The sequence below is a fragment of the Streptomyces sp. NPDC001315 genome (assembly GCF_042896175.1).
Classification (GTDB): Bacteria; Actinomycetota; Actinomycetes; order Streptomycetales; family Streptomycetaceae; genus Streptomyces.
Genome location: NZ_JBIAWZ010000016.1, coordinates 1 through 115,343 on the forward strand (window position 1 = coordinate 1; position 115,343 = coordinate 115,343).

The 115,343-nt window shown below is 69.5% G+C and carries 97 protein-coding genes and 4 pseudogenes (1 of these 101 running past the window's edge); 59 read left to right on the forward strand and 42 right to left on the reverse strand.

Annotation, left to right across the window (positions count from 1 at the left end; genetic code table 11):
- A pseudogene (locus ACFY16_RS31840) lies at positions 1–303 on the forward strand (transcriptional regulator); the annotation flags it as partial.
- 118 nt (positions 304–421) lie between these two features.
- On the opposite strand, the gene ACFY16_RS31845 reads toward ACFY16_RS31840, so the two are convergent.
- Together ACFY16_RS31845 and ACFY16_RS31850 are read right to left on the reverse strand one after the other, a co-directional pair.
- Entirely contained in the window at positions 422–904 is a 483-nt protein-coding gene (locus ACFY16_RS31845; protein WP_390650673.1) for a hypothetical protein, read from the reverse strand.
- 218 nt (positions 905–1,122) lie between these two features.
- The gene (locus ACFY16_RS31850; RefSeq protein WP_390650674.1) at positions 1,123–1,506 is read right to left on the reverse strand and encodes a hypothetical protein; all 384 of its coding nucleotides are present in this window, start codon (positions 1,504–1,506) and stop codon (positions 1,123–1,125) included.
- 254 nt (positions 1,507–1,760) lie between these two features.
- Here ACFY16_RS31850 and ACFY16_RS31855 point away from each other — a divergent pair, with 254 nt between their 5' ends.
- A complete protein-coding gene (locus ACFY16_RS31855) occupies positions 1,761–2,351 on the forward strand; it encodes a TetR/AcrR family transcriptional regulator (RefSeq protein WP_390650675.1) in 591 nt (196 codons plus the stop codon).
- Between the two features lie 105 nt (positions 2,352–2,456).
- Here the strand turns inward: ACFY16_RS31855 and ACFY16_RS31860 are convergent, their stop codons facing one another.
- The gene (locus ACFY16_RS31860) at positions 2,457–3,353 is read right to left on the reverse strand and encodes a Bax inhibitor-1/YccA family protein (protein WP_390650676.1); all 897 of its coding nucleotides are present in this window, start codon (positions 3,351–3,353) and stop codon (positions 2,457–2,459) included.
- 237 nt (positions 3,354–3,590) lie between these two features.
- Complete coding sequence (locus tag ACFY16_RS31865) at positions 3,591–4,391, reverse strand: GNAT family N-acetyltransferase (RefSeq protein ID WP_390650677.1); 801 nt, start codon at positions 4,389–4,391, stop codon at positions 3,591–3,593.
- A 372-nt stretch (positions 4,392–4,763) separates the two neighbouring features.
- On the opposite strand from ACFY16_RS31865, the gene ACFY16_RS31870 reads away from it, so the two are divergent.
- Positions 4,764–5,669, forward strand: a complete 906-nt coding sequence (locus ACFY16_RS31870) for a 2-dehydropantoate 2-reductase (protein ID WP_390650678.1) — start codon at positions 4,764–4,766, stop codon at positions 5,667–5,669.
- A 275-nt stretch (positions 5,670–5,944) separates the two neighbouring features.
- Here ACFY16_RS31870 and ACFY16_RS31875 read toward each other — a convergent pair whose 3' ends face one another.
- Positions 5,945–7,339: an FAD-binding protein gene (locus tag ACFY16_RS31875; protein WP_390650679.1), complete on the reverse strand. Its 1,395-nt coding sequence runs from the start codon at positions 7,337–7,339 to the stop codon at positions 5,945–5,947.
- A gap of 414 nt (positions 7,340–7,753) precedes the next feature.
- Here ACFY16_RS31875 and ACFY16_RS31880 point away from each other — a divergent pair, with 414 nt between their 5' ends.
- Together ACFY16_RS31880 and ACFY16_RS31885 are read left to right on the forward strand one after the other, a co-directional pair.
- Positions 7,754–10,540 (forward strand): helix-turn-helix transcriptional regulator, encoded by a 2,787-nt coding sequence (locus ACFY16_RS31880; protein WP_390650680.1) that lies wholly within the window; start codon positions 7,754–7,756, stop codon positions 10,538–10,540.
- Between the two features lie 159 nt (positions 10,541–10,699).
- Positions 10,700–11,188 carry an SRPBCC family protein gene (locus ACFY16_RS31885; RefSeq protein ID WP_390650681.1) on the forward strand — a complete coding sequence of 163 codons (489 nt, stop codon included), beginning with the start codon at positions 10,700–10,702 and terminating at the stop codon, positions 11,186–11,188.
- Between the two features lie 85 nt (positions 11,189–11,273).
- Here the strand turns inward: ACFY16_RS31885 and ACFY16_RS31890 are convergent, their stop codons facing one another.
- Positions 11,274–12,812, reverse strand: coding sequence for an MDR family MFS transporter (locus tag ACFY16_RS31890; protein WP_390650682.1), 1,539 nt, complete (start codon positions 12,810–12,812; stop codon positions 11,274–11,276).
- 240 nt (positions 12,813–13,052) lie between these two features.
- Here ACFY16_RS31890 and ACFY16_RS31895 point away from each other — a divergent pair, with 240 nt between their 5' ends.
- Positions 13,053–13,541, forward strand: coding sequence for a TetR/AcrR family transcriptional regulator (locus tag ACFY16_RS31895; protein ID WP_390650779.1), 489 nt, complete (start codon positions 13,053–13,055; stop codon positions 13,539–13,541).
- 442 nt (positions 13,542–13,983) lie between these two features.
- Here the strand turns inward: ACFY16_RS31895 and ACFY16_RS31900 are convergent, their stop codons facing one another.
- From ACFY16_RS31900 to ACFY16_RS31910, 3 genes are all read right to left on the reverse strand, one after another.
- Complete coding sequence (locus tag ACFY16_RS31900) at positions 13,984–14,634, reverse strand: HAD-IA family hydrolase (RefSeq protein WP_390650684.1); 651 nt, start codon at positions 14,632–14,634, stop codon at positions 13,984–13,986.
- Positions 14,635–15,106: 472 nt separating this feature from the next.
- Positions 15,107–15,946 (reverse strand): prephenate dehydratase, encoded by an 840-nt coding sequence (locus tag ACFY16_RS31905; RefSeq protein ID WP_390650685.1) that lies wholly within the window; start codon positions 15,944–15,946, stop codon positions 15,107–15,109.
- Positions 15,921–16,226: a hypothetical protein gene (locus ACFY16_RS31910; protein WP_390650687.1), complete on the reverse strand. Its 306-nt coding sequence runs from the start codon at positions 16,224–16,226 to the stop codon at positions 15,921–15,923. The genes ACFY16_RS31905 and ACFY16_RS31910 overlap by 26 nt, the downstream gene beginning before the upstream one ends.
- Positions 16,227–16,276: 50 nt before the next feature.
- On the opposite strand from ACFY16_RS31910, the gene ACFY16_RS31915 reads away from it, so the two are divergent.
- Complete coding sequence (locus ACFY16_RS31915; RefSeq protein ID WP_390650688.1) at positions 16,277–16,534, forward strand: hypothetical protein; 258 nt, start codon at positions 16,277–16,279, stop codon at positions 16,532–16,534.
- A gap of 13 nt (positions 16,535–16,547) precedes the next feature.
- Here the strand turns inward: ACFY16_RS31915 and ACFY16_RS31920 are convergent, their stop codons facing one another.
- Complete coding sequence (locus ACFY16_RS31920; protein ID WP_390650689.1) at positions 16,548–16,910, reverse strand: WhiB family transcriptional regulator; 363 nt, start codon at positions 16,908–16,910, stop codon at positions 16,548–16,550.
- Between the two features lie 166 nt (positions 16,911–17,076).
- Positions 17,077–18,051: an FAD-dependent oxidoreductase gene (locus ACFY16_RS31925; protein WP_390650690.1), complete on the reverse strand. Its 975-nt coding sequence runs from the start codon at positions 18,049–18,051 to the stop codon at positions 17,077–17,079.
- A gap of 479 nt (positions 18,052–18,530) precedes the next feature.
- On the opposite strand from ACFY16_RS31925, the gene ACFY16_RS31930 reads away from it, so the two are divergent.
- A complete protein-coding gene (locus tag ACFY16_RS31930; protein ID WP_390650780.1) occupies positions 18,531–21,275 on the forward strand; it encodes an AAA family ATPase in 2,745 nt (914 codons plus the stop codon).
- A 12-nt stretch (positions 21,276–21,287) separates the two neighbouring features.
- On the opposite strand, the gene ACFY16_RS31935 is transcribed toward ACFY16_RS31930, so the two are convergent.
- A complete protein-coding gene (locus tag ACFY16_RS31935; protein ID WP_390650691.1) occupies positions 21,288–22,091 on the reverse strand; it encodes an alpha/beta hydrolase in 804 nt (267 codons plus the stop codon).
- Positions 22,092–22,413: 322 nt separating this feature from the next.
- Here ACFY16_RS31935 and ACFY16_RS31940 point away from each other — a divergent pair, with 322 nt between their 5' ends.
- A complete protein-coding gene (locus ACFY16_RS31940; RefSeq protein WP_390650692.1) occupies positions 22,414–22,884 on the forward strand; it encodes an SsgA family sporulation/cell division regulator in 471 nt (156 codons plus the stop codon).
- Between the two features lie 281 nt (positions 22,885–23,165).
- On the opposite strand, the gene ACFY16_RS31945 is transcribed toward ACFY16_RS31940, so the two are convergent.
- The gene (locus ACFY16_RS31945; protein ID WP_390650693.1) at positions 23,166–24,152 is read right to left on the reverse strand and encodes a class I SAM-dependent methyltransferase; all 987 of its coding nucleotides are present in this window, start codon (positions 24,150–24,152) and stop codon (positions 23,166–23,168) included.
- Between the two features lie 109 nt (positions 24,153–24,261).
- Positions 24,262–24,507: a hypothetical protein gene (locus ACFY16_RS31950; RefSeq protein ID WP_390650694.1), complete on the reverse strand. Its 246-nt coding sequence runs from the start codon at positions 24,505–24,507 to the stop codon at positions 24,262–24,264.
- Positions 24,508–25,046: 539 nt separating this feature from the next.
- Here ACFY16_RS31950 and ACFY16_RS31955 point away from each other — a divergent pair.
- The 3 genes from ACFY16_RS31955 to ACFY16_RS31965 all read left to right on the forward strand — a co-directional run bounded on the left by ACFY16_RS31955 (position 25,047) and on the right by ACFY16_RS31965 (position 27,816).
- Positions 25,047–25,721: a transglycosylase SLT domain-containing protein gene (locus tag ACFY16_RS31955; protein ID WP_390650695.1), complete on the forward strand. Its 675-nt coding sequence runs from the start codon at positions 25,047–25,049 to the stop codon at positions 25,719–25,721.
- A 122-nt stretch (positions 25,722–25,843) separates the two neighbouring features.
- A complete protein-coding gene (locus ACFY16_RS31960) occupies positions 25,844–26,809 on the forward strand; it encodes an RNA polymerase sigma factor (protein WP_390650696.1) in 966 nt (321 codons plus the stop codon).
- A gap of 89 nt (positions 26,810–26,898) precedes the next feature.
- Positions 26,899–27,816, forward strand: coding sequence for an alpha/beta fold hydrolase (locus tag ACFY16_RS31965; protein ID WP_390650697.1), 918 nt, complete (start codon positions 26,899–26,901; stop codon positions 27,814–27,816).
- 154 nt (positions 27,817–27,970) lie between these two features.
- On the opposite strand, the gene ACFY16_RS31970 is transcribed toward ACFY16_RS31965, so the two are convergent.
- The 3 genes from ACFY16_RS31970 to ACFY16_RS31980 form a co-directional block, all read right to left on the reverse strand.
- A complete protein-coding gene (locus ACFY16_RS31970; RefSeq protein WP_390650698.1) occupies positions 27,971–28,351 on the reverse strand; it encodes a DUF6009 family protein in 381 nt (126 codons plus the stop codon).
- A 202-nt stretch (positions 28,352–28,553) separates the two neighbouring features.
- Positions 28,554–30,104 carry a phage/plasmid primase, P4 family gene (locus ACFY16_RS31975; protein ID WP_390650699.1) on the reverse strand — a complete coding sequence of 517 codons (1,551 nt, stop codon included), beginning with the start codon at positions 30,102–30,104 and terminating at the stop codon, positions 28,554–28,556.
- Positions 30,101–31,564 carry a bifunctional DNA primase/polymerase gene (locus tag ACFY16_RS31980; protein ID WP_390650781.1) on the reverse strand — a complete coding sequence of 488 codons (1,464 nt, stop codon included), beginning with the start codon at positions 31,562–31,564 and terminating at the stop codon, positions 30,101–30,103. Before ACFY16_RS31980 ends, ACFY16_RS31975 begins: the two co-directional genes overlap by 4 nt.
- Positions 31,565–32,398: 834 nt before the next feature.
- Here ACFY16_RS31980 and ACFY16_RS31985 point away from each other — a divergent pair.
- Positions 32,399–33,255, forward strand: a pseudogene (locus tag ACFY16_RS31985) (IS5 family transposase).
- A gap of 15 nt (positions 33,256–33,270) precedes the next feature.
- On the opposite strand, the gene ACFY16_RS31990 reads toward ACFY16_RS31985, so the two are convergent.
- The gene (locus ACFY16_RS31990; RefSeq protein ID WP_390650700.1) at positions 33,271–33,879 is read right to left on the reverse strand and encodes an SMI1/KNR4 family protein; all 609 of its coding nucleotides are present in this window, start codon (positions 33,877–33,879) and stop codon (positions 33,271–33,273) included.
- 1,314 nt (positions 33,880–35,193) lie between these two features.
- On the opposite strand from ACFY16_RS31990, the gene ACFY16_RS31995 reads away from it, so the two are divergent.
- The 6 genes from ACFY16_RS31995 (at position 35,194) to ACFY16_RS32020 (ending at position 42,196) form a co-directional block, all read left to right on the forward strand.
- Complete coding sequence (locus tag ACFY16_RS31995; protein WP_390650782.1) at positions 35,194–35,838, forward strand: dihydrofolate reductase family protein; 645 nt, start codon at positions 35,194–35,196, stop codon at positions 35,836–35,838.
- A 629-nt stretch (positions 35,839–36,467) separates the two neighbouring features.
- Positions 36,468–37,184: a hypothetical protein gene (locus ACFY16_RS32000; RefSeq protein WP_390650783.1), complete on the forward strand. Its 717-nt coding sequence runs from the start codon at positions 36,468–36,470 to the stop codon at positions 37,182–37,184.
- A 673-nt stretch (positions 37,185–37,857) separates the two neighbouring features.
- Complete coding sequence (locus ACFY16_RS32005) at positions 37,858–39,123, forward strand: ParA family protein (protein WP_390650701.1); 1,266 nt, start codon at positions 37,858–37,860, stop codon at positions 39,121–39,123.
- 1,247 nt (positions 39,124–40,370) lie between these two features.
- The gene (locus ACFY16_RS32010; RefSeq protein ID WP_390650702.1) at positions 40,371–40,823 is read left to right on the forward strand and encodes a MarR family transcriptional regulator; all 453 of its coding nucleotides are present in this window, start codon (positions 40,371–40,373) and stop codon (positions 40,821–40,823) included.
- Positions 40,820–41,131, forward strand: coding sequence for a replication initiation protein, RepL2 (locus tag ACFY16_RS32015; protein ID WP_390650703.1), 312 nt, complete (start codon positions 40,820–40,822; stop codon positions 41,129–41,131). Before ACFY16_RS32010 ends, ACFY16_RS32015 begins: the two co-directional genes overlap by 4 nt.
- Positions 41,132–41,563: 432 nt before the next feature.
- Positions 41,564–42,196, forward strand: coding sequence for a peptide deformylase (locus ACFY16_RS32020; protein ID WP_390650704.1), 633 nt, complete (start codon positions 41,564–41,566; stop codon positions 42,194–42,196).
- A 27-nt stretch (positions 42,197–42,223) separates the two neighbouring features.
- Here ACFY16_RS32020 and ACFY16_RS32025 read toward each other — a convergent pair whose 3' ends face one another.
- Positions 42,224–42,778, reverse strand: a complete 555-nt coding sequence (locus ACFY16_RS32025) for a S8 family serine peptidase (RefSeq protein WP_390650705.1) — start codon at positions 42,776–42,778, stop codon at positions 42,224–42,226.
- 88 nt (positions 42,779–42,866) lie between these two features.
- Here ACFY16_RS32025 and ACFY16_RS32030 point away from each other — a divergent pair, with 88 nt between their 5' ends.
- Positions 42,867–43,295, forward strand: a complete 429-nt coding sequence (locus ACFY16_RS32030) for an organic hydroperoxide resistance protein (protein WP_390650706.1) — start codon at positions 42,867–42,869, stop codon at positions 43,293–43,295.
- 386 nt (positions 43,296–43,681) lie between these two features.
- Here ACFY16_RS32030 and ACFY16_RS32035 read toward each other — a convergent pair whose 3' ends face one another.
- Positions 43,682–44,596 (reverse strand): SGNH/GDSL hydrolase family protein, encoded by a 915-nt coding sequence (locus ACFY16_RS32035; protein WP_390650784.1) that lies wholly within the window; start codon positions 44,594–44,596, stop codon positions 43,682–43,684.
- 349 nt (positions 44,597–44,945) lie between these two features.
- Between ACFY16_RS32035 and ACFY16_RS32040 the strand changes: the two genes are divergently transcribed.
- The 4 genes from ACFY16_RS32040 (at position 44,946) to ACFY16_RS32055 (ending at position 48,817) form a co-directional block, all read left to right on the forward strand.
- Positions 44,946–45,392, forward strand: coding sequence for a VOC family protein (locus tag ACFY16_RS32040; RefSeq protein WP_390650707.1), 447 nt, complete (start codon positions 44,946–44,948; stop codon positions 45,390–45,392).
- A gap of 219 nt (positions 45,393–45,611) precedes the next feature.
- Positions 45,612–47,051, forward strand: a complete 1,440-nt coding sequence (locus tag ACFY16_RS32045) for a dihydrolipoyl dehydrogenase family protein (protein WP_390650708.1) — start codon at positions 45,612–45,614, stop codon at positions 47,049–47,051.
- Positions 47,048–47,650: a GPP34 family phosphoprotein gene (locus tag ACFY16_RS32050; protein WP_390650709.1), complete on the forward strand. Its 603-nt coding sequence runs from the start codon at positions 47,048–47,050 to the stop codon at positions 47,648–47,650. The genes ACFY16_RS32045 and ACFY16_RS32050 overlap by 4 nt, the downstream gene beginning before the upstream one ends.
- Positions 47,651–47,974: 324 nt before the next feature.
- Complete coding sequence (locus ACFY16_RS32055) at positions 47,975–48,817, forward strand: LLM class flavin-dependent oxidoreductase (RefSeq protein ID WP_390650785.1); 843 nt, start codon at positions 47,975–47,977, stop codon at positions 48,815–48,817.
- Positions 48,818–48,951: 134 nt separating this feature from the next.
- Here ACFY16_RS32055 and ACFY16_RS32060 read toward each other — a convergent pair whose 3' ends face one another.
- On the reverse strand, positions 48,952–49,494 hold the full coding sequence (locus ACFY16_RS32060; RefSeq protein WP_390650710.1) for a hypothetical protein: 543 nt from the start codon (positions 49,492–49,494) through the stop codon (positions 48,952–48,954).
- 366 nt (positions 49,495–49,860) lie between these two features.
- Positions 49,861–50,571 (reverse strand): MBL fold metallo-hydrolase, encoded by a 711-nt coding sequence (locus ACFY16_RS32065; RefSeq protein ID WP_390650711.1) that lies wholly within the window; start codon positions 50,569–50,571, stop codon positions 49,861–49,863.
- On the opposite strand from ACFY16_RS32065, the gene ACFY16_RS32070 reads away from it, so the two are divergent.
- Together ACFY16_RS32070 and ACFY16_RS32075 are read left to right on the forward strand one after the other, a co-directional pair.
- A complete protein-coding gene (locus ACFY16_RS32070) occupies positions 50,552–51,190 on the forward strand; it encodes an ABC transporter substrate-binding protein (RefSeq protein ID WP_390650712.1) in 639 nt (212 codons plus the stop codon). The two genes, ACFY16_RS32065 and ACFY16_RS32070, sit on opposite strands and share 20 nt — an antisense overlap.
- A gap of 193 nt (positions 51,191–51,383) precedes the next feature.
- Positions 51,384–51,782, forward strand: coding sequence for a transposase (locus tag ACFY16_RS32075; RefSeq protein WP_390650713.1), 399 nt, complete (start codon positions 51,384–51,386; stop codon positions 51,780–51,782).
- 404 nt (positions 51,783–52,186) lie between these two features.
- Here ACFY16_RS32075 and ACFY16_RS32080 read toward each other — a convergent pair whose 3' ends face one another.
- The 3 genes and pseudogenes from ACFY16_RS32080 to ACFY16_RS32090 form a co-directional block, all read right to left on the reverse strand.
- On the reverse strand, positions 52,187–53,176 hold the full coding sequence (locus ACFY16_RS32080) for a hypothetical protein (RefSeq protein WP_390650714.1): 990 nt from the start codon (positions 53,174–53,176) through the stop codon (positions 52,187–52,189).
- 1,341 nt (positions 53,177–54,517) lie between these two features.
- Positions 54,518–55,093 (reverse strand): annotated as a pseudogene (locus ACFY16_RS32085) (ROK family protein); the annotation flags it as partial.
- Entirely contained in the window at positions 54,996–55,280 is a 285-nt protein-coding gene (locus tag ACFY16_RS32090) for an ROK family protein (RefSeq protein WP_390650715.1), read from the reverse strand. The gene ACFY16_RS32090 and the pseudogene ACFY16_RS32085, both read right to left, overlap by 98 nt.
- Before the next feature lie 857 nt (positions 55,281–56,137).
- Between ACFY16_RS32090 and ACFY16_RS32095 the strand changes: the two genes are divergently transcribed.
- The 6 genes from ACFY16_RS32095 to ACFY16_RS32120 all read left to right on the forward strand — a co-directional run bounded on the left by ACFY16_RS32095 (position 56,138) and on the right by ACFY16_RS32120 (position 64,965).
- A complete protein-coding gene (locus ACFY16_RS32095) occupies positions 56,138–56,791 on the forward strand; it encodes a restriction endonuclease (RefSeq protein ID WP_390650716.1) in 654 nt (217 codons plus the stop codon).
- A gap of 41 nt (positions 56,792–56,832) precedes the next feature.
- Positions 56,833–57,228, forward strand: a complete 396-nt coding sequence (locus ACFY16_RS32100; RefSeq protein WP_390650717.1) for a hypothetical protein — start codon at positions 56,833–56,835, stop codon at positions 57,226–57,228.
- On the forward strand, positions 57,225–60,917 hold the full coding sequence (locus ACFY16_RS32105) for an AAA domain-containing protein (RefSeq protein WP_390650718.1): 3,693 nt from the start codon (positions 57,225–57,227) through the stop codon (positions 60,915–60,917). The genes ACFY16_RS32100 and ACFY16_RS32105 overlap by 4 nt, the downstream gene beginning before the upstream one ends.
- A 183-nt stretch (positions 60,918–61,100) precedes the next feature.
- Positions 61,101–61,937: a vWA domain-containing protein gene (locus ACFY16_RS32110; protein ID WP_390650719.1), complete on the forward strand. Its 837-nt coding sequence runs from the start codon at positions 61,101–61,103 to the stop codon at positions 61,935–61,937.
- A complete protein-coding gene (locus ACFY16_RS32115; RefSeq protein WP_390650720.1) occupies positions 61,934–62,782 on the forward strand; it encodes a hypothetical protein in 849 nt (282 codons plus the stop codon). Before ACFY16_RS32110 ends, ACFY16_RS32115 begins: the two co-directional genes overlap by 4 nt.
- A gap of 2 nt (positions 62,783–62,784) precedes the next feature.
- On the forward strand, positions 62,785–64,965 hold the full coding sequence (locus tag ACFY16_RS32120; RefSeq protein ID WP_390650721.1) for a hypothetical protein: 2,181 nt from the start codon (positions 62,785–62,787) through the stop codon (positions 64,963–64,965).
- Between the two features lie 157 nt (positions 64,966–65,122).
- Here the strand turns inward: ACFY16_RS32120 and ACFY16_RS32125 are convergent, their stop codons facing one another.
- Together ACFY16_RS32125 and ACFY16_RS32130 are read right to left on the reverse strand one after the other, a co-directional pair.
- Entirely contained in the window at positions 65,123–65,800 is a 678-nt protein-coding gene (locus ACFY16_RS32125; protein WP_390650722.1) for a nucleotidyl transferase AbiEii/AbiGii toxin family protein, read from the reverse strand.
- Entirely contained in the window at positions 65,797–66,189 is a 393-nt protein-coding gene (locus tag ACFY16_RS32130) for a hypothetical protein (protein WP_390650723.1), read from the reverse strand. Before ACFY16_RS32130 ends, ACFY16_RS32125 begins: the two co-directional genes overlap by 4 nt.
- Positions 66,190–66,895: 706 nt before the next feature.
- Here ACFY16_RS32130 and ACFY16_RS32135 point away from each other — a divergent pair.
- Positions 66,896–67,162: a hypothetical protein gene (locus ACFY16_RS32135; protein ID WP_390650724.1), complete on the forward strand. Its 267-nt coding sequence runs from the start codon at positions 66,896–66,898 to the stop codon at positions 67,160–67,162.
- 293 nt (positions 67,163–67,455) lie between these two features.
- On the opposite strand, the gene ACFY16_RS32140 is transcribed toward ACFY16_RS32135, so the two are convergent.
- Positions 67,456–68,247 carry an IclR family transcriptional regulator gene (locus tag ACFY16_RS32140; protein WP_390650725.1) on the reverse strand — a complete coding sequence of 264 codons (792 nt, stop codon included), beginning with the start codon at positions 68,245–68,247 and terminating at the stop codon, positions 67,456–67,458.
- 163 nt (positions 68,248–68,410) lie between these two features.
- Between ACFY16_RS32140 and ACFY16_RS32145 the strand changes: the two genes are divergently transcribed.
- Both ACFY16_RS32145 and ACFY16_RS32150 read left to right on the forward strand, forming a co-directional pair.
- Positions 68,411–69,610 (forward strand): FAD-dependent monooxygenase, encoded by a 1,200-nt coding sequence (locus ACFY16_RS32145; protein WP_390650726.1) that lies wholly within the window; start codon positions 68,411–68,413, stop codon positions 69,608–69,610.
- Between the two features lie 511 nt (positions 69,611–70,121).
- On the forward strand, positions 70,122–70,820 hold the full coding sequence (locus ACFY16_RS32150; RefSeq protein ID WP_390650727.1) for a TetR/AcrR family transcriptional regulator: 699 nt from the start codon (positions 70,122–70,124) through the stop codon (positions 70,818–70,820).
- 19 nt (positions 70,821–70,839) lie between these two features.
- Here the strand turns inward: ACFY16_RS32150 and ACFY16_RS32155 are convergent, their stop codons facing one another.
- From ACFY16_RS32155 to ACFY16_RS32165, 3 genes are read right to left on the reverse strand one after another with little or no spacing between them, the layout of a single operon-like run.
- Entirely contained in the window at positions 70,840–71,262 is a 423-nt protein-coding gene (locus tag ACFY16_RS32155) for a nuclear transport factor 2 family protein (protein ID WP_390650728.1), read from the reverse strand.
- The gene (locus tag ACFY16_RS32160; RefSeq protein ID WP_390650729.1) at positions 71,259–72,221 is read right to left on the reverse strand and encodes a PDR/VanB family oxidoreductase; all 963 of its coding nucleotides are present in this window, start codon (positions 72,219–72,221) and stop codon (positions 71,259–71,261) included. Before ACFY16_RS32160 ends, ACFY16_RS32155 begins: the two co-directional genes overlap by 4 nt.
- 7 nt (positions 72,222–72,228) lie before the next feature.
- On the reverse strand, positions 72,229–73,560 hold the full coding sequence (locus tag ACFY16_RS32165) for a Rieske 2Fe-2S domain-containing protein (protein WP_390650730.1): 1,332 nt from the start codon (positions 73,558–73,560) through the stop codon (positions 72,229–72,231).
- Positions 73,561–73,785: 225 nt separating this feature from the next.
- Between ACFY16_RS32165 and ACFY16_RS32170 the strand changes: the two genes are divergently transcribed.
- The 11 genes and pseudogenes from ACFY16_RS32170 to ACFY16_RS32220 all read left to right on the forward strand — a co-directional run bounded on the left by ACFY16_RS32170 (position 73,786) and on the right by ACFY16_RS32220 (position 83,675).
- The gene (locus tag ACFY16_RS32170) at positions 73,786–75,447 is read left to right on the forward strand and encodes a GMC family oxidoreductase (RefSeq protein WP_390650731.1); all 1,662 of its coding nucleotides are present in this window, start codon (positions 73,786–73,788) and stop codon (positions 75,445–75,447) included.
- Entirely contained in the window at positions 75,444–75,866 is a 423-nt protein-coding gene (locus ACFY16_RS32175; protein ID WP_351145863.1) for a heme-binding protein, read from the forward strand. The genes ACFY16_RS32170 and ACFY16_RS32175 overlap by 4 nt, the downstream gene beginning before the upstream one ends.
- A gap of 52 nt (positions 75,867–75,918) precedes the next feature.
- Entirely contained in the window at positions 75,919–76,998 is a 1,080-nt protein-coding gene (locus ACFY16_RS32180) for an amidohydrolase family protein (protein WP_390650732.1), read from the forward strand.
- The gene (locus ACFY16_RS32185; RefSeq protein WP_390650733.1) at positions 76,995–77,408 is read left to right on the forward strand and encodes a metal-sulfur cluster assembly factor; all 414 of its coding nucleotides are present in this window, start codon (positions 76,995–76,997) and stop codon (positions 77,406–77,408) included. Before ACFY16_RS32180 ends, ACFY16_RS32185 begins: the two co-directional genes overlap by 4 nt.
- On the forward strand, positions 77,398–78,393 hold the full coding sequence (locus ACFY16_RS32190; protein ID WP_390650734.1) for an alpha/beta hydrolase fold domain-containing protein: 996 nt from the start codon (positions 77,398–77,400) through the stop codon (positions 78,391–78,393). Before ACFY16_RS32185 ends, ACFY16_RS32190 begins: the two co-directional genes overlap by 11 nt.
- Entirely contained in the window at positions 78,386–78,859 is a 474-nt protein-coding gene (locus tag ACFY16_RS32195) for a DoxX family membrane protein (RefSeq protein WP_390650735.1), read from the forward strand. The genes ACFY16_RS32190 and ACFY16_RS32195 overlap by 8 nt, the downstream gene beginning before the upstream one ends.
- Positions 78,856–79,752: a dioxygenase gene (locus ACFY16_RS32200; RefSeq protein WP_390650736.1), complete on the forward strand. Its 897-nt coding sequence runs from the start codon at positions 78,856–78,858 to the stop codon at positions 79,750–79,752. The genes ACFY16_RS32195 and ACFY16_RS32200 overlap by 4 nt, the downstream gene beginning before the upstream one ends.
- Positions 79,753–79,766: 14 nt before the next feature.
- Positions 79,767–80,843 (forward strand): maleylacetate reductase, encoded by a 1,077-nt coding sequence (locus tag ACFY16_RS32205; RefSeq protein WP_390650737.1) that lies wholly within the window; start codon positions 79,767–79,769, stop codon positions 80,841–80,843.
- A 249-nt stretch (positions 80,844–81,092) separates the two neighbouring features.
- Positions 81,093–81,264: pseudogene (locus ACFY16_RS32210) on the forward strand (transcriptional repressor); the annotation flags it as partial.
- Positions 81,265–81,417: 153 nt separating this feature from the next.
- Positions 81,418–82,716 (forward strand): hypothetical protein, encoded by a 1,299-nt coding sequence (locus ACFY16_RS32215; RefSeq protein ID WP_390650738.1) that lies wholly within the window; start codon positions 81,418–81,420, stop codon positions 82,714–82,716.
- On the forward strand, positions 82,641–83,675 hold the full coding sequence (locus ACFY16_RS32220; protein ID WP_390650739.1) for a helix-turn-helix domain-containing protein: 1,035 nt from the start codon (positions 82,641–82,643) through the stop codon (positions 83,673–83,675). The genes ACFY16_RS32215 and ACFY16_RS32220 overlap by 76 nt, the downstream gene beginning before the upstream one ends.
- Positions 83,676–83,906: 231 nt before the next feature.
- On the opposite strand, the gene ACFY16_RS32225 is transcribed toward ACFY16_RS32220, so the two are convergent.
- Positions 83,907–85,508, reverse strand: coding sequence for an FAD-binding oxidoreductase (locus ACFY16_RS32225; RefSeq protein WP_390650740.1), 1,602 nt, complete (start codon positions 85,506–85,508; stop codon positions 83,907–83,909).
- A gap of 126 nt (positions 85,509–85,634) precedes the next feature.
- Between ACFY16_RS32225 and ACFY16_RS32230 the strand changes: the two genes are divergently transcribed.
- Positions 85,635–86,495, forward strand: a complete 861-nt coding sequence (locus tag ACFY16_RS32230; protein WP_390650741.1) for an SDR family NAD(P)-dependent oxidoreductase — start codon at positions 85,635–85,637, stop codon at positions 86,493–86,495.
- A 675-nt stretch (positions 86,496–87,170) separates the two neighbouring features.
- On the opposite strand, the gene ACFY16_RS32235 is transcribed toward ACFY16_RS32230, so the two are convergent.
- A complete protein-coding gene (locus tag ACFY16_RS32235) occupies positions 87,171–88,463 on the reverse strand; it encodes a glycoside hydrolase family 6 protein (RefSeq protein ID WP_390650742.1) in 1,293 nt (430 codons plus the stop codon).
- Positions 88,464–88,588: 125 nt separating this feature from the next.
- Entirely contained in the window at positions 88,589–89,554 is a 966-nt protein-coding gene (locus ACFY16_RS32240; protein WP_390650786.1) for a glycoside hydrolase family 6 protein, read from the reverse strand.
- Positions 89,555–89,957: 403 nt separating this feature from the next.
- Between ACFY16_RS32240 and ACFY16_RS32245 the strand changes: the two genes are divergently transcribed.
- The gene (locus tag ACFY16_RS32245) at positions 89,958–90,971 is read left to right on the forward strand and encodes a LacI family DNA-binding transcriptional regulator (protein ID WP_390650743.1); all 1,014 of its coding nucleotides are present in this window, start codon (positions 89,958–89,960) and stop codon (positions 90,969–90,971) included.
- Positions 90,972–91,533: 562 nt separating this feature from the next.
- On the opposite strand, the gene ACFY16_RS32250 is transcribed toward ACFY16_RS32245, so the two are convergent.
- Positions 91,534–92,034: a cupin domain-containing protein gene (locus ACFY16_RS32250; protein ID WP_390650744.1), complete on the reverse strand. Its 501-nt coding sequence runs from the start codon at positions 92,032–92,034 to the stop codon at positions 91,534–91,536.
- Between the two features lie 201 nt (positions 92,035–92,235).
- Positions 92,236–92,967 (reverse strand): YbaB/EbfC family nucleoid-associated protein, encoded by a 732-nt coding sequence (locus ACFY16_RS32255; RefSeq protein WP_390650745.1) that lies wholly within the window; start codon positions 92,965–92,967, stop codon positions 92,236–92,238.
- A gap of 435 nt (positions 92,968–93,402) precedes the next feature.
- Between ACFY16_RS32255 and ACFY16_RS32260 the strand changes: the two genes are divergently transcribed.
- Positions 93,403–93,801: a 6-pyruvoyl tetrahydropterin synthase family protein gene (locus ACFY16_RS32260; protein WP_390650746.1), complete on the forward strand. Its 399-nt coding sequence runs from the start codon at positions 93,403–93,405 to the stop codon at positions 93,799–93,801.
- A 64-nt stretch (positions 93,802–93,865) separates the two neighbouring features.
- On the opposite strand, the gene ACFY16_RS32265 is transcribed toward ACFY16_RS32260, so the two are convergent.
- Entirely contained in the window at positions 93,866–97,957 is a 4,092-nt protein-coding gene (locus ACFY16_RS32265; protein WP_390650747.1) for a discoidin domain-containing protein, read from the reverse strand.
- 265 nt (positions 97,958–98,222) lie between these two features.
- Between ACFY16_RS32265 and ACFY16_RS32270 the strand changes: the two genes are divergently transcribed.
- Entirely contained in the window at positions 98,223–98,726 is a 504-nt protein-coding gene (locus tag ACFY16_RS32270) for an MEKHLA domain-containing protein (RefSeq protein WP_390650748.1), read from the forward strand.
- Positions 98,727–98,846: 120 nt separating this feature from the next.
- Here the strand turns inward: ACFY16_RS32270 and ACFY16_RS32275 are convergent, their stop codons facing one another.
- Positions 98,847–99,257, reverse strand: a complete 411-nt coding sequence (locus ACFY16_RS32275; protein WP_390650787.1) for a cupin domain-containing protein — start codon at positions 99,255–99,257, stop codon at positions 98,847–98,849.
- A gap of 601 nt (positions 99,258–99,858) precedes the next feature.
- Here ACFY16_RS32275 and ACFY16_RS32280 point away from each other — a divergent pair.
- The gene (locus ACFY16_RS32280; protein ID WP_390650749.1) at positions 99,859–100,356 is read left to right on the forward strand and encodes a sigma-70 family RNA polymerase sigma factor; all 498 of its coding nucleotides are present in this window, start codon (positions 99,859–99,861) and stop codon (positions 100,354–100,356) included.
- A gap of 84 nt (positions 100,357–100,440) precedes the next feature.
- On the opposite strand, the gene ACFY16_RS32285 is transcribed toward ACFY16_RS32280, so the two are convergent.
- Entirely contained in the window at positions 100,441–102,696 is a 2,256-nt protein-coding gene (locus tag ACFY16_RS32285) for a BTAD domain-containing putative transcriptional regulator (RefSeq protein ID WP_390650750.1), read from the reverse strand.
- 643 nt (positions 102,697–103,339) lie between these two features.
- Between ACFY16_RS32285 and ACFY16_RS32290 the strand changes: the two genes are divergently transcribed.
- From ACFY16_RS32290 to ACFY16_RS32305, 4 genes are all read left to right on the forward strand, one after another.
- Positions 103,340–103,969 (forward strand): hypothetical protein, encoded by a 630-nt coding sequence (locus tag ACFY16_RS32290; RefSeq protein ID WP_390650751.1) that lies wholly within the window; start codon positions 103,340–103,342, stop codon positions 103,967–103,969.
- Positions 103,970–104,308: 339 nt separating this feature from the next.
- The gene (locus ACFY16_RS32295; protein WP_390650752.1) at positions 104,309–104,986 is read left to right on the forward strand and encodes an alpha/beta fold hydrolase; all 678 of its coding nucleotides are present in this window, start codon (positions 104,309–104,311) and stop codon (positions 104,984–104,986) included.
- Between the two features lie 76 nt (positions 104,987–105,062).
- Positions 105,063–106,001 carry an SDR family NAD(P)-dependent oxidoreductase gene (locus ACFY16_RS32300; protein ID WP_390650753.1) on the forward strand — a complete coding sequence of 313 codons (939 nt, stop codon included), beginning with the start codon at positions 105,063–105,065 and terminating at the stop codon, positions 105,999–106,001.
- Positions 106,002–106,224: 223 nt separating this feature from the next.
- The gene (locus ACFY16_RS32305) at positions 106,225–106,908 is read left to right on the forward strand and encodes a hemerythrin domain-containing protein (RefSeq protein ID WP_390650754.1); all 684 of its coding nucleotides are present in this window, start codon (positions 106,225–106,227) and stop codon (positions 106,906–106,908) included.
- A gap of 50 nt (positions 106,909–106,958) precedes the next feature.
- Here the strand turns inward: ACFY16_RS32305 and ACFY16_RS32310 are convergent, their stop codons facing one another.
- The 3 genes from ACFY16_RS32310 to abc-f all read right to left on the reverse strand — a co-directional run bounded on the left by ACFY16_RS32310 (position 106,959) and on the right by abc-f (position 111,228).
- Positions 106,959–107,522, reverse strand: coding sequence for a CGNR zinc finger domain-containing protein (locus ACFY16_RS32310; protein ID WP_390650755.1), 564 nt, complete (start codon positions 107,520–107,522; stop codon positions 106,959–106,961).
- Positions 107,523–107,849: 327 nt separating this feature from the next.
- Complete coding sequence (locus tag ACFY16_RS32315; protein ID WP_390650756.1) at positions 107,850–109,514, reverse strand: ABC-F family ATP-binding cassette domain-containing protein; 1,665 nt, start codon at positions 109,512–109,514, stop codon at positions 107,850–107,852.
- A gap of 79 nt (positions 109,515–109,593) precedes the next feature.
- On the reverse strand, positions 109,594–111,228 hold the full coding sequence (gene abc-f, locus ACFY16_RS32320; RefSeq protein ID WP_390650757.1) for a ribosomal protection-like ABC-F family protein: 1,635 nt from the start codon (positions 111,226–111,228) through the stop codon (positions 109,594–109,596).
- A gap of 511 nt (positions 111,229–111,739) precedes the next feature.
- On the opposite strand from abc-f, the gene ACFY16_RS32325 reads away from it, so the two are divergent.
- The 4 genes from ACFY16_RS32325 to ACFY16_RS32340 form a co-directional block, all read left to right on the forward strand.
- Positions 111,740–112,465 carry a molybdopterin-dependent oxidoreductase gene (locus ACFY16_RS32325; protein ID WP_390650758.1) on the forward strand — a complete coding sequence of 242 codons (726 nt, stop codon included), beginning with the start codon at positions 111,740–111,742 and terminating at the stop codon, positions 112,463–112,465.
- Complete coding sequence (locus ACFY16_RS32330) at positions 112,413–113,105, forward strand: cytochrome b/b6 domain-containing protein (RefSeq protein WP_390650759.1); 693 nt, start codon at positions 112,413–112,415, stop codon at positions 113,103–113,105. The genes ACFY16_RS32325 and ACFY16_RS32330 overlap by 53 nt, the downstream gene beginning before the upstream one ends.
- A 554-nt stretch (positions 113,106–113,659) precedes the next feature.
- On the forward strand, positions 113,660–115,276 hold the full coding sequence (locus tag ACFY16_RS32335) for a tannase/feruloyl esterase family alpha/beta hydrolase (protein WP_390650760.1): 1,617 nt from the start codon (positions 113,660–113,662) through the stop codon (positions 115,274–115,276).
- 44 nt (positions 115,277–115,320) lie between these two features.
- Positions 115,321–115,343 carry the start of a DUF308 domain-containing protein gene (locus ACFY16_RS32340; protein ID WP_390650761.1) on the forward strand. 568 nt of this gene lie beyond the right edge of the window, so 23 of the gene's 591 nt are visible here — the first part of the coding sequence; its start codon is at positions 115,321–115,323; the stop codon falls past the right edge of the window.

The following is a 115,343-nucleotide window of genomic DNA, read 5'->3' on the forward strand; positions in this document are numbered from 1 at the left end:
CCCGACGACCCGGAGCTCGCCCGTCTCGTCGGTGATCTGTCCGTGCGGGACACGGACTTCCGCACCTGGTGGGCCGAACACCGCGTCAACAGCGCGACGTACGGTACCAAGCAGTACCGCCACCACCTGGTCGGCGACCTCACCCTGGACTGCGACACCTGGTCCGGCTCCGACGGTTCCGGGCAGCGTCTGATGGTCCTGACCGCCGAGACCGGCAGCCCCTCCCACGACGCCCTGCGCATCCTCACCTCCTGGACCGCCGAGCGGGCGGACGCGAATGCGGGGAAGAACACGACTCCGTAGCGGCCTGCGCAGTGAAGCCAGCTCTTGAGCTGGGTGGACGAGCAGGCGTAAGCCTCGACGTGAGCGGACCGGCCCCTTCCCCGGGCCGGTCCGTTCACGTTTCGGCGGGGCCGCCCGCTCAGTCGGTCAGCCGGTCCAGGACCACGGTGGCGAGGCGGAGCGCCGCGTGCAGCTCCGTCACCTCGACGACGGTGGGGCGCACGACACCGGACCAGTCGCCGCGCACGCCGGGCCAGACCGCCAGCAGGACCTGGGCGCCCGCGAGGCCAAGGTGGGCGGTGACGTCCGTGCGGTCCTCGCCCGAGGGCGTCCAGGACAGCAGCACGCGGCCCTGCGGAATGCGGGACGGTCCGCTCAGCGGCATCCAGGTGGCCATGAGCCGGCCGTGCACCGGCGCCACGATCGCGCCCCGGACGTCGGCCGGCATGGGCGTCCGCGTCAGCGTGGACAGCTCGACGGGCGCCCGGTCGGCCTCGGAGCCCCGTACCAGGGTGAGAACGGGCCGGTCCGCACCGTCGCCCCGGGGCCGCCGCCTCGACGATGACTGGATGGCCGGCGAACGGTCAGGGCACGGCCGGTCATGTCTGTCATACCTCGTCATGTTCTCTCCCCTCCGTACCGGTGTGTGAGCTTCGCGGCATTGAGTCTTCCGGAGGCGGGGTACTCGGCACATCCGTCATCTGACTGCCAGGTGTTACGCGACCCGCGCGAGCCATGGCATCCATCGCGCGTCGAGACACACGTGTGAATCCCTCCGCCGTCGCAGGACTCCGCCTTCAGTCTTGACGTCGGCGGCAGTGCCCAGGATCGCCTGTGCCGTCAGACCTCGTCGGGGGCGGGTATGTCCCGTGCCGCCCGCTCCAGCAGCCGTGCGGCGTCGTCCAGTGCGGAGTCGGCGCCCGGCGCCGGGTGCGTGGTCACCTCGAGAAGCTGGGCGAGGAGCCGGGCGAGTCGGCCGCCGCCGGCGTACGTCAGGGCGACGCTGCCGTCCAGCAGGGTCTCGCGCACGCGGAACGGGGTGAACTGCCCGTCTCCGGCACAGGCCAGGAGCAGACGGGCCGCGAGGGTCCGCTCCAGCGGCCCGGGAGTCCAGCTGCCCCGGTCGAGATCTTCGACGAAGACGGAGGTCAGCGAGGTGAGCCGGGCCACGGCGGGCGTGTGCCGTTCCAGCGCGGCGAGGGGAGCGACTGTCTCAGGGGACATGGGAATCGATGGCCTTCTGTTCAGGCTGGCGTTGTGGTTCCGCGGGGCGCGGGGCGCGCCTCCGCCAGGCGGCGGGGCAGTGTAGGTTTGACTCAGAATACGTTTCTCACTGGCGCCTCCCGCACCGACTCGCCGCACCCGGGGAGCTCCCCCGTTGTCGACCGGCCCACAGATATGTGTGTGACACATGAGTCCCTGCCGGACGTGGCAGGGCGGCGCCCAGTGGCATCACCACCGGAGAGACCGGAGCATCGATGAGATCGGACGCACGCTCCAACCGGCTGCGCATCCTCGAAGCGGCAGCAGAAGTGCTCGCCGTTCCCGGCGACACCTCGTTGAAGTCCATAGCGCGCAGAGCGGGCGTGGGCCAGGGGACGCTCTACCGTCACTTCCCCACCCGGGAGTCCCTGGTGCTCCAGGTGTACTGGGAAGAGGTGGACGAGCTGGTGTCCGCCGTGCCCGCCCTCCTGAGCACCCTGTGCCCGCCGCTCGCGCTGCGCGCGTGGCTGGAACGCCTCCTGAGTGTCGGCAGGTGCACACCGGAGTTCGCGGACGCGATGAGCGGGGCCACCGGCGCGCTGACGGAGCAGTGCCGGCAGGCGTACCAGCCGCTGCTCGACGCCCTCTCGGCGCTGGTGGCGGCCAACAGGACGGCCGGGACCATCGTGCCCGGGACAACAGCCGACGACGTGCTCCTGCTGCTCGGTCCCCTGTGGCGGGTCGGTGCGGACGAGAGGGAACGCGCCCGGGCGGGACGGCTCTTCACCGTGCTGCTGCGAGGGCTGTGCCCGTCGGGCGCCGCGCAGGACGCCCCGGCCCCCGAGGAAGCCCGGCAGGCGGGGTGAACCCCGCCGAGTGTCCGGGACGTTCTGCCTGGTGTGGTCGGTCAGCCTCACGTGAAGAACGCCGTGAAGACGTTGGAGAACCGGGTGAGGCGGAGGCCGAGTGCGTCAGTAGAGCTCTTCGCTCGGGAAGAGGGTGAGCAGTCGTACGGTCTCCACGTACAGCCAGGCCAGGGTCAGAGTGAGCCCGAACGCGGCCGTCCAGGACTGGTCACGGGACGCGCCGCACGCGATGCCGTCCTCGACCTTCCTGAAGTACAGGGGCAGCAAGGACGCCGCGAGGACGACGCCCACGAGGCCCGTGAGGACGCCGAGACCCGCGGTGCGCAGACCCAGGCCGTCCGCGCCCATGAGAGGGAACAGGATCCAGTCCGCGAGGGCGAGGAAGCAGAGTCCGAGCAGTCCGGCGCCGACGAAGGGGTAGAAACGGCGGTTCGCTCGCGTCCAGTGCAGTTTGTGGGCGAGGAGGACTCCGGCGGAGGCCGCCATCGTCCCCAGCACGGTCTGGACGAGGACTCCCGGTGAGATGTGACTGGAGACCGTGGTCGAGAACACACCGAGGAACAGGCCCTGGAAGGCGGCGAACGCCAGGGTCAGGGTCGGCGACGGCAGGTTCCTGCGGCGCTGGATCACCACCAGTGCCGCGGCGACCAGTCCGGCGCCGGCGGCGATGCCGTAGCCCGCGGCCGTGCCGAGGGGAGTGTGCGCCGGCAGCGTCCACGACAGCGCGGCCGCCAGCGCTGTCACCGCGAGCCCCGTCGCCGCACGGGACAGGACGTCGTCCATCGTCATCAGGTCGGCGACGAGGAGAGGCAGCGGCGCGTGGTCGTCCTCGCGGAACTGGTCCAGGTCCTGGCCGCCGGCCCCGACCCGGCCCCGCGCGACGGCGATTCCCGCCCGTGGGTCCTTGGCCGCCGTCTTCTGTCCGCCCCGACGCCTGAACTGCGGCCGGGAGAGTATCGGGTTGCTGCTCGTCAACGAACGCTGCTGCTCGACCGGTGTCACGCCAGATCCTCTTCTCCGTGTCGGGCGGACCGCCACCCGAGGCCGCGCCGGCCGGCGGGGCGGGGTCTCGCCCGGGTCGTCGGCCGGGGACGTCCGCGTGGGGCGTCCCCGGTGTTGGTGTGTGTGCCCGGGTGCCGACGGGCTCGCCGGAGGTGTCGGCTGTCTTCAGCCTGCACGACCGGACAAACCACGCGCATCAGTCACTTGACGGTGGGATCCGAGGTGAGCCTCGGGTTCTCAGTCCTTGAGCCCGTAGAAGTGCATCGGGGAGTTCGGCTCGAAACCGATGCGCGGGTACACGGGTGCCCCGGCGGCGGTGGCGTGCAAGGTGGCCCGGGTCAGGCCGGTGGCGCGGGCGCCTTCGTACAGCGCCTTGCGGGTCACCGCCTCGCCGTACCCCCGACGCTGCTGGTCGGGGTCGGTGGCGACGAGCACGACGAAGAGCCGGCCCTGTGCCTCGACCGTGGCAGCGCAGGCGACCGGGACGCCGTCCCGCAACGCCAGGTAGGCGTACGCCTGCCGCTTCCACAGCGTGGAGCCGACCAGACCGTCGCGGCCCGCTTCCAGGGGGAAGCCGTAGGCGCGCGAGTTGAGGTCCGCGTAGGCGCGCAGCTGCTCGTCGGTGGTGACCCGCTCGAACGTCAGCTCAGGGTGGCCGGGCTCGGGGATGGGCAGCAGGTCGCCGGCCATGCCGGTGCCGGGGAAGGCGTAGGCCAGGCCCGCGCGCTCGGCAGCGTCCTCCAGCGCTGCGCGGGCGTCGTCGGCGAGCAGGTCGTCGAACAGCCACAGGAAGCCCGGCTGCTTCTTGGCGCGCATGATGTCCGCGGCCTGCTGCAGACGCTTCTCCAGCAGCTCTGCGTCGGCCCCGACCTCGGTCAGGGTGATCGCGTTCCAGAAGGCGAACCGGCAGTCGGCCCAGCGGACGGCGACACCCGGCAGATCCCGTACGTCCGCCTCCTGGTCCCGGTCGAGCACCATGGCACGCCAGACTGTGGACAGCTGCGCCACGGATTCGACCGCGGCCGCGAGATTCGTCATGGCAACCCTCACCTCGTCGTGTGTGCGAAATGTCCTACGCCTCGTACAACGATCGTCGCCGGTCAAGGAGTTCAGAACCCGCCTCCGCCGCGCGTCGCGGCACGTTCCGGACAGACCCGGGCCGCCGCTCGGTCCGCCCCCACGACGGATCGAAGCGGCAGCCCGGGGGGCGATCACCCGGATGCGCACCACGCCGAACGGCCGCCACGTCCCCGCCGCAGCCGATCTACCACGGGAACCTGCCGTCATCCACACGGATTCGGGGCCGCCGCCGGTTCACTTCGCGAGGCACACCGGAGAGACACTTATCTCTGATACGCACATCCGAAACACCATACATGTGACTATATGTGTATGAAGAGGAGAACCTTCATGATCTTGACAGACGAGGGCGACGCCCGGCAGTCGGTGGCCGTGATCGGGGCCGGAGCGGTCGGCGGCGTGTTCGCGTGGGCCCTGCACAAGGCCGGACACGACGTCTCGCTCTGTGTGCGGACCCCGTTCGAGGAACTGGTGATACAGACCTCGGACGGCGAGGAACGCGTGCCCGTGCGCGTGGTGACCGACGCCGAGGACCTGAAGCCGGTGGACTGGGTCCTGCTGGCGGTGAAGGCCTTCGACACCGCGAGCACGGCCCGCTGGCTCGCTGCCCTGTGCGACCAGGACACCACCGTCGTGATCCTGCAGAACGGCGTCGACCAGGCCGAGGGCGTGCACGCGCTCGCCCCGGAGGCGACCGTCGTGCCGTCGCTGGTGTACATCCAGGCCGAGCGGCAGGCACCAGGACACATCCGCCTCGGCTACGGCAACAGCCTCGACGTCCCGGCCGGGCCCGAGGCCGAGCGGCTGGTGCGGCTGTTCCGGGGCAGCGGCATGGAGATCCGCCCGCAGCAGGACCTGGTCACGGCAGCGTGGCGCAAGCTGATGCTGAACGCCGCGGTGAACCCGCTGACGGCGCTCACCCTGCGCCGTATGGAAGTCATGGGCGACCCCATGATCCTCGACCTCGCCGCGGGCCTGGTGCGCGAGACGCAGGCGGTGGCGGTGGCGGTCGGGGCCCGTCTCACCGAGGCCGACGTGGCGCGGACGCTGGCGTTCATGAGCGAGTTCAGCGAGGGCAACGGCACGTCGATGCTGTACGACCGGCTCGCGGGCCGCGCGCTGGAATGGGAGGCGCTCAACGGGGCGGTGGTCCGCCATGCAGAGGCCCACGGGATCGACGTCCCGCTGAACCGGGCCATGACGGCACTGCTGCAGGCGGTGGCACCCCTGGCGTGAGGCGTCGCCTCACGCTCGACTTGCGTCTGACCAGATACGTATGACGGTGTGTCGGCAGGTTCCGGCCGGACGACATTGCGCACATGCGCCGCCGCATGGCAGTGAATCTCGGATGGGTGGACCTCGCCGGCGGCCCGCCGGAGGCGACTTCGAGGAGTACGCCGAGCTCGTCCGGTAGCCGGGCGCGTACCCATCGGGTCACCGCCCCGTCGCCGCCCGCCGGTCCTGGCGTCGGACGGCTCGGCGACGGGGCGCCGTGTTTCCCGGGCCCGGGATCAGGCGGGTGTGATGTTGTGGTTGAACCGGAAGACGTTGGCCGGGTCGTAGCGCTTCTTCACGGCGGCGAGCCGGTCGAACCGCTCCGCCCCGTACACCGCGCGCACGCCCTCGGTGTCGGTCGCCTCGTCCGGCGAGAGGAAGTTCACCATGTTCCGCTCCGCCGCCCAGGGCCTCAGCCCGTCCACGACCCGCGCCAGCTCGGCCTGGAGCCGCTCCGCATGGTCCGCAGGGCCCACCGCGAAACCGAACACGACATACGGAAGGCCTCGACTGGGCACCGAGTTGGGGAACGCCGGTTCACGGTCCAAGGCGCCGCCGAGCGCCCGGATCTCGACGTTCGCCAGGGTGCACCCCGAGTCCGGGCCGGCGAGCTCCACGAACGCCTGCGCCGTCTTCTCGGAGAACTCCTCCAGGCAGAGGCTGCGGTCGAAGTACGGCATCGGATCCACCGGATCCATGTGGATCTCGCCGATCGCGGTGAAGGGCTTCTCCCCCACCAGGTCGATCAGCACCGGCGCCGCCGCCCGCAGCGGGGCGATCAGTTCGGCACCCTCGGCCTCCGACCCCAGGTAGCCGATCCGCAGGTGGATGACGAAGGCACCCCGCAGCGGCTCGGGCAGCACGGGGATGTCGGGCAGGCGCTGGATGCCGATGGACGAGGTCATCTCCTCCGGCATGGTCGGCAGCCAGGCGCGCCAGGCCTCGAGCACCTGGGCCAGGTGCTCGCCCGGGAAGTAGATGCAGCCGCCGTAGAAGTGCGAGACCGGAAACACGTCGAACTCGAGCTCGGTCACGACGCCGAAGTTGCCCTTGCCGCCCAGCAGCGCCCAGAACAGGTCCGGTTCGCTCTCCGGCGTCACCCGGCGCAGTTCCCCGTCCGCCGTGACGAGGTCGACCCACCGCACATGGTCGGCGGCGTAGCCGTGCGTGCGTCCCAGCAGTGGGCTCTGCCCGCCGCCCAGGGTGTACCCGACGACGCCGACGTTCGGTGCCGAGCCCACGACCGGGGCCAGGCCGAACTCGGCCGTGCGGGGCAGCACCTCGTTCCAGCGCACACCCGCCTCGACCCGCACGGTGCGCCGCTGCGCGTCGACGAAGAGGCCCTTCATCCGCTGCGTCGTGATCAGCAGCCCGCCTTCGGCGGCGGAGACGACCTGATGGGCCGCGGACTTCACCGCCACCGGCAGCCCGTGGCGCGCGGCGAACCGGACCGCCTCCTGGACGTCCGACTCACTGGTCGCGCCGACCACGACCGCCGGCCGGAGGGCACACATCAGGTTGTACGTGGCGCACTCCGCCTCGTATCCCTCCGCTCCCGGCTCCAGAACCGGTCCCGCCACGGATTGCCGCAGGGCCGTCACGTCCTCGGGCGGCAGGTTCACACCTGTCATATCGGATACGTCCGCACTCATCCTGATCACAACCTCACTCAACCCGCATGGAGCACCCTCGGTCCTGTACGTAGCGGCACAGAACGGGCATTGGGCGCCGAATCCTGACGCCACTGAAACGAGCCGGACATGCTCCACCGTTCACATCAACATGTCCGTACTCACATGTTGACGGTGTCGGTCATTCCGCCATCGTGAAAGACAGGTATACCCGGAACACGTGTGCCGCCTGGGGATGCCGGTGCCGACATGGCCCGAGCCCCCGCCGGGGGCCGAACCGGATAACGGCAACGGTGAAATCTGGACGTCCCTTGAACTGCAGTGATTGCATGGGCCGCACGGAGCCGGGTGCAAGCGCAGCCAGGTCGGCGCACAGCACCGGGCCTCCCTCCGTCGGCCGTTGGAGGCAGCCCGATGAGTGACCTGGACTCGACCGTCTGCCCGACCTCGACACGGCTGGTCGGACGCGACGGGGACCTGGCGTTCATTCACTCCTTCTTCGGCAACTCCGAGGTCCACGGAGCGGCCCTGCTGCTCTCCGGCGAGGCCGGGGTGGGCAAGACCGCCGTGCTCGACGCGGTGGCGAAGGGCGCCACGCACAACGGCGTCCGGGTCCTGCGGGCGTCCGGCGTGCAGTTCGAGGCGGACATCAGCTACGCCGGTCTCAACCAGCTGCTCGTCCCGCTCTTCGACGACTTCGACATCCTCGACACCGCCCACCGCGACGCGCTGCGGGTCGCGGTGGGCATCGGCAGCGGGCCGCCGCCCGACCGTCTGCTGACCTCCACCGCCGCTCTGCTGCTGCTCCGGTTGATATCCGTACGGACGCCGCTGCTGCTCGTCATCGACGACCTGCCGTGGCTGGACCGGGCGACCAACGCCGTGCTCGGCTTCGTGGCCCGGCGGCTCGTCGGCAGCCGTATCGGCTTTCTCGCGGCCTCCCGTACGGGCTCCGACAGCTTCTTCGAGTCCAGCGGCCTGACCGAGCGGCGGCTGGAGCCGCTGGACGACGCTTCGTCGGCCGAACTGCTCGCCCTCGCGCACCCCGACGTCTCCCCCGCCGTACGGCGCCGCATCGCGGCCGAGGCGCGCGGCAACCCGCTGGCGCTGGTGGAGCTGCCGGTTGCGCTCTCCGCCGAGCAGCGTTCGACCCTGGCCGCGGTGCCCCCCGTGCTGCCCCTGAGCGAGCGGCTGCAGGCCATGTTCGCCTCGCGCGTGGCCGGTCTGCCCGGCCCCACCCGGCAGATGCTGCTGCTCGCGGCCCTCGACGGAACCGGTGACCTGGCCGCCGTCGAGGCCGCCGCGGCCGACCGGGCCGGTGTCGACGACCTCACCCCCGCGGAGCAGAACCGGCTGGTGACGATCTCGACCGACAACCGGCGGCTGGCCTTCCGGCATCCGCTGATCGGTTCCGCGGTGGTGGAGCTGGCGACCGCCGCGGAACGCAGACGAGCCCATCAGGCGCTCGCCGACGTGCTCGGCGACCAGCTGGAGCGCCGCGCCTGGCACCTGGGAGAGGCGGCGGTGGGCCCGGACAAGACGGTCGCGGCCCTGCTGGAGGAGGCCGCGCGACGCCGGCTGCGGCGAGGGGACGCGCTCGGCGCGGTGGCGGCGCTGACCCGCGCCGCGGGGCTCAGCCCCACGGCGTCCGACGAGAGCCGCCGGATGGCAGAGGCAGCCTATGTCGGCGTGGACTCCAGCGGAGAGCTGGAGGACGCCTCGCGGCTGCTCGCCGGAGCCCAGGCCCATCCAGCCGGGCAGCAGTCGCTGCACGCGGCGGCCGCGTCGGCGTTCCTGCTGATCAACAGGGACGGCGACATGGACACCGCGTACCGGCTGCTGGTCGGGGCGATCGAGTCCGGGGGGCACGGCTACGACGCCTCGGACGACGGCCTCATCGAAGCACTGCACGTCCTGGTGCTGCTGTGCTGGTACGGCGGTGACCCAAAGCTGTGGGAGCCGCTGCTGGCGTTCGTGGACCGGCTGGTCCCCGAGCCGCCCGAGCTGCTCTGGGTGGTCACCCAGACCTTCGGCGACCCGGCACGCACCGGTGCCGCGGCGCTGCCTCGCCTGACGGAGCTGATCGCCACCGTGGGGGACGACCCCACGCGTGTGATCCGCGTCGGCACCGCCTCCGTCTTCGCGGACCGGCTCGGGGACTTCCGGTGGGCCACCCGCCGGCTGGTGGAGCAGGGCCGGGCCGGCACCGCGCCCGTCCGCCGCCACCTGGGTGCGCTGATGCACCTGGGGCTGGACTACTTCCACCTGGGCCGGTGGGACGACGCCGCGCAGCTCGCGGCTGAGGGGCTCGCCCTGTGCGAGGCGCACGACTACCGGTTCTACGCGTGGTACTTCCAGTACATCCAGGCGGCCGTGGCCGCGGCGCAGGGCGACGCGGAGGCCAGTGCCGCGCTGACCGAGGAGATCGTCCGGTGGGCGATGCCGCGCGGGACCATCGGCGCACGGTTCTTCGCCTGCCACGCCAGGGCGCTGGCCGCGCTCGGCAGCGGCGACTTCGAGACCGCCTACCAGCACGCCAGCACGCTCAGCCCGCCCGGGACCGTCGCCCCGTACGTCCCGATCGCCATGTGGGGCGCGATGGACCTGGTCGAGGCGGCCATCAGGACCGGCCGGGAGAAGGAGGCCGCGGCGCACGCGAGGGCGATGCGCGAGTCCGCGATGGCCGGGCTGTCGTCCCGGCTGGAGCTGCTGGTGGTGGCCTGCGAGGCGCTGACCACGCCCGGGGAGGCGGCGCTCGCCCTCTTCGAGCGGGCGCTGTCGCTGCCCGGTCCGGAGCGCCGGCCCTTCGACGTCGCGCGGGTGCGGCTCTTCCACGGCGAGCGGTTGCGGCGGCTGCGGGCCACGACGGGGGCCCGGGAGCAGCTGACCCAGGCGCTGGAGGCCTTCCAGCGGCTGGGCGCCAAACCCTGGGTGACGCGTACCGCGGCGGAGCTGCGGGCCAGTGGCCAGTCGGCGCCGACCGCCGCCCGGCCGGGCCTCGTGGCGCTGACCGCCCAGGAGCTGCAGATCGCCACGCTCGCGGCGACCGGGCTGACCAACAAGCAGATCGCCGAGCGGCTGTTCCTGTCGCACCGGACCATCGGCACGCACCTCTACCAGATCTATCCGAAGCTGGGCATCACCTCGCGGGCCGCGCTGCGGGACGCGCTCTCCGAGCTGGAGACGAAGGAGAGCGACTGACCGCGGCGGGCGAGGGCCGACGGCTTCGTCCTGGCTCAGTCATTTTACGTATGCCGGGTCCCGGGCGCCCGCGCAGAGTGGGGGCGAGGACACCTCTCCGGGCTGTCCTCCCCCGGTGGCCGCGCCCGGTGCCACCGTGCACCACGAGAGGGGACCCGGATGTGCGGCGCCTCGGACAGTCATCCGGACATCCACTGGCCGTCGGGCTTCTCACCGGATCAGGCGGACAGCTTCTGTCAGGCGCAGGCCGTCGTGCACGCTCCGCCCGGCACGGCCTTCGCCTTGCTCACCGATGTGATGCGGTGGCCGGAGTGGGTTCCGGGCGTCACCGAGGTCCGGGCCGGGCCGCTCACCCGGACGTTCGAGGTGTGGTTCCACGGGGACCGGTTCGAGCTCTACCTGGGCGAGCACGTGCCGCAGAGTCGGCTCGGCTGGTCGGGCATCGGCGCCGGTGTGCAGCTGTATCAGGCCTGGCTGCTCACTCCGGTCGCGGACGGCACGCATGTGGTGATCGAGAACGTGGTCCGCGGTCCCGCCGCCAAGTCCCTCGACTCGTTGACCCCGCTGTGGGCACAGCGCTTGAACACTCTGTGGCTCGCACAGCTCAAGCGGCTCTCGGAGGGCGCCCCGGAGGACAGCGGCGCGTAGTCGACCGCCGCGGGCGTGCGAAAACACGCCGCCGGCCGGCACCCGGTGAGGGCGTCGGCCGGTCGAGGTCGCGTGGTCCGGTGGGTCAGGCGGCCGGGACTGCTTCCTTGGTGGCGGGGTCGGGGTCGGGGGCACCGGCCTTGTCGTCGGTCTTCCGCGCCGGCTTGAGGAAGAGGGCGAGGACGATGCCGACGGCGAGGGTGGGGGCGATCCAGAGGTAGCCCATGGCGGTGGCGTGGGCGAAGGCGTCCAGTGCGGTGTCGCGCAGAGCGCCGGGCAGTCGGCCGATGGTGTCGGGGCGGGCGGCGTCGAAGCCTCCGGTGGTCGGCAGGGCGTGGGTGCGGTCGGCGAAGCCGGTGTTGAGCAGGGTGCCGAAGACGGCGACTCCGAAGGCCGCGCCGATGGAGCGGGCGAAGGTGACGACGGCGCTGGCGGCGCCGAGGTCGGCGGCGGGCACGCTGTTCTGGACGGTGGTCAGCACGACCATGGGCACCATGCCGATGCCGACACCGGTGATCAGGAAGTAGACGCTCAGCACCAGGGTGTTGGTGGCGGCGCCGATGGTGCCCAGCAGGAGCAGCCCGGCGAGGTTGGCGGCCAGACCGGCGAGCAGGATCACCCGCAGCCGTTCGACGTGTGCGGCCCAGCGTCCGGCCAGGGACTGGCTGACGACCAGGCCGGCGACCAGCGGCAGCATGTAGATGCCGGACAGGGTGGCCGAGACTCCGTGGACGATCTGGAGGTAGGTCGGCAGGTAGACCAGCACGGCGAACATCGCGGCGTTGGCGAAGAAGCCGATCAGCGAGGAGAAGACCACGGTCCGGGAGCCGAGCATGGCCGGCGGCAGGACGGGGGCGGCGACGCGGCGTTCGACCGGCACCAGCAGCACGGCGAGGACGACGGTGGCGACGATCAGGCCGGTGATGGCCGGCGAACCCCAGCCCCAGCGCTCACCGAAGGACGTGATCAGGACCAGGCCGGTGGCGATGGCGGCCAGGATGGTGGCGCCGAGGTAGTCGATGCGGGCCTTGGCGCCCCGGGTGGCGGCGGGCAGCGCACGGGCGGCGATGGCCAGGGCGACGATGCCGACGGGCAGGTTGATCAGGAAGGCCCACCGCCAGGACAGCTGGTCGGTGAAGACGCCGCCCAGCAGGGGGCCGACGATGCTGGCGACGCCGTAGACCGAACCGAACATGGCCTGGTAGCGGCCGCGGTCGCTGGGGGCGACGATGTCGCCGACGAGGGCGAAGGTCAGCACGATCATGCCGCCGCCGCCCACGCCTTGGAGTACGCGGGCGCCGATCAGCTCGGGCAGGTTCTGCGCCAGGCCGCAGGCCACGGAGGCGATCAGGAAGATCGAGGTCGACGCCAGGTAGAGCCGCTTGCGGCCGAACATGTCGCCGAGCTTGCCCCACAGCGGCGTCACCGCCGTGGAGGCGAGCAGGTACGCGGCGCTGACCCACGCGATGTTGTCGAACCCGTTCAGGTCCTCCGCTATCCGGGGCAGCGCGGTCGAGACGATCGTCTGGTCCAGGGCCGCCAGGAGGACCGCGAGGACCAGCGCGCTCATCGCGACGGCGACACCACCCGCCTCGGGTGCTGTGGACTGCTGTGCCTTCGACATCGGGACGTGCCTTTCTGGAAGTGGTGCACATGGACGGTGTGCCGACCGCGCCCCAACGATGAGACTCATCGGCCTGGCACTACCTTCGCTATCTGTCACTCCACTGTAGCACTTAATGGCAAGGGTTCCACTCGCGAGAGGCGATAGAGGTCTCAGGCTTCACATTCCGCCACTAGACTCGGTGGGGTGAGAGCCGACGCAGCACGCAACCTGGAAGCCGTCCTGACCACCGGGGCGCGCATGCTCGCCGCCGACCCGGGCGCGAGCATCGCGAGCATCGCCGCCGAGGCGGGCGTGGACCGGCGCACCGTCTACCGGCGCTTCGCCTCCCGCGAGGAACTTCTCGCGGCGATCTACGAGTCCCGCCTGGAGGCCATCGAGCGGGCCATCGAGGACGCGCGGCTGCGCGAGGCACCCGTCGCCGTGGCCCTGCACCGCTACGTCGAGAACATCATCGGTGTCAACCGCACCTGGCCCGTCGACCTCACCCGCATGCTCGCCGACGACAGCGTCCACGCCCGCCGCAACGCGTCCGTCCGCGAGGTCGACACCTTCCTGGAGCGCGCCACCGACGAAGGCCTGCTGCGCCCGGGGCTCCCGGAGGGCTGGGCGAGCGCGCTGCTGCCCCAGCTGATGCACCTCGTGTCCCGGCAACTGCCCGAGCTGAGCCCCGCGCAGGCGGCGGACGTCGTCGTCGACACCCTGCTGCACGGCCTCGGAGCGTCCTGACACGCCGACGGCCTTGGGGAACACCTGCGTCCAGGTGTTCCCCAGGGCCGTCGGCCTGTGCGGCGGCGGTACGCAGAGGTACGTCCCCGCCGCCGCTCAGCTCATTCCACGACCTGCCGAGCCGTGTCCGTGCCGGAGGCCTCCTGTTTCTCCTTCGTGTCCCCAGGGCGCGGGGCGAGTGCCGGCGGGGGCAGGGGGACGGTTCCGGGCAGGCGGACGCGGCGGAGTCGGGACGGCTCGTTGCTGGAGTCGGGTCGCTTCAAGGCTTCTCCCATCGATGCGTTCCACGTGCCGCGCCCCCCGGCGCGCGACGCGCGCGGCACCAAGGGGTCGGACGGGGGCGTTCTGGGAAACCAGCGGAGGCGGCGCCACATTCCGGTCGAATCGATCCCGCCGCGAACGCGGCCGTCGACCTGTCCAGTTGACGACATCACACAGCACTTCAGGGGGCGACCCGGTCCAGGTCCTTGTCTGTCAGCGGGATGCCCAGCAGGGTTTCGAGTGCGGCGACCGTCCGGGCGGGTTCCACGGCGTGGACGGTGGCGAATCCCAGGTCCGCGGCGGGCGCCAGGTGCTGCTCGGTGTCGTCCACGAACACGCACTCCTCGGCGCTCAGGCCGAGTTCGGCCAGGACGAGCCGGAAGATCTCCGGCTCGGGCTTGCGCTTGCCGTGGACCTCCGACAGGACCACCGCGTCGTAGCGCTCCTCGACCTCGTAGCCGTCGTACAGGTTCCACGGGGTCAGGCCGACGGAGTTCGAGAGGATGCCGACCTTGACTCCGGCCCGGCGGGCGGCGGCGGTCGCGGCGATCACCGCGGTCTCGGGGCGCAGGTCGGCGAAGATACGGCCCATCAGGTTGTCCGGCGGGATGCCGAGCAGCCCCGCGGCCGCCTCGTTCCACTGGGTCTGGGTGAGCGCGCCGCGCTCCAGTCGCTCGGTGAGCCGGATTCCCTCGGGGTCGAGGTAGAGGCCGGTGAGCAGAGTCCCCTCGGCCAGCCCCTCGCGCTTTTCGAAGGCGAGCGCGGCGGGCAGCAGAGGTGTCGTCAGCACACCACCGAAGTCGAGAACGAGGCCCTTGCGGTGCTGAGTCATACCCACACCCTAGAAGGCCGCCGACACAGGATTTCCACCAGGTCGTCAGGTTTCTCGCCGGTCAGGCGCATGTGCAGCGGGCGCACACTCCGATCACCCACGGCCCGTCATTCCCGCCCGAACATCTCATATGTGAACATATCTTCCCGAATGGGCACATAGTCACATGTGGCGGCTCCGCGGATGTGAATCGCTCGCGTAGGTGAACCGCGGGGGCCGGTTCCTGCGTTGTACCGGTGAAGGGTTCTCCGCCGCCACGGCGACGGCGGCGGGAGCCCGGCCCCTCGGCGCACCGGTCACGACGGGCGCGGCCGAGGGGTGATGCGGTGCCGGGAAGACCGCCCTCTTCCGGACCGCTCCGGACCGGCTGCCTTCCTCAGTGGCCGCAGCGGAAGCGGCCCCCGCGCGACGTGGACGTCGGACGTACCGCGTCGGCGCGGGGCCGCGCACCGCATCCCGTACGGGTGTGCGGTCAGCTGTTCTTCGAGCGGTGCGGGTGCGCGGGGTACACGCCCAGGATGCGCACCTCGGAGGAGAAGAAGCGCAGCTCGTGCAGGGCGAGGGCGACGCGCTCCTCGTCGGGGTGTCCCTCGATCTCGACGTAGAAGCGGCTGGGGTTGAGCCCCGCGCCCATCTGGTAGCTCTCGATCTTGGTGAGGTTCACGCCGCTGCTGGCGAACCCGCCGAGCGCCTTGTACAGCGCGCTCGGGATGTTGCGCACGCAGAAGAACAGGCTCGTCATCGTCGGCTCCCCGGTGTTCGGGGCCGGCGCGGCGTCCCGGGAGAGGACGACGAAGCGCGTGGTGTTGTCCGGGTCGTCCTCGACCTCGGAGCGCAGCACGTCGAGGCCGTAGAGCCGGGCCGCGGCGGGCGGGGCGAGGGCCGCGTGCCGCGGGTCGCCGAGTTCGGCCACCTCGCGCGCCGCTCCGGCGGTGTCATCGCTGACGAGGGTGCGCCAGCCGCCCTCGCGCAGCAGCTTGCGGCACTGTCCCAGCGCGTGCACATGACTGCGGACGCACTCCAGCTGGTCCAGGGTCGCGCCGGGCACGCCCATGAGGTCGAAACGGATGGCGAGGAAGTACTCGGCGACGATGAACAGCCCCGACTCCGGCAGCAGGTGGTGCACGTCCGCGACGCGTCCGGCCGCGGAGTTGTCCACCGGGATCACGGCGACGTCGACGGTGCCGAGGGTCACGGCGTCCAGGGCCTGCTCGAAGCTCGTGCAGGGCAGTTCGTCGGCGCCGGGGTAAAGGGCGTGCGCGGCGGTCGCCGAGTTGGATCCGGGTTCACCCTGATATGCGACGGTCGTCACCGTGTTCAGCCTTCCTGAGGGAGGTCCTGTCGTCGCGCGGCAGAAGCTCCATGGCGTACCGCACCTGCTGAAGTATCGGTGAAGCGGCCCCGATCAGGTCTACCAGGGGGTGCCCGTCGCCGCTCCCGCCCGCCGCCGGCACGTGATCGTACGCCGCCGCGACCACATGGCGGACGGCGTTCCCGGCCTGTCCGACGCCCGCGGCGAGCCGCTCGTCGACATCCTCGGGCAGGCCCTGCCGGGCGGAGGGGCCGCCGTGCAGGGCCGCGGCCAGGCTCATCCGCTCGTCGTGCAGGACGGCGGCCGGCTCGGTGGCGGCCGGGGCGGCCAGTGCGTCGGGAGCGCATCGCCGGGCCCGTCCTGGCCGAGGCCGAGACGGCGCGGGCCTGCGACACCTTCGTGATCCTGCTCTTCGAGAACCTCGCCCGGGACCGGCTGCTGTCGGAGGGACTCGCGGAGGGGCGGTCGACGGCGTACACCGGTCCCCTGCTGGATCGGCCGGCCGTGCAGCTGGTCAACCTCGCCGAGCGGGATCCGGCGCTGTGGCGCCGGTACGGCGAACCGACCCTGCGGGCGCTGCGGCCCTGAACCGGCCGCGGCCTCAGGGGTCGAGCCGCACGGGCGCCCGGCCCGGCTGCCGTCTCGGACTCCGTGCGGTCTGCGAGGGCTTCTGCACGGCCACTCCGGGGACGCTGATCAGCTCCGTGTCCTCGTAGGTCCGGGGCGCCCGGAAGACCTCCGCCCAGGACGTCACGGCCGGGTGGCGGCGCAGCAGCGCGCGGCGCTCCCGGTCGGTCATCGCGCCCCACACGCCGTATTCCTCGCGGTGGTCCAGGGCGTAGGCGAGGCAGTCGAGCCGCACCGGGCACTTGACGCACACAACCTTGGCCTCGTTCTGGGCGGTGCCCTCGGCGAACATCTGTTCCGCCTGCGCCCGGCACAGCCCTCGGTCGGCCCAGTCCATGCCAGCCTCGCTCCCCAGCGGTGCGCCTGCCGGGCCCGCCCTCTGCGTGCGTACACACGTGTTGCTAGATATGTATGAGCTTAACTCACATGTGTTGAGCCGTCGCCGCGGGCCGGGTCGCCGCGGTACGCACCCGTCCCGGACCGGCCGTCCGAGCGAGCGGGCGTCAGTCCTCGTACCGGATGCGATGACAGAGGGCGGCGATGTCGCCCGAGGCCAGACCCGGCATCACGGCGGGCAGCTCCTCGAACCGGCTCTCGCCGGTGGCCAAGGCGTCAAGCGCCGGATCGGCGAGGAGTTCCAGGGCGAGCGCGAGCCGGTCGGCGTAGCTGCGGTTCGCGCGGGCCGGTGAGACGGTGCCGACCTGGCTGCTGCGGAGGGTGAGGCGGCGCGAGTGGAAGCCCTCGCCGAGCGGCAGGGCGATGCGCCGGTCGCCGTACCAGCTCAGGTCGATCACCGTGCCCTCGGCCCTGAGCAGTTCCAGGGACCGGGCGAGGCCCTGCTCGGTGGCGCTGGCGTGCACGACCAGGTCGCACCCGTCGCGCGCGTCCTGCGGGGCGGCGAACTCCACGCCGAGCACGGCGGCGATCCGGGCCCGGGCGGGGTCGGCGTCCACCAACTGCACCCGCACACCGGGGAATCGGGCCAGCAGAGCCGCCACCGAGCAGCCGATCATGCCGCCGCCGACCACCGCGATCCGGTCGCCGACCAGGGGTGCGGCGTCCCACAGCGCGTTCACCGCGGTCTCGACGGTGCCGGCGAGGACGGCCCGTTCGGCGGGCACGCCGTCCGGCACCGGGGTCACCGCACTCGCAGGGACGACGTAGCGGGTCTGGTGCGGGTACAGGCAGAACACCGCCCGGCCCGTCAGGCCGGCGGGGCCCTCCTCGACGATGCCGACGTTGAGGTAGCCGTACTTCACCGGGCCGGGGAAGTCGCCGTCCTGGAACGGCGCCCGCATCACGTCCCACTGGCTGCGGGGCACCTGGCCGCGGAACACCAGCGTCTCGGTGCCGCGGCTGACCCCCGACCACAGTGTGCGCACCAGGACCTCACCGTCCCCCGGCTCCGGAAGCACTACGTCACGTATCTCGCCGTGGCCCGGTGAGCTCAGCCAGAACGCGCGGGCGGAGTGGCTCATCGTGGTGTTCCTCCAGAGGGACCGGGACGTCGGGGCGACGAAACATGTCTCGCAGCAGAAGGTACACACCCGGGCCGGGTGGCCCGGTCGCGCCATCCGGCAGCCGTGGCCGACGCGTATGGGGCGGAGAGTCCGCACAACAAGAACTTTTTCGGCCATACCAGGTGACGAAAACCCCCGGGGCATCTAGGCTGCGAAAGGTGCGGGGGCGGACGGTGGGCACGTCACGAGCGTGGCCGTCTGCTGTCGAGGGGCACACACCGGGCGTGTGGCAGGGCCTGCCGCGCTGCCACACATCGCCGCCCGACGTGCGGCTTCCGGCAACACACCCCCTCGATCGCTCGCCGCGACGGCGAAGAGGACGACGACGTACCCTCGCCATTGGTACCTGGCGCGATCCGTACGGACGCGAGAGCGTCCGGGCCGGGCTGCTTCAGCGGTGAAGGAAGTGGGGGACTGTGGATTCGATCCCGAGGTCGATGGTCGGCCGCGAAAGCGAGCAGGGGGTGCTGTCGGCGTTCGTGACGGACGCCGGCGGCCGGTCCCTCGTACTGCGCGGCGACACGGGTGTGGGCAAGAGCGCGCTGCTGGAACATGTGGCCGACCTCGCGGCGGCCGAGAAGTACAGGGTGATCCGGGCGGCCGGGGTCGAGGCGGAGTCCGAGCTGCCGTTCGCCGGTCTGCACCAGTTCCTGTACCCGCTGCTGTCCTCCATCGACCGGCTGGACGACGTGCACCGCAAAGTCTTCGACGTCGTCTTCGGCAGGAGCGAGGGCACACCCCCTTCGGTCATGACCCTCGGCATCGCCGTCCTCGACCTGCTCTCCCTCGCGGCGTCGCAGAAGCCCCTCCTGCTGGTCCTCGACGACGGCCAGTGGCTGGACGCCTCCAGCACCGAGGTGTGCGGCTTCGTGGGGCGCCGGCTGACCGGCAGCTCGGTGAAGCTCGTCGTCGTGCTGCGCTCCGACCTGCCCTCAGGCTTCGACACCGCCGCGCTGCCGGAACTGCCGGTGACCACGCTGACGGAGAAGGCCTCCGAGCAACTGCTCGACATGCACCACCCGGGGCTGGACCCCCGCATCCGCCGTCTGGTCCTGGACGAGGCCCAGGGCAACCCGCTGGCCCTGCTGGAACTGCCGCCGTACGTACGCGGCAACCGAGCGGGACACACTCCTGAGGAACGGCTCGGGTACACCGGCATCCCGCTGCCCCTGCGCCTGCAGCATGTGTACGGCGCCCGGATCGAGGCCCTCGGCAACGCTGTCCGCGCGGAACTGCTGCGCGGCGCCCTGGACGGTGTCGGCGCCGGTGCGGCGGCCGGCCACACGAGGGGCACGCGCTACCGCATGGTGGACGCCGACGAGGCCGCGGCCTGCGGTCTGCTGGACATCGAACCGCTCAGCGGCGACTTCGTGTTCCGGCATCCCCTGGTGCGGTCGACCGTCGTCCAGATCGCCACCCCGAACGAGCGGCGCGCGGCGCACGCCGTGCTCGCTCAGGTGCACCGTGACGATCTGGAACGGCGGGCCACGCACCTGGCGGCCTCGACGATCGACCCCGACGAGCAGGTCGCGGCCACGCTGGAGGCAGCCGCGGACCTGGCGACCCGGCGGGGCGGCTCGCTGGCCGCCGTGGCCTGGCTGACCCGGGCCGCAGAACTGAGCGAGAGCCACGAGGAACGGTCCAGGCGGCTGGGCAGCGCGGCGTACATCGCCGGGCACTCCGGCCAGATGGACCAGGCGCAGCAGCTGGTCCGCTCGGGCACCGGGCCCGGCACCGACGATTCCCCGGCCTCGGTGATCATGTCGTGCTATGCCGCGTTCCTCGAGGACGGGGACGTACGGTCCTCGCAGCGCGAGGTCTTCGCGGCGATCGAAAGCATGCGCGACAACGGGGTGCGGGAGCCGGACGAGATGCTCTCACGACTGGTCGACCTGCTGCTGGCCATCAACCAGTACGCCAGTGACGAGACCGCGTGGGAGCGGGCTCATCAGCTTCTGGACGACCTGGGCGACCTGGTGCCCTCGCCTTCACGCGTCTACCAGGACTCCTGGGGTGACGTGGTGCGTCGCGGCGCCGGTGTGCACGAGCGGGTGGAACACGCCTTCGCCGGCCTCCACGACCTTGAACCGTGGAATGTCACCTGGCTGTGCGTCGCCGCCTACCACGTGGACACCCTCAGCCAGTACCGGCCGCATCTCCAGCGCGCCGTGGACCGCGAGGTGGAGACGGGGGCCGTGTCCACCGCCATGCTCATGCTGCACCTGATCATGCTCGACCAGATCGCGGTCGGCGAGTGGGACGAGGCCGAGCGGACCGGACAGCGTTGCCTGGAGCTGGCGACAACGCACCGGCTCGGGCTGTTCGTGCATAACATCCAGGCGTATCTGGGTCTGCTGGCCGCTCTGCGGGGCCAAGTGGACCGGGCCCGGGAGCTGCAGGCCGTGGTCGACGCCTGGGCCCGCCCCCGCGGCATCGGCTTCCTCACCCAGATCGCCGACGCCATCGGCACCGCGGCCGCCCTCGCCGAGGGCGACTACGAAGCCGCCTACCTCCACGCCATCGGCATCACACCCCCGGGCTCCTTCGAACCCTACGCGCACCAGGCCTCCCGCACCCTCCTCGACCTCGTCGAAGCAGCCCTCCACACCGGCCGCGCCGAACAAGCCCGCAGGCACGCCCTCGCGGCCCGGGACGCCGACCTCCCCGACATCTCCCCCCGCCTCGCCCTGATCACCTACGGCGCCCTCGCCATGACCGCCACCGACCCGGCCGAAGCCGACGAGATGTACGACCGCGCCGAAAACCATCCCGCCGGCACCGGCTTCCCCTTCGAACTCGCCCGCATCCACCTCGCCCACGGCATCCGCCTCCGCCACACCCAGGGCAGGAAAGCGGCACGGCTGTCGCTGACCCAGGCAGCGGCGACGTTCGAGCGGCTGGGCGCGCCGACCTGGACCGAACGGGCCCGGGCCGAGCTCCGGGCCACCGGCGCGTCCGCTCTCGCCTCCTCGGCGCATCTCGCGGCGCTGACCTGGCAGGAACGCCGGATCGCGGATCTCGCGGCCGGCGGCCTGACCAACAAGGAGATCGGCGAACGGATGCACCTGTCGCCGCGTACGGTCAGCTCACACCTGTACCGGGTCTTCCCCAAGCTCGGCATCACCTCACGCGCCGCACTGCGCGACGCGCTGGGCAAGCTCGCCGGTGACCGGACCGTGTGACCGGCCCTGGGTTCAGCCCTCCCGGGGAAGGGCACGGATGCCCTGCTCGTCGAGCCAGGCGAGCACGTAGTCGGCGACGAAACGCCATCCGTTGTCGATGACCAGGGAGTGCGCGCGGTCCGCGAACTGCTTGAGGTCCGTCGTGGCGGTGGAGTCGCCGTACGCCTTGTAGGCGGCGCGGGTGACGGAGTCCGGCACCAGCAGGTCCTCCTGCCCGGAGATCAGCAGCAGCGGGCCCCGGCCCGCGTTGTCGACGTCCGCCACGGTGTGCGGGCCGCGCACCGCGCCCGCACACCCCAGATCGGCGAGCAGCCGGCGCGGGGCCGGCACCACGTACCGCTCGAAGAGCCGGTCGGCCTCCTCTGCTTCGACGGTGTTCGCGAAGACCTTGTGGAACTGCTCCGGGGACAGGGAGATCAGTGGGTCGGCGTCGTCCTGGTCCGGGGTCCAGAGCCCGGACCGGGGGACGGGCATAGGGACGTCGTTGATGGGGGCGGGTGCGATGGCCACTGCGGCTCGGCCGACGTCGGCGCCTATGAGGTGCTGCGCGATGAGCCCGCCGACCGAGTGGCCGACGATCACCGGCGCGATATCGAATGAATGCACGATTTTCGTGTAGTGGTCCACCAGTGCGTCCAGTCCGATGCCGCGGAACGACCCGGGCGACTTCCGCATCTCACGGGCGGCGGCCCCCTCCCCCGGCCAGCCGGGCGTGAAGGCGAGAAACCCCCGACTGGCGAAGCGCTCGGCCCACGACTCCCAGGAAAGCGCGTGCAGCCACACACCATGGATGAAGACGACGGGAGTACGGTTCACGGCTGGCTCCTCCGAGCATGACGACCACCACCCTGCACCGGCACGCGGGCGACCGTCTCAGCATCGTTCAGGCGCAGGCCAGGGGCGACAGTCGAATGACTTAATGTCGGCAGCCCGCGGCGCCCGCGAGGCCCGAACGCACCGTGGCGCCGCATCACACAGGGTGAACCGAAACGGACAGCTGTCCGCCCCTCGGGCATCGGTCACCGCGATCACCGTCGAAGTCGGTGAAGCCTGACGGTCAAGTTACTTATGTACGACGATCCCGCAGCCGCGAGAGTAGCTCGGGCCAGCTTCCGCCTCAGAGAAGGATCCACTCGTCATGAGCGGCAACCAACCCGGTGTACAGGCCTCCCGAACGGCGCCGTACGACGTTCCTGAGCTGACCTTGGACATCGAGCGCGTGCTGGACGTCTCCGCCCGGCAGGCCATCAGGGCGGAGTTCCGGTTCGACCCGGAGTCCCCCTTGATCGTGTGCGTGGAGTTCCTCATCGAGAACGGCCCGTGCGTCCTGTGGCGGATCGGCCGCGACCTCCTCCAGCAGGGGCTGTACTCGATGAGTGGTCTCGGTGACGTCCAGATCTGGCCGACGCACCCGGAGGACCGGGCCACCGCGCGGCTTCAGCTGGCCTCCGGGGACATGGCGGCCCTGTTCGAGCTGCCCGTACCGCCGCTGGTGGAGTGGCTGGAGTACACCTATGAGCTTGTTCCCGCCGGTCAGGAGCTCGCCGAGCTCGACTGGGACATCGCGACCGCGGACCTGCTCCAGGACCCCACAGCACAGGCCGACTGATCGCACGAAACCGTCCACCGGGCGTTCGACCGGGCCCAGCCCCTGGAGAACGCTCATCCAGCGTCGGCACCACGGTGCCCACCGAGCGGTCATCGAGCGGTCATCGAGCGGAACTTCCGGCGGCACACGACGCACCACCGGCCTCGCAAACGCACGACCGAAGCCTTCACACGGCCACCTCGCCGTCGAACACCCCCCGACCGCGACGCCCCCGTGCCGCACCCGCCCGGCCCATCCTTTCCCGGGAAGCGCCCGCCGTCCGCGCCCCCGAGGTCCACGACTCAGCACTCGGGACGCCGGGCCGCGACGAGGACGGGACCGCCCGAAACCGTGGGGAACGTGCTCGTCTCCTGCAGCCCGAGCGCTGCGAGCTCCTCGCTCATGCGCGCCGTGTCGAAGGAGTTGCCGCCGCCGCGGACCGCGATCCACCGGCCGACGGAGCGGCGCAGCTCGTCGTCGGCGACGGGATTGGTCCCCGCCACCAGCCACGCCCCGGGGGCCAGGGCATCGACGAGCCGGGGCAGCGCGGCCCTCAGCGCCGCCTCCGACAGGAAGGGCGCCGGCAGCCAGACCAGCTGGTAGGCGTCCGCCTCCGACACGTCCATCGCGTCCTGGTGGCGCAGCGACACGCGGGCGGCCACGGCCGGATCCGCGGCGGCGAGCTCGGCCCGCCCCAGATCCAGCGCCCGCTCCAGTACGTCGATGCCCTCCACCCGGGCCTGCGGGAAGCCCTCGGCCAGCGCCAGGGCCAGCGCGCCGACGCCGGTGCCCACGTCGAGGACGCGGCTGCCCTCGGCCGCCAGCCGCTCGGCGCACCCGGCCAGTCGCGGCACGATCTTCCCGGCGAGCGCGCGGCCGGTCGCGGCGGAGGCCCGCCCCTGGTTGAGCAGCACCTCGTCGTCCTGCGCGCCCCAGCCGCCCTCCGGTGTGCCCGGCCCGTCGCAAGCGGCGGCCGAGACAGCCTGCCGCAGCGAGCTGAGCTTCGCCTCCACCGCGCTGCGCGCCGTCGGCGCGTCCGCCTGCTGGAGCGAGGGGTGGACGACGAGGCCGTCGGGGCCCCGGCGGACCAGGCCGACGCTCTCCAGCACCGCGGTGCGCTGCGGATCGCTCGCGAGTACGTCCGCGAGGGGCTCCGACAGCGCCTGCCGCTCGGTGCTCACGAACGCGGCCATGGCCCACACGGCGGCTTCCAGAACGGCCACCGGGTTCTCACCGAGCGGCAGAGCGGGGTTCGTGGGGAGAGCGGCAGGTTCGGGCGATGCGGACATGAAGCCTCCGGAGGAGTGCCGCTACGACATACGTGTCGCGCGTGCACGAACACATGTTGCCACAGCAGGGTGTGAGTTCGGCATGCGAACCCGACAAAAGACGATGTGCTCACACGGCGGGTCCGGCATCGGGCCACGACACGGCGGTGGCCGCGGTGACGGCGATGACTGCGGGGGCCGCGGTGACGATGGCCAGCCGCTCGTCATCGAGCGTGCCCGACGCGTCCGTCGAGCGGTGACAGTACGGATTGCGAAAGTTCGCGGTGTCCGTGAGCATCAGCGCGGAGATCCCGCGGTTCCAGAACGGCCGGCCCTCCACCACCGTGGATGACGCGGTGGGGCCGGTCGTGCCCACCCGTCTCCCGCTCCCGCACGACAGCCGGCGCGATCGCCTTGCCCAAAAACGTGAACCTGCGCGGTTCCCAATCCCGTTGCCTCAGAGAAGAGCCCCTGCGGTCAGGGTGTTCACTGGCTGGCCCGGTCGCAGGACGGGGCGGGCGTCCTCATGCTCTTCCCCGACATGAGGGCGGCCGCTCCACCCCTCCCACCGACCGGAAACGCACCGGGCCTCAGGACTTCGACGTGAGGTCCTCGCAGCCGTCGGCCCGAGCCTCCTCCATGACGGCCCGCAGCCCGGCGGGCTACACGTGCCGAAGGCGGCGAAGGGTTCAGTCCGCGATCGGGCCGGCGGTGACGGCACGGCACGGTACAGAAACTCGAAGCATGTGGCGGCTTCGTGAACTCACCGGCCGACACCAGGTGTGAGCATCCACACCTTCTCCAGGATTGCCCCGTACGCTCCAGCACGGCAGAGTGTTCCAACTGCCGGTCCCGGCAGGCGAATCACTTGCGTCGGTCGCGGCACAACCCAGGCACGAACCGGAAGGAAATCGCGTGAGCCCGATTACAGTCCGGGGATTCGCAGTGGCCTCCGCCACCGCGGTCACCGCCGTCGGAAGCGTTGTCGGCGTTGCCTCGGGCAGCACCGCGCAGCCCAACGACGCCCAGGCAACGGCGCCCGGCACCACGCTCCTCGCGGACATCCCGGCCGGTCACCAGGTCCAGGTGCAGAGCGCGTCACTGACGCAGCAGGCCGACGCGCAGGCCATCCAGGCGGACGCGAGCGCCCGGAAGGACGCCGAGGCAGCCGCCCGCAAGGCCGCCGCCGAGAGCGCGGTCGCGAAGAAGGAAGCCGCGGAGAAGGCCGCCAAGGAGCGCACCGAGGCCAAGACCGCCGCCTCCCGGGACGCCGCCGGCTTCCCGGTGCAGAGCTCCTACACCGTCGCGCAGATCCAGTCGATGGCCGCGCAGCTGGTGCCGGGCAACCAGTTCCAGTGCTTCAGCAACATCGTGAACCACGAGTCCGGCTGGAACATGCACGCGGTCAACGCGTCCTCCGGCGCCTACGGCCTCTTCCAGGCCCTTCCCGCGTCCAAGTACTCCTCCGCCGGCTCCGACTGGCAGACCAACCCGGCCACCCAGATCAAGTGGGGCCTGAACTACATGAACGGCAGCTACGGCAGCCCGTGCCAGGCCTGGACCTTCTGGCAGGCCAACCACTGGTACTGAGGTCCTGCTCGAGGGCGTCCCACCACACGTGTCTCACTGCCCCGCACCTCTCCCCCGCCCGGTCCGAGCCTCGGAGCGGTTAGGCTCGAAAGCAGACAGGTGTCGTGGCCGGAAGGACAGGTATGAGCGGGATACCGGGCGACGTCGGCCCGGCGGAGGACGCGGCACTGACCCGGGCCGCGCAGGCGGGCGACGTATCGGCGCTGGCTCTGCTCCTGGAGCGGCACCGGCCCGGGATGCGTGCCGTGGCGCTCTGCCTGCTGGGGCCGGGCCCGGATGTGGACGACGTGATGCAGGAGGCGGCGCTGGTGGCGCTGCGCCGGATCGTGGACGTCCGCGACCCCGAAGCCGTGGGGCCCTGGCTGCGCATGGTCGTACGCAACAACTGCCGGACTCTGCTGCGCGCCTCGCGACGTGTCGAGCCCATGGAGTCGGTGCCGCTGCCGTCGGACGGCGAGACGCCCGAGCAGGTCCTGCAGAGCCACGCGCTGCGGGACTGGATCTGGGAGGCCGTCGAGTCGTTGTCCCCGACCCTGCGGCTGCCGCTGATCCTGCGCTACTTCTCCACCGGGATCACCTCGTACCAGCAGATAGCCGAGGCCTGCGCGATTCCTGTCGGCACCGTGCGCAGCCGGCTGAACCAGGCACGCGGCGCCCTCGCCCAATCCCTCACCGCGACCGCGGCCACGGCACACGAGGACGCGGTACGCCGTACCGAGAACAGCTGGCACGAGGTGCACGAGACCCTCGCGGCCGCCGAGCGCGGCGAGTTCGGCAAGGTGGTCAAGGACCGCTACTCCCCCGCCGTCTCGCTGCTGACCGGAGGCGAACGGCTCGGCGGAGTCGACCTCCTCCTCTGGGGGATGGACCACGACCTTTCGGCAGGCGTGCGCCAGCGCCCCCTGCACGTGGTGGCCGGCCGGTCCCTGGTCGTCTGGGAGATGGAACTGATCAGCCCTCCGGATGACCCCGACCACTGCCCGCCCGGCGTGGCCTGGATCATGTCGCTGGACGGCGGCCGCTTCGACCGGGTCTCGCTCTACCACGCACCACGCCCCGAGGCCGCCCTCACCCCCACCGCGGCGTGACCTGGATCACACTATTCCGATCGAACTTCCCGGCTCCGGGAGCGTCTTGTCGGTGTTCCTGACACCTGCGCACCTTCACGGAGATCCCGATGAACACTTCCACCACGGACACCGCCCCCCTCTCCCCCGGAACCCACAGCTACCGGAAGGGGGGAATCGTCCAGCGCTACCACGTCCACGGCAACGGCCCGGTGTGCGTAGTGCTCTCCGGCGGTCCCGGCATCCACTGGGACTACATGCGCATGCCCGCCCTCGAAGAGCACCTGACGATGGTCTACGTCGAGCCCATCGGCACCGCCGGGGACAGCCGGCTCCCCTCGCACCCGCACGGCTACACCCGGGACCGGTACAGCCTCTTCCTGCAGACGCTGCTCAACCGGCTCGGCGCACCGAAGGTGCACCTGCTGGGGCACTCGCACGGCGCGTTCGTCGCCGCCTACCACGCCCTGCACCGGGCGGAGCGGCTGGCGGGCGTCGTGCTGTATGAGGGCGCGCCGGTCACCGGACCCGAGCACGGCGCGGAGGCGGGCCGCAGGGTGGAGGCATTCGCCGCGAAGCACGCCGACCACCCCGGACTGCCCGATGTGCTGGCCGCGTTCGGCGCGATGTCGAGCATCTCCAGCGACGAGCAGACCGAAGCGGTCGCCCGCGGTGTGCTGCCGTCGTACTTCGCCGACTACTGGGGCAACGAGGAGCGGCTGGCCCCGTTCCGGGACGCGGTCCGAGCCACGTACATCTCGGGTCTGGATGAGGACCTCACGCCCGATGTCATCGACGACCGGGTCGCTCTGAAGGGACTGGAGGTACCGGCTCTGGTCATCGTGGGCCGCCACGACGTGATCTGCGGGCCTCGCTGGGCGTTCGAGATGGACGAACTGATCCCCGACTCCCAGTTGCTGGTACTGGAACACAGCGGGCACATGGGGCACGTCGAGGAGCCCGAGCTGTTCGCGGACGCCGTCCGTGACTTCGTCCTGCGGACCGCCCCACGGGACGGTGCCGCGTAGCCGACCGCAGGCGCCGCAGCCCGTGCGCCGGCCCACTCCGGGTCGGCGCACGTGAACCTGGTACCGGTTCTGCCTCGTGCTGGTAGCGGAGGTCTCCGCACGTCCCGCGAGCAGGCTGTGACGTGACGTACCGCCAAATCGCCTCGAAGAAGCGTCAGGGCGCCGATGCTATGGCCACCGAGCCGGACTGCGACCTTGGGGTCTTCGCACCCGGCTTCTTCGGGACGATCGTGCGCGGGTCGACGGCCTCGCCCGGGGCGCCCTCGCGGTAGAGGCCGTCGGGCAGGCTGTCGCGGTCATGCGGAAGCAGGAAGAACACCCGACGCTTGTACAGGCCGCTGTCCGGGTCGGGAGAGGCGTCCTCGTCCAGCAACGCGTAGCCCACCATGCGCCCGTCGCGCGCGTACGGCGGCTTGGTGTTGCGCCGCCTGGTCTTGTCCAGCGCCTGACGGACATAGTCCAGGCTTTCGAGGTTCTCCAGCCACACCACCTCGTCCTCGTGGATGAGGTCGCTCTCGGTCAACAGCGAACTCATGGCTGCAGCCCCTCCTTCGTCGGCGTGCTCCCCGGCCATGGGGCCATGGCCGGACATCTGTCCGTGTCGCTCCGGCCCGCTCGCCGCCAAGTGACGGGCCGCTCTGTCGGGGCCACCGCATGCGGGGCCCGACCACCATCGTAGAGCGCACGACGACGACGGTGTAGGGCACGTGGTGTGGATGTCTGATCTACGACAGCCGTCATGCGTGCTCCAGCAGGGCGATTCCCGGGTAGTACTTGCGGCCATTCGACTTGATCATGTCGGTCGGCGCGGTCACGCCCACCTCCTGGCGGACGCGGTTCGCGAAGGCCCGGGGAGTCGCCGGCCGGATCCCTTCACCGGCGTTGCACCAGGAGCTGTACTCCGAGTACAGCAGCCCCTGCTCCACCCGCAGGTCCTTCCCTGAGTCGCCGTCCCGCGTGCAGCATTCGGCCAGGAAGCGGCCGATGTGGTCCTCGGTGGTGGCGTAGGCCGTCGTGGCGATACGGACCCTGTCAGGGCCCTCCAGCGGGTCCCTGGTGCGCAGATAGCGCTGGGCCCCCGCGATGAGCCACTGGAGGATCCCAGGGCCCTCGTCGCGGACGAGCTCGAGGGCGAGGTTGTCGATCCTGCGGTGGGCCGGGACCGTCCGGGTGAAGGGCAGCAGCCGGATACGCCGCCAGAAGGCGAAGCCGCCGGTGGAGACCTCCGGACGATGGTTTCCCAGCAGCCACAGGTGGTGGGTCGGGGTGAACGAGAAGTAGTCCTGCCGCATACGACGGGCCTTGATCTTGTCGCCGCCCGTCAACAGCCGGACCCTGGCCTCGTCGAACTTGTCGTTCGGCTTCAGCTCGCTGCACACGATCAGCCGCCGCCCGTGCAGTTCGGTCAGCTCGGTGGAGTGCTCCGAGAAGGCGCCCCGGTCCATCAGGAAGCCCGGCGGGGCCGCGTCCGCGTAGTCGCCGAGGATCTGGATCATGATGTCGAGCAGCACGGACTTGCCGTTCTTGCCTTCACCGTGCAGGAAGGGCAGCACCTGGGCTCCGACGTCACCCGTGATGGAGTACCCCAACAACAGGTGCAGGAAGTCGATCATCTCCCGGCCCTCGTCGTCGTCCCCGAAGGTGTCGGCGAGGAAGCGGTGCCAGCGGGGGGTCTCCATGTCCTGCGGGGCGACGCTGGTGGCACGGGAGTGGAAGTCACGGGTGGGGTCGGCCTTGCGCAGATGCCCGTTGTGCAGGTCGACCACGCCGACGGGGGTGCACAGGGCGTAGGGATCCCCGTCCAGCCTGTCGGGATCCACGGAGATGTCCGGCGAGGCCTTGGCCTGCGTCAGAAGGGCCTTCAGACCGGTGGTGGACAGCGTGCGCCGCCTGTGCTGCGCGAGCTCACGGTCGCTGAAAACTCCGCGCGGGTCGGTGCCGGGCATGTCCTCGGCCATCTCCCCCGCGGCCCACAGCGCGGCCTTCTCCCCTCCCCCGCGCTTCCACCGGTAGCCGTCCCACGCGAACCAGCCCAGGCCCTCAACATGCCGGAACTGGTCGTGGTGCAGCTGCACGAAGAGACGGGCGTTCCCGCGGTCGGAGAGGGACGGAGGCAGCGCTGCCGAGGGACCGACGCCCGGGACTGGAGGGGCGGCAGGAGCGCCTATGGAGCCCTGTGCGGGCAGCCGGGCGGGGCCGCGAACAAGGTCCGCCGCCTGGAGGTCGAGCATCTGCTGAGCGGCAGCCTGCGGGTCAAAACGCGGCGAGCCTTCGGCGCTGCTGCTCATGGACGTCCTTCGAGGTGAAGAGGGCGGACGGACCCTACGGCAAGGGCGTCGTCAACGATCTTTTCATTCCGGGACTGCTGCCAAGGGCGGGCATAGTGAGCGACACGGACAAGTCGGTCGCGGATGGCAGCGTGCTCGAGATGCCCCGCTCCGACCAGACCGCCGGCCGTGTAGGCAGCCCTGTTGAGCTTCTCCGAGAACCCGGTCCCTTCCGAAGCGGCGGCACACTCCGCGACCACGGCGATCAGAGGGTCGATGACCTGATGGGCGGCAGCCGGCCGCCGGGAACGGCGCGCGGCAGGGACCACTGCCGCCGGACCCTCGGGAGGAGCAGCCGGAGCCGGCCTCTCGATGACATGTCCCGTTCGGCGGAGTTCCTCCCGAAGCCATTCCGGCAGCACGGCCGGGTGCCGGGCGGTGCCCTCCGCACGGTAGACACCCTGCGACATACGTGTGCCCGGGGCAATGATGTAGCCCCCCTCGGCCCGTACGTCGACCTGCCAGGCGAGCGCCGTGTTCCGACCGGAGCCGGTCGAGCACCGGTAACTGACGTCCGGTTCGGGATTCCGGTACCAGACGTGCAGGCCACCGGAGGGCGTACGCACGCGCAGCGTGCTCTCGTCCTGCGCGGGATCCGTCTTCCCGCGGAAAGCGGCCAGCAGCGCCAGTGTGTCGAAACCCGAGGCCAGGCCGTCCAGCTCGACCTGCTCGGGAATGGCGATTCCGGGGAGCAAGTGTGTCCTGTCCGGAACAGACACGTGGTGGGCGTCGATGTCGATCACGACGAGACCGGCGGGGCCGCAGGCAACACCCACGCCGGCGGCCGGGACGTCGCCCCACCAGCGGTCGATGAGCCCTGGATCGGTCGTGGCCGAGTGGAAGCCGTGGCAAGGACGTCCTGCGGGGATACAGGGGCAGGAAGCCGGATCGTGCCTGCCTGCCGCCGGGGAGCCTGAGCAGGCAGGACAGTTCCCGACAGGGGTCTTCCGGCCCGGGGAGAGGGGATGGACCGGCCAGCCCTGCGCGGCACACCATCGTGCGACGGCCTGCGGGATCGTGGGCGCGACTGTGGCAGCACTGTCGCGGTTCTCACCTTCGCGCGGCACGGGAATCGTCCTCGTCACTTCTGTCTGCCCGATCACTTCACACACCTGACGTGGCGGCAACCTCGCCAGGGACCGAAGGGACTCTGATGCGAAAAGAGTGTACGGCCCACGATCACAAAAAGAAGTCTGTCCGACCGGCGTGCCGTTTTCTATCAGGTCGCTGGGTCCCTTGGGTCCCTGGACTGACGGTCCGTCTCCCACCCTAGGGGCTGAAGGGACCGAGGAGCAGGATGGGTTCGGGCTCCTGCGGGGCGGACATACGGCCGATCCGGTCCCCGACAGGGACGGAAAGGGTCCAGGGACCGAACGACAGGGCCTGAACGACACGGCGGTCCCTGGGCAGGGACTGAGCATCACTGCAGGTCAGAGCCTTTTACTCTGCTGAATCAGGGACTGTAGGGACTCAACGTCGCCATTATGAGCTGTACTTGAAGTGTGTTTCGTATACGCGCGTGCGTACGAATACATCTCTTGTCTACGTCATAATTGCGTTTTTCAGTCCCTCCAGTCCCTATCCGAGGGTGGAGAACCCCTCTGACCTGGGAAGATGCCAGGGACGGAAGGTCAGGGACTAAAAGAGCGAGGGTCCCTGCCACAGACCCTTTGAGTCCCCGGGCAAAGGTCTGTTCAACCTCTGCGGCAAGCTCGACCCCTCGGACCGTCGTTGTCCGGTCCCTTACGGGGCGTGCCGAGCCTGCCCCCCGGGCCGCGCGGTGGACTTTCAGTCCCTGAGGTCGTTGCCTCGGTGTGGGCTGGCTGTAGGTGCTGCAGGGGATTTTGCGCAGGCAAGTTTCCTGCAGTTGAGGTCGTCCTGTTTCGAGACGCCGCTTCCGACTGACATCGTCGAGGTCCTGACTCCCGGTAAGAGTCCCGTGAGGCCGCCTGCCCCACGAGGTGGTCCTGCAGGCTGGACGTCTTCCTGAGAACGTCAAGAGTTGTGGCTACGGCCTTCTGGACTGGATGCGGCGATCTGGGCTGCCGAGAGTCCGGTCCCGAACGGCTCCCTGATCGATGAGATCGTCCGCGAAGGCGCGAGGCGGATGCTGGCCGCTGCCCTTGAGGTCGAAGTCCACACCTTATATGACCGAGTTGGCCGACGAGCGGATCGAGGACGTTTCCGACGTTTGGCCGTCCGCAAGGGGTACCACTAGGTCGTGTCTCTTTGCTGGGTTGGTCAGTTGATCGGATGTGTCTGTCCGATTAGTGATCACCGATGCGATGAGGGACCGGATGGCGCCGCTGATGCCGGCGGATCCGGTCCGCGGGCGGCGATGAGCCGACCGCCGCCGCCCTCTTGAGGCCATCGTGTGAAAGTACCGAACCTTTTCGCCTTGGCGGGACCTTCCCGACGAGCTCGGCTCATTCCAGACCGCTCACAAGCGGCTGAGCCGGATGGGCCGTCGACGGCCCCTGGGAGCTGGTCCTCGCCGAGGTCCTGGCCGTGGCAGACGCCGACGACGACACCGACACCGATTGGAGGGTGTCAGTGGACTGCACGGTCGTCCGGGCCCACCAGCACGCCGCCGGAGCACTCAAAGGGGGCACCCCACTGCGGCGAGCCCACCGATCACGCGCTCGGACGCTCCCACGGTGGGCTGAGCACCAAGGTCCACCTGGCCACAGACGGCCGCGCACGGCCCCTCGCCTTCACCGGCATCGCAGACCAAGGAGTGATGCACCCGCCTTCGAGACGGTGATGTCCCGCATCCGCGTCCCCCGCAGGCCCAGGGCAGGCCTCGGCCCCTGGGCGTTCTGGCCGACCGCGAGTACTCCTCACGCGCCATCCGCAGCCACCTACGGCGCCGGGGCATCCGCGCGGTCATCCCTCAGCCGTCCGACCAAGTCGGCCACCGCCTGCGGCGAGGCCGGGGCGGTGGCCGACCGCCCGCTTCCGACAGCGAGGCGTACAAGCAACGGAACACCGTCGAGCGGTGCATCAACCGCCTCAAGCAGCGGCGCGGACTGGCCACACGAACCGCCAAGCTCGCGATCGCCTACCAGGCCGCCCCCCCCTCGCGGGCCTCCTCATCTGGGCGCGAAAGTGATCAACGGGGCAGGACTCAGTGCCACCAGTCGATGTCTCCGCCGCTGTGAACCTTGGGTGCGGTCACCGCGCCGAACCAGGAGGATTGGCCATGATGCTCCATAGCTTCCGCCACCTCGTGGAGCCAAGAGCCCAAGCTGGGCCACCCCAGAAAGCACGCCTGGTCATCGTGAACAGCGTCACCGAGATGGTTCTGCCACATCCCTTCCCCGACATCAATGAAGTGGTCGTCTCCGTCATTTCCTGAGATGGGGACCCACTTCGTTCCCCACCAGGGAGATTCCGCCTGGTCTGGGTCGTCTGATTCCCATATCTCCATCCGCATCTCGCGGACCTCGATGATCTCGGACACCGAGTACAGCCTCCGGCAAGGGAGCACACCCAGCAGGGACGTATCTCCGTCGTGGCACCGCAGCGACTCACGGAGATCCGCAGGAAGCGGGAACCCCAAGCGTGACTCGGCTTCTTGAATGGACTGCCACGAAGCAGGGGGCCTGAGTTCTGTCAGCGCCTTCGGTGCGTACCGGGACAACCAGGCGTCGATGCGGCGCCAGGACATCGCGACCGGGGGCACGACAGGGTCTATGCCTCGTCGGGGAGGTTGCATCATCATGCGGAAAATCATCCACCGGGCTCATGTCAGTCAGTCACGTCAAGCCACTGGCCAGCCGCACGCGCATCCGTCGCGCGAAGCCAAAGAGACAGAACCTAGCCCCGGCAGGTCACCGCCGGCCGCCGGGTCGGTCGAGGTCAAGGCCCCGCGGGTGAACGACAAGCGGGTCGACGAGTGCGCACAACGAATCCCATCGAATCGACGTCCGCGACGGTACGGCTGGGGATCAAGGTCACCAAGGGCACTGGGAGTGCGGCCACCGTGTGATCGGGGGTAGCACGTCCCCGCCCCGGCCGGCCTCGACGTCGGCCAGCATGGTGCGGCAGGTGCAGACCCTTCGGATAGTCCACCATGCCCGCCCCCAAACGTCTGCGGCCGGATAGTCGCCCCACTTCCCCACTCCCCCGCGACTCGCCGCAGCCGGACCACGATCTAACGACGGCTTGACGGTCGCTCCTCGTCCAGCGGGCGTCTCGTCCGCCGCGCGACACAACAAAGCACGCTCCCCCCGTTGCCAGTAACGAAGCACTCTCCGCTCGTAGCCAGTGTGGAGGGGAGTCCGGATGACGGGTCAGGGCTATTACGGCGTAATAGCTGTGCGGCCTCAACGGCTCGGAGCGGCTGCTGGTGAGCGTGGCCTGGCAACGGCTGAGTGCCCGCTTTCCCGGGCAGAGCGTGGGCGCTGGTGTCACTACCGCCGGAGCTGATGGCCCGTTGTGCCGCAGCCCCGACCGCCCCGTCCTCCAGGTGGAACCGATGGACCAGTTCGTCGTATGAATCCCAGAGGTGTACTCCGGCAAGGTCGAAGAACTGTCGGGTGACGGTAACTCGTTGCCGAACCGGAGAGCCGAACGCGAGACCTTCATCCTCAGCTGCGCAGCCACTCAGCCCCACCGGCACCGCTGGTGAGGAGCGCACCTATTACGGCGTAATAGGTCCATGCCCAGTACAGTCCCCGCGCTGGAGCAAGGCTGTTGTGTTTTGTCCTGTCTCACTCAATCGAGTCGTTTCCTCAACGAACCGAGTCGTTCGGGCTGCTGTCTCAGCGACCCTAGTGCTCTCTGACCGGGGAAATTCGCCGTTCTGGCCGTTGGAACGGTGGGAAGGCGGTGACGTCCGTTGCGACGCATGTGAGTGGTCGCGGTGGCACTGCGGCCACCTCGATGCTGGCCGCGTCCGCCACGGCCACACCGCCAACGGGGCCGCTCCCTGACACGCCTTGGAAAAAGGTTGTGGGCCGCTGTCGATCCGGCCACGTCCCGTTCGACGTCATGATGTGCGGCGCCTCGCCACACGATGACGCGACAGGACCGGACGAGGAAACAAGTGGACCAACTTCTAAAAGTCATGAACTTCAACGTCTCGAGTGACGGAATCGGTGCCGGTGAGCACCAGAGTCTCGAGCGGCCGTTCGGCTATGACCATCCCGAGAGGCTGTTCGCCTGGGCCGGAGCCACGGCGAGCTGGCCCATGCGCACGGATCCCGGCGGGAGCCGGGGCCTCGACGACTACTTCACGCGAGACTTCGCACGCAACATCGGCGTAGAGATCATGGGCCGGAACAAGTTCGGGCCCCAGCGGGGCCCCTGGCAGAACCATGAGTGGCGCGGCTGGTGGGGGGAGGAGCCCCCGTTCCGCACGCCGGTGTTTGTCATGAGTCACCACAAGCGTCCGTCGTTCACACTCTCCGACACCACGTTCCACTTCGTCGACGGCGACCCGGCCACGGTCCTCGAACAGGCTCGGGAGGCGGCGCAAGGCAAGGACGTCCGACTCGGCGGCGGTGTCACCATCATCCGGCAGTTCCTTGATGCCGGCCTCGTCGACACCATGCATGTGGCGGTCTCGCCGGTGAAGCTCGGGTCCGGACTACGACTCTGGGAGTCCCCCGATGAGCTGCTCGACCGACTCCACCTGGAGGTCGTGCCCAGCCCGAGCGGCGTGACGCACCACCTGTTCTGGCGAAGGTGACACGAGGGCCCACTCGAGTTCAGGCCACGACTGCGAGGGGGCGTCCGCCCCAGCGGATGCCCCCTCGCAGCCGATGCGGGCACGTTCCTTGCCCTGAGCGGCGAGTACGTGCGCGCTGACCGCATGTCGGGGTCATACCGCTCCCGCCCCGCTTCCGGATCAGCGGCGGGTCCCTCAGGCCACCGTTCCATCATCGCCCCCGCTCAGACTGAACGGAGCCCAGCGTCGAAGCGCTCTTCCTCCTGTTGACCGGCAATGAACAAGCCGTTGCCCTCTCGACTCCATCCGTCGGACAACCCTCAGGCACGTTCCATCTCAACGAAGCGAGTCCACGCGGCGTCTCGCCCAAACCAGTCCACGCAGGTCAGCGGCATGCGGACAACTGACTTCGCTGAGACAGGACATGTTTCGCTCGGACTGACGCATCGTTGAATGACCCTGTTTCACATTCTGTGAAACAGGGTTTGGTGGGACAGGATGTCGGCATGACGAGACGCGCCCGGAGTTCGGCCCGCCCCACGAAACCGCTGATCAGAGCGCCGATGCGAATCGGTCCCCTGGATGCTCCCGCTGTCGTCGGCGAGCTGCGTCAGATGCACGAGGACGCTGAGGATCCAGACGTGGAGCGCATGCCTGCCGATGACGAACTGTTCGGCGCACTCCTCTACGCCGAGAAACACGCCCAGGCGCTACGGAGGCAGTCTCCTCAGGTACAGCAGGCTGCAGCTCTCAAGCGGGTGCAGTTGTGGGAGTACCTGCGTGAGCAGACTGAGATCCATCAGGCACGTGCAGTGGATGACGCCCGAGCCGCCGGGGCCCAGTGGATTCAGTTGGCTCCAGCGATGGCAGTGGCCGCGCCGAGTGCCGCCTACAACAAAGCGAAGCGGCTGAAGGCCGTCGAGCTGATCGACGAGACTCCCCGAGCGAACCACGTCCGCCGGACGCCTGAGGCAGTTCTCGAAGCGGAGCGCCGAATCGCGCTGGAGCAGGCTGCCGAGCGCCGAGCTCAGGAAGCAGCACAGCGACGGCATGAGCTCCTGGTGCCGGTGGCCACTCGGTTGTTGGAAGAACGCGAGGCATTGCTGCGGGACGATGACGTCGACTACTGGTTGGAGGAGATCGAGGCCGTACTCCCCCACTGCCAGACACCGCTGCAAATGGTGAGCCTCAAGCGCTATCTCGACGCAGCCCTGCGTGCCCTGACCAAACTGGAGAAGCAGACAGCTCGTTCTGTCGCACTGACTGAGGATGCTCGGCTGGCGTTGTCTGCAGCTCTTGAACTCCAACCCGGACCGGGCGGGAGCAGAGAGGCCGGCTCCTCGGAGAACGAACCGCCCGATGCCTGAGCGGCACCGGGTCTGCGCTTGGGCTCGCTGCCTACGTCTGCTCGCTCTGCCTATTACGCCGTAATAGGCAGAGCGAGCAGAGGTAACAGAGAAGAGGGAGAGCCCCGCGACTGGCTCTGTCCGTTGCGGACGAGGCGGATCGTCGTGGTTGTCGGCTGCTGAGGGAACGGTCGATCGATCGCTCCTCGTTGCCAGCGCCCACTTGTCGAGCCGTGATCTCGCGCTGGTGACATGTCTCAATGAAGAGTCGGTCGGCCCAGACGATCCATCAGGTCATTGGTGTGACCATCGACTGCAATGAGTCATCGGGACAACCAACAGTGGTTCAGGCCGACTACGTCTGATGGGCATCCCGCTTCAGAGAGATCAGAGCCAGCCAGCCCCCTGAGCCATCCACGGCACCGTAGCTATTACGCCGTAATAGGTCTGAGGGCTCGACAGATCACTGAAGGTTCAGGGCCGGAGCCTGGTTCGGGAAGTTCAGGTACTTCGGGAGACTTGGGGGCTTGTGGGGAGAGATGTGGGCGGGGAGAGTGGATTGGTCCCATGTGATGGTGAACCCGGCCGAGCTATTACGCCGTAATAGGGGTGACGGGGTCCTTCCTCATCACCAAGTCGCACTAACTAACGTGTCGGCGCGGTGGATGATCTAGGACGTTAGTAAGGTAGCGCCATGAGTATGCCAGCCACCTCAAGCGACCGGGCAAAGGTCGTCTCCAAACTGCCGGGATGGCTCGAGCAAAAGCTCAAAGTCAGAACCGCCCAACTCGGCATCGAAGTCCAGACCGCCGTCGAGCAGGGCATCGCCGCCTGGTGTGACCTTGCCTCGCCCACGGCCTCGGTCGACACCACTGGAGCCCAGTCCTTCTCCACCTTCCTGCCGCCCGGGCAGTGGGAGGAGTTCCGGAGCATCGCGGAGGACCGGCGCGTATCTCTGATCCAAGGTCTCGCCCAGTCCGTCCAGCTCTGGATCGACACGAACCCCGCGCCGGATGTCCAACGCCCGGACATCACCCGCCGTATCGTCGTCTGCAACCAGAAGGGCGGCGTGGGCAAGACCGCCATCACCGCGGGGGTGGGTGAGGCCCTGTCGGAGGACCCGAACCGCCTGTTTCCGGTGCGCATCGCCAAGGCTCTGGCTTCTGCCCTTCGCGCCGGTGACACCGGTGCCGACCCAGCCGGCACGGCCAACGCCCCGCTCGAGATCGAGAAGCTTCCCGGACACGGACTCCGTGTTCTGCTGGTCGACTTCGATCCGCAGTGCCACCTCACCAACCAACTGGGCGCGGCCCCGGTGGCGCTGAACGGTGACAGCCTCACGAACCACATGGCCGGTGACCCGAAGGGTGAGCTGCGGGATCTGATCGTCTCCGTCGACGACGATCACTTCAGCGGGCGGCTGCATCTCCTGCCCGCGTGCCACGACGCATTCCTTCTCGACGTACGTCTGTCCGCGGTGCGCGCCCGTGAGGCTGCTCTTGAGCGGGCCCTGATGCCGCTCGAAGCCGATTACGACGTAATCATCGTGGACTGCCCGCCCAGCCTCGGCCTCAGCATGGACGCCGCCGCCTACTACGGACGCCGTCGCGACGGTGAGGGACCGGGCCAGTCCGGAGCGCTCATCGTTGTCCAGGCCGAGGACAGCTCCGCCGACGCCTACGACTTGCTGACGAAACAGATGGAGGATCTCCGTAACGACCTCGCCCTCGACATCGACTACTTGGGCATCGTCGTCAACCTCTACGACGGTCGGCGTGGATACATCGCCACGTCGTCTCTGCAGGGCTGGATCGACGTAAAGGATCCGCGAGTCGTCGGCCTCATCGCCGACCTCAAGGAACAGAAGGAAGCCGTGCGGATGAAGCAGCCTCTGCTGAGTTACGCGCCCGCCTCGCAGCAGGCCATCGCCATGCGCGCACTGGCCCGGGAGATCTCATGAGCAAGGCCGACCAGCTGGGTGCCGGACGCTTCGGGGGAGGGACCCGGCCCGTCAGCGCCCGTCGGGTCGCCGTCGGGGTCGCCACCGGTGTGCCCAGCGGCGGAGTGGCTCCTGCAGGAAAGCGAGTGGACACGGTCCCGACACCCGGGCAGCCGACAGCATGGCCATCGAGCCGGACTCCTCTAAGGTCGAGTCGGATGCTGTGCGTCGACTCCCTTACGACGACGGCGGGTTCATCGCGATACACCTCATCCAGAAGATGAGCGACTTCGAGTTCGAGTTCGAAGGATGCTGGACATCCTGAACAAGCATCAGAGCAAGCGGGTCAGCTCTCGGACCAGCGCTTCCTGATCACCACGCCTGTGGCCGGCACGAGCATCGTCTCCTGCCGGCCACAGGCGTTTCCGGCTATTACGGCGTACTAGGGCCGGCTCTCCTCGCCTGGCCGCGCGCTGTCCTCGCCGTTCCTCGAGGGCGACGGGTCGGCAGCTCCTCAGCCCTGGCGGGCTTGCGGTGCCCCGACGTGACGGCTCGCGCCTCCTGGCCGCTGCTCCTTGTGGCGGGTTCAAAGACTTGTAGCGTGGCTGGCCCCGGTGGGGCTGACCGCGGCATACGCGCGCCTGAGTGATTTCCTTCCGGTTCGTCGTGGCTGGCTTTCTGTGGTGCGGGTGAGTGGGGAAGGGGGTGGCTGGGCCGTTGAGTCATGGGAACAGGCTCCGTTTCAGATGCCGAAACGGGCAGCCGTTCGCAGGCTGTTGGGAGGAGGTCCAGGCAGTGGGGGAGCGGACTACGGCGCTGTGTCACAAGGTAAGAGAGCGACATCTCCAAAACGCCTCTGACCTGCGGAAATATCTGCTTGGGCCAAGATCGTACGAACTGCCAGGCAGATCCTGTGACCGCGGAGGCAGATCAAGGGAACTGAGTACCCAGTTCCAGGGGACGCGCCACTCAGTCTTCTGGGACTGCTAGCCCTGTTCTGTGGACTGGCAGGCAGTTCTGAAGAACCGCCACCACGTCTACAGGAGCTGAGTACCACTGTTCCAGAACAGCGGCAGATTGATGTCACGTTCATGTCTCGCCCGGCTGTGAACCATGGGGGAGGGCTGCGCGCGTGTCTCGACGGGCAAGCGACACGGCCGACAGGCGGAGTTAATTGACTTCCTGCTCATGTACGTTAAGTTCATGAGAGCGGTCCGAAGGCCGCCCCCAAGGAGCAGTGCGGCAACGACCCATGCACGGAGGGCCTGTTGGGAGCAGTACGCAGACTGGTCGACGCCGACACCGGCGAGCCGATCCCCTATGCGCCGTATGCCTTCTCCGGCAGGCATACCCAGGTGGACAAATCCAGGGTCGAGGCCATCACCGAGTCGAGGGCCTTCACGCCCAGTCAGAAATTTCTCGTCCTCTGGTGGATCGGCGTGTCACCTGAGGGCATGGAGCCGTTGAGAGCCACGGGAGCCGACATCGGCAAACGGGTGGGTATGTCGACGGACGCGGTAGGGAAAATCAACAGGAAGCTCACAAAGCACCGGATCCTGGTCGTCCGCGGACGTATCGGGAACTACAACCTGTACCGCATCAGTCCTTACATTGCTTTTCACGGGACAGGCGTGGAACAGCGTGAAGCGGTGAAAGCATGTAATCCACCGCACATCCCTGGCTTCGACGAGGACACCCCAGCACGGTGGGAGGCAAAGTGACCAGCGACGACAAGCAGCAGAACCTCAGGCTGCTGAAGGCCACGGCCGGCATGACCGCCAACCAGCGTCTCGTCGTCATGCTTTACGCCCTGCACCCGACGGAGTGCTCAGGCGCCGTTCTGGAGACCGCGGCCCAACTGGCCGAGCTGGTCGGCATGGCGCCGACCGTCTTCTCCAGAACGCGGAAGCAGGTCATCGGGCTCGGTTGGCTTGAGGAGACCGAGAAGATCGGGCACATCAAGTACTACCGCCTCACCCCTGGGCGACTGGGGGAGCGGGTCGTCATCCCTCTCCGGCGGGCCACCTGAGGCGTCCCGCGGATCGTGCCTTATGTACGTCACGTCAATGAGGGGCGATCCCTGGGACGCCACGTCTGCCGTCCGGGCAATGCCGCCGTCGTCTTGGACGGTCGTGCCGTGCGCTGGGCCTTCCTTTGCGCGAAGCCCGTAAATGGGGCGAATGGTTGCTAATTCACCCTCTCTTCGAACAGTTCGATTCTTCGCTCAGAACGATTCTCCTGGAGAGGGGTGCGTCGCCGCCCGGGCGGTTTCCGTGCTGGAACGGCTCCAGAGAGACGATTTGGGAGCCTTCAGCGATGAGGTGTCAGCTACGCAGGAAGCGCAGTGATTTCGCTGGTGTGCTATCCCTCACTCCTCGACTGAAGGTGTGAACCCGCGCCGGGCCGATTCCGGTTGTGCCGACGAGGTGCATTGCACAACGTCGAAGGCGGAAGGTCAGCCATGGTAAGCAGCGAACTCGCCGACAAGGTGGCTCAGCTCATCGAGAAGCCGATGCCGTTGAGCATCGTTCAGGCCGGTGATCCCGTACTCCGGCAGAAGACCGCCTACTACGACGGGCAACTCGACGACGAGACTCTGCAGCGGCTGATCGTCCGGATGCGCGAGACGATGGAGCAGACCCACGGGGCTGTCGGACTGGCCGCGCCGCAGGTCGGGCTTCCGTTGCGGCTGGCGGTGTTGGCGACGCCCGCGGAGTTCGCCGACCGGTTGATCGAGCGCGGACAGCAGCCGGTGCCGTTCACCGTGCTGGTCAATCCGTCGTACGCGGCTGTGGGCTCGCAGCGGGCGGCGAGTTTTGAAGGGTGCCTCAGTGTCGACGGCTGGCAGGCCGTGGTGACGCGTCCCGACCAGATCAAGCTGACTCGCGAGGACGAGACGGGACAGCGCCTCGTGGAGGAGTACGCGGGGCTCGGCGCGCGGATCGTGCAGCACGAGACCGATCACCTCGACGGGATGCTCTACCTCGACCGTGCCGAACTGCGGTCCCTCAGCACGACGGAGCAGTTGATGGAGCGGTGGGGACCCACGGGACTCGCGGCCGCCGCCAAGCAGCTCGGCTTCCCGCTTCCCTAACCAGCCTTCTGCGTACGGCAGTTGCGGTCACAGCCAGCCGCGGCGGGCGGCCTGCCAGGCGAGCTGCAGGCAGGTGCCGGCCCGGACTCGAATCGCTGCCGTCGTCACCGAGCACCTTGCCGACGGGCAGGTCGGCGCCGGGCGCCACGCCCTTGCGGGCGCCTCCGGAAGCCGGGCCACTGCCGCCGACGATGGAGGCGGTGTGCCGTGGCCGTAGGGGTCGTCGGTTGTCGGGCTGTCGGAGAAGTTGGCCGTGTTGGCGACCCGTCCGGCCAGGTCCGGGTGGGTCTGGTCGACTTCCGTGTCCAGGACGGCGACCTTGACTCCCTCCCCGTGTGCGCCCCGTCTGCGAGACCGTCGGGGCGCCGATCTGTGCGGTGCTGCGGTCGAGGACGGCGGGCACCCGGCCGTCCAGCCATACACGGGGACGGCGGATCTCTTCGACTGGGCCTGGCCGGGCGCCAGTTGGTCCCAGAAGCGGCTCAGGTCGTCCTGCGCGACGTGCAGTGAAGGTCGCCAACAAGCGGATGTTTCTAGGTGTCTGCAATCACCACCTTGACGGGTGACGCGAGAGGCTGCCATGATTACGTCACCACCTCAACCGGTGACACAAAAAGTGTCTGGTGAGAGGTGACCGAACACCTTTCGACCCAGATGGGGAGCCCCAGTCATGGCAGTCAGCTACACCGCCGTTGTCGACGTCGACGGAGAGGGCCGGAACGGCGGTCACGTCCGCTCCTCCGACGGTCTGCTGGAGACCAGCCTCGCCCTCCCCAAGGAGCTCGGCGGCGCCGGCACCGCGACCAACCCCGAGCAGCTCCTGGCCGCCGGCTGGGCCGCCTGCTTCCTCGGCGCCCTCCGCCGCGCCGCCACCTCCCGCAAGATCCGGCTGACCAGCACCACCATCACCGCCGAGATCACCCTCACCCACGGCGACGACGGCGAGTTCTCCCTCTCCGCGGTCCTCAGCCCCGTGCTCGGCGGCGTGGACCAGGCCACCGCCCAGGAACTCGCGGAGGCCGCCCACCAGATCTGCCCCTACTCCAAGGCCACGCGCGGCAACATCCCCGTCACCATCAACGCCAGCGCCGCCGCCTGACCCGTCCCGCCCCTTGACCGCGGGTCCCGTGTTCTCCCCCTTCGCCCCCCTGCACGGGACCCGCCACCCCTCCCCGACACACCCGCACCGCCGACCGAAGAGCGAGACAGGACATGGCTTCCCTGACGCACACACACATACGGAGCGCCAAGCACCGACGAACCGCTCTCGAACGTGTCTCCGGCGACCGGCCGCCTGGTGGCGAGGCAAGCTCAAAGGAGTGTGCGTGGCCGACGGACACACAGGTGTGGAACTGGGCGGAGAGCGCGCTGCTGTCCGGGTACGGCCCGGCGGCCCCGAACTTCCTCTGACGGACGCGGGCCACACGGAAAGACCGGTCCGACACTGGATCGTGCCGAACCGGTCATCTCGCTACGAAGGAGACGTCAGTGGTGCCGGCCGTGACGTGTGAGAACACCCCCGACGGCGGTGGCCATCACACTCTCACCCGTGGCGTTGGGGTGCACCGGCGCGGCCGGCGTCTCCGGGGCGAAGGTCTCGATCCACCGCTCGCCGGTCGGCTTGCAGAGGTCGTGACCGACGGTCGGCGTGTACGTGTTCACGTACTTCGCGCCGCCCTGCCAAGCCTCGCGGGCCAGCATCGCGTTGAGCTCCTTCTCCTTGTCACGGAGCCAGGCGAAGTCACCCGCGGCCAGCGGCACGGTCTTGCTGGTGCAGCCCACGCCGTCGTCGGGGAAGAGGTCGGGGTAGCCGACCACCACGACGCGGGCGTGCGGCGCCCGCCTGTGGATGCCGCGCAGCACCTGCGCGACCTTCGGCCCGGTCCGGGCGATCGCGTCCGTGACCTGGTCCGTGCCGGTGCCCGTGAAGTGCGTCTGGCACGGGGTGCCCGCGGGGTTGCCGGAGGTGAGCTGGGCGCAGGTGCCCAGCACCGTCGAGAAGCCGATGTCGTTGCCGCCGATGGTGAGCGTGACCAGGTCGGTGCCCCGGTTGAGGGCGTCGAGCTGCGGCGCGACGCCGTCAGTCTCCGAGGCCGTCATGTCGTCGGTGGTGGCACCCGAGCAGCTGACGTCGGTCAGCGTCGCGGACCGCGACTGCGCCACCAGCGAGGGGTAGTTCTGGTTGGAGCGCAGGCAGGTCGCGTCGACCTGGGTGGACACGAGCGGCGCCGAGGCGTAGGAGTCGCCGAGAGCGACGTAGTCCACCTTGTGCAGGCTCTCCGTGGCCGTGCTCGCCGCAGCCGTTCCGGCCGGGGCGAGGGCCACCCCGGCGGAGAGGAGTGCGGCACCCACCGTAAGAGCGCGTCCGGCGCGGGAGGTGGGGAAGAGTTTCCTCAAGATCTGTCCTTCCGTGATCGGTCGATGGGCTCCGCCCGGCGGTGCGTCGCAGTCGGAGGCCGTGTTTGGTCGAAGGCCGTGGACTGCACTGTGCGCGCACACCTGGTTGAAGACGGAACACCCAACATTCACACGTATCCGACAGTCGTCAGGTGCCGGTGGCTTCGGTAACGACTTGGTCAACGTCGGCGGGAACGGCCGACGGCACACCTTGCGCATGCGGAGAACCGTCACTTAAGGACCCGACACCTGGGCCCGGCTGGAACATACCGTCAGGTTACTGATGCCACACGTGTCGCCCACATCCGACACTGAACCCCATAACAGAACCATCGAGAGCGAGAACACAGCCATGGACATGAAGCTCGAAGTCGTCATCCTGCCCGTCTCCGGCGTGGACCGCGCCAAGGGCTTCTACGTGGAGCAGCTCGGCTGGCGCCTCGACGCCGACTTCCCGATCAACGACGGCTACCGGATCGTGCAGGTCACCCCGCCCGGCTCCGAGTGTTCCATCATCTTCGGGGAGGGCCTCACCCAGCAGGAGGCGGGTACGCTCCACGGCCTTCAGCTGACCGTCACCGACATCGTGAAGGCCAAGGAGGAGCTGACCTCCCGCGGTGTCGAGGTCTCCGGCCCGTTCCGCGACGAGACCGGCGCCTTCCACCACGTCGGCGACAGCCACCGGGTGCCCGGCCCGCACCCCGAGCGGGCCAGCTACGGAACCTTCGCCGCCTTCAAGGACCTCGACGGCAACGAGTGGTTCCTCCAGGAGGTCACCGAGCGCGCCCCCGGCCGCTGACCCGGTCCCGGCGCGGCTGACCTCCCCGCCGCGTCGGGACCGTCACCTCATGACGGACCACGACACCCGTCCGACCGATGCCCCCCTTCGGACCGACACCTTTCGGACCGACACCTGTCAGGCCGACGTCCATCGGGCCGAGACGTCCATCGGACGACGTCCGACCGACGTCCATCGGACCGACACCCATCCGACCGGGAACCGTCCACCGGAGGACACATGACGACCGAGAACATCCGCACGTATGACGTCATTGTGATCGGCGCAGGCCCGGTCGGCGAGAACGTCGCGGACCGCACCACCGCCGCGGGCCTGAGCACCCTCATCGTGGAGAGCGAACTCGTCGGCGGCGAGTGCTCGTACTGGGCCTGTGAGCCCAGCAAGGCCCTGCTGCGGCCCGCCCTGCTCCGCGCCGACGCCGTGCACGTCCCGGGTCTCGACCCCGCCGTCAAGAGCCCGTTGGACGTCGATGCCGTCCTGGCACACCGCAACCGTATGTCCGCCGACTGGAAGGACGACGGCCAGGTCGAATGGCTCGAGTCGGTCGGCATCGAGCTGCTGCGCGGCCACGGACGCCTGGCGGGGGAGCGCGAGGTGACGGTGGAGACGCCCGACGGCGGCACCGTCCGCCTGCGCGCCCGCCACGCCGTCGCCGTGTGCACGGGCAGCGGCGCGGCCCTGCCCCCGCTTCCCGGCATCGAGGAGCTGCGGCCCTGGACCAGCCGGGAGGCGACCAGTGCTCAACAGGCGCCGCAGCGCCTCGTGATCGTCGGTGCCGGTGTGGTGGGCGTCGAGATGGCCACCGCCTGGCAGGCCCTCGGCACCCGGGTGACCCTGCTCGCCCGTGAGGAGGGGCTGCTGCCCCGGATGGAGCTCTTCGCGGGCGAACTGGTCACCGAGCGCCTGCGGGAGGCCGGTGCGGACGTCCGCTTCGGCATCTCCGTCGTCGGCGCGGAGCGGAGCGGCGACGGCGAGGTCAGGGTCATGCTGTCGGACGGCGGAGAGATCACCGCCGACGAGATCCTGTTCGCCACCGGCCGCGTCCCGCGCTCGACGGACATCGGGCTCGACACCGTAGGACTGAAGCCGGGCGACTGGATCGCCACCGACGACAGCCTGACCGTCACCGCCGTCCCTGGGAACTGGCTGTACGCCGTCGGCGACGTCAACCGCCGGGCTCTCTTCACCCACCAGGGCAAGTACCAGGCCCGTGTCGCCGGCGCCGTGATCGCCGCCCGTGCCAAGGGGGAGGGGCTGGACACCGGCCGCTGGGCGCCGCACAGCAGCACCGCCGACATCGAGGCCGTCCCGGGCGTCGTGTTCACCGACCCCGAGGTCGTCGGCGTGGGCCTGACCGTCCGGGAGGCCGAGCGCACCGGCCGCGACGTCGAGGTCGTCGACTACGAGATCGGCCACCTCGCGGGCGCCCTCCAGTACCGCCCCGACTACAAGGGCAGGGCCAGGATCCTGATCGACCGGGACCGCCAGGTCGTCGTCGGTGCCACCTTCGTCGGACCAGGCGTCGGCGAACTGCTGTACTCGGCGACCGTCGCCATCACCGGCGAGGTGCCCGTCGAGCGTCTGTGGCACGCCGTACCCGCCTTTCCCACCATCAGCGAGGTGTGGCTGCGGCTGCTGGAGACGAGGCGGGACTCGTGACCACCGCACGTGACCTCACGCTCGTCGCCCTGGGCCTGCCGCCCGACCGGCCCGTGGAACAGGGCGACCTGTCCCTCGCGCTCGCCGGGGCCGAGGCGGTCGATCTTCTGGAGAGCGGGGCGCTGACGCTGGACGGTGACCGGCTCGTGCCCGGCGCGCCGGTGGCGACCGGCGACCGGCTGCTGGACCAGGCGGACGCCGCGCTCGTCCGGCGGGAGCCGTACGAGACGGTCGACGCCTGGCTGTGGCGCCGCGGCAGTGAACTCGCCGCCGCCTACCTCGACGATTTGGAGCGGGCCGGGCTCATCACCCACCCGGCGGGCCACGGCTTCCGGCTGCGGTTCGCGCCGGCCGTGCCGGCCGATTCGCAGGCCCGCCGCGACGCGGAGGAACGCAGGACGTCCGGCGAGCCCGTCCTCGCTGCTCTGCTCGCGGCTGCGGGCATTGCGGAGGCCCCGTCCCAGGCCCCCGAGAGCCCGATCGGGGACGCCGTCACGACCGTGCTGGCCGCGGTCGGCGACGCGGTGACACAACTGGAGGCCGTACGACTGCGGCGGGACGTCGAGAACGCCGCGTTCGACAATGTGTGGCGGGGCTAGAACGCCGGGTGTTTTCGCCGCCTGCGCTTCCGAGACACATGTGAGTAGAGAACTCACACTTGTCTTGTGGACCTCCAGAGGCTGGGCGGGATGATCCGATACCTCGAGCCGCAGCCGCCCGGACGCACGCAGACTCGCCGTGCGGACCTCCTACGGCAACACCCGCCGGCTGATCGGCCGTCGGCTTCCGCGGACGGGGCGCCGACGCCGGGTGAACCTTTTGCCCCCGGAGGTCCGTAGAGGTAGCGGGAGCGCAGGGAGCCCGGGTGTCATACACGCGCCCGTCGGCCGCGTCGTGAGGAGAGGTGGGCAGTCAAGATCGGTATCGGGCTTCCCAACCAGGTCCGCGACGTCCGGCCCGATGCCGTCCCGGCCTGGGCCAGGGCGTCGGAGGAGGCCGGGTTCAGCTCGCTCGGTTCGCTCGGGCGCATCGCCTACCCCGGAGTCATGGACACTGTCGCCCTTGCGGCGGCGGCGGGCGCCACCCGCGAGATCGGTCTGGTCAGCACACTGCTGCCGACCCCGGTGTGGCCGCCGGTCCTGCTGGCCAAGGAGGTCGCGGGCATCGACGCGGTCTCCGGCGGCCGGCTCACTCTCGGCCTCGGACTGGGCGGGCGCGCCGACGATTTCGTGGTGGACGGCCTCGGCCCGCGCGGCACCGGAAAGCGGCTGGACCAGGACATCGACACCTACCGCAGTGTCTGGCGCGGTGAGGTGCCGCCCGGCTGCGAGAACCCGGCCGTGCCCGGCGGCACCCCTGAGGTGTCGCTGCTGTTCGGCGGCATGGCGCAGGCGTCGTTCGACCGGGTCGCCAGGGTGGGCCGGGGATACATCGGCCCGTCGGCGGCACCCGCGCTCGTCGCCCCGGCCTTCGACCGCGCACGTGGGGCCTGGCGGGCGGCCGGACGCGAGGGCACGCCGTACCTCGTTGCCCTCGCGTACTTCGCCCTGGGGGACGAGGACCGCGGCCGAGCCAACGTCTACGACTACTACCGTCCGGCCGGACCGGACGGAGCCCGGGCCCGGGCCGCCGAGATGAGCGGGGGAGCCGATGCCGTACGGGCGACGATCAAGGCCTATGAGGCACTCGGCGTCGACGAACTCATGCTCCACCCCACCGTCGACGACCTCGACGAGGTAGCACGGCCGGCGGATGTGGTCCTGTAGGGCCCCGCAGGGACTGTAGGGACTGTGGAGAGAAACTCTCGTCGCCACGCTCCCAGGTGCCTCACCCGTCCCGCGCGGCGGACTGTGTCGCCCGCGGGACGAGCGGAGGTGTCAGTCGGAGCCGACCGCCACACCTACTTCACCAGGGTGTACATCACGGAGCGCTGCTGCTTGTGCCGCCGGATACGTCCCTTGGCGACCAGCGACTCGAGGGTGTTCCGCACCACCTGCGGGGTGGGGTTGCGGTCCGGGTGCTTCTCCAGCAGCTCGTCCCGCAGCTCCTTCGCCAGACGCGGCTCGTCGTACTTGCCGAGCATGTCGGCCAGCAGGTCACCGAGCAGGGGCTGGCGCGACTTCCCCTTCGCGCCGGCCTTCGCCGAGGTGCCCGCCGGAGCGGTCTTGACCGGTGCCGTACGCCGCGAAGTGGCCCCGGCGGCCGCCCGCTTCGCCTTCGCGACGACGGGCTCGTCCTGCAACTGCTCGGGCAGGCGGGACGCGTCCGCGAAACCCTCGTACCGCTCGGCGAGGTTCAGGATGTCTGCCAGGAGGGCTTCCTCCTGCTTCAACGCCGTGATCTTCTCCGCCAGCTCCTGCTGTCGCCGACGGTTCTCCTCCAGGTCCGATGCGGCTTGTTCTACGTACCGCGATCGGAGCGTGGCGGCTGACTGGCTGGTCACAACCGTTCACTCCCTCGATATGGATGACGTTGTGCATGGTACCCACGCCGAGGGTCCCGTGCGGATAAGTGTCAACGCCAGATGGTTCGTCTGGCATGTTCGCTCTTCAAGATAGGCGCTGATGTGCCTGCGCATGTAGGAGGTGCTTCCTCTTCTTCGGCCTCCCGAGGTCCGACGACGTCACTCGCACGAGGTGCCCTCCGAACATACTGCCCGGTAAGTGTGTCGTCGAACCGCCCTCACGCTCCTTTGTGGACCGTTGTGTGTGAGACGCGTCCGGGACGCTCCGACAGCCGGTCCCACCGGGCCGAACGTACTCGGACGTGGGTCGGTGGGACCGTGTTGCGCTGTCCGAGGGACAGGTCGTCACCGGGTGGTGTGCTCGCGGGCCGTCAGGGCGGCCTCCTTGGCCGACCCGTGGTGCACGGGGCCGTGGCCGGGCAGGACGATGCCCGCGTCCAGGCCCTCGATCACGGCCAGGGAGTCCAGAGCCCGGGCCCGGTCGGTGTGGAACATGTCGGGCAGCAGCTGCGGTCCGCTGATCCGCGAGGTGGGATGCGCGGTCACCAGGGTGTCGCCGGTGATCAGGATGCCGCTGCCGGGCAGGTGGTAGGCGCTGTGGCCCTTGGTGTGACCCGGTGTGTGCACGGGCACCGGCGCACCGGGCAGATCCAGGGCGCCCGGCGCGGGGAAGGCCTCCGGCTCGCAGACGGGAACGTGGGTGGTTCCGCCGGCCCGAAGCGCGTGTACGGCCCAGGGAAGCACAACGGGCCGCCACGCCTGCGCGAGCACCTGCCCGACGGACACCTGGTCGAGGAAGTCGCGGCGGGCGTGCGGCACCTCCTCCTGGTGCATGAGTACCGGAACGTCGTACGCGGCGCGGAGGTGTTCGGCGGCGCCGATGTGGTCGTTGTGCGCGTGCGTGACCAGGACGGCGGCCACGGAGCGAGCGTTCAGCCCGACCGCCTCCAGCGAGGCCAGCACGGCGTCGCGGTCGCCGGGGTAGCCGGTGTCGATGAGGGTGCAGCTGTCGCCGTCCTTGATGATGATCCAGTTGGTGTTGCTGCCGGAGGGCAAGACGTACATCTTGCCGCTGACCTACACGGGCGTCGCCGCCATCTACAACAAGAAGGCCCTCGCCGACACGGGCAAGGGGGAGCCCAAGACCTGGAGCGAGGTGCTCCAGCTCTGTGACGCGGCGAAGAAGAAGGGCAAGGTCGCCTTCGCCCTCGGCAACCAGACACCCTGGGTGACGCAGCTCATCGACTACGCCCTGGTGTCCACCACCGTCTACGCCAAGAACCCCGACTTCAACACCCAGCAGAAGGCTGGGAAGGCGAACTTCGTCGACTCCGGCTGGAAGACGGCGATGGAGAAGTACCTCCAGATGAACAAGCGGGGCTGCTTCTCCAAGGACCCGCTCGGCACCAGCGTCGACACGGCCAACGAACAGGTCGCCAAGGGGAGCGCCGTGGCCGCCGTCCAGGTCCTCGCCGTGGCCGGACAGATCAAGGCCGCCGCGCCGGCCGGCACGGAGTTCGGGACCTTCGCGCTGCCCCCTGGCCCAGATGGACGAGACGTACAAGAACGGCTGACCCGACCCGGGCACGCGCCCGCACGTCAGCCACCCCGACACCCGCAGCCCGGTGCACCGGCGGTTCGGCCGGTGTACCCCAATCCAGAGGACAGAAAATGACAAAGAAGTCATTCCAGGCGTTGGAGTCCACGAACCCGGTGGGTAGATCGCTCGGTCGTCGGGGATTCCTCGCGGCCACGGCCGCCTCCGGGCTCGCCCTCTCGGCAGGTCTGGCCACTCCGGCCCACGCCGCCGCCCGCCGAGCGAGTGGTACGGCATCAGGCAGTACCTTCCGCCCCGCAAAGCGCCGTCAGTGCGCGACGTGACCAGCTGGATCACCCGCCACCCCGACCGCCTCCACGACGACCAGTCCCAGCAGCTCAAGCAGATTCTCGACCGCTGCCCCGCCCTCGACCGCACCGCCGAACACGTCCGCGCCTTCGCCGACTTGATGAACGACCGTCGGGGCCGCGACCTCGGTCAGTGGATGGATGGCGTGCAGGCTGACGACGTGCCCGCCCTGCACGGCTTCGTCAACGGCCTCGGCCAGGACCTCGACGCCGTCGTCGCCGGGCTCAGCCTCCGCTACAGCTCCGGCGCCGTCGAAGGCCACAACAACAAGATCAAAATGATCAAGCGGCAGATGTTCAGCCGCGCCAACTTCGACCTGCTCCGCAAGCGGGTCCTCCTCGCGGCGCAAGGCCGTTCATGATCGCGCTTGTGGTGACCCTCCGTGGCCCCGGCACTGAAAGTGATCCAGAACCCAGGTTCAGAGACCGCCGACACTCGTAGCGCGTTCCGGCCCCACGGCGCGGTGTCAGCTCACACGGCCTTCGCATACGGCTCGTCTGCTCCCTCGCCACTGTCATTCTGTTCCGGCCCCGCGGCTTGCATCCAGGACCCGGGTGCGCCGGGGCGGGGGGCGGGGAGCGGTTCGTGCGGCGTCCGCCGCGCGGCGGATGCGGGTGAATGCTGGTGCTGGTGGTGGCACTGCCACCACTACCGACGGAACAGGCTCTCCGTTCGCCCTCGACTCGGCTTACCAGGAGAGTGGACTCGGACACGGGCCGGCCATGCGTGGGGACACGCGTCGGTCGTGAGATCACGGGCGGGGCGCTATGCCTGGGGAAGGAGTTGAATCCGAACGTTGCCGTCATCGGGGACGACGACCGTCTGGTCACGGCCGAGCATCCAGGTCGGGGTGACGAGGAAGAGGCGGTCGCCGGAGCTGAGGAGCAGCCGGAAGCCGCGGTAGCGGTAGGCGAAGGTCCGGTCTTCGCCCGCGGTGGCGAGGGCGGTCTCGGTGATGCCTGTAGGAAGCTCGACCAGTGGTTCCTTGGTGTCGATGATGATCTCAGGCCGTTCCATGAGCTCACGGGCGTCCTCTTCACCTCGGCCGGTTCCGTATGCCCATGCGATCTGTGTGGAGGCCCAGAACAGCCCGGCGACCGCCAGACCGATCGTGCACATGGCGGCGTTCCTGGCAAGGCGCGCGGGCAGGAGGGGGCGCCCACGATTCTTCCCGTGGACCCAGGCGCCGTAGGCAAGGGTGGCGGGCCCGAACGCCAGAGCCAGTGGAGTGGTTCCGATGACCACGCTGGTTTCCTCGCCCTGCACGAACATGCCGATCAGTGCTCGCCCGATCAGGAGCACGCCGACGAGTGCGATGCCGGCTGCAAGGAAGGTGTTGGTGGCGTCTTCCGGGTCTCGGGTGAGGCGCCACTTCACGGTGGCGTGTATCGCGACCACGGTCAGCACTCCGAGGAAGATCAACGCTGCCGGTACGTAGACGACCTCCAGCCCGTACAGCAACAGCGTCTGATTGGACAGGCCCGTCATCTCCAGGGGGACGCCGAAGTAGTCGAACCGGGCTCGTGTCGCGACGTAACCGAAGTAGATGAGCAAGGCCGTGGCTAACGTGGTCGGGCCGATAGCCTCGGTGAATTGCTGAATACGGGTCGAGATGGGGTCCTGGTCGGCCGGCTCTTCCTCCTGCCGTGCCGGATCCTCCTCGTCGTCATTCTCCCCGGCGGGTTCTGCGTCGTCGGTCGCCCCATCCGGTTCTGCGTCGTCGTCCTGGCCTTCCGGTTCCTCCTCGGCGGTCATGAGTTCCCCGGTAGCGGAGCGGAAGAACTCTCGGAACCGGCCGAGGGGGGCCCGCTCCGCGATTCCTCAGGGGATGTCGTCGTCGTTGGGGAGGATGGTACGTCGATCCACGCGTCGATCTTCGGCAGGTCGGTGGTCGTGCCACTGACCTCGACGGGCGCCTCCGCTGTGGGTGGAGACCCCTGCCAGTCCTTCACCTCGTCACAGGGTGAGTCCTCCTTGTTGACGCACACGTACCGGAAGTGAACCGTCGCCTGGACCGTGTAGGGGTCCGGCGAGGGGTCGCCGGTGAGGACTGCACCCGCCATGCACTGACCACTTGCCCTCAGCTGCACTTGCTCGCAGGGAGGATCTCCGGTGGGTGAGCAGTGCGCGAGGTCGGGGTGAGCGGTCGCCGTCCCCGGGCCATCGACGACCGTGAAAGAGACGGATTCGACCACCCCGACCGTGGCCGTCTTGTTAATGACAGTGATGCAGCCACTGTCGCCCGGGCTGCCGTCGAGATGGACGCCGTTCCAATGGATGCTGCGTCGGCCGCCGCTGTTCGACCCGCCCGACGGCGCACCACTGTCCGTCGTCGATGGAATCGCCCCGACTGACGCATCGTTTCCGCCCGTTGGGGACCCGCCCTCCTGACCCCCCGTCGGGCTGCTCGCCGTTCCCGCGGATGCGTCGTCCGCAGTGGCATTGCCGCCCGACACGGTCGACCCGTGTCCGACGGACCCCGAGCTGCTACCGCCGGTCGCGGCCCCGACGAGCCACACGATCCCGAAGATCGCAACGAGGCCGAGAACTCCCACCATGGCTGCGGCACGTACACGCGAGTTCGACACCTCACCCCCCGTATGCCTTTAGTAACTCATTGTCGGGGTTGTGAACGCTCAGGGCAACCCTTGGCGGGAGGTCTTGGACCTTCGGGCAACCGGCGCGGGACTCGGCGACGATCGGCAGCACGGAGATCGGGACCAGGGGCTTGGCGGGCGGGCCGCAAACATGGGCGGGAACGCGGCTCGCCCTTGCCCACGTCCCCCATGTGGGTGTTCTGGAGGAGGAGTAGTACGTCGGCTGTGACACTCATGCGACGCTCCAGGTACCCCACGCCAAGGACGTAGGGCCGAGAAACCTCATCTGACCTGCAGTCGGCCCCGGCCGACACCTTTCCGATGACGCATCATGTGGAGGGCGTGGCGATCCTCGAACCGGCCGCAAAGGGCCTCTGACCTGCGGGTTCTTGTAGATTCCTCAGGCGCGGTCTGTGCGCTCGATCTGTTTCCTGGAATGCATGACGTGAATCACGTCCGATGCGCGCATGAGCGTCACTGACCTGCTGTTTTGCGAGCACTACGGGGACGGCGGCTGTGCCTCGTTCGGTGCAGGCCAGCACGGCAGCAGGCTGTCTTGACGCTCGGACGACGCTCGCTCTGACGGTCTGCCAGAGCAGTGTCGACCGCGCTCGGTCCGGTGTGCCGCCCGTCGCGTTCCGGCGTCACGTGCCCGGGGTACGGCGGTGGGGTCGGCGAGGATCTGTTCGCGTCCGGCGGTGAGGGCGGTGTCGGGGCCGAGGGTGCCGGGGATGACAGTGACGGGGAGGGTCAGGAAGGCGGTCCGGCGCGGGCCGAGGCGGGCGTCGATGCCGGGTCTCAGCCAGGGCAGCCGGGTGGCGAGGTGGCCGCCGACGACGATGTGGTCGGGGTCGGTTAGGCCGGTGACCGCCTGGAGTGCAGCGCCCAGGGCATGTCCGGCGCGGTCCAGGGCAGCCAGGGCAAGTGCATCCTTGCTGTGCAGGCGGTGGCCGAGTTCCGTGAGGGCGGCGCTGGTGTCATGAGGGGAGACAAGAGCGCCGAGCCCGGCCGCGTCCAGGACGGCGTGGGTGTTGATGTATGTGGTCAGGCAGCCGGTCGCGACGCACCCGCAGGCGGGTCCGTCGAGGGAGACGGGAGATGTGACCGAGTTCGCCGGCCAGGCCGTGACTGCCGGGGTAGATGCGGCCGCCCACGATCAGACCGGCGACTTTGGCGTAGGCAACGGTGCTAACGGTTTCGCCGTCCTGCGCGGTGAGGGCGTGGTACTCGGCCAGGGCGGCCATCTTGGCGTCGTTGACCACGTCGACGGGGCATGGCGGCCCGGCCAGCGGGCCGCCGAGGAGCAGGCGAGGCGTGGCGTGTGGTGGTCCGCGCCCGGGGCGTTCGCAGGACCCTCGGGTGACTGGCCGACAGGGCGATCACCAGGCGGCCCGGATGCACCCCGGCCCCGGCCGGCCGTTGGCGGCGAAGGCGGGGGCAATGCCTTCGGCCAGTGCCTCGGGTGGCCGGAATGGACGCCGGGTAGGGCAGTTGACGCGTCTGGTCGGGCGTGCCCGTCAGGTCGGGCCGTCAACCACATCCGTCACGAGCCGCGTGTGCAGCTCCGGCATGTCCGTCACGCGGCTGCCCGGGTGTATGCGGGAGGCGAGCTGGGGAGGCGCCTTCCCCATCGGCGCGCACGGTACGACCGACCAGGGCGCGCAGCACCGGCCACTACGTCGCATCCGTCGGCCCGAGGGGACAGAGGACGCACGAGGAATGGGCGACCGTTGTCACCACTCCTTGTGCCCTGCTTCTCAGATGGTTCGGCCGAAGAGGTACTGGTCGGGACGGAAGTTTTCCCGGTATTCATAAAGGCTTGGTCGGGGAACGGGGGTCCGATGCTGCTTGTCATGGCGTTACTCGTGATCGGTGGGGTCACGCTGGTGTCGCGTTGCGGGGGGCCGACAGCGTTCCACCGGCCGTGTCGCCGCAGACGCAGGGGGCTGTTCGCGCGCTGCCGAGACCATGCCTTCACTTTGGTCACGATCACCGACCTGGCGGGACTTGCGTTGTTCGGTCTTGCATTCGGCGTGTGGGCGCTTTTCGGGCCGGGCATCTGATGCGGCGCCGGCGGAGCCAGGGAGGATGGGCTGCGCTTCCCTGGTGGGTGTGGGGCGTGGCTGCCCTGGCCGGGGTCAGCGGTCTGTGGCAGGCGGCCGAGCAATGGCCGGTGTGGACAGGCATAGTGCTGACCGCCGTGGCAGTGGGGCTGGGCCTGAAACCGGGGCAGCTGGCCGTACAGAGATGGGCCGGCCGCTCGGCGCTTCCCGCGGGGCCCGTGCGCTATTCGCTGGCCCATCTCGATGCCCTGGACCCCCAGCAATTCGAGCTGGCGGTCTGCTCCTTGCTGCGCAGGGACGGACTGACCGCGGAACATGTGGGCAGAGCGGGGGACAAGGGCGCCGACGTACTCGTCGTCGATCATTCGCAACGTCGGGTCGTCGTGCAGTGCAAGCGGCTACGACCGGACCGAAGGGTCGGTGACCAGGATGTCCAGCGGGTCAACGGAACATACCGCCACGACCATGGCGCCCATTTCGCCGTGATCGTCACCACCGGGGGTTTTACGGCAGCCGCGCGAGCCAGCGGCCCCCGCTATGGGATTCACCTGGTGGACCGGGACGCCCTGGAGAGATGGGCGGACCTGGGTGAGCCGCTGTACGGGATCCTGCGAGTTCCGGACGAGGGCGCAAGTCGCAGGCGTTGGGTCCCCGGATCGTGGAGGAAAGGAAGAATCGCTAGGGTGACGGCGAACCAGCAACGCCCGTAACCCACTTTGAACACATGCAAGTTGGCGGTACAAGGGGGAAGATGTCCGACGAGATCGAGTCCGCGCGGATCCAGGTGTTCGGCGCCGACCCGCGGCATGCGGAGCTCGAAGCGAAGGAACTCCGTGAGGTGCTGAACCGGCTGGACGGCGCAGAAGTGCGCTTCGCCCCGCCTGAGGCGCCGCGAGCTACGGAGGGTGCGAAAGGGCCGGCACTGCTGACTCCGGAGGTCGTACTCATCCTCACCACAGGAACCTTCGCGCTGGCGAGGACCGCCATCAAAGCGTGGGTCGAGGTCCGGAAGAGCCGCATGGTGCGCGTGGTGCATTCCGACGGAACTGTCACGGAGTTCCAGGGCGGAGTGTCCGGACGTGAGGTGAACGCACTGCGGAATGGCCAGGGCGACACGACGGAGACCGGCCCGGGAGACGCCCGATGAGCCGCAAACATGCCTTACTGGTGGGCACCGCTGCTTATGAGGACGTAGCTTTCGCCGCTCTGCCCTCTGTGCGCGCAGACGTTCACTACCTGAGCCAGGTGCTGGAAATGCCTGCGGTCGGAGGGTACGAGGCGTGCGTTCGGGTCGAGGACTCGACGAAGGCGGCCATCAAGCAGGCCGTCGAACGGTTTCTGACGGAACGCGAGCCTGACGAACTGGTCGTGCTCTATCTGAGCGGCCACGGGGTTTACGACCGTGAGGACGGTCAGCTGTACTACGTCACCACGGACACCGAGGTCGATCGGATACAGCAGACCGCCCTCGAAGCCTCTTTCGTGACCGATCAGTTGGAGAAATGTGCGGCTCGGCGCAAGGTCCTGCTGCTCGACTGCTGTTTCAGCGGCAGCGCAGTGCAGGGCTTCCGCAGCAAGGGGGCCTCACAGTCGGCCACGGCACCGGTCGTCGAGGCCAGTGGAGTGCACGTCATCACCGCGTCACAGCACTGGGAGCAGGCATTCACCACTGATCCGGACCAGCCCTCGCAGTTCACCAGGGCGATCGTTGAGGGCCTGCACTCGGGACAGGCGGATTTGGACGGTGACGGACAGGTCTCCGCGAACGATCTGTTTCGGCACGTCAGCCGTGACTTGCAGAAAGCACCCGACGGACGGCGACAGACGCCGACCCAGTCCAGCCTTCACGTGACCGGCGACATCTATCTCGCCCGTGCCGCTGTCGGCCGTCAGATACCCGCCCTCAAGCCGCTGCCTGCCGGGTACACCGCAGTCGTCGACGGAGCCGGTGAGGTGACGCCGGCACCAGTCAAGGCCACCCAGGCGGTACACGACGACTCCGCCTTCACGGACGTCGAATGGGCACAGCTGCTGACCTACTACCAACACTGCCTGGAGGCGGAGAACGCCACCGACGAACTGCTGCCACTGGTGGGAAGCGACCCTCCACGCGCGGTCTGGCCGGCGGGGGAGGAAGTCCTGCTCTCCGGCATAGAAACCACGGTTCAAGCGCCGGAACGCGTTGTGGACCTCGCCGAGCGTGGCCTTAAGGACGGAGCCGACCTCTGGTACGGATACCCCGTCGCTGTCCTCTACGACGGCAAGCGGCAGGTGTGCGCACCGCTCGCCATGCGCCAGATCGAGATCGAACGCGGTCCGCAGGGACACAGTGTGGTCACACCCACAGGACCGATCGTCCTGCATCCCAAACTCGTCCTCGACCGGCTGGGCAAGGACGAAGGCAAAGAACTGCTAGCCGCCTACCAGCCCAACTGGCGGCCGGGATTCCGGGAGGACATGGTCCGCGACCTGCGCAGTCTGCTGCAGGAGCTGGGACTGCCCGACACAGAGCACCTTGACCCCGGATCGCTCGGCGACGGCAGCTCGCTGTACGCCGCGCATGAGGGCGTCCGCAATGTGGCGGTCGTCTTCGCCGCACGGCCGGACGCCGCGGCCACCGCACAGCTGATGAAGGACTACAGAACGCTGCGAAAGAGCGTTGGGCAGTTCGCAGGCACCGCGCTCGGAGCATTTACCGCGTCCTCGGGAGCGGACGAGAGCGCCGAGCAAGAGGTGCAGGTTGTCGCTCCCCTGGACCTGAACGAAGGACAGGAAGCGGTCATCCGGGCCGCCATGGTCCGCAAGCTCACGGTCGCCACCGGGCCGCCCGGCACCGGGAAGAGCCAGCTCATCGTCAACGCGGTCGCCACGGCCAGAGCGGCCGGTCAGACCGTGCTCGTCGCCTCGACCAACAACAAGGCGGTGGACGAGGTCTGGGAGCGCTGTGAAGCCCTGGCTCCGGGACTTCTCGTACGGACGGGCAACCAGACAGCCGTCGAGCATGAGTTACGGACGCTGGAGCAGCTCACCCGAAGCGTCCGACCCCACCAGTCTTCCCAGATGCACCGAGGCGAACTGCGGAACCACCTTCGGGGGCAGGAGGCGCTACGTCGTCAACTCGCGCTGGTCGCCCGTTGGGAACGGGAACTGGCCGACCTCGGTCGGCTGCGCTTCTCCTACGCCGAGCAACACCGTGGCGACCCTCAGACGCTCGCCACAGCCCTGGGCGACGATCTTTCCCTTGGCCGGTGGCTGCGCCGGGCTCGCATGGCGGTCCGCCTCGGGATCTTCGGAGGGTGGCTGCGAGGCCGTTGCCTGCGTGGTCTCGCCTCGCTGTCCGAACAGGTTGCAGGGCGGCAAGACTTCGCCGACCTGCTGTCTTTCGCGGAAGCCGAAGCCGCCTGGCGACGGAAGTGCACTGAAGCCGATGCGGCACCGGACGACGCCGAACTTCTCACGATGCTCCGGGAGACCGATCGACAGGTCCGAGAGACGTCGGCAGCACTGCTGCAGGCGTCGGTGGCGGAGCAGGCGATGACCGCACGTGCGGCCATACACGACCGCATCGACGCCGTGAAGTCACGATCACCGCGGCAGTGGTCGTCCTTGGAACGGATCCTGCCGCAAGTGTCCGGCTGGGCCGTCACCGCGAGATCCCCACGACGGTTCCGGGACCGCGCCGCCCTCTTCGATCTGGTCATCGTCGATGAGGCGAGCCAGTGCTCCATCCCGGATGTGCTGCCTCTGCTCTTCCGCGCACGGCGGGCCCTCGTGATCGGGGACCCCATGCAGTTGCAGCACATCACGACACTTCAGCCCCGGCAGGAGGCGGAGGCACACCGTGGGGCGGGGCTGCGGGCGAGCTGGCTCGACGAGCACCGGCTCGAGCACCGACGTTATTCCGCGTTCCACGCGGCTGCCCACGCGGCGGGGGAAACACTGCTGCTGGACGAGCACTTCCGCTGTCATCCGCACATCGTCGGCATCTCCAACCGACATTGCTACGGCGACCGGTTGACCGTCCTCACCGAACCGCGGTCGTTGCGGCGCCTCGATGGAGTCGACGCGGTGCAGTGGCTCGATGTGGTGGGAACGGCGCGCAGAGGCAGCAACGGGTCGTGGATGAACGAGGAGGAGGCACAGCGCGTTCATCTTTCCGTGGAACGGTTGCTGATGCGGCTGCCTGAAGGTTCTACGGTAGGGGTGGTCACCCCCTTCCGTGCTCAGAAGGACCTGATCGCCGAGCGCTGGAAGCACGAGGGGCGCGTCCGGGTCGGCACGGTGCACACGTTCCAGGGGGGACAGCAAGACGTGATCCTCTTGTCCCTGGTAGCAGGTGCAAGAATGCGCCCCAGTGCGGTCAACTGGCTCTGCCGCGAAGTCAATCTGTGGAACGTGGCCATCACCCGCGCCCGCTCGCACCTCATCGTGTTCGGCGACCGCGACTTCTGGTCGGTTCGGGCAGGCATGCCGCATGCACTGCTGGAGGCGGCTGAGGCCAAAGCAGCGCTGTTTTCGCCCGGTGCGAACTCCGGGCAGCAGGACGAGCTTGTTGGCGACCGACTTCAACTCATGCTGGCAGGCGCGATGTCCGGAGTCCTGCTCGACAGGAACGTCACGGCTGACGGCTACCCCTACGACTTCGACGTCCGCCGAGGCACGGGTGTTGTCCAGGTCCGGCTGGACCACGGGGCGTCCTCCGACATGGAGGACGCACGCCACCTGAAGCTCGCCCTCAGCCACACGGCCCTCCTGCCGAACGGCGTGCGGCTGCCTGCCTGGCATGTGTGGGCCGACCGAGCGGAGCGCGTGACGGCTCGGCTCGGCGGCCCGTGAGGAGGGCCGAAGAACAGGACCTCGTCGAGGGCAGTGAGTGCGCCCCAAACGCCAAGGTCCTCGCACTACCATAAGACCGGGGGGATCTCGGTGACTTGGCCTGCGCGCTGGTGACCGGCACGTCAGCATGTCCTATGAGCTTCTCCGACGACCGACTCCTTTACAGTCCGCCAGGAGCCCAACGTGCCGTATACGGCAGAGATCAGCCGCAACAATCCGACGAGCATCATCTTCCTCGTCGACCAGTCGACCTCCATGAGCGATCCCATCGGTGGAGAAGTACCCCAGCAGAAAGCTGATGTCGTTGCCGACGCCATCAACCGGCTCCTCACTGAACTCTCGGTCAAGTGTGCAAAGGAAGAAGGCGTACGCGACTACTTCCACGTCGCGGTCGTCGGTTACGGCGCCACCGTCGGCTCGGCGTTCGCGGGTTCGCTCGCCGGCCGGGACATCGTCCCTCTCAGCGAGGTGGCGGACAATCCTGCTCGCGTCGACGAGCGAAGCAAGAAGGTCCCCGACGGTGCCGGCGGCCTGGTGGAGACCGTCGTCAACTTCCCGCTGTGGATGGACCCGGTCGCCCACGGCGGGACCCCGATGAACCGCGCGCTTCAGTACGCTGAGAGCCTCGTCGCGGCGTGGACCGAGCGCTACCCGGCCAGCTTCCCGCCCATCGTCATCAACCTGACGGACGGCGAGTCGACCGACGGCGACCCGACCGCGGCCGCCGAGGCCATCACCTCGCACGCTACGGCTGACGGAGCGGCGCTGCTGTTCAATCTGCACGTGTCTGCCGCAGGCGGAACCCCGACCGCTTTCCCCGACACGGCCGACGGCCTCCCGGACAGCTACGCCCAGACGCTGTTCGCCATGTCGAGTCCGCTGCCCAGCCACATGCGTTCGTACGCCGCCTCGCAGGGGCAGCGGGTCAGCGAGACCACGCGAGGCTTCGTCTACAACGCGGATATCACCGCGGTCGTGCAGTTCCTCGACATCGGCACCCGAGCCACCGAACTGCGGTGACGACTTCCACCTCATGCGTGTACGTCACGCACCTCGTGGCCCCTAAGCAGGGAAGCACGGAGGCGGAATGCGAAGACGCCGTCGCCGTGCTTCCCGGCCGTCCACACGACTACATGGTGCAGGAGCCGCTCACTGCGGGAGTCTGCGACGGTGCGACGGAGAGCGCACTGGCCAAGGACTGGGCCCGTCTGCTGTCCCGCGCGGCGGCCGAATATGCCATGAGACTGCCAGACCTGCTGGTGGGCGGCACCAGCTTCGAAGAGTTCGCCGCGGCGGCGGTGGCCCAGTGGGATCCCTGGCTCGTGGAGTACACGCAGATGCGCCATGCGGAAGGGCGCCCGTTGAAGTGGTACGAGCACACCAAGCTTGCAGAGGGTGCCTATGCGACCCTGCTCGCGGTGCGCGTCGACCCGGAATCCGATGCCCACCCCGACACAAGTGAACCGGCCTGGCGATGGCGCGCTGCCGCCCTGGGGGACAGTTGCCTGTTCCACCTGCACCACGACCGGCTGGTACAGGCGTTCCCGGTGGCTGCCGTCGAGGAGTTCGGCACAACTCCTGACCTCTTCGGCAGTCGCAACCACGACGTGGCATTGCTGGCCCGCCGCACGCGGTTCACCGAAGGCTGGTGCCAACCCGGCGACCGGCTGCTCCTGATGACCGACGCCCTGGCCGCATGGCTTTTGTCGGTCCCGGACCAGGATGACGCCGTCAGCCAGTTGCTGGAGTTCGCCGGCCCAGACGACCTGGGTGGATTCAAGAACTGGCTGAACGGTCTGCGGGACCGCCGACAATTGCGCAACGACGACGTGGCGCTCGTACGGATCGATTTTGAGGGGCGGTGAAAGTGGGCTCGGCCACTGGTCCGCAACGACAGTTTCCCAGCGGCGCTGATTACGCCGAGGCGCTGCAGCACACGCAGTTGTGTTTCCAGCATCCCGAACTCAAAGGCGCACGGCCGGAACTGACCAAGCTCGGTCTGCCTCGCGCCATCTCCGGCGCCTTCGCGAGCGTCTTCTCGCTGACCTCGGCCTCCTCAGGCCAGCGGTACGCGATCAAATGCTTCACGCGTCACGTTCCGGACCAGGAACGCCGTTATGAGGCCATCAGCTCCCGACTTGCGCAGTTGGACCCGGCCGAACTCTCGCAACCGTGGAATCTGGGATTCGAGTATCTGCCCGACGCCATCAGCGTCGGGCGGGATCGCTATCCGGTCCTGAAGATGGAATGGGTCGAGGCCGTCACCCTGTCATCGTGGCTCGACGACAACCACGCCCACCGGTTCGCCGTCGACCGTCTGGCTGACCGGTTCGAGGCACTGACCCATGATCTGGCCACCCACGAGATAGCCCACGGTGACCTCCAGCACGGCAACCTGCTCGTCGCGAGCGATGACACGCTGCGTCTGGTCGACTACGACGGAATGTACGTCCCGGCGTTGGCCGGCATGGGCGGCACTGAGCGGGGACACCGCAACTATCAGTCGCCCATGCGGGGGAATGATGACTTCGGGGCGGCGCTCGACCGGTTCTCCGCTTGGGTCATCTTCTTGTCGCTCAAGGCAATTGCCTCCGACCCCGACCTGTGGAATCGGCTGCACGAGCCCAGCGGTGAGTTTCTGCTGCTCACCGAGGACGATTTCAAGAATCCGGGCGGCTCCACGAGACTCCAGACGCTGCTGGCCCACCCCGACCGCACGGTGAGCGGCCTCGCTGACCAGGTGCGGTCCTTCGCTTTCCAGCCGTTGGACGTGTTACCTCCGCTCGCGGCAGCCGTGCCCAGACAACGGGCCGCCGCGACGACAACCTCAACGGTATCGGGCGGTGGCACAGCGGCCGCACCCGGTACAGGTGGACTGCCCGGATGGATGACCGGCCACGTCTCTCCGCAGGTCACTCCGACGCCCACCGGGCCCTCGGTCACTGCGCCGGACGGCTTCCGTACGCGGACACCGCTGGATGTCGCCACTGCCGTGTTCTTGCCACTCATGCTGGTCGCAACAGTTTTGATGTTCGTCACGGGGTTCTCGGCGCCACCGATCGGCCCGGGCGTGCCCGTTCTCGCTGCCATCGCGCTCACCGCCTTCGCCAGAAGCCGTCGCTCGGAGCGGGCACGGTCACGGGCCGTCCTCGCAGAGCTGACGAATGAACTGGCCCAGCTCGATGACCCGGTCAAGGCTGCCGAGAAGCTGCGCAAGGACCGGGCGAAGTTCGACGCGGCGGAGGCGAAGCGGGCCGCTGCCTACCCGCGAGCCCAGAGCAAGCTCACAGCCCAGTACCACGCCCAGCTCAAGGAGGCCGAGAGACGCAAGGTCCGCAAGCAGCGCGACATAGATAAGAAGATCGACGGACTCTCGGAAGAACTCCGTAGAGCCCTGGCCAAGGCACTCACCGACAAGCAGTCCGCGTTTGTGCGGGATCAGCTCAGCCGACGGCTGATCGCTCAGTCCCCGCCGCACGGCATCGGACCGAAACTTGCCGCGCGGCTGGCGGTGGCGGGTATCCGTACGGCAGCCGACTTCACGGGCTACCGGTCCGTGCAGAACACCCAGTACAACAGCACCGGCGCTGTGCTCGTGCTGAGCACCGGCCGTGTCGTCGACGTCCATGGCATTGGCGAGGCCAAGGCCATCGCCCTCGATGTCTGGCGCAAAGACCTGGTCGCATCCGCCAAAGCCCGGCAACCGACCGCCCTCGGTGCGTCAGAGCGGCAGTCGATCGAACAGGGCATCGCCAGCCGTAGGGCCCAGCTCACCGCCCAGCGCAAGGCTGTGCAGTCCGAGACCGATGCACTGCGTGTGAAAGCACGTAAGCAGATGGAGGACGATCAGAATCGGCTCACCCGAGAGAACACGCTTGCGGGCGATCAAGCCCGACAGCAGCGGCAGGAATTCAGCCGACGTACGGTCGCACTCCAGCGGAACAGCGCACTCCACGGAACACTGAGCGCCTCCGTCGAGGCTGCCAGGCTCCGGCAGCGGGGACTGTCGTTCGCGTGCTACGTGCGGTTTCTCTACATAGGTCGCTGACGTCCGGTCGGATTTTGGCAGGGGACGCTGCGGCTGTGACTGGCCAAACTCACCAGACACGACCTCGACCACGTCAAGATCTCTTGAAGTCAAGCAGGGGACGCACAAGAGTCGGCTCCGAATGGTCGTTCGCAGCTATGATCTCCCCGGGGCTTGATCAGTCGTTGTCCGGGGCACCGCCCTCTTCGAGGAGACGCGCAGCGAGGTCGTCGGCCCATTCCACAGCCCAGGCGCGGAGAGCGGTGATCGTGGTGTCATCGAGCCCGTAGGCGGCGAATGCTTCTTCGTCAGTCCACTCGGCGCCCGTGAGATTCGACTGCAGGTCCTCGCGCTCGAAGCGGCCGCGGGCGTGGCGGCGGCCAAACTCCTCGAGCTCGGCATTGCTCCAGCGGCGCGAGGCTGCGAACACGTCGATCAAATCACGGGGTGCTCCGCGGTCGGCGAGGGCGCGGACCTTGGTCCCGATCACATCCTCCTCCGCGAGGACGGGGCCGTACGGGCTCTGGGCGACCGGCCGCCAGAAGATCTCCTTGAGGATGTCGACCTCGCATTCCTGCCCGGTGGCTGGGTCGGACACTGTGAAGCGGGCGGACAATGGGGCGGTCTCCAGCGCGTGCACCTTCCAGCCCCGGGCTTCTAGGCCGGCGCGGACCACGGCCGCGATGTCGGCCATGGGTGCCGGGTTCTCGGTGGCGACATCGAGGTCCTGGCTGGGACGGTTCACGAGGCGGTGCGCCCGTACGGCGTATCCACCGGTGAGGACCAGGGGGTACGGGGAGCCGAGCGCGATCACATCCGCCAGGAGCCGGGTGTGCAGCTCCGGCATGTCCGTCATGCGGCTGCCCGGGTGCGGGAGGCGAGCTGGGGGAATGCGTCTTCCCATACGGTGCGCACGGTGCGACCGACGAGTTTGCGCAGCACCGGCCACAGCTGGAGGAGCAGGTCCTGGTTGAGGTAGCGGGGCAGGTCGTCGCGCAGGCCCTCGTGCAGGACGGTGCGGTACAGGCCCATGCGCTGGCGAGGCTTGCTCATGTCGTACGAGGTCATCCCCGACCAGGCCATGTGCAGAGGCAGCTCCACGACACCATGAGTTGGCCCTTGCAACTCGTCCAGCGACTCCGGCAGACGGCGCCGGAACTTCTCCCGGTACAGCGCGAGGTCCTCGGCGACCGCGCCCGAGAGGCCGCTCGGCGTGGGTGTGGCGTGCTGTGAGCTGGAGGGCATGACTCCATTATGGCGGCCGGAGAAGCGGTGAGGGCCATGATGTGCGAGCTTGCGTCCGGAGTGAGCGGGAGCGAGGTCGTGCAGGTGAGCTGGTGGTGGCAGCCTGTTCCGCCTGAAGAGGAGGGATGGACTGTGGGTCATGACGCTCGTTTGACGCTCTGGGCGCACGCGCGCGGGACAGTGAGCCGATAAACCAGCTGTGACCTGGGAGTTTCCGAGAATCGCCCAGACCAACATCTTTCCGATGACGCATCATGTGGAGGGCGCGATCGGGTACCTTGACGGTTGTCTTAACGGAGTTTGGTGGATACAAACGCGAGCAACACCAACCGTAGAGTCCGGCTGAGCTTCCTCGGCCAGTGAGCCGCTTCGGTAGGACTGTAGAGGTGAACTCCGGCCGAACCAACTGAGTAGCACCCCCGGTGCCGGATGAGCGTGCCACACCCGACAGCACGTTCTTCGCCTGCTGGTGGGGGAGCGGAACGCGCTCCTGACCAGAAGGATGGGTCTGCAGATCGTCGGGTGTTGGCCTCAGAGGGTTCGGGACTTGGTCGCGCCAGAGGCGTGTGGCAGTGTGCCGAATCGGTGGCCTTGGCATCGAGAAGGCTGATTAACGGATCGATCAGGAGGTTTCCGGGGAGCGGGTGGCACCCGCCGCGACTTCGGGGCGAGGATGCACGGATCCCCCGATGACGCATCATGTGGAGTGCGTGGCGAGGCCGCGCAGAAAGCGAAGCGGAATCCGGCCTATGCCGACACCTTCGCCCGGCTCGCCCATCGCCGCGGCAAGAAGATCGCCACCACGGCGATCGCCCGCAAACTTCTGGCCCGTGTCTGGCACGTGCTGAGCGAGGCCGAACAAGCAGCCCGGACCCAGGAGGCGCCAACACCCCTGTGGGATGACGTGCGGGACAACGGACGTGTTGCCCCGATTCCGAGGGGTGCGGATGTTGCCTTCCCGACGCTCGTTTGACGCCGGTTCTGGCGGGAGCGTCAGAGGTCCGGCAGGCGGTCGCCTGTCAGGAGGGAGCACTTCGTTCGCCGGCGTGCGTTGCCCCGCGAGTGCCGTTGTACTGCTGGTCCGTGGCCTCGCCCATGCCGTTTCCGGGGTGTCGTCGCGGGTGCCCTCCTCCATAGCGAGCAGGAGGCGATGGCGTAGGAGAGCTCTTCGGGGCGGGAAACGCTGCGGCGGGCGATCGCCCAGTGTCGCCGGTCGGGTCTGCCAGGTCCGGACGCCGACGCACGCCGCCGCACCGGTGATCACAGTCAGTGGCTGGGCCCTGTGACGTGGACCCCGGCCGACGGGTGCCACCCCAGGCGACGAGAGACCGCCAGGCCGGAGGCGATGAGGGCGGGGCGTACGGCGTGCAAGTCAACCGATCCGGAGGCGACGACCACCGACAGGGCGGCGACCACCTGACCCTCGGAGTCGAGGATGCGCGTGCCCACGGAGTCGACGCCAGCCGTCGTCTCCTCGCGGACGACGGCGACGCCGCTTTCACGGCACTCGGCCAGTTGGGCTCTCAGCTGGTCCGGAGCGGTGACTGTCCGTCCGGTGTACGCCGGCAGGCCCTGCGCCAGGATGCGGTCCAGCAGCTCGTGGTCGGCGTGGGCGAGGAGTACCTTGCCGACACCGGAACTGTGCAGCGGCAGCCGTCCGCCGAGCCGCGAGAGGACGTCCACCGCCCTGCCCGCGGAGAGCCGCTCGACGAGGACCGCCTCGGTGCCCTCCAGGACAGAGAGCTGGACGTGCTGGCGCAGGGCGGTGTGCAGGTCGTCCATGAACGGGAGCGCGACCGCGCGCAGTGAGGCACTCAGGGGCGCGAGGGTGCCCAGCTGCCAAAGGCGCAGGCCCACGGTGAAGGTGCCGTCCGGAGACCGGTCCAGTGCGCCTGCCCGGACCAGCTCCCGTGTCAGCCGGTGGACTGTGGCGTGGGGTATCCCGGTCTCGCGGGTCAGGTCGGCGAGGCTGAGCTGGGGCCTGCCGGGCCGAAAGGCGAAGAGTACGTCGAGCAGGCGTGCACTCACGCTGCGGCCGGGCTGCGCGGAGTGGGGCATCTCGCTTCCTTCTTTCCCGTCTCAGGCTCCGGCTTCTCCCGCAGAGCGATTGGTATCTGTCCATTGAACGGACGGGCCTGTTCCTAGTTGCCGGTGGGTGCGATGAACATCAAACGGTCAACGGGGTTTTCACCTCGATGCCTACATAGGAAGGAGTGGGGCGATGTCCGCTCTCACACAGCATGGACCGAGAATCGCCGTCGTCGGCGGCGGTATCGGAGGTCTCGCCGCCGCCGGCTTTCTGCGCCGGGCGGGGCTCACCGCCACCGTCTACGAGCAGGCGCCCGAGGTCGCCGAGGTCGGTGCCGGGCTGATCGTCGCACCGAACGCCGTGCGGATGCTGCGCCGGCTCGACGTCATGGACCGATTCCTGCGCGGTGCCGTTCCGCTGGAGTGGGGCTGGGAGTTCCGGCGTTGGGCGAACGGCGACGTGCTTTCGGTGGAACAGTTGAGCGGTCGATGTGAGGAACTGTACGGCGAGCGCACCTACGCAGTGCACAGGGCGGACTTGCTCGCCACGGTGCGATCGGCTGTGCCGGACGAGTGGATCCGGCTTGGGGCTCGGTGCACGAAGGTGGAGCAGGACGGCGATCGTGCGGTGCTGCACTTCGCCGATGGGAGCCGGTCCGAGGCCGACATCGTGATCGGTGCCGACGGCATCCACTCCGCCGTCCGTGAGGCGGTAGCGGAACCTGGGCCGCCCGAGTATTCGGGGCTGTGTGTGTTCCGCGCGATCGTGCCCGCCGAGGCGGCGCCCGCATTCACGCTCCGTCCGGCCCAGACCCTGTGGATCGGTCCTGGACGCCACTTTGTTCATTACCCACTCGCAGGCGGCAAGGCCGTCAACATCTTCGCCGCGGCCCCGGCTGGGGAATACGCCGAGGAGTCGTGGACCGCGACCGCCACGGCTGAGGAGTTTCTTGCTGAGTACGCCGGGTGGGATTCGCGGGTAACCGACCTGATCGCGGCAGCCGACGGGGCTCCCATGCGCCAGGCTCTCTTCGATCGGGCGCCGCTGCGGCAGTGGTCCCGTGGCCGGGTGACGCTTCTCGGTGACGCGGCACATTCCATGTTCCCCTTCTTCGCTCAGGGCGCCGCTCAGTCCATTGAGGATGCCGCTGTCCTCGCTCGCTGCCTGGCGGAGGGCGGGGATGCCCCGGAGCAGGCATTGGCCCGGTACGAGACTGCGCGAATTGGTCGTACCACCCGCCTGCAAGAGGTGAGCCGAGTCCGTAAGAACGTCAACCACCTTGCCGACGGGCCCGAACAGCAGGCTCGTGACGTCTCCCTCGCCGACGCCGACCCACTGCTGGCCAGCGGTTGGATTTACGGCTACGACGCCGAGGCTGTGCTCGACGCGTAGCCACTCGGTTCCCGGCCCTGGATTCAGATGGTCCCCCCGAAAGTCTTGAACTACGGGTGGGGGATGAGCCTGGCTGTCCTGCTGCCAGGCTTGGGGGACACCCTGGAACAGGTTCTTCAGCCCGCATATGTGGTGGTCTCCGCTGGTGGCACCCGGAGACCACCTTGGCGGCCCTGGTCTCGACGGTGCGGTTGCGAGGCTGTCCCGTGTAGGCAACAGGTGGATGGTCCGCCGTGGCCTATCCACCGGCAGGCATCGTTCCAGCGCCGACCGGGATGGGATCCAAAAACTCTTCGGCGGTGCGGTACAGGACCGCGGGGCGTGCTGAAATACGCGGCAGGAGTGGGTGATCGACCTCGGTGTTCCTGGACGCCACGTACCGGGCGTCGCGTTTAGGTGTACACGAGGGCAGGGCCTTTCCGGAGTGACGGCGGGGTGCGGCACAGGAAGCTTTCTGGCTGGTGGGTGCAGGGGGGAGGGCCGGGAACCGCCCCGCAGGTAGGGTCGGACCGTGGCAGCGGAGGAGACGACGTCAGGTAAGCGGCAGAGCCGGAGAAGCCCCGAGGATCCCGGGCGCCGGCGTGATCCGGTGCGTACCCGGCGCGCCATCCTGACTGCGGCCGCCGCCGAGTTCGGAACGCACGGCTTCGACGGCGCGCGGGTCGTGCGGATCGCGAAGGCCGCCGGCGTCAGCCACCAGCTGATCACCTATTACTTCGGCGGTAAGCGCGGCCTCTACGAGGCGTTGAGCGAGCAGTGGCTGGAAACCACCATGCCGCTCACCTTCGCCCTCCCCTACGCCGAGGCCGTCCAGCGCTATGTGCACATGGCGCATGAGGACCCGGACTGGGCGCGCACGCTGGCTCGTGAAGAGTTCGGCGCACGGCCGCCTGCCGAGGACGACCGGGCTGCCGAACTGTTCAAAACCGTCGAGGGGCTGCGTGCTCGGCAGGCCCGTGGCGAGTTTCGCTCTGATCTCGATGTCGGTGCTGTGTCCCTTGCATTCTTCGCCGCGTCCATCGCACCGGTTGTCCTGCCGTGGATCGCCCGTGAGTTCACTCAACAGGATCCGGCATCGCAGGAGTTCACCGAGCACTATGCCGAGCAGGTGTCCCGGATGATCTCTGCGCTGGCCGAGGCTGCGTTCGGCGAGTCGGCAGCGGACGGGGAGTCCGAGGCGACCGAGTCCGTGCCCGAGCCTGGAGCTTGAGGGCCGGACGGCGCGGCGCTCACCCCGGTGGCATCCGTCGTGCCATTTGAAGATGCGCGAGCTGCCAGCCGTCCGACGGCGATTCGACCCAGACGCGGGTGACAGCGGCCTGGATGACGAACGGGGTCAGTTCCGGAACGAAGGATACGCGCATCTCCTGCAGGCAGGAGACCACGGCCGTGCCGCCGAACCTCCGCACCGTGACCTCGAAGGTGTCCACCTGGCTGGTGCGGCCCAGCCGGCCCGCGTAGCGCAGCCACTCGTCCGCACTGTGCAGGTGGCCGACCGCCGAGTGCACGATGACGCAGTCAGGGTGCAGCAGGGCGCGCAGGGCCGGCTCCGGGTCGGGGAGCGTCTGGGCCGCGCGCCAGGCGGCTTCCGCCTCCTCGACCGTGGCCGGGGCGGCGGGCGCGGTGGGAGGGGAGGGAGGCGTGGTGGTCACAGTTCCAGCTCCAAAATCGGGGTGTTCGAGCGGGACGAGCACGGGGTGAAGAGCCCTTCGGCGCGCTCGTCGTCGGTCAGTACGTCATCCCGGTGGTCGGGCTCGCCGGCGCGCACCCGCACGATGCACTCGCCGCAGATGCCCTGGCCGCACGAGGAGGCCGCCGCGACGCCGTTCGCCAGGAGCACGTCCAGGACGCTCTGGTCCTCGGGGACCGGATACTCGGCTCCCGTCGAGGCGAGGCGCACGGTGAATCCGCCCGGCTGTCCCCGGTCGGCTCCGGCCGAGGTTGGAGCCGCGCTGAAACGCTCCTTGTGCAGGGCAGACTCGGGCCAGCCCATTGCGGTGGCCTGGCCCAGTACGTGGTCCATGAAGCCGCCCGGGCCGCAGACGTAGACCGCAACGCCTGGGGTGGGTGTCCCCAGATCGCGGGTCAGGTCGAGGCGGTGTGCGGGGTCCTCGTCGTCGAAGTGCAGGGTGACGCGGGGGTGGTCCGCCAGGTCGGCGGCGAAAGCCGCCTCGGCGCGGCTGCGGGCGCAGTAGTGCAGGTGGTAGTCGCCGCCCGTGCTGTCGAGGGCCTGGGCCATCGACAGCAGCGGGGTGATGCCGATGCCGCCCGCGAAGAGCCGGTGGCGGCGGGCGGGGGCGAGGCCGAAGCGGTTGCGTGGGGCGGCGATGCGCAGGGTGTCGCCCTCGGCGAGGGCGTGCATGGCGCGTGAGCCGCCGCGCGAGGCGGGCTCGGCGAGCACCGCGATCCGGTACTGCTTGCGCAGCCCTGGCGGTCCGCACAGGGAGTACTGCCGGACCGGTGCCGTCTCGCCCGGCTGTATGTCGATGTGGGCGCCGGGCTCGTACTCCCACAGCTCACCGCCGTCGGCCCGGGCGAGGTCGAAGACGGCGATGCGCGGGGTGGCGTCGTGGCGAGCGACGACGACCGCGTCCGTCCAGGTGGTGCTCACGTCCCGGTCACGCTCCCGAGGCCGCGGGGGCGGCTGTCCCCGCGGCGCCCGTGGCGTTGGCCTCGGGCTCCGGCCGGGTGAAGAGACCGGCCTCCACGCGGCGGGCGGGCTCACCGGGTGCGGCGACGCCGAGCGGGGTGCGACCGGCCTCGACGTCGTCGACCATCGTGCGCAGCATGCGGCGGAGCATGACGACGCCGCGGTCGGAGGGGGCGAGGGTTTCCTCGGAGTGCTGGGTGATGTCGCCCTGCGAGCGCTGGGCCTCGTAGTCGCCGGGGAAGCGCTGCTGCTCCTCCTCGGTCAGCTCCCAGCCGTTCTTGCCGTTCTGTTTGATGCCGAAGACGAAGGAGGCAGCCCGCTCCGGGTCGGCCGAGCGGATGGAGAAGACCAGCCGGTGGTGGGTGTCGTCGACGGGCACCACCCAGATCAGCATGTCGTGCCGGACGTCGGGGGTGGCACGGACGAAGTCAGGCAGGGCGAGGATGTTCGGCAGCAGGCACTCGACCGACCAGTCCAGGTCGACGGGCTCGCTGCCCTCGCCTTTGGTGTCCCGGTAGCGCCAGATGTACTTCACGCCGTGGTCGGTGCGGTGGTAGGAGGTGCGTTCGGCGGCCGTGGTGGTGTCGTAGTAGTCCTCGGGGAAGCCCGTCGTAGCGGTGCCCTGGAACTGGTAGCCGCTGTGGTTGGAGTGCAGCCAGGCGGCGTGGACGGGGTCGACGGCGTTCTCGAAGATCTGGAGCCAGTTGAAGTCCTGTTCCAAGCCGAGGACTTCGGTTCCGGGAGCCATCCAGTCCGTGTGGTAGGACTCGCCCTCGCCGAGCGGCTCCAGGCACTCGTAACGCGGCAGCGGCGGCTTGAGGTCGGGCGGCCCCATGTAGACGAAGACCAGGCCGTAGCGCTCCTCGACCGGGTACCAGGGCTGTCGGGCAAGTTTACGGCGCAGGCCGCCGTCCTTTTCACAGGCTTGTTCCAGGCAGTGGCCCTGGATGTCGAACTTCCAGCCGTGGTAGCAGCAGCGGATGCCGTCCTCCTCGATGCGGCCGTAGTAGAGGCTGCTGCCGCGGTGCGCGCAGCGTTCGAAGACGACGCCGGCACGGCCCTGGCCGTCCCGGAAGACGATGAGGTTTTCTCCGAGCAGGCGGGCGCGGTGCGGGACCTCGGAGGTGAGGCCGGCGGAGCGGGCGATGGGGTGCCAGTGGCGGCGCAGTGCCTCTCCCATCGGCGTGCCGGGACCGACCTCGGTGAGGCGGGCGTCGTGGGTGGCGGGCTTGCGGCCGTAACCGGTGCCGGTGTCCGGAGCGGTGCCGGCTGTGGTGGTGGCCATGCTGGTCTCGGTCATGCGGGTGTCTCCTCGGCGTTGAGGCGGTGACGCCGTTTGTACGGCCCTGATGAATTCCTGTCAATGCTTCCGACCTGCATTGATGAAATGCTTGCAAGGGTCTGGCGGGGTGACGAGCCCGCTGTTACGTTGGCGCCGCGCCGAGGTGCCGGGCCGTTGCGAGGGTCCGCGCCGGTCCGCGCATTTCCCCTGCACGAAGGAGACGACGATGTCTGGGACTTCCGCGTGAGCGCCGGAAACAGCACCGAGTACGACTACGTCGTGGTCGGCGCCGGAACCGCCGGCTGCGTCCTGGCAGCCCGCCTGTCCGCCGATCCGGCCACCCGTGTTCTGCTGATCGAGGCGGGCCCGCCCGCAGACCGCGATCTGCTCGTTCGACTCCCCGTGGGCGTGGGCCTGTTGTCGGGACGCGACAACATCAGCTGGGGCTACGAGAGCGAGCCCGAACCGGGCCTCGGCGGCCGGACCGTCCCGGTCCCGCGGGGCCGCCTGGTCGGCGGCACCGGATCGATCAACGGCTCGACCCATGTCCGCGCCCACCGCCTCGACTACGACGACTGGGTCAAGGCCGGCGCCACCGGCTGGGGCTGGGACGACCTGCTGCCCTACTTCCGCCGCTCCGAGCGAAGCTGGCGCGGGGACACCGATCACCACGGCGGCTACGGCCCCGTCACCGTGTCGACCGCTTCCCGGCGCGGCCCCTTCGGGCAGCGCCTCGACCGCGCGGCCCGCTCGCTGGGTATCGCCATCCCCGACGACACCCAGGCCGGCGACCCCACCGGCGCCGGCCAGTGCGAGAACGCCCTGCACCGTGGCCGGCGCCACAGCACCGCCGCCGCCTACCTGCGCCCCGTCCTGCGCAAGCGCCCCAACCTGACGCTGCTCACCGGAGTGCTGGTCGACACCGTCCTGCTGGAGAACAGACGCGCCATCGGCGTCCGCCTGGTCAAGGAAGGCCGCAGCCGGACCGTCCGGGCCGCCCGCGAGGTGATCCTCAGCGCCGGTACGTTCAACTCACCACAAGTGCTGATGCGTTCGGGTATCGGACCTGCCGCACAGCTGCAGCAGTACGGCATCGAGGTACAGGCCGAACTGCCTGGCGTCGGCGCCAACCTGCAGGAACATGTGGCCGCCCCGGTCGCCTTCGACGTCAAGGAGCCGGTCACCTTCCACGAGCACCTGCGGGCCGACCGTCTGCTCGTCAACGGGGTGCGCTGGCTCCTCGCGGGCAGCGGACCGCTCGGCGGAATGCCCGAGTTCCTCTCCGCCTATGTGCGCACCCGCCCTGACCTGGACCGGCCCGACGGCTTCCTCGGCATCCTCGCCGGCGGCTTCGACGCACGCCCCTGGTTCCCCGGGATCAAGCCACTGCGCGGACGCCACTGTGTGGCCCTCAATGCCGTCGCCACCCCGCGTGCCAAGGGCTCGGTCCGGCTGCGCTCCGCCGACCCGTCCCACGCCCCGCGCATCCTCTACAACTTCCTCACCGAGCCGGACGACCTCGCCAGCCTGCGCGAGATCGTCCGCACCACCCTGGCGCTGCTGAACACCCCCGAGGTCGCCCCCATGATCGAGGCGGTACGCATGCCCGGCCCCGAGATCCGCACCGACGCCGAGCTGGATGCCTTCCTGCGAGAGGTCGCCTACCCGGGCAACCACGCCAGCGGCACCTGCGCCATCGGAACGGACGACCAGGCCGTCGTCGACCCCGAGCTGCGTGTGCACGGCATAAACGGACTGCGGGTCGTCGACGCGTCCGTCCTGCCGACCGTCCCCGGCGCCAACGTCAACGCGACCGTCATCGCCGTCGCCGAGCGGGCCGGCGACCTGATCCGCGGCATTCCGACGGCCACCCGTACCTCCGTCGTGGACAGGAGCGCGGCATGAGAGCGCCGCTGAGCTACGTCATCGCCCACGCTGCCGCCGAGGCCGCGCTGGCAGCCGCCCGGGCCGAGAGCGCCGCCATCTGCGCCGTCGTCACCGACCGCAGCGGAGGCGCCAAGGTGCTCCTCGCAGACGACGGCGTCGGCCCCATAGGCATCGAGACCGCCCGCCGAAAGGCCCACACCGCGGCCGTCTCCGGCATGGCCACCTCGGCTTTCGCGGAACTCGCCGCGAGCCCCGCCATGGCCATCGCGCCCGTGCACCTCCTCGACGACCGGCTGCTCCCCGTCCCCGGCGGGGTACCGATCACCGTCGACGACGGCGAAGTCATCGGCGCCATCGGCATCGGCGGGGCGGACGCCGCCACCGACGACCGCCTCGCACGCCAAGCCTTGAAAGCGATCGCCGACCTGCTCGCCTGAACACGTCCGCTCGCCCACCCCGTAACCGCATTCACTCCCGAGGAGAAGAGCAGTGATAGAAGGCAACCTCGTCGTCGAAGGCGTGGCCCACAACTACAACTTCAGGCCCGAGAACTGCGTCACCCCGCCCGTCGGAGCCGCCATCGGCGAACACCTCTACAGCCTGCACAAGCGCACCAGCGGTCCCGCCTACACCCTGGAGCGCTCCACCTACATGCAGGGCGCCGGTGCCGACATCATCGGCCGGGCCCTGCTCGCCGAGAGCCAGACCGACATCGTCGCCTTCCACGAGACACCCATCTACGGACATTTCAAGGACGGCGGCTCGGCGCTGCACGTCGGCCTGGAGATGCGCGAGAAGTGGCCCGAGCGCGTGCTGATCTACGGCGCGGTCTCGCCCCTGCGGCCCGGCGTGCTGGACCGGGTCGACGAACTCGTCGAGAAGCACCGCGTCAACGCCCTCAAGCTGTACCCGATCGATGTCGTCGACGGCCGGGTGACCGCACTGGACATGGGCGACCCGGAGGTCTGCTTCCCCGTCTTCGAGCGGGCCCGCAGGCACGGCATCAAGGTCGTCGCGATCCACAAGGCCCTCCCGGTCGGCCCCGGCCCCAGTTCCGCGCTCGGCGTGGCCGACGTCGAGGCCGCCGCACTCGCCTTCCCCGACCTGCAGTTCGAGGTCGTCCACGGCGGTATGGCCTTCGTCGAGGAGACGGCCCTGCAGCTGGAGTCGTTCCGCAACATCTGGGTCAACCTGGAGGCCACCTCGTTCATGGCCGTCTACGCACCCCGGCGCTTCGCCCAGGCCATCGGTGCTTTCCTCGAGGCCGGCGGCGGCGACCGCATCATCTGGGCCACCGGCTGCGACGCGGTCCACCCTCGCCCGGTGATCGAGGCGTTCTGGAACTTCGAGATGCCCCGCGACCTCGTCGAGGAGTACGGCATGCCGGAGCTCACCAAGGAGATCAAGGCCGGCATCCTGGGCCGCAACTTCCTGCGCCTGCACGGCATCGACGAGAAGAAGCTGCGCGAGCGCATCAGCGGGGACGAGTTCGACACCGACGAGCTGCAGCCCGCGTGGGGCGGCCGGATCGAGCCCGCGGGCGACGAGGTCCCGGCAGGTGCCCGGTGAGCGTCACCGAAGCCCAGGTCCGGGCGGTCCTCAACGAGATCGTCGACCCGTGCAGCATCACGGCGGGCGTCCCGGCCGGCCTTGACGACATGGGACTCGTCAGCGGTGTCCGCGTCGAGGAGGACCCCGCCGGGACGGAGGGCCGGCACGTCGCGGTTACCGTCGGCGTGACCGAGCCCAGCTGCGTCCTCATCGGCTCCTTCGCGAGCGAGGCGCACGCGCGCCTCGCCGCACTGCCCGGCGTCACGTCCGTCGAGATCAGCCTCGCCGACGACTACGACTGGACCCAGGACCGGCTCGCCCCCGACTACCGGCAGCGTCTGGAGGAGCACCGCGCGCGCAAACGCCGTACCCTCCCGCTGCTCGTCGCGAGCAGCGCGGCTGCCGCCGGACGCGACGATGAGCACTGACACCGCGCGGGACGCGGCGGCCCGCAACGCAGAGACCATGAGCCGCTTCATGGAGGGGCTCAGTCAGGCCCCGCCCCCGCCCGAGCGAGTCGACCCGGATCCGGTCCGGGTGGTGCGTGACATCGCGTTCCGCGCCGCCGACGGCGGGGCGGACCTGAGGATGGACCTCCACCTCCCACAGGCCGCATCGGCCGGAACCCCGGCCCCGGCGATCGTCTGGTTCCCAGGGGGCGGTTGGCGCCACCAGCGCCGCGGCTACGGGCCACGCCTCGCCCGGCTTTTCGCCGAGCGCGGCTACGCCATGGCCGACATCGAGTACCGCTCCTCCGATACCGCGCCGTGGCCGGCACAGCTGCACGACGTGCTGGCCGCGCTGCGGCACCTGCACTCCATCGCCGACGGCCACGGGATCGACGCGGACGCGATCGGCCTGTGGGGCAGCTCGGCCGGCGCGCACCTCGCACTGCTCGCGGCGCTCGCCACGGCACCCGACGGCACGGCCGCAGTGCCGGGCGTCCGGGCGGTGGTGGCCGGCTACCCGCCCACCGACCTGCTCCGGCTCGACGACGACGCCCTGCCGGGCGGCGTGCTGGGGGTGGACGCCTCCGACCCGGCCTGGGGCCTGCTGGGTGGCCGCCCGGCCGATCGGCCCGAAGCCGCCGTCGCAGCCAGCCCGGCGCATCAGGCACATCCGGACGCACCGCCCGTCCTGCTGCTCCACGGCGACGCCGACCTCCTCGTCGGCCCCCGGCAGAGTGTCCGCCTGCACGACGCCCTGACAGCCGCCGGCGCCGAGTCCCATCTCCTGCTCGTCCACGGCGCCGACCACAGCTTCCTCAACACGGGCGACTGGGAACTGCGGCCGAGGAGCGCCACCGTGCGCTCCTCCCGCAGCCCCGGTACCGAACGGCAGGCGCTGCTGACACCCGCCTTCGTCGAGCGCTTCTTCGACCGCCACCTGCGAACGGACCCCTGGAATGCCTGAGAGACCAGCACGCGGCAGGGATGTGGGGCGAGCCCTCTCCCGCGTCGCCCTGGCCGCCGTCTTCGTCACCGGAGGCAGCCAGGTGTGGCGGCGCCCGGACGGCCCGGCGCAGGCGGCCTCGTCCCTGCTCGGTCGGTGCCGCAGAGCGGTGCCGCCGCTGGACCGCTTCACCGACCGCCAGCTGGTCCGCGCCAACGCGGCGCTCCACGTGACCGCCGCTGTGGCGCTCGCCGCCGGCGTCGCCCCGAGGGCCTGCGCCGCAGCTCTCGCCGGGTCCCTGGTGCCCACCACACTCGCCGCCTTCCCCTTCTGGAAGGAGCCGCCCGGCCCGCAACGCGTCCACCAGCAGGGAGACTTCCTCAAGAACGTCGCCTTGGCCGGCGGCCTGCTTGCGTCTGTTCTCACGGGTGGACGGCCCGGGCAGGCGCCGACCACCTCGCCACCCATGGAAGGAGCAACACCGTGACCTCCTCTCCCGCAGTCTCCGAACAGCAGCGTCAGGTCGAGGACGAACTGGTCCGTCGGGTGCTCGCGTCGTTCGAGAACACCCCGGAGCCCCGTATGAAGGAGGTGATGCAGGCCCTCGTACGGCACCTGCACGCCTTCCTCCGCGAAGTCCGGCTGACCGAGGACGAGTGGCAGCACGCCATCGACTTCCTCACCGCGGCGGGCCACATCACCACCGACACCCGGCAGGAGTTCATCCTCCTCTCGGACGTCCTCGGCGCCTCGATGCAGACCATCAACATCAGTCACGAGGCCGATGGCATGGCCACCGAGGCCACCGTGGTCGGCCCGTTCTTCGTCGACGGCGCTCCCGAGATCCCCCTCGGCGGCGACACGTCCGGCGGCGCCGCCGGCGAGCCCTGCTGGGTCGAGGGCACCGTCACCGACACCGACGGCAAGCCCGTTGCCGGGGCGCGCCTGGACGTATGGGAGGCCGACGAGGACGGCTTCTACGACGTCCAGTACGACCAGGGCCATCTGGCTGGGCGGGCTCACCTCCACACGGACGAGCGGGGCCGCTACTCCTTCTGGGGCCTCACGCCCACCCCGTACCCCATCCCGCACGACGGGCCCGTGGGAGCCCTGCTGGAGAAGACCGCCCGTTCACCGCTGCGCGCTTCGCATCTGCACTTCAAGGTCAACGCACCCGACCTGCGCACCCTCGTCACACACATCTTCGTCGAAGGCGACGCACTGCTCGGCTCCGACGCCGTGTTCGGCGTCAAGGACTCCCTCGTCAAACGGTTCGAGCGACAGCCGCCCGGCACTCCCGCGCCCGGCGGGCGGGACCTGGGCGCGCAGAGCTGGTCCCGTGTGTGGTTCGACATCGTGCTCGCCCCACAAGCCCCTTGAGGAGAGAACCCCCTATGCGATTCGAGCACGAGACCCTGGCGCAGCGCGTCCGCTTCGCGCCGGGTGACGCGCCTACGGCGGTGTGCGCCGAGGTGGAGCGGCTGGGCGGCTCGCGGGTGATGGTGATCGCCTCAGCGACCGAGAACGACCTGGCCGGGAAGGTGACCGCGGAGCTGCCGGTCGTCCTGTGCCACGACGAGGTGCTCATGCACGTCCCGGTCGCGGCCGCTGAACGGGCCCGCGCCGCGGCCACCGCGCATGAGGTGGACCTGATCGTCAGCGTGGGAGGCGGCTCCACCACCGGCCTGGCCAAGGCCATCGCTCTGACCAGCGGACTCCCCATCGTCGCCGTCCCCACGACCTACGCCGGCTCGGAGGTGACCAGCGTCTGGGGACTGACGGAAGGCGCCCGCAAGACCACGGGATCGGACCCACGGGTCCTGCCGCGCTCGGTGATCTACGATGCGGCACTCACCCTGTCCCTGCCCGTGGCGATGAGCGTCGCCTCCGGGCTCAACGCGCTCGCCCACTGCGTGGACTCGATGTGGGCCCCGCGCACCGACCCGGTGGACCGGGTCCTGGCGGGGGAGGGCATCCGTGCTCTCGCAGCCGGCCTGCCGGACGTCGTCGGCGACCCGGCCGGCCTGCCGGGACGCGAGCAGGTGCTGTTCGGGGCCTACCTGTCGGCGGTGGCGTTCTCGTCGGCGGGCTCGGGCCTGCACCACAAGGTCTGCCATGTGCTGGGCGGTGCCTACAACCTGCCGCATGCCCAGACCCACGCGGTCGTCCTGCCTTATGTCCTCGCCTTCAACGCGCCTGCCGCGCCGGAGGCCGCACGGCGGATCGCGGACGCCTTCGGCGCCACTTCAGCCGTCGAGGGCCTGCAGTGGCTGCGGCGGGCAGTGGACGCCCCGAGCGCCTTGCGCGATTACGGCTTCGCCGAGGAGCAGATCGAGGACGCTGTGCACGCGATCCTGGAGGCTGTTCCGGTGAACAACCCACGCCCGGTCACTGCTGACGGCCTGCGGCAGCTCCTGCGCGCGGCGTGGGCGGGCACGGACCCGATGGCGTTGGACGGTACGGAGAACTGAGTAACGGCTCCGAGGGCCCGTACAGCGGGCCCTTCGTACGGGTCGAGCCCGGCCGAGGCGGCCGAGCCCGACCCGCGCTGTGCGGCGCCGGGCGAGAGGCCGGGCCTGTGCGGACCGTTCCCGTGGGATTCCACCCAGGCTGACGGTGACCCCGCTCGTGTTCCTGTCGCCACAAATGGCCGACCTGATCGCGGTTGAGAGAAAGGGCGCGGGGCCGCTGCCGTCGTTCACGGGCCCCCGCCCTTGGACCACCACGTCGTGTGCCGGTCGTGCGATGTCGTCGCCGACGTCGACTGCACGGCCGGCGCGGCCTCCTGCCTGACCGCGTCCGACGACCACGGCTTCTCGATCGACGAGGCCTGTCATCCCTTGGGGCTTGTGCCCCGACTGTTCCACCGCCCGCAGTTCCTGTGCACCGTGATCCACCCAGTTCGGAAGGATTCCCATGACTGAGAACCATGATGCGATCGTCACAGACCCGAAGCCGGAGGAGGCAGATGGCCGCCCGGTCGCGCACGGGCGCACCTTGCACCCGACCCAGGCCGGTGAAAACCGCCATCACCAAGGAGACGAGATGAATGTGACGACGTCGGGCACCACCGCCGAGGTGCTGGCCTCTCCGTTCACCGTCAACAAGCTGCAGCTCAAGAACCGCATCGTTCTCGGCCCGATGGCAGTGCTTCGTCCGACGGAGGATGGCCGCCCGAGCGAGCAGACCATCGCATTCCTCACGCGACGCGCCAGGGGCGGTGTGGGCCTGGTCATCGTCGGCGGCTCGGTGGCGAGCGAGCGGGCGTGGAACGAGTCGCCCTTCTTCCCGAACCTCCGCTTCGACAAGGACGAGTTCGTCGCGGACCTCGCCCGCCTGGTCGACGCGGTGCACGCGGCCGGATCGCCGATCTTCGCGCAACTCTTCCCGAGCTTCGGCCGTATGGGCGTGCCGCGGAACGGCGCATGGATCTCGGCTGCGAGTCCGAAGTCGGTCGACTTCGGCTCAGGCGGGCTGCCGGACCATCTCTACGTCCCGGGCGGCCGTGTCACACCGCTCCCGCACGAGGCGACGGTCGAGGATATCAAGGGCCTCGAGCGCGACGTGGTCGAGTCGGCGAGGAGGGCGAAGGCTGCTGGTTTCGACGGTATCGAGATCGCCGCGCACATGTGTTACTTCTACTCCTCGTTCCTCTCGCCGCTGGCGAACAAGCGGACCGACGAGTACGGCGGCTCCGCAGAGAACCGGGCCCGTGCGCTGCGGGACGCCATTGCCGCGGTCCGCGCCGAGGTAGGTCCCGACTTCCCCGTAGGCATCCGGATGAGCGTGAACGACCACATGCCTGACGGCCAGGACGCCGATGGCTTCGCCGAGGTGGCCGGCCACATCGTCAAGGCCGGCGTCGACTTCGTCTCGCTCACTGAGGGCAACTACGAGTCGATGGGAGACAACATCCCGTCCGCTTCTGGAAACATGCTGGCGCACGGTGAGCCGCAGGCGTTTCGTGCGGCGGTCGGCGACGGCGTCCGGCTGTTCCTGTCGAGTACGCCCGACCCGCAGCAGGCCGGCGAGGCGATCGCCGCCGGGCACGCCGATGCGACGATGCTCGCCCGGCAGATACTCGCTGATCCGGACTACGCACTGAAGGTCGTCGAAGGGCGGACCTCCGAGATCGTGTGGTGCGACCACGCCAACTCATGCCTGCGTCGGCTCGTCCTCAACATCCCGGTGGCGTGCCACAAGAACCCCGAGATGGGTCGTGAGGACCCGGGTGCGAAGGTCTCCACGCCGGGTCAGAACTTCGTCGTGTGGGCCGCGGGCAACGCCTCGCTGATGAAGACGGCCGATGCGGTCGCCCGTGCGCTGCCGAAGAAGAAGCGCTGAGAGATCGCCCAGCGATGACCACCTTTCTCGACACCCGGGCGGTTGCCCCGTCCGACCGTCCGGAGTACTGGTCGGCGGGCATCGCCGAGCACTTCTTCCCGATGGGCGTCGAGTCGGTCGGGCCGCACCCGTTCGAGGCGCGGCTCACCGGCGGCCCGGTAGGCCCTGTCGCGGTGCGTTCGATCACCGGCGCGCCGCACACCGCCAGACGGACCTCTCGCATGATCGCCGAGGGGGACCCTGACTGCATCCTGCTCTACCTGCTACGCAACGGCTCCTGCAGGATCGAGCAGGACGATCGTTCCTGCGTGCTGGGACCTGGCGCCCTCGCGATCCACGACACCTCGCGGCCTTCGACCTTCGAGGCGCGCGACGGCTTGGACGTGACGGTGTTCAGCTTCCCGAAGTGGCTGCTCGGCGCGCGGGGCAACGGCATCGTCCGGAGTACGGCGATGAAGATCGCGCACGGCAAGGAGTCCGTGATCCGGCTCGGCACGCCGTTCCTCGCCGGGCTCGCGCGCACCGTCGAGAGCTCACCTGTCTCCGAGCAGGAGGCTGAGGGCCTCTCCGACATGCTCGTCGCCATGCTGTGGACCCTGCACAGTGGCAGCGACGCCGTTCCGACCCCGGCGAATCGCTCGGACGCCCTGCTCGGACGGATGCGCCGCTACACGCTGGAGCACCTGCACGACCCCGGGCTCGGGCCCGAACAGATCGCGCGCGCACACTTCGTCTCCACGCGATACGTGCACAAACTGTTCGCCGCGTCCGGATGTGGCGTGTCCGCCTGGATCCGGGAGCAGCGGCTCGAACGGGCGCTGGCCGATCTGCGCCGGTCGAGCGATGCCTCGATCGCGTCGATTGCGTCGCGGTGGGGGTATCGCGACCCCGCGAGCTTCAGTCGTGTGTTCCGTCAGACCTACGGGTGCTCCCCGCGCGACCTGCGCCGTGGCGCCTGACAGCACAGCAAGTCGCAAGTCGCTCGGAACCCTCCAGGAACCCGGCCTTGTCGAGCGGAGGGCGAGCGGCGTGGATCGGCGCGCTTCGCCGGTCAGCCTGACAGGGGTCGGCCGTGCCGCAACCGAGAACAGCGTCTTGTCCCGCGTACCGTCCGCCAGTTGACGCGTAGCCCGGTACTGGCTGAGATGGGCCCCTGTACGTGCGGACGGGGGCCCATCTGTGCTGAAGGTCTACTGCTGCGGGAAGCCCGCCTGGCGGAAGCGCGTCCCCCAGATTCCCGACTTGCCGGGCGCGATGATGCCGTTGGGGTCGAGCGTGTCCTTGATCGTCTCGTTGAACCGCCGCTGCGCGTGGTCGTTGAAGCCGAACTGGTCCGCCGCGAGGTCCATGAACGACAGGTGGGCGCGGTACTCGCCGTAGCCGAGCTTCCCGGCTGCCGCGACCATCCGCTTGGCGTGCTCGTACGCGGCATGCACCTGTGCCTGGTTCTTGGTGTCGAAGGGGATGACGTTGATGAACGTCGTCGCCCGCGCGTTGATCGGCAGCATTCCGCCGAGGTAGTCGAAGCCCGCGTCGGTGCACATCTTCGAGAACAGGTCCTGGGCGGCCTTCGCGTGCTGTGCGGTCAGCGGGATCACCGGCGAGAAGTCGACGTGCCCGCCCTCGTCGCCGCCCGACCACCCGGCCATCTTGTAGAGGTCGAGGCTCGGAACTCCGATCTGGACCCGCTCGTGCGGGTTGGGGAGGGTCTCCCACTCGTCGGCACCGTGCTTCTCGCCGAAGACCGAGACCGTCGGGATCGACTCGAAGCGCTTCTTGAGCTTGGCGAAGTTGTAGTCGACGACCGCCTCGTCGCCGTACAGCGCGAAGCGCATCGTCCAGCGCCCGAGCCCGAGGTCCTTGGCGATCTTCTCGATGACCTCCTCAGGCATCGCGCCCGGGCCGTCGTACCACTCCGCTCGGGCGGTCATCATCGACGCCATACAGAGGGTGTTCGAGAGCTGCGGGCGCATGTCGATCGTGCCGTCAAGCATGAGTTCGCGCAGCGCGTCGACCACGGCGGGCATCTGAGAGTCATCCCACAACTGCAGCCACAGCGGCATGTAGATCTCGGGCTTCGGCATCAGCCAGTAGCCCATCTTCGTGACGATTCCGTAGTTCGACTGCATGAACAGCTCGGTGGACGTCGGGCCGAGGCCGCGCTTGTAGAGAGGCCAGGTCGGGTTGTTGTCCATTGCGCCGGAGCCGGTGCGCAAGAGGTCGCCGTTCGGCAGCACCACCTCGAAGCCGCAGTGCGACGCCTGGTCGATGCTGTACGGCATGTAGGTGAGACCGTGCTCGAGGGTGTTCGAGACGACGCCACCCCAGCCGATGTCGACGATGGAGGCGACAAGGTTGTGGCCGCCCGCCTCGATGGCGTCGTGCAGGTCGAACCAGCTCACGCCCGGCTCCACGATCGCGTAGCCGAGCTCCTCGTTGATCTCGAGGACCTTGTTCATGTTCCTGAACGACAGCATCAGTGTGCCGCGCACCTGCGGCGCGGCACCGCCGTAGCCGTTGTTCTTCCCGCGGCTGATCGGCCAGACCGGGACGCGGTGCTCGTTGGCGATCCGGGCGATCGCCTGGACCTCCTCGACGCTGGTCGGGCTGACGACGCCCGACGGGACGTTCGTGGCGGAACCGGGAAACTGGTAGGGATCCTGGAAATCCGCGAGGGACTCGGCGTCGGTGACCACCTTGTCGTCACCGATCGCGGCAGCGATCGCGACGAGTGCACGGTCGAGGTCGCCCTCGGTCAGGCCGGGTGGGATCGGTCGGGTGGTGTCGAGCATGGCTCCTCATCTCTCCCTTGAACAGTTCGCGGAGTGGTTGGTTTCAAGCGGTTCTACTCACGCCCGCGCCTGGACGGTGTTCGGTGCAAGCGGACTGGGCAGATCCCGCACAGAGTTGTGCACTCCGTGCACGTCGTCGGCGAGGAGCATGCTCGCGGCGGTGCGCTGTGCTGGGATCGGGCACGTCAGCAGAGAACCAAGGAGGAAGTGACAGTGTCCGGTCGTCTAGAAGGCAAGGTCGTGCTGCTTACCGGGATCGGCAGCGGAATGGGCCGGGTGACGGCACAGCTCCTGGCACGAGAGGGCGCCACGGTGGTCGGCTGCGACCTGAACCCGGAGGGTGCAGCCGGCACTGTCCGCCTGGTCGAGGCCGAGGGCGGCACCATCGACTCCAGCGCTCCCGTCGACCTGAGCAATCACTCCGACGTCCAGACGTGGATCCAGGACGCGGTGGCGAAGCACGGGCGTATTGATGTGCTCTACAACAACGCGAGCATGCCGAAATTCGCTCCGTTCGCCGAACAGAGCGATGAGGACTATGTCTTCACGATCGAGAACGAGCTGCATCTCGTCTGGCGCGCGTCGCAGATCGCATGGCCCCACCTCGCGAAGGTGCGCGGTGCGATCGTCAACATCGGTTCCGCAGCGGGTCTCGCGGGCGTCCGGACGTTGCCGCAGGCCGCTCACGCCGCTGCCAAGGGTGCGGTCATGGCCCTGACCCGTCAGCTCGCAGCCGAGGGCATTGCTGTCGGAGTCCGCGTGAACTCGGTGAGCCCCGGCGCCATGGGAACACCGCCGGTTCTCGCGATGTACGAGGAGATGGGGGCCAACGCCCCCGTCGCTCCCGTGCTCGAGCGCACGATCACCGGAAAGCCGGGAGATCCGATGGCAGTCGCCTACGCGGGGCTGTACCTGGCCTCCGACGAGGCCGCATGGGTCACGGGGACGAACATCGTGGTCGACGGCGGGGCTGGCGCGATCATGTAGCGGTCGCATTGCTCACGCGCCGGCGGCTACCAATGCGCCTCGCCAAGTCCAGCGCAAGAAGGAATGGCCGCGTCTCGCGACGGGGCCATTCGTCTTTGCCGGATCAGACCGGGGGAGCGACGAGCATCCCCCTTGTCGGGGTCGTTGAACATACGCGCGGTGATGCACTCGTCCATAGCCCTTCAGTGTGATCCCGCCCGTGGAAAACGCTTCGGGGCAGGGCGGCCACCAGGGTCCGCAGATGGTCCTCATCGACGTCCGGACCCGGCCGCGAGGCCGAGCTCACGGTCATCGACGCCTCGACCGGCTGACGCGTCGACGGGGCCGAGTACGTCTTCGCCGCCGGACCAGCGGCCGGCCCGATCACGCGCCGGCGCTATGAGGGCCTGGCACACGCGCCGGAAGCTGCATCGCCTCGCGACGTCAGTCGAGCGCGACTATCCGGTGGCGGACGAGTTCATCGCGTGGGCGCGCAGGCAGTCCGGCGACTGGGCTGCGCGCCCATAGCTGGGGCTGGTTTCGCCCCCGGGCCCACCAGGCGGCTGCCTGGTGGGCCCACAGGCGGGCAGGATGCAGCCCGGAGAGGGTGCACACGGCGCGTGTCACCGCCGATCTGGGGGGCCTACCCCGCCCCGGCCTCAATGAGAAGCCAACATCACCGCACGCACCGTCCCTTCACAGCAGGTTGCGGTTGAACGTCAGCGCCGGAGCGGCGTTCTGGACGAGGGATCGAGCCTGGTCGGGCCACCATTCACCGGCGGCAGGGTCTACGACGCCGTATTCGGGATCTACGGTGCCGCCGGGTATGCCACGGTTGCACTGGCCGTCGGACTGGCCCACGGTCTTGATCCAGAGATAGGCGTCCACCAGAGGCACTCCGGTTCTGGCCGTCGGCCGAGCGCCGATGCCGCGGTCCGGTGCGTTGCACCAGACCTGAGGGTCGCCGGTGTACTTGTCCTTCGGCGGGGTCCACGCACCGCGCCCGTTGCGACTCGTGTCGACGACGAAATGGGTGCGTTGGGACGCGGGCGGGGTCCCGACGTTCTGCTGGAACCACTGGTCGGTCCAGTGCCAGGTGCTCGTGTCATCCGGATCCACGGCGTTGCCGGGCTGTCCGTCGTTCGGTGCGGTCGGCGAGTAGTACTGACCGGCGCACCAGTCGGCGTGCCCGCGCGCCCAGTCCGGGCCTTCGGTGGCGAACCAGAGGCAGTCGGAGACCCAGGTGCCGTAGCGACTGTTCTGCTCGGTGGTCAGGTTGTTGGAGACGTTCAGCGAGAACCCCTGAGTACGCGTCACTCCAGCCTGCAGCAGACGCTGGGCGATGTCACCGACGCTCTTCCAATGGCTGTTGCCCGCGTCCAGATACACGGAGGTGCCCGGCTGTGCCTCAAGGGCGTCGATGGCGATGTTGAGGTCGGCGATGCGGCCGGCGGTGAGGGCGCCGGTCGGATCGGAGTCGGGACCGCAGTCGGAGGGCAGGTTCGCCAGACCATCCGGTTCGAGGACGACGACCGCCTTGCCGGTGCCAATTCCCTGAGCGAAGCCCTTGACCCACGCCTGGTACTCGGCGTCGGACTGCGCGCCCCCGGCCGAGTACAGCGAGCAGTCGCGCAGCGGGATGTTGTAGGCGACGAGCGTCGGCACCGTGCCGGTGCGCCTGGCGTCACGCATCAGCTTCTCCACCCTGCTTTTCACCTCGGAGGGGGTGCCGTCGGTGAACCAGGTGGCCTCGGGCCAGCTCGCCAGTTTCGCCATCGCCGCGGCACCGGCCACGTCGTGGCTCTTCAGGTCGGTGACGGCCTGGCGGGCGGCGTCGCTGCCGGGATCGACGTAGAAGCGGGTGTCGCTGGGCAAGGTGTGGTCGGCCGCTGCCGACGGTGGCGCGGGTGTGGCTGCGGCGGGGGCGGCGAGGCCGAGCGCCAGCGCGACGGCGATGGGAAAAACGGATCTGGGCAGGCGGTGTGCCATCGGTTTCCTCGAATGTCGGATCGAGCTCGGTCGAGCTCGGTGAGGGCGTGGGTGGGGCGCGCCGATGTGCGTTTCGGGCGCGTTGACCGACCGGGCCGGCGATTGCCTTCAGCGGTGGGCGGGGCTCAGTAGCCGTAGATCATCTTGTAGGCGGTCTCGGGGAGGAACTGCCCGGCGGTCGAGCCGGCCCCAGTGCCGCAGTTGCCGTCGGATTCGCCCGGGGTCTTGATCCACAGCAGCATCTCGGCCCCACCGCCGATCTGGCTGGATGTGCCGGTCTTGCGGCCGGCGGGGTTGCACCAAGCGCCGTTCGAGCCGTTGCCGTTGCGGCCGGTGTCGATCGTGAAGGGCCTGGTGTAGCCGAAGGAATTCTGCAGCGCCGAGTTGACCGAGTTGGCGTAGTTCACGTTCTGGGCGGTGGAGTAGTAGTTGGAAACGTTCAGCGCGAAGCCGTGGGTCCGACTGAGGCCTGCGGCGTTCAGGTGCTGGGCCATCGTGGCCGCGCTGATCCAGCCGGGGTTTCCGGCATCCAGGTATACCCAGGTGTTGGGGGCTTTGGCGTTGAACTGGGTGATGGCGTTGTTGAGCAAGGAGTTGCGTTCGGCTATTTGGGCGGAGGTCATGCAGCTCACGTCGCCGAGCGCGTCCGGCTCCAGGACGACGACGGCGGGGCGGTTGCCGATGCCGTCGGCGAACGCCGCGATCCAGGTGTTGTACGCGGCGACGCTACCGGCGCCGCCGCCGGACTGGCCGCCGCAGATGTCGCGGTTTGGGATGTTGTAGGCGACCAGGACGGGCAACTTGTTCGAGGCGCGGGCCGCGCCGACGTAAGCGCCGGTGGCCGTGCCTATGGCACCGCTCCAGTTGCCGAACCAGCGGGCCATGGGCTTGGCGGCGATGGAGGCGCCGATGGCGGCGGCGCGTCCGTCACCTGCGTTCGCGGCCACCCACGCGGCGGGGGTGGAGTTGGGGTCGACGTAGAACCCGCTGGTGCTTGAGAGGGGATCATCCGCGTGCGCAGCCGCGGGGGCCGCGAGCGCCAGCGGAATCGCGAGCAGGATCGATGCGAGCAGACGGGTAGGCCTACGGATGGTGAAACCTCTTTTCGACCGGGGTCGTCCCGCGGCCGGTGAGGCCGGCGGTTCGACGAAGAACGGGTGCGGGACGGGTGGGGCCGGGCGTCGCCCGTTACCGGAGTGGTGGCCCGGTGAATGGCTGCTGGAGCGCACCCGTGTTCGCGCTCCCGGTTCTGCGCAAAGGAGCCCCAGGAGCAGTTTTTTGGAACCGCTTCCGGTCGACTCGCCGCCCTATGTCGCGCTGAGCAATCGTGGATCTGGCTCTACAACTGTGTCAAGACGCGTGCAGGTACCTGCTCACCCCGGTAGGTGTGGCAGGGGAATGAGCGGCTTTCCGGAAGCGCTTCCAGTAGAGTGCGCCCCGGATGAGCCCCGAGGGGCGCTACCCTCCTGACGTATCAAGATCGAGGTGATTGTCGTGGCGGACGAAGCGACGCGTCGGAGGCCGACCCTGGACGAGGTGGCCGAGCGTGCGGGCGTCTCCCGTACCGCGGCGTCGAGGGTGCTCAACAACGCACCTCACGTCAGCCGCGACAAACGCGATGCCGTGCAGCGCGCGATCAGGGAACTGGGTTACGTCCCCAACCCCACCGCCCGTGCACTGGCGACGCGGCAAGCGGGCGCGGTCGCGCTCATCGTCTCCGGCGACGACCCCGCGATCTTCGCCGACCCGTTCTTCGGCCAGGTCGTCGCCGGCGCCGCCACGGTGCTGGAGGAGACCGACCTCCACTTGATGGTCTGCCTGGCCACCTCCGCCCGGGGGCAGTTGCGCGTGCAACAGTTGCTGCGCACCCGCGCGGTCGACGGCGTCATGCTGATGGCGCTGCGGGAGAAGGACCCGCTGACGCGGCTCGCCCTGGACGCGGGGGTGCCCGCCGTCTTCGGCGGACGGCCTCTGGGGGAGGACGTGCCCTCCTTCGTGGACGTCGACAACGTCGGAGGCGCCCGAGCCGCTACCGAGCACCTGATCGCCCTCGGTCGTACACGCATCGCGATGATCACCGGTCCGCCGGACACCGATGTCGCCCGGTCCCGACTCCGCGGCTACCGCGAGGCTCTCTCCCTGGCCGGGCTGACCCCGTACGGCGAAGAGGCCGGCGACTTCACCGAGCGCGGGGGGATCACCGCCATGGACTCGTTGCTCGCCCGCATTCCTGACGTGGACGCGGTCTTCGCCGCCAACGACAACATGGCGGTGGGGGCACTGAGGCCACTGCGCCGTGCCGGCCGCGTGGTGCCCTCCGACGTCGCCGTCGTCGGATTCGACGACCTGCCGGTCGCCGAAGTGTCCGACCCGCCCCTCACGACGATTCATCAGCCCATACAGGCCCTCGGCCGCGAGATGACGCGGATGCTGCTTGCGCTCATGGGGGGTGAGAACCCGAGCCCGCTGATCCTGCCGACCCGGCTGGTTCGGCGGGAATCCACGTAGGACCCGACTCCTCGATCTCGATGGGTCGCCCGCCGACCGAGAACCCCGTGCGCATGCGTATCGTTCGGTGCGCTGCTGGCGGCATCGGCGCCGGCAGCCGGCCACGTGGTGCTGTCAAGAGCAGGTGGGCGTTCTCGAGCGGAGCCCAACGCTGCCGCTGACATGCGGATGCGGGTGGGCTCTCGCCCAGTCCCGTCCCTCCGACGACCCGCGGTGGGGTGGGTGCGCTCGGGTACCTTGACGGATGTCTTGACGGAGGTTGGTGGACACCGAATAGACGTTGCGCTCGACGCGGCCGATGTCGTCCTCGTGCAGAAGCCTCGGCATGGTGTGGTGATCCTCTCGTTGCGGTGGGACCCCCCGACGGAGCCCTGTCACCGGGTGAGGGGCCCTTCCTTCCCACGCCGCGCGCCCATGTCACGGCGCGGAAAGCGACCGGCTGGAGCACTCCGGGTGAGGCACACCGGGACCGCGGGCGGGATTCCGGCTCACAAACCTACCTGAGCGCGGACGACGGACGGACGAACACCCGCGTCACACCCTGCCTCGCGGCCCGGACACATCACTTGGCGTCGCGCGGGAGGTCGGCCGGAGTGGCTCCGGGCGGGCCGAGGATGATGTCGCCGAACTCCTCCGTGACGGACTTGAACAGCTCCATGTCCCACTCGGTTTCGGTGGTGGCCAGGTGGGCGGGGGTGCCGGTGCGGCCGATGAGCTCCGCGAACCTGGCGGGCGAGGTGATGGCGAGGGTGCGCGCACCGTCGTCGCCCGCCTTGATGGTGTGCGGAGTGTTCATCTTGACGGCGTAGTAGTCCCCGGACCGCAGGGTGAAGGTGTCCGATCCGGACCAGACCGTAAGGGTGCCGGAGACGACCCAGATGCGCTCCTCGTAGCCCGTGTGCACGTGCAGCGGGGTTCCCGCACCCGGAGGCAGGGTGACGTCGGAGATGTCGTGCCGGCCCTCGGTGTCCTCCGCGGAGGCCAGTACCGACAGGCGCAGGTGCTGGCCGAGAACGAACTGGCGGTCCTCCGGGACCGGCGGCGGGGAGGGGAAGTTGGACATACGTGTGACTCCTGCTCGGAGAGCGACGAAGGGGCGCGGAACCACGAAGAGGCGTGGGACGCGAAGTGAGGAGATCCGGCGAAGGCCGATTCATTTCACTGTAGAACATGTCTATCGAATGCAGTGACATGTGCGCAGGGGAATCGGCGGATGCGCGTGTTTCTCTTTGGAGACACCTGACCGCCCGCCGGCCGGGGGCGGTCAGGCGGACTCCACGGCCCCGCTCGCGCTTCTCCCCGGCTGTTCCATCGCCCCCACGCACCCGCACACCGGAGGAGCGCAGGAGTCGCTCACGGCGTCGCACACGGAGTCCCTCAGCGCCATGACGGCCGCACGCAGCTCCGCCGGCAGCGGAGCGTGCGGCGAGGCGGACCGCAGAGCGGGGCGGCTCCGGCCCCACAGCGGCCCCTGCGGCCGTGACCTCGGTGTGTCCAGGAACCCCGTCCCGGTCTCCCACGAGCCCACCGCGCCGCCGGCCTTCACCACGCCGGAGTCGCGGACGGGGACGGGGCCGGACGTCAGTGCGCGGGCCTCCCGCACCAGGCGGCGCCAGCACACCGACGGGGCGTCCAGGACCGCCTCGGACGGGACCTGCTCGTCCCAGGGCAGGGGTTCCCCCGACGGCGGCAGCCGGAGGTTCGCGGCCATCATCACGGCGGTGGCACGGGCCGCGACCTCGGCACGGGCCGTCGTCAGCGCCTCCAGGACGCTGTCGCCGAGCTGCGGGGCCGTCATCTCGCGGAACCGCTTGTCGACGAAGCGGATCCCCGCCGCGCGGCCGTCGGCGCCCACCGTGACCTCCGCGACGCCGTCCCTGGAACGCGCCGTCACCGACAGCGCCCTCATCTGTTCCCGGGCCCTGGTCACAGCTCCGTACTGCTCGGCGAAGTCAGCAAGGACCTTCTCCAGACGGCTTCCCGGTGGCGTGTTCATCGTCTTCCTCTGCCGGTGAAGCCACCCCCAGGCGGCATGACCTCGAAACGGCCGGGCGGGCCGTGTCACTTTCGGACACCCCCCGTGTCCGTTCGCGTCCGGGCTCGCGCGATCCCGCCCCTCCTGCGCCCGCCCCACCTCTCCGACATCCTTGCCGCACGCGACCGGAAGGGGAAGAGGAGAGCTGTGCCGGAAGGCGAGCCGGCCCGGTGGCCCTCCGACACATGAAGGACACGAGCGGACCGCACATTTGGTTCACACACCGGGGAAACGTCGAGCCCCGGCCGCCGGTGTCCGGCAGGGCGTAGTCTTCGTCACACGTGCCCCGGGTATGCTCCGGTGCCGCACCCGCGGCGGCGGGAGCGACCTCATGCCGGACCGCGCCGGTGCGCCTCGGACGACCGTGGCGCCGGACTCCCCCCACCTGGAGGACCCTTGTTCAGCATCACCGTACGTGACCACATGATGGTCGCCCACAGCTTCCGCGGCGAGGTCTTCGGGCCTGCCCAGAGGCTGCACGGAGCGACGTTCGTGGTGGACGCGACGTTCCGGCGCCCCGAGCTGGACGACGACAACATCGTCGTCGACATCGGTCTGGCCACCACGGAACTCGGCAAGGTGATCAGCGAGTTCAACTACCGCAACCTCGACGACGTGGAGCAGTTCGACCGGATCAACACCTCCACGGAGTATCTGGCGAAGGTGGTCGCCGACCGCCTGGTCGAGGCGATCCACGCGGGAACGCTGGGGGAGGGCGCCCGGGGGATCCGTCAGGTGGCCGTGACGCTGCACGAGTCGCACATCGCGTGGGCCGGCTACGAACGCAGCGTGTGACACACGCACGGGAGCCCGCGCCGCCGTGCCGGCGACGCGGGCTCCCGGTCTCTGTGGGCAGTGCTCAGCCGCGCACCGTGACCGGGGAGGTGTTGTACCCCTCGACCCGCAGCTTCGGCCGGCCCGAAGGCAGGGCGAAGGCGGGCCACGACACGGTCACCGTGCGGGTCTCACCGGGCAGCAGCCACAGGTAGTTGTCGTCGTACAGCGTCGGCAGGACCCGGGAGCCGTCCTCGTCCAGCAAGGAGAGGCGGACCATCGCGGCGACCATGGACCCGCGGTTGCGGACCGTGGCGGTCGTCGTCCGCCGGTCCCCGTCGCACGACACATGTGTGAGGGAGGCCGACAGCTCGGCCTGCTGGACCTGGTTGAGGGCGCGCAGCGCCTCGGGGGTGCGGCAGCGCCAGTAGGTGTTGCGCGACAGCACCTGGCCCCGCTCGTCCGTGAGGGTCAGTCGCAGCAGGTGCAGGTCCGGCAGGTCGTCGGCGGGGGCCGCGCTGAACGCCGTCGCCGAGCCGGCGGGGTCCACGTCCACCCGCGCCTGCCGGGTGCCGGCGAGCCGCCGGCCGGACAGGTCGTACGTCTCCGCCGTGACCTTCGCTCCCGTCAGTGCCCTGCGGGTGTGGTTGACCGCGATGACCTGCCACTTCACCGGGTCGGCCTGGACGTGCAGGGGCTCGCATGCGCTCCGGCAGCCGAAGTAGGCGCCGTTGACGTCGAAGTCGTAGTCGTACGTCTGCCAGACCGTGCTGTGCCAGGCCGGGTGGGACATCCACAGCATCAGCCCGCTGGCGTTGTCCCACAGGTTGGCGTTCCAGGCCTCGAACATGGCCCGGAAGTTCTCGTAGTTGACGAACTGCGCCTTGCGCGTGAAGTCGTCCAGGTCGCGGGCCGTGCCGAGGCGGGTCTCGATGGCGGCCTGGTAGTTCTGCGGTGCCTGGTTGCCGTGCTCGCTCCAGTCGTGGTGATACCAGGCGCCGCTGATCGGCCACTCCGGCCCGTCGTCGCCGATCATCGCGCGGGTGCTGGCGGCGGTGGAGACGACCGGCATGCCGATCTCGGTGTGGAAGCCGAAGTCCTTGCTGCCGAACGTGGACGGGTCGAAGTACTTCTCCGGCTCGACCCAGCCGTAGGGGCCGCCGCCGTTGACGACGCCGCCCGCGGAGTTGTTCTGGTACAGGATGCCCGGCACCTGGCTCTCCACCGCCCCCCGCATGCCGTCGTCGATCGCGGCGGGCGGGTTGCCCTCGTTGGCGCCGCACCACACCGCCACGCTCGGGTGGATGCGGTAGCGCAGCACGGTGTCCCGGGCCACCGAGACGAACGCCTCGTGGTCCGGCGGGTCCATGCTCCAGGCGTTGGGGAAGTCGTTCCACACCAGGATGCCGTGCTCGTCGCAACTGGCGTAGAACTCCTCGCGGTTGCTGCTGGCGACCCAGTTGCGGATCATCGTGAAGTTCATCGCCCGGTGCATGCGCACCGCCGCGTCCATCCGCTCCGCGGGCATCCGGCGCAGCAGTTCGTCCCAGCCCCAGTTGCCGCCGCGCACCAGCACCCGTACGCCGTTGACGCTGATCTTCAGCGGGTCGGGGGTGTTGGAGACGGATGTGACATCGGTCCAGGTGTCGCCGTCGTCGGAGACCTGGATGGTGTACGTCTTCGGGAACGCCTGCTCCCACAGCACCGCGACCCGGTCGAAGCGCCGGGCGGAGCCGAGGTCGACCTGGATCCACTGGTGGTCCTCGTAGGCGGAGGACCAGCGGGTGCCGGGGTTGCCGTCGGTGGCGTGCTCGGCGGGGTGGCCGTCCTCCGTGCTGGAGGCGGTGGCCTGCTGGTGCAGGGCGAGGTCGGTGCCCGGCTCGGCGCTGTCGACGACCGCAAGGGACCACAGAGAGTTGCCCCAACTGGTGTTGCGGATGCCGCACGACAGCCGGACGTAACGGGCCGTGCGGGCCTCGAAGTCGGTCACCCGCAGGCTGGCGTCGCCGCTGTTGAACGGCAGCGGTACGGCCGTGTTGTCGACGGACGCGGCGTCCGTCCACTGTTCGCCGTCCGCGGAGACCTGTACGACGAAGGTCAGCGCGTAGGCCTGCTCCCAGACCAGGTCGACCCGGTCGAAGGACTGCGCGGAGCCGAGGTCGACGCGGATCCACTGGTCGTCGGCGAAGCCGGAGGACCAGCGGGTGCCGGAGTCGCCGTCGGTGACGTTGCCCGGCCCGTGGCCGTCCTCGTCGGTGCTGGAGGCGTCAGCCGGGGCGTGCAGCGCGAGGTCGGTGCCCGCACGGGCGCTGTCAAACACCGACAGCGTCCACAGCGAACTGCCCCAGCCGGTGGCCCGGGTCAGGCAGCGCACACGGACGTACCGGGCGTGCTGGTCACCGAGCTCGACGGTCTGGGTGCAGGCGTCGGAGGACGGCGTGAACTTCAGCGGAGTGTCGTACTCGTAGCCGAACTGCCGCATCCCGAACCGGGTGGTGCGCCGGTCGCTCTCCGTGCTGCCGGTGCGCGCGACCAGGGTGAGGTCGTGCAGTGTTGGCTCGCCCAGGCCGTTGGGCCACCACAGGTCGGGGTTCTTCACGCGCAGCGCGCCGTACGCGTCGGGCGTGAAGGCGACGTCGACCGACCTGCCGGCCGGGACGGTGACCGTGCGGGAGACCTGGACGTCGCCGAAGGCGGCGGAGACGCTGGCCTCGTGGTCGGCGGAGTCGGCGTTGCGCACCGGGACGGTCACGGTCAGCTCGGCCACCGACAGGTCCGGCAGCTTCGGCAGCACGGTGTCCACGCGCGGGTCGCCTATCACGATGTGCCCGGTCGCTCTCAGCCGTACGTGGTTCCAGATGCCGGCCGCGCGGTCGCGGACGGCCGGCATCCAGTCCCAGCCCGAGGAGGCCAGGTACGTCGGCGAGTTGCGGTTCATCGTGTTGGCACCCGCGTCCACCCAGGACTCGCCCGCGGGGCCCTTGTCGCCGGGGCTGCCGGGCACCGGCATGGGGGAGATCCGCACGGCGAGCACGTTGTCGCCCTCGGCGGCCAGGAACCCGGTGATGTCGTAGGCGGAGCGGGCGAAGGGGAACGTCACCTCGCCCACTCCGTGTCCGTTGAGCCAGATCTCGGCCTTGTGGTTGACACCGTCGAACTCCAGCCAGACGTGCCGCCCCTGACCGGTGAGCAGGCCGCGGGGCAGGGCGAAGTCCCGCTTGTACCACCAGGAGTGCCGGGACAGCGCCTCGGGGATGCGCAGGTTGTTCAGCCCCGCGACCGGGTCGGGCAGCTTGCCCTGGTCGACGAGGGAGCCCAGCACGGTGCCGGGCACGGTCGCGGGCAGCCAGCGGCTGGTGTCCACGCCGGTTTGCGACAGGGCCGCGCCGTCGCCCTTCGCCCAGTCGTCCATGGTGAGCGTCCAGCCCGACTCCAGCGGCACTGTGCCGTCGTCGGCGACCGTGAGCCGGGGGGCGTCGCCGTGCCGCGTGCCCCAGTCGGTCCAGCCGGTGGCCGCCGGGCGGTGGTCCGGGGCGGTGCCGTACACCTCGAAGCCGTTGAGGCCGAGAGGGTTGGGGTCGGAGCGCCGGTGGGCCGTCATCCGTACCCAGCGGGCCGTGACGGGCTTCGGCAGCTGGATGTCCACCACACCGCCGGTGCCGGCGGTCGTGCGGTACACACTGCTCCAGGAGTCGTGATCGCGGGACGTCTCGACGACGAACTCGGTCGCGTAGCTGGAGAAGAGCTCCTTGCCAGTGGTGTCCTGGCGCGGGTTTCCGCCGGTCGGTGGGGTGAACACCGGGTCGGTGGCCTCGGCTTCGAAGGTCAGCCGGATCCGGTCGAGGCAGCAGTCCGCCTCCAGGTCGACCGAAACCCACTGCGGGTCGCCGGCCTCGGCTCGCCAACCGGTGCCGCGCACACCCTGCGCGGGGACGGCGTCCACCACGAACTCGGCGGGGGCGGGCGCGTAGGCCTGCGAGGAGACCCGGACCGGGCGGTAGACGGCGATCTCAACCGGCGCGGAGGAGTCGGTGCCGGTCGCGCCCGCGGTGCGCTCGGCGGCGTCGGCTGCCGCAGCGAACACCGTGCCGAGGCCGAACCCGGCCAGCAGCGTCGAGCCGGTCGCGACGACGGACCGCCGGGAGGGGTGGTGCGATGAACACGACTGATCGGCCATGGGGCGTCCAATCACAAGGGTGAGTGGGAAGCGGCTCGTTGCCGGGTACGGGCGGCTCCCGTGATCTGACAACGTTGCCATAGGCTGTTGCGACGCACACTTCCCTGTCAAGGCTTCTGACGGTGACGAATGGTGCGGCGGACCGCTCCGGACACTGCGGGGGGCTGCCGCGCGCGGCCGGGCCGGACTACCGTGTCCCTGAGGTCACACGTGTGGCTATCGACTCCGCACCACTCGCACCAGGCAAAGAAGAGGGTGAACGGTGATGACATCCCTTGACGACGGCACCACGCCGATGACACCGCACGCGCCGGCCAAGGACGCCGACTTCGCTGCCCTGCTGCTCTCCAGCCATCTGCGCCTGGTCGGCGAGCCGCTGTGCCCGGCGGCGTGGGAGACCGAGCACGACGCCGCGCGGTGGCTGTACGAGCAGGCCCCGTTCGGGCTGCTGGCGCACGACACGTCCGCCGATCCGCGCTTCGTCTACGCCAACCGCACGGCACAGGACCTCTTCGGCTACTCCTGGGACGAGATTGTCGGCCTGCCGTCCCGGCTGTCGGCGCGGCCGGACGGCCAGGAGGACCGGGAGGCCTTCGTGCGCGCCGTGACGGCCGGCCACTACGCCACCGGCTACCGGGGGCTTCGGGTCGCGAAGAGCGGCCGGACCTTCTGGATAGAGGACGTGACCATGTGGGACCTGATGGACATCCACGGCAGGATCCACGGCCAGGCAGCGGTGTTCCGTTCCTGGTCGCCCGCGGACATGTGAACGGCCTTCGGGCCCCGTCGCGGAACGAGCCCGCCACGGTGTGTCGCCGTGGCGGGCTCGTCGTTCGACTCTCCCGGGCCCGGCCGCGCATGGTTCGCGTGGCCGGGCCCGGGCCGGGACCTACTGGAAGCCGCAGCCCGGGTTGGGGGCGTCCTCCGACAGCGGGGCGCCGTGCGGGAGGACGTACAGGACGTCGAGGACGACGTCGGTGTTGCCGAGGTTGCGGCCGATGTGCACGTGGTCCGAGCCGGACGGCTCGGTGAGGCTCTGGCCGGCCTCGTAGACGCCGTCGGACTCGCAGTCGGAGTCGAAGTGGCTGAGCGTGCCGTGCTGGACGAAGCCGTAGAGGGTTCCGTCGTGGAAGTGCCAGCCCGTGCTCTGGCCCGGGGGAATGGTGACCTGCCGGAGGATGTAGTCCTTCCCGGCGAACGTGGTCTGGGAGATGATCGTGCCCGTCACACCCGGACCGCCCGGGGTGGCGAACGCGGTGCCCGCGCCGAGGGACAGACCGACGGCCGCAGCCATGGTCATGCCCAGTCGCAGTAGGTTCTTACGCAATGTGGTCATACCTTTCAGGTGAACTCTCCAGCACGCCGGGCATGGCCGGGCCGCACCCGGAACGGGCCGGTGCACTGTTGTGCCGGAACACGCGCTCACCACAGGCGCTGTCGGCGCCGTGGGTTCCTGGAGGTGCCACACCGTCCAGCGCGTTCCGAGCAGACAGTTTCACACACGTGGATTCGGGGCGCCCGGTCCGTACATCTTCCCCTCAATTGCCCGGCGACCCTCACATGTGTTTACTTGAGGGGTGGCTTCCTGACGGGTCAAGGCGGCTCGACGCACGTGACATACAACTCACATCTTGTACGCGTTTGAATCCTGTCAGGACGGGGAATCTGTGCCGGAGCGGGAAAATCCCCTGGTGAGAGTGGGTTTACTGATTCGGCTCAGCCGCTTCTGAAACATATGTGTCTGCGGGGCGCGGGCACGGCACTCGGGCGACACAAATGCAGCATTTTTCTGGCACTTGCCGCTGCCTACAGTGCGAATGCGGGGGTTGCATCCGGCCTCCGGTCGCCGCACGAAGAGAACCAGGATGGTTCAGAACACTATGGCTACGCCCCTCACGGCTATGTCCCGGTCCGAGCTGCTCGGCACCATCATGAGGGAACACCGGGACGGTCTTGTCTCCTACGCCGAGAAGATGCTGGGTGACCACGGACTCGCCGAGGACATCGTCCAGGAGACCACCATCCGGGCCTGGCGCAACATCGACCGTCTGCTCGGAATGGAGGGCTCGGTCCGCGGCTGGCTCTTCACCGTGACCCGGCACCTGGTCATCGACTGGGTGCGCAAGCCCCACGCACGAAGGGAAGTCGTCGGAGTCACCTACAACGACCCCGTCTCGGGCACCGACGGCACCGAGGCGGTGCACGACGCCCTGGTGGCCCGGCCGCTGCTGCGCCGGCTGACTCCCGAGCACCGTGCCGTGCTCGTCCACATATATCTGTGCGACCGCAGCATCCAGGAAACCGCCGGCATCCTCGGAGTGCCCGTCGGCACCGTCAAGAGCCGTCAGCACAACGCCCTGCGCAAGTTGCGGAGCGTCGTACGGCCCGAGGCCGCTTAGGCAGTCCGAGCCGAGGCGTCGAACGGTCCCGGGCCATGGGCGGACGGCACCGGGACTTCGTCGTGTTCCCGGGATTTCGTAGGGTCAGAACCGGGTCGAGTCGAGGCACATCTCCAGCGCCGAGGTCAGCCGGCGTCGGCACGTCTCGCCGCGGGGATAGTGGCCGATGGAGCGGACGAGTTCCGGCAGCAGGTACTGCTCGGCGACGATCCACTCGGCGGCGTCCGCGGCTCCGCCGAACCGCTGGGGTCGCACGCCTGGCCTCGGCGGCGGCAGGGTCACGGTGGCGCGGTGCGGTGCCAGCAACGCCGTGGCGGCGTCGGCGCTGTACAGATAGTGCTCGAACATCCGGGACAGTGCCTCGGACCGCACGGTCGCGGCGTCGAGGAGCGAGCTCAGCTCCCTTGCGTAGGTGCGCAGCAGTTCGTGACAGGTGTACCGGCCGGCGGACAGTTCGACGAGCAGGTGGTGGTCCATCAGCTCGGCCAGGTCCTGACGGGTCCCGCGCAGGTCGGTGCCGGCCAGGCTGGCCGCGGCCGGCATGGTGATGTCACGTGAGGGGTGCAGGCTGAGCAGCCGGAACAGCCGCGCGGCGCTGCTGCTGAGCGCCTCGTAGGAGCGGTGGAACGAACTACGGGTGTTGGTGCGGGCGTCGCGGCTGGACAGGGCGTCGAGACAGTCGTCGGTGTCCTGGAGCCTGGCCGCGAGCGAGGCCAGCGGGAAGTGCGGCTGCACCAGTGCCCGGGTGGCGGCGACGGCCAGCGCCAGCGGCAGCCCGCCGCACAGCTCCACGACCTCCACCGCCGCGGCGTGCTCGGCTCTGATCCGGTCCGTGCCCAGGCGCCGGTCGAGCAGTTCGAGGCCCTCCTCGCGGGTCATCGGATCCAGCGTGATGAGCCGGGCGTTGTCCGTGACGGCCAGGCCCTCCAGCCGCCGCCGGCTGGTGACGATCGCGAGACACCCCGGCGTGGCGGGCAGCAGGGGGCGTACCTGTTCGCAGTCCTCCGCGTCGTCCAGGACGAGCAGCAGTCGGCGCCCGCCCAGGGCGCTGCGGTAGGCGGCGGCGAGCGCGGCGGCACTGGAGTGCGAACGATCGTTCTCCACACCCAGCGCACGGAGCACCTCGGCGATGGCCTCGGCGGGGTCGAGCGGGGACTGGGCGGCGCGGTGGCCCTGGAGGTCGACGTAGATCTGCCCGTCGGGGAAGTGGTCGGCGACCATGTGGCCCCAGTGCACGGCCAGTGTCGTCTTGCCGACTCCCGCCATGCCGCAGATGGCCGCGGTCATGGTGGGGGGCTGGCTCTCGCCCTTGAGCGGGAGCAGTTCCAGGCACTGGCTCAGGGCCTGCCGGCGGCCGGCGAACGGGACGCAGTCCGCGGGGAGTTGGGTCGGCCTGTCGGCCTCCACGGGCCGGGGGGCCGGGGTGTCCGGGTCCGGGGAGACGCGGCGCTGGAGCAGGTGCTGCTGGGCGGCGCGCAGTTCGGGACCGGGCTCGACGCCCAGTTCCTCGGCGAGCGCCTCGCGGATGCTCTCGAACTGCTGCAGGGCCTCGGCCTGCCGGCCGGTGACGGCCAGTGCGGCGATCAGCCGGGAGTGGAGTGCCTCGTCGAAGGGGTGGCTGTCCACCGCGCGCCGCAGCACCGTCAGCACTTCCTCCGTCAGTGCGGGCGCCGCGGTCAGGACGGCGTCGGCGGCTTCCTTCACTGTCGCGACGAACTCGTGGCCGACCGAGGTGAACACCGGATGCCGGGCGACCGTGGTGCCGGCGGCGACGACGGGACCACGCCACAGCCGGAGCGCTTCGACGAAGTCCTGCGCGGCCTGTGCGGGGGCGCCGCCCTTGACCGCGATCTGGGCCTGGGCGCGCAGGTCGCGGAAGCGCAGCAGGTCGGAGGTCGAGGTGTCGACCAGCAGGCGGTAGCCGTCGGCGGCGCGCACGAGGTGTGCCGCGTGGGTCCGGCTGCGCAGCTGGGGTTCGAGTGTCCTGCGCAGGGCGCCGATGTGCCGGTGCACCACGTTGGCGGCGCTGGACGGGGGTTCGTCGTCCCACAGGATGTCGACCGCCTCGCTCAGGGTGAGCGGGCCGGGGGCACGGAGCAGCAGCAGGGCGAGCAGGGCCAGTCGCTTCGGGGGACCCAGGTCGATCTCGGTGTCCCCGCGCATCGCCCGCACGGTACCGAGGATTGAGTAGCGCACTGTCGCGTCCATCTCGCGGCTGGCCTCGTCATTTCTCATCTGGTGCTGCTGGTCGCCCGTCCGGTCTGTCGTCACCGCGTCGGCGGGGGGACCGAGCCGTCTTCTCCCGAGGAGTTCGTTGCCGAGACCGCGAAGTGTAGCCATGTCGTGGGACATGTTTCGGTGACCGGGACGAGGAGTCCGGATCGGCGGCCGTGGCTGTCACGCATGCGCCCGGAGCGGGCAGACATGTCGTGGACCTCGCTGGGGAGAGGCTGGGCGACGTGGGGGTTTCGGCATGCCGGAGCAATGCCTTTGTGACGTAGGTGTCCGGGCGGAACCGGTTTTTCCCGGAGTCCGCGGCCGGGACGGCTCCCGACGGTTTCGGGTGCCGCTGCGAGTGTGCAAGCCGGTACCCGTGGGCGGATCGGTCGGCTGACTTGGCACTCCTGCGGGGCTCGCGACCTCGGTGCGTCACATGACGATCGGGGTTTCCGGCTCCGGTCTTCCGGGCGTCTGCACTGCCGTCACACCCTGCCTGTCCGGACATGAGTGCCTCCACCCAAGAAAGTAACCATCTTGACAGGTGACGACTATCCCGCAAAGCTACGTCACCTGTCAAGGCAGTTACTCGGGTGGGGTGGCCGGGGGAGGGCATGGTGTCTTCGTACGGACCGTGAACCCCGCGGTGGTCCGTTCCCGTTCGTTCTCATGACGGGGGCTTCCGCCGGTCCGAGCGACCGCCGTGGGAGTCTGCTTCACCGGCATGTGAACCCGAGCCGTGACGCTGGTGAGAGGAGGAACCCCCGTGTATGTTCTGATCCCCGACGATCCGGTGTTCTTCGCGAAGTTCCAGAGCCTGGAAGAACCCCTTCTCCGCCACCTCTACCAACTCCACAGCACGGGCCCGGAGTCGGACGCCGAGCGGATCATCTCGGACGCCTACGACAGCTGGGTACAGGTGCTGCTGAAGCTGCCGCTGTGGCCCCAGTGGCGCACCGGAGACACCTCGTTCGACCGCCCGTCGGCCGAGCGGCCCCGGTACGCCCTCTACAGTGCGCGCGGGGACCAGCTGACGAGCCTGTATCCGATCGAGCCGACCGCTGCTGACCTGGGACACCTGATGGCCTGCCTCGACCTTTTCGACGAGGCCGACCGGGCCTGGCGCGCGGCGCCGGGCCGGACGCGCGCCGAACCGCCGGACCGGCAGGAGGGCGTCACCGAGGTCTTCCGGCGCGTCATGGACGTGCTGCTGCTGCCGCCCCCGCAAGGCCTGCTGGATGCCCTGCGGCATGTCGTGCCCGAGGGGCCTGTCGTCTCCGTGACCCTGCCGGACGAGCAGGAGGCGGAGTACCGGCGCTTCTGCGAGGAGATCGTGACCATCCTCAGCGCGGGTGACCCCTTCGTCTTCCACAGCCACCGAGCCATGTATCTCTGACACACGTATTGGGCTGAACCTTTCCGCCGGCTGTCGCGTTCTCCAGATGGAAGGCCTCGCCGTCGGACACGCGGTCGGCGGAGCCGTGACGGGAACTCCGGAGTCCAGCCACACCCGTGGTCCGGTTCCCGTCCCCGCACTGGCGGCCGGAGTCCCCCCTCGGGCCGCCAGTGCGCACCTGCGCGTGAACCACCGCCGTCAGCCCGACGGCGGGCCGTACGCCCCTTCAGGCCCTTCGCACCCGCGCCGGTCACATGTCGATCGGCAGACACATGCCGTTAGACTTCGAATGAACATGTCGTGTCGACATGTTCTACTGCAGTGACGGAGAGACACGCCATGACTGATCAGCGGCCCACCTTGGTTCTCGTTCCCGGCGCCTGGCATCTGCCTTCCACCTATGACCTGCTGCGCGGAGAACTGGATGCCCTCGGCTACCCGAGCCTCGCGGTGAAGCTGCCCACCACCGGTCCCGACGCGCGCGGCGGCCTGCGGGACGACGCCGACACGATCCGCGCGGCCATTGAGGCGGTCAGCGGTCCGGTCGTCGTGGTGGCGCATTCGTACGGCGGCATCCCCGCCACCGAGGCCGTGACCGACCTGCCCCACGTCCAGCGTCTCGTGTATCTGGCGGCCTTCGTCCCGGACATCGGGGAATCCATGTACACGCTGCTCGGCGCTCCGGAGCCCGACGTGGTGGAGGGGATGTTCCCGATCGGCGCCGACCCGCGGGCGCAGCTCTACGCGGACGTCCCCGAAGCGGTGGCCGACCTGGCCATCAGCCGGCTCGTCGACCAGCGTCACCAGGCGTTCGCCGACCGGGTGACCCGGGCGGCCTGGCACACCGTGCCGTCGACCTACATCGTCACCGAGCAGGACGCGTCGCTCTCGGTCGCCGTCCAGGAACAGATGGCCGCCCACGCCAAGGACGTCCGCCGTATCGCCACCAGCCACTCCCCGTTCCTCTCCCGTCCCGCGGAACTGGCCGCTCTCCTCGATGAGATCGTTCGCGGCTGACGCCTCCTGCTGAACGGCGGAAAGTCCGGCCACGTCGCGTACCTGGCATCGGATCGCCTTCGAAAGGTCTGCACCCATGACCCTCATCACCACTTCCTTCGGTCCGCGCGCCACGGCCGCCGACATCCTCGAAGGCGTCGATCTGACCGGACGCCGCATGATCGTCACAGGCGGAGCCTCCGGGCTGGGCACGGAGACGGTCCGCGCTCTCGCCGGTGCGGGAGCGCACGTGACCATCGCCACGCGCAACCCCGCTGCCGCCCAGTCGCTCGTCGACGAGTTCCCGAACACGACGGCTGTCCCGCTCGACCTCGCCGACCTGAAGTCGGTCCACGCCTTCTGCGACGACTGGCAGGGACCGGTCGACGCCCTCATCGCCAACGCCGGGGTGATGATGCTCCCGACCCGCGAGGTCAACGCACAGGGCTGGGAGATGCAGCTCGCGGTCAACTACCTGGGCCACTACGCGCTTGTGCTCGGCCTGCACACCGCGCTGCGGGCCGCGGAGAACCCCCGTGTGACCGTCGTCAGCTCCGGCGCACAGCTGCGGGCGGGCTTCGACTTCGACGACCCGCAGTTCGAAGGACACCCCTACGACCCCTTCGTCGCCTACGCCCGGTCCAAGACAGCGGACGTGCTGCTGGCCGTCGGGATCAGCCGTCGCTGGGCAGCGGAGGGCATCTGCGCCAACGCCTGCGCCCCGGGATGGATCCACACCAACCTGACCCGCCACCTGGACAACGCCACCATGCGGGCGCTCGGTGCCATGGACGAGGATGGCCGGCTCCTGACCCCCGACTACTACAAGAACCCCGAGCAGGGCGCCGCCACCACTGTTCTGCTCGCCGCCTCACCGCTCCTCGACGGCGTGACGGGACGCTACTTCGAGGACAACCAGGAGTCCGATGTCGTCGACGGGGGTCCGGACGTGATGGCGGGCGTCGCCCGGTGGTCGGTCGATCCGGCCGCCGCCGACCGCCTGTGGGACTACGCGCTGCCGGTCGCAGGACGCTGACCGAACCGCAGGCCCCGGTCCGCGACCGTCGGCGCCCGGGCGCGGGAAGTGGCGGGTATCCGTCCGGGTCGCGCCGCAGCCAGTCCTGGTACTCGGCTTCGACCGACCGGCGTGCCCCTCATGGCGGCGGCACGTCGGGTCGGGGGCAGGCTCCTCGGGTGCCCGTCCTGAAGCAGCTGCGCAGCGGTGAGGGGAGTGACATACAGAGAAGAAAGGTCCACGGATGTCCGCCTCGCAGGTGCCGGCCGAGGAAGGCGCCCGCCTCTTCGAGGAACTGCTCGCCGTCCACACCGTCATGACCCGGGGAGCGCAGCTGATCGCCGGGTCCTTCACCCGGCTCGCAGGCGGTGCGGCCGTCGACACGAAGACCCTGGTGACGACCACGCAATGGCTGGTCGACTTCGCGCGCCGGCACCAGCGCAGCGGGGACAAGCTGCTCTGGCCGGTGCTGCGGGAGCGGTTCCCCCTGGCGCTCCGTCGTCTTGACCGGCTGACCGAGGACGACGCCTTGAACGAACGGATCGACGAGCTGGACGGCGTCATCGCGCGGATCGCCGACGAACGCACGGTCGGCGGTTCGGTGGACTGGGGGCACGCGATGAAGGAGGGGACGGTCTCCTCACACCGGATCCGGGACGGGCTGGCCGAACAACTCGCCGTCGAGGAGACGCTGTTGAGAGGGCTGTTCGCCAAGGCTCCGGACGAGGACATCCGTAGCCTGCGCAAGGCGGTGCGCGACGGCCTCCCGCGCACCGGGCCGCACCTGGTCTTCGGCTTGCTGGAGCACCCTGAGCCCGTCCCCGGCCGGGACCGTGTGCACGCCTGCTTCCCGCAGCCCGTGCGCTGGGCCCGGGGGGTGCTGATCAACAAGTTCCGCAAGACCCTCAGGGATCTCGCCGCTGAGTAGACAGTCTCCGGCCGCGCGCTCGCCGGGACCGTGTGCGGCCCGGGTGGGGGTCAGTGCGCGGTCACGGCGGGCGCGGTCTTCTTGCGGGCCCGGTAGGCGGCAGCCTTGATCTTGTTGCCGCAGGACTCCATGCCGCACCACTGGCGCCGCATGCCCCGGGAGCGGTCGATGTAGACGCGCGTGCACTCGGGGTTGCCGCACTCCTTCATCAGGGGGACGTCCGGGCCGCTGAGCAGTTCGACGGCCTGCCGGGCGACGGTCGCGAGGGCCTGCTCGGGCGTCGCCTCGGTGAGCCGCCCGGTCATGGTGAGCTGCGGCGTCACGGGCATCTTGCGCGCGGCGGCGTTGACCGCGTCGAGCGCCTCCGGGTCGAAGTCCTCGCCGAGCCGGCGGTTGGTGACGAGCCGGTACACGGCCTCGCGCACGGCCGTCGCCTCCCGGACGTCGTCCTCCTCGCCGGGTGTGATCGTGTCCACCAGCCCGGACTCGAGGTACCAGGCATTCAGCCGCTCCGGCGTCACAAACATCTCGAACCGGGTCGAACGCCGGGCCCGGAGCGTGGCCGCGAAGTCGAGAGCCGGGTGCCCGCATACGAATACATGGTTAAGATTCACATCACCATCTTGACAGGTGACTCCGGTCGAACGCAAGGTTCGTCACCGCTCCAGGTGGTACCCCGGACGGCGGCGTGATCGAGATCGTACGGCACCTGCGCGGTCCGTGCAGGTCAGGACGGTGAAGGAATCGGGCCGGGATGACGGACGGGGGGCGGGGCGAGACCGCGTACCGGTGCGGGCCAGGGTTGCGTACGGGGGCGGGGCGAGACGCGTACGGGCACTGGGCAGGACCGCGTACGGGTACGGGCCAGAGGCCAGAGGACCGCGTACGGGTTCAGGTCAGGCCGCGTACGGGCGCTGGGCAGGACCTGTTACGGGTGCGGGTCAGGACCCCGAACGGGCCGGTGCCGTCGCCTCCCGTCGGCCGCGGCCCGGTTCCAGCCGGAGTTCGCGGCCCTGCCACCGTCGGCGCAGCCAGCGGTCGTGGCTTGCCACGACGATCGCGCCAGGACCGGGACCCAGCGCGGCCTCCAGTTCGTCGCACAGCGCGGGGGAGAGGTGGTTGGTGGGCTCGTCGAGCAGGAGCAGCTGGGGCGGCCGGGCCACCAGCAGCGCCAGCGCCAGGCGCCGGCGCTGCCCCACGGACAGCTGCCCGACCGGTTTATCGAGGTCCGTGTCGTGCATCAGACCGAGGGAGCCCAGCGGCACCTTCTCGGCCCGTGCCGCTCCCAGCGACAGCTCATAGGTGTCGCGGACCGTGCGGTCGGACCGGTCGAACACGGTGTCCTGGGTGAGCAGCCCCACCGTCAGCTTCCGCCGCGTGTGCACCTCGCCCTCGGCGGTGAGACGTCCGGCGAGCACGGCGAGCAGCGTCGACTTGCCCGCCCCGTTGCCGCCCGTGACCAGCAGCCGGTCGGTCGGCGACACCTCCAGGCCGTCCAGCGCGAGGCGGCCGGGCACCCGTACCTCGTGCAGCGACACCAGCGGCTGCGGGCCCTCCTCGGTACGTGCCGCGAGTTCCCCGCCCGCGAACCGCAGTGGCCGGGGCGGCTCGGCGACCTGGGTGCGTTCCAACTCCTCCAGCCGCCGAGTGGCGTTGCGGACCCGGCGGGAGATCTGGCTCTGCACCCGGCCGGCCCGGTGGCCGTAGCCCATCTTCTCGTTGTCGGTACGGCCCCGGTCCGGCGCGACCCGGTGCGCGGTCACGCCCGCCGACTCCCGCAGCCCCTCCAGTTCCTCCTGCTCCTCGGCGTACCGCCGCTCCCAGCGCTCCCGTTCGGCGCGCTTCTCCGCCAGGTAGGCGGTGTAGTTGCCGCCGTAGCGGACCGGGCCGTCCACCGCCGGGTCGAGGTCGATCAGGTCGGTGCAGACGGCATCGAGGAACGCCCGGTCGTGGCCGGCGATCACCACGGTCCCGGGCAGGCCGCGGACCTGCTCCTCCAGGAAGGCGGCGGCGCCGTCGTCCAGGTGGTTGGTCGGCTCGTCCAGCAGCAGCGCCGACGGCCGCCGGACGAGCAGCGCGGCCAGGGCCAGCCGGCCGCGCTGTCCGCCGGAGAGCGAACCGAGCGTGCGGTCGTCCCCGAACGCGCCGAGGCCCAGGCCGTCCAGCACGAGGGCGGCGCGGCGGTCGGCGTCCCAGGACTCCCGGTCCTGGGCCTGCTCCAGGCGCCTGCCGTAGGCGTCGAGGAGTTCCTGGTGGCCGGGGTCGCCCTCGGGGACGCGGGCGAGTTCCTCGCCGAGCCGGTCCAGTTCGGCGAGGTCCTCGCGGGCCTCGCGCAGCGCCTCGTCCAGCACCGCGGCGATCGTCGAGCCGGCGTCGAACTGCATCTCCTGGTGGAGGAAGCCGAGGTCGGCGGGGCGTGTGACGCTTCCCGCGTCGGGTTCGTCCGCGCCGGCGAGCACCCGCAGCAGGGTGGACTTGCCGACGCCGTTCTCCCCGATCAGGCCGATGCGGTGGCCGGGGGAGGCGGTCAGGGAGATGCCGTCGAGGACGCGACGGCCGCCCAGGTTGCGGACGAGGTCGTGGGCGAGCAGAGCGGGCTGGGACACGGGGAACCGTCCAACGTGATCGGTGGTCGGCCCGCCGGGCACCAGGCCTCGGACGCGGGCCACGTCACACGCCGACGGCTCACACCGCGGGGGCTCCCGTCTCCTTGAGCGCCCCGTCGGCCAGCCGCAGCCAGCGGTTCACGCCGATCTCGGCGAGGAACCGCTCGTCGTGGCTGACCACCATGAAGGCGCCCTGGTAGGAGTTGAGCGCGCTCTCCAGCTGGCCCGCGCTGACCAGGTCGAGGTTGTTGGTCGGCTCGTCGAGCAGCAGCAGATGCGGGGCCGGTTCGGCGCACAGCACGCAGGCCAGCGTGGCGCGCAGCCGCTCGCCGCCGGAGAGCACGCCGACCGGCAGGTGTGCCCGCGCGCCCCGGAAGAGGAAGCGGGCGAGCAGGTTCATCCGCTCCGACTCGGGCCGCTCGGGGGCGAACGCGGCGAAGTTCTCCGCGACGGTGCGGTCCAGGTCCAGCAGGTCCAGGCGCTGCGAGAGGTAGGCGATCCGGCCGTCGTTGCGCTTGATCTCCCCGCCGTCCGAGGCGAGTTCACCCGTGATCAAACGCATCAGGGTGGTCTTTCCGGCGCCGTTGGGCCCGGTCAGCGCGATGCGCTCGGGGCCGCGCACGGTCAGGTCGACACCGCCCGCCGCGAAGACTTCCATGTCCCCGAGGCGGACCTGCATGCCCTCGCCGAGGAAGAGGTTGCGCCCGGCGGGCACCTGGGTGTCGGGCAGTTCCAGGGTGAGGCGCTGCTCGTCGCGCAGCGCGCGTCCGGCCTCGTCGAGGCGGGCCTTGGCCTCGCTGACCCGGGAGGCGTGCATCGTGCCGGACTTGCCCGCGGCCTCCTGCGCGCCGCGCTTCATGTTGCCGGCGAAGATCTTGGGCAGACCGGCGTTCTTGAGGTTCTTGGCGGCGTTGCTCGCACGGCGCTCGGCGCGTTCGCGGGCCTGCTGCATCTCCCGCTTCTCGCGCTTCAGTTCCTGTTCGGCGTTGCGGACGTTCTTCTCGGCGACCTCCTGCTCGGCGCGCACGGCCTCCTCGTACTCGGTGAAGTTGCCGCCGTACAGGCGCAGTTCGTCGCCGCCGAGCTCGGCGACGCGTTCCATGCGGTCGAGCAGCGCGCGGTCGTGGCTGACCAGCAGCAGGCAGCCGGAGAAGTCGGAGAGCACGTCGTAGAGCTTGTGCCGGGCCTGAAGGTCGAGGTTGTTGGTGGGCTCGTCGAGCAGCAGCACGTCGGGGCGCTTGAGCAGTTGGGCGGCGAGGCCGAGGGAGACGACCTGGCCGCCGCTGAGCGTGCTCAGGCTGCGGTCCAGGGTGAGGTCGGCGAGGCCCAGGCGGTCGAGCTGGGCGCGGGTGCGCTCCTCGATGTCCCAGTCGTCGCCGATGGTGGTGAAGTGCTCCTCGCCGACGTCACCGGACTCCACGGCGTCGATGGCGCGGATCACCGCGGCGACACCGAGTACCTCGGCGACCGTGAGGTTGCCGGTCAGGGGGAGGCTCTGCGGGAGGTAACCGAGGGTGCCGCTGACGGACACCGAGCCGGTGGCGGGCTTCAGTTCACCGGCGATCAGCTTGAGCAGGGTGCTCTTGCCGGAGCCGTTGGGCGCGACCAGACCCGTGCGGCCGGGGGCCACGGCGAAGGACAGGTCGTGGAAGACCGGGGTGTCGTCGGGCCAGGTGAAGGAGAGGTTCGAGCAGACGATGGAAGCGTCGGACATGGAGATGACCTCGAACGGGTTTGAGGACAGGGATGAGACCTCTGCCCTGGGCAGACGTGGGAAAATGGGTACGACGAAACGGACCACGTCAGCGGCGCTCCTGAGCGCCGGCCGGTGGCCGTCAGATCCGGATCTCACCCGGAGATGTCGTCTTCACCCGCCACGTCTGCGACTCCTCGATAGATGGTCGACGTCTCTCAGAGCGTAGCAGCTGTCCGTGCCCTGTCCCGTTTCCGTCCGTCCGGGCCGGGTGGACGTCCGGACCCCATACATGTGTGCTCATCGGCACATGTCGTCATGTCGTGGCGGGCGCGAGTCGCGTCGCCCCGTTCGTCGTGTTGTTGACAGCCCGAGGACGACCGTGTCACTATCGTCACCGGTTGAATAGGTGACGATGTCGTGCATGATTCTGATTCGACAGTGTTCACACGTGTGGGCTCGCCCGACCGGCGCCGCCCCGTGCGGCCGCACGGCACCGGGATCGTCGCCACCTCGAAGGAGCACACTGACCATGGCAGGAAAGCCGAAGCGGGAGGCCGCCGAGGGCACACCGGTGGGGCGGCGGGCGATGCTGGGCATGCTCGGCGCGGGCGCCGCGGGGCTCGCCGCCGCGCCCTGTCTCCAGCGTGGCTGGGAGGGGTTCCTCGCCGCCGCCTCCCAGGTCGACGCGACGGGACTGACCGGTCTGCTGCCCAATCCTGGCGGCTTCCGGTACTACAGCGTCGTCGGCTCGGTGCCGCACAAGGACGAGACGAACTACGAGCTGCGGATCGGCGGACTGGTGGACCGGCCCAAGAGCTACACCCTCGACCAGCTGCGCGCGATGCCGCAGACCCGGGTCGTCCACGACGTCGTGTGCACCGACGGATGGCGTGTGGAGAAGACGCCTTTCGACGGAGTGAAGCTGGCGGACATCCTCGACGACGCCGGAGTGCGTTCCCCGGGCGCGGCGATCCGCTTCACCTGCTTCGACGGCGCCTACACCGAGAGCCTCACCCTGGAGCAGGCCCGCCGCTCGGACGTCCTGGTGGCCCTGAACATGCAGGACAAGCCCATCACCCACGAACACGGCGGACCCGTCCGCCTCTACGTGGCGCCCATGTACTTCTACAAGTCGGCCAAGTGGCTGTCCGGTATCTCGGTCACCGACAAGGTCGTTCCCGGTTACTGGGAGGAGCGCGGTTATGCGGTCGACGGCTGGCTCGACGACGCCGACCGGCACAGCGACGCGGCCTGAACCGCCCGGCAGGGTCCGCCGCTTCAGCACCGCCGAGCGCTGGGTCCACCGGACCACCGGCTACCTGATGCTGCTGTGCCTGGTCTCGGCTGCCTGCCTGTACCTCGGGCCGCTGGCCCAGCTCGTCGGGCGGCGGCACCTGATGGTCACCGTCCACGAGTGGTCGGGCATCTCGCTGCCGCTGCCCTTGCTGCTGGGGCTGTTCTCCGCAGAGTTCCGCGCGGACCTGCGCAGGATCAACCGCTTCGCGGTGTACGACCGGCAGTGGCTGCGGGCCGTCCGCCGGCGCCGGACCTCGCCCGAGGCGCGCCCGGCCGGCAAGTTCAACGCGGGCCAGAAGATCTACGCTGGCTGGATCGCGGGCGCCGTGCTGGTGATGATGTTCACCGGTCTGCTGATGTGGTTCATGGGGCTGCTGCCCTTCATCTCCCGCACCAGCGCGATCTTCGTCCACGACCTCCTGGCCTGGGCGATCACCTTCGTCGTCCTCGGGCACATGCGCAAGGCCTTCGAGGATCCTGAGGCGAGGCTCGGGATGCGCACCGGATACGTCAGCCGGTCCTGGGCGGATCGGTACCACTCGCGGTGGCTGCGGGAGGAGCGCGCGGGTGACGTGGCCGGGAAATCGAACCAGGTGTGACGTGTCTCTTGAAGAGGGGCAGGTCCGGACGGAAGGACACACCCGGCCGGCGTGACGACGCCGCGCTGCTGCTGGGGACTCGGACAGTGATCCCCCGTCCCCACCGCCTACTCGCTCACCGACGAGGGCAGCGCACGGGCCGAGCACGGCCGCGGCCTGTACCTGGTCGACGCGCCGGCGCACACCTGGAACACCTCTCCGAGCGGCCGGGGCAAGACCGTGTGGCTGGAGATGGACATCCCCGGGCGCCGACCGTCAATTGACTGATGTGGGGTGTGCGGGGCGCGGCCAGAGTGGAACCGGGCCGAGGCCGTAGAGACGACTCCGACACCTGAATTCGCCCCCCCCTTTCGTCACCGGCTTAACCGGTGATAACGTCTGGCTCAGTCTTCGGCGCACCCGAGGCTGTCTCGGGGGCGCATACCGAGGTCGCGGAGGTACACGCGGACGCCGTCCGCGCTGAGCCCGTCGGCCCAGAGCCACCGTCCTTCTCATGTGACGTGCACATGTGTCGCTACAGCCAGGCGCACACCTACTTCTTGGATGGGAAAGCAATGAAGAGAGTTCTGACTGTTCTCGCGGCCGGTGTGCCGCTGGCTGCGGCGGTGTACCTGCCGACCGCCTCGGCGGAGCCCCAGACCACCACCACCTCCACGCCTCCGGCCTGTACGGCGCCGTCCGTGAAGGCCCCGGCCGGCACCGAGGTGGAGTCCGTGACGGCGGTCCGCCAGGCGGGCGGCACCATTCACGGCTCCGGGATCCTCGGCGGCGACGTCTCCGGCGTCCCGGCCTTCTGCCAGGTGACGGTCACCCTCACCCACCCGGGCGACGGCGACCACGCCAAGGTGCAGACCTGGCTGCCCGAGACCGGGTGGAACGGCCGTTTCCAGGCGCTCGGCGGCAGTGCCTACGGCGCCGGCGACAACGGTGTGGGCCTGGGCACCGCGGTCAAGAACGGCTATGCGGCGACCACCACGGACGCCGGCATCGGTGACGTCCTCGACACCAGCTGGGTGCTGAACAGCAAGGGCCAGGTCAACAGCGCGCTGCTGAAGAACTTCGCCTCCCGCTCCCAGCACGAGGCGGCGGTCGTCGGCAAGGCGGTCGTGGACGGCGTCTACGACCGGCGTGCCGCCTTCTCCTACTTCACCGGCTGCTCCACCGGCGGGCGCGAGGGCTACATGGAGGCCCAGCGCTACCCCGACGACTACGACGGCATCCTCGCGGACGCGCCCGCCATCAACTGGGACGAGTTCGAGGTCGCCACCCTGTGGCCGCAGGTGGTCATGAACAACGAGAAGACCTACCCGACCGGCTGTGAGCTGAACGCCTTCACCGACGCCGCCGTCAAGGCCTGCGACAAGCTCGACGGTGTCAAGGACGGTCTGGTCAACGACGCGTCCCGCTGCGACTTCGACCCGCGCCGGCTGATCGGCACCAAGGTCGACTGCAACGGCGAGGAACTGACCATCACGGCGGCCGACGCGGCCGTGGTCCGCAAGATCTGGGACGGTCCCCGCACCACCTCGGGCGAGAAGCTGTGGGCCGGCGTCCCGGTCGGGGCCGACCTGAAGGGCCTGGCGAACTCGGAGCGCGACACCGACGGCATCGTCAAGGGCAAGCCTTTCCAGGTTCCCGCCCTCTGGGTGCAGCTCTTCCTGAAGAAGGACCCGTCCTTCGATCTCACGAAGATCACCTACAGCGACTTCACGAAGCTGTTCAAGCAGTCCGAGGCCGAGTACGACAAGGTCATCGGCACCGACGACCCGGACCTGTCCGACTTCCGCAAGTCCGGTGGCAAGCTGCTGACCTGGCAGGGCGACACCGACGAGTACATCCCCGCCCAGGGCACCGTGCAGTACCACAAGCAGGTCGAGCGTGAGCTGGGCGGCTCCAAGCGGGTCGACGACTTCTACCGCCTCTTCCTCGCCCCGAACACCAGCCACTGCGGCCTCAACGGCAAAGACGGTTCCACCGACGGCCTTGCCGCGCTGACCGCCTGGGTCGAGCACGGCAAGGCGCCCGAGACCCTGCCCGCCACGCTGATCAACACCAACGGCGAGCAGGTCGACCGTGACCTGTGCGCCTACCCCGCGGTCTCCCGCTACAACGGCCACGGCGACCCGTCCCTCGCCTCCAGCTTCCGCTGCGTCTCCCCCTCCCGGCACTGACCGGGTCGGCGACAACCCCCTGACCTGAGAAAGGCCGAACCGACATGAGCACCCAGACCGCGACCCC

Coding starts and splice junctions, on each gene's coding strand:
- ACFY16_RS31845 (WP_390650673.1), bottom strand. CDS start 904: ATGACGAGGTATGACAGACATGACCGGCCGTGCCCTGACCGTTCGCCG.
- ACFY16_RS31850 (WP_390650674.1), bottom strand. CDS start 1,506: ATGTCCCCTGAGACAGTCGCTCCCCTCGCCGCGCTGGAACGGCACACG.
- ACFY16_RS31855 (WP_390650675.1), top strand. CDS start 1,761: ATGAGATCGGACGCACGCTCCAACCGGCTGCGCATCCTCGAAGCGGCA.
- ACFY16_RS31865 (WP_390650677.1), bottom strand. CDS start 4,391: ATGACGAATCTCGCGGCCGCGGTCGAATCCGTGGCGCAGCTGTCCACA.
- ACFY16_RS31870 (WP_390650678.1), top strand. CDS start 4,764: ATGATCTTGACAGACGAGGGCGACGCCCGGCAGTCGGTGGCCGTGATC.
- ACFY16_RS31875 (WP_390650679.1), bottom strand. CDS start 7,339: ATGACAGGTGTGAACCTGCCGCCCGAGGACGTGACGGCCCTGCGGCAA.
- ACFY16_RS31880 (WP_390650680.1), top strand. CDS start 7,754: ATGAGTGACCTGGACTCGACCGTCTGCCCGACCTCGACACGGCTGGTC.
- ACFY16_RS31885 (WP_390650681.1), top strand. CDS start 10,700: ATGTGCGGCGCCTCGGACAGTCATCCGGACATCCACTGGCCGTCGGGC.
- ACFY16_RS31890 (WP_390650682.1), bottom strand. CDS start 12,812: ATGTCGAAGGCACAGCAGTCCACAGCACCCGAGGCGGGTGGTGTCGCC.
- ACFY16_RS31895 (WP_390650779.1), top strand. CDS start 13,053: ATGCTCGCCGCCGACCCGGGCGCGAGCATCGCGAGCATCGCCGCCGAG.
- ACFY16_RS31900 (WP_390650684.1), bottom strand. CDS start 14,634: ATGACTCAGCACCGCAAGGGCCTCGTTCTCGACTTCGGTGGTGTGCTG.
- ACFY16_RS31910 (WP_390650687.1), bottom strand. CDS start 16,226: ATGAGCCTGGCCGCGGCCCTGCACGGCGGCCCCTCCGCCCGGCAGGGC.
- ACFY16_RS31920 (WP_390650689.1), bottom strand. CDS start 16,910: ATGGACTGGGCCGACCGAGGGCTGTGCCGGGCGCAGGCGGAACAGATG.
- ACFY16_RS31925 (WP_390650690.1), bottom strand. CDS start 18,051: ATGAGCCACTCCGCCCGCGCGTTCTGGCTGAGCTCACCGGGCCACGGC.
- ACFY16_RS31930 (WP_390650780.1), top strand. CDS start 18,531: ATGGTCGGCCGCGAAAGCGAGCAGGGGGTGCTGTCGGCGTTCGTGACG.
- ACFY16_RS31940 (WP_390650692.1), top strand. CDS start 22,414: ATGAGCGGCAACCAACCCGGTGTACAGGCCTCCCGAACGGCGCCGTAC.
- ACFY16_RS31945 (WP_390650693.1), bottom strand. CDS start 24,152: ATGTCCGCATCGCCCGAACCTGCCGCTCTCCCCACGAACCCCGCTCTG.
- ACFY16_RS31960 (WP_390650696.1), top strand. CDS start 25,844: ATGAGCGGGATACCGGGCGACGTCGGCCCGGCGGAGGACGCGGCACTG.
- ACFY16_RS31965 (WP_390650697.1), top strand. CDS start 26,899: ATGAACACTTCCACCACGGACACCGCCCCCCTCTCCCCCGGAACCCAC.
- ACFY16_RS31970 (WP_390650698.1), bottom strand. CDS start 28,351: ATGAGTTCGCTGTTGACCGAGAGCGACCTCATCCACGAGGACGAGGTG.
- ACFY16_RS31975 (WP_390650699.1), bottom strand. CDS start 30,104: ATGAGCAGCAGCGCCGAAGGCTCGCCGCGTTTTGACCCGCAGGCTGCC.
- ACFY16_RS31980 (WP_390650781.1), bottom strand. CDS start 31,564: ATGCTCAGTCCCTGCCCAGGGACCGCCGTGTCGTTCAGGCCCTGTCGT.
- ACFY16_RS31990 (WP_390650700.1), bottom strand. CDS start 33,879: ATGATTTTCCGCATGATGATGCAACCTCCCCGACGAGGCATAGACCCT.
- ACFY16_RS32000 (WP_390650783.1), top strand. CDS start 36,468: ATGCCTGCCGATGACGAACTGTTCGGCGCACTCCTCTACGCCGAGAAA.
- ACFY16_RS32005 (WP_390650701.1), top strand. CDS start 37,858: ATGAGTATGCCAGCCACCTCAAGCGACCGGGCAAAGGTCGTCTCCAAA.
- ACFY16_RS32020 (WP_390650704.1), top strand. CDS start 41,564: ATGGTAAGCAGCGAACTCGCCGACAAGGTGGCTCAGCTCATCGAGAAG.
- ACFY16_RS32025 (WP_390650705.1), bottom strand. CDS start 42,778: ATGGCAGCCTCTCGCGTCACCCGTCAAGGTGGTGATTGCAGACACCTA.
- ACFY16_RS32030 (WP_390650706.1), top strand. CDS start 42,867: ATGGCAGTCAGCTACACCGCCGTTGTCGACGTCGACGGAGAGGGCCGG.
- ACFY16_RS32040 (WP_390650707.1), top strand. CDS start 44,946: ATGGACATGAAGCTCGAAGTCGTCATCCTGCCCGTCTCCGGCGTGGAC.
- ACFY16_RS32045 (WP_390650708.1), top strand. CDS start 45,612: ATGACGACCGAGAACATCCGCACGTATGACGTCATTGTGATCGGCGCA.
- ACFY16_RS32080 (WP_390650714.1), bottom strand. CDS start 53,176: ATGACCGCCGAGGAGGAACCGGAAGGCCAGGACGACGACGCAGAACCG.
- ACFY16_RS32100 (WP_390650717.1), top strand. CDS start 56,833: ATGTCCGACGAGATCGAGTCCGCGCGGATCCAGGTGTTCGGCGCCGAC.
- ACFY16_RS32105 (WP_390650718.1), top strand. CDS start 57,225: ATGAGCCGCAAACATGCCTTACTGGTGGGCACCGCTGCTTATGAGGAC.
- ACFY16_RS32125 (WP_390650722.1), bottom strand. CDS start 65,800: ATGACGGACATGCCGGAGCTGCACACCCGGCTCCTGGCGGATGTGATC.
- ACFY16_RS32130 (WP_390650723.1), bottom strand. CDS start 66,189: ATGCCCTCCAGCTCACAGCACGCCACACCCACGCCGAGCGGCCTCTCG.
- ACFY16_RS32140 (WP_390650725.1), bottom strand. CDS start 68,247: ATGCCCCACTCCGCGCAGCCCGGCCGCAGCGTGAGTGCACGCCTGCTC.
- ACFY16_RS32145 (WP_390650726.1), top strand. CDS start 68,411: ATGTCCGCTCTCACACAGCATGGACCGAGAATCGCCGTCGTCGGCGGC.
- ACFY16_RS32165 (WP_390650730.1), bottom strand. CDS start 73,560: ATGACCGAGACCAGCATGGCCACCACCACAGCCGGCACCGCTCCGGAC.
- ACFY16_RS32175 (WP_351145863.1), top strand. CDS start 75,444: ATGAGAGCGCCGCTGAGCTACGTCATCGCCCACGCTGCCGCCGAGGCC.
- ACFY16_RS32190 (WP_390650734.1), top strand. CDS start 77,398: ATGAGCACTGACACCGCGCGGGACGCGGCGGCCCGCAACGCAGAGACC.
- ACFY16_RS32195 (WP_390650735.1), top strand. CDS start 78,386: ATGCCTGAGAGACCAGCACGCGGCAGGGATGTGGGGCGAGCCCTCTCC.
- ACFY16_RS32205 (WP_390650737.1), top strand. CDS start 79,767: ATGCGATTCGAGCACGAGACCCTGGCGCAGCGCGTCCGCTTCGCGCCG.
- ACFY16_RS32215 (WP_390650738.1), top strand. CDS start 81,418: ATGAATGTGACGACGTCGGGCACCACCGCCGAGGTGCTGGCCTCTCCG.
- ACFY16_RS32225 (WP_390650740.1), bottom strand. CDS start 85,508: ATGCTCGACACCACCCGACCGATCCCACCCGGCCTGACCGAGGGCGAC.
- ACFY16_RS32235 (WP_390650742.1), bottom strand. CDS start 88,463: ATGGCACACCGCCTGCCCAGATCCGTTTTTCCCATCGCCGTCGCGCTG.
- ACFY16_RS32250 (WP_390650744.1), bottom strand. CDS start 92,034: ATGTCCAACTTCCCCTCCCCGCCGCCGGTCCCGGAGGACCGCCAGTTC.
- ACFY16_RS32255 (WP_390650745.1), bottom strand. CDS start 92,967: ATGAACACGCCACCGGGAAGCCGTCTGGAGAAGGTCCTTGCTGACTTC.
- ACFY16_RS32265 (WP_390650747.1), bottom strand. CDS start 97,957: ATGGCCGATCAGTCGTGTTCATCGCACCACCCCTCCCGGCGGTCCGTC.
- ACFY16_RS32270 (WP_390650748.1), top strand. CDS start 98,223: ATGACATCCCTTGACGACGGCACCACGCCGATGACACCGCACGCGCCG.
- ACFY16_RS32275 (WP_390650787.1), bottom strand. CDS start 99,257: ATGACCATGGCTGCGGCCGTCGGTCTGTCCCTCGGCGCGGGCACCGCG.
- ACFY16_RS32280 (WP_390650749.1), top strand. CDS start 99,859: ATGTCCCGGTCCGAGCTGCTCGGCACCATCATGAGGGAACACCGGGAC.
- ACFY16_RS32285 (WP_390650750.1), bottom strand. CDS start 102,696: ATGGCTACACTTCGCGGTCTCGGCAACGAACTCCTCGGGAGAAGACGG.
- ACFY16_RS32295 (WP_390650752.1), top strand. CDS start 104,309: ATGACTGATCAGCGGCCCACCTTGGTTCTCGTTCCCGGCGCCTGGCAT.
- ACFY16_RS32300 (WP_390650753.1), top strand. CDS start 105,063: ATGACCCTCATCACCACTTCCTTCGGTCCGCGCGCCACGGCCGCCGAC.
- ACFY16_RS32305 (WP_390650754.1), top strand. CDS start 106,225: ATGTCCGCCTCGCAGGTGCCGGCCGAGGAAGGCGCCCGCCTCTTCGAG.
- abc-f (WP_390650757.1), bottom strand. CDS start 111,228: ATGTCCGACGCTTCCATCGTCTGCTCGAACCTCTCCTTCACCTGGCCC.
- ACFY16_RS32325 (WP_390650758.1), top strand. CDS start 111,740: ATGGCAGGAAAGCCGAAGCGGGAGGCCGCCGAGGGCACACCGGTGGGG.
- ACFY16_RS32330 (WP_390650759.1), top strand. CDS start 112,413: ATGCGGTCGACGGCTGGCTCGACGACGCCGACCGGCACAGCGACGCGG.
- ACFY16_RS32335 (WP_390650760.1), top strand. CDS start 113,660: ATGAAGAGAGTTCTGACTGTTCTCGCGGCCGGTGTGCCGCTGGCTGCG.